Consider the following 115,343-nt stretch of genomic DNA (forward strand, 5'->3'; position numbering starts at 1 on the left):
GGCGCCGTGCCCGTCGACCATCGCGAGGGCGATCCAGTCGTTGGCGGCGCCGTTGGCGAACGACATCCCGAGCACGACCACCCCGATGAGCAGGGTGCGCGTCTCGAGCCACGCGGTGGATCGTCGTGCTGCAGGCCGTGCTGCGGGGCGGCTCGGCGTGCCGGGGCCGGCGGGTTCGGCCGGAACCGCCGTGCGAGCGAGGGTCGCCGTCGGCGTCAGCGCGCGCGTCACCAGAGGCAGCGAGAGCGCCATTGCCGCGGCGACCGCCACGAGCTGCACGACCGCGGGCACCTGCATCGCGGCGCACACGGCACCGAGCCCGGCACCGACGGCGGCGCCGATGCTGAACACGGCGTGGAAGTGCGGCATCACGGGTCGGCTGATCGCGTACTCGAGGTGCGTGCCCTCGACGTTCATCGCGACGTTGCACGTGCCGTTTCCGGCGCCCAGCAGGACGAGCGCGATCATGGTCGGCGCGAACCCGCCGGGGAGCACGGCGCCGGCACCCGCGCCGGCGAGTCCGAGAGTGCTGAGGCCGAGGGCCGCCGCGATGATCGTGCGCGGCGCCCAGCGGCCGGCGAGACGACTGGCCAGGGCGAACCCGATGATCGACCCGATCGAGATGCCGAGTGCGAGCACACCCATCTCGAACGCCGTCGCGTGCAGCGTGCCGCGCGCGGCGGGCACACGAGAGAGCCAGTTGGCGATGCCGAAGCCGGAGAGCCCGAAGACGGCGAAGATCGAGCGGCGCCAGGCACGGTTCAGCGTGCCGTCGCGCGTCGCGCGAGCGTCAGTCGACACGGATGCTTTCACCGCGCACAACGGTCTCACGCAAGCCGAGCCGTTCGCCATCCCAACTGAAGCGGACCAGGTCGCACGTGCCGCCCTCACGCAGCTCGCCGCCGCCGTCGGCGAGCCCGAGAAACCCGGCGGGGCGCGTCGATGCGAGCTCGATCGCCTCGGTGAGTGAGGCGATGCCGGCGGTGAGAATGAAGCGGATGCCGTCGAGCAGCGGGCTCGCCGAGCCCGCGAGCAGACGCGGCTCATCGGCGATGTGCAGCCGCCCGGTCGGCTCGAGCACGACCTCGGTGTGCTGCACTCCGCGGTACCGGCCGGGGGGCATGCGCGCCAGCGAGCTCACGTCGCTCACGAGCACGGCTCGCGGCCCCTTCGCGCGCAGCATCGCGGTGAGCGGCGCGGCGCCGAGGTGAAAGCCGTCGGCGATGAACCCGGCGGTGAGGCGGTCGTCGGCGAGCTGCGCCCAGATGTAGTTGGGGTGTCGCGGAAGCACCGCGTGGGCTCCGTTGCCGAGATGGGTCGACATCGTCGCTCCCGCGGCGATCGCCTCGGCGATCTGCGACTCGTTCGCGCCCGTGTGGCCGATCGATGCGATGACGCCGGCCTCGCGCAGCCGCGCGATGAACGCGGCGCTGCCGGGGCGCTCGGGAGCGAGCGTCACGATCCGGATGCGGCCGCCGGCCGCGTCCTGCCATCGCAGGAACTCGTCCCAGTCGGGGTCGCGCACCTGGGCCGGATCGTGGACGCCCCTCGGGCCGTCCTCGGCCGAGATGAACGGGCCCTCGACGTGCACGCCCGCGACGGCGTACCCGGCCTCCGGGTGATCATCGCAGGCCGTCGCGATGGCCCGCAGTGCGCCGACGATGTGTTCCTCGGAGGCGGTGCCGACCGTGGGGCAGAAGCGCACCACCCCCTCGCTCCGCAGTGCCCGCGCGGCGCCGACGACGTTCTCGGGGTCGGGGGCGCCGCGATTCAGGTCGAAGCCCGCGATCCCGTTGACCTGCAGATCGATGAGGCCCGGGGCGAGCCAGTCCTCGGTCGAGGCATCCGTCTCGGTGATGCTCGTGATCCGGCCGCCTTCCGCGGTCACCGTGACGGGTGTGCCGGTGCGCCAGTGCCGGCCGGTCCAGCTGGTCGCCGCGGCGGTCACTCGCCCGCGACCCGGGCCGCGACGGCGTGCAGGTAGCGGAGGTTGTCGGCGGTGCGCTCGGCGAGCGGCAGTGCGGTGGAGAAGTCCTCGACGGTGATCCATCCGTCGTATCCGACGGCCCGCAGTGCGCGGAAATAGGCGACGAGGTCCGCCTGGCCGGCGCGCAGCGGCGCGGGCTGGGGAGCCCAGTCGACCGTGCCGGCGAACTCGCCCGTCTCCTCGGACGGCGTCCCGACCCAGCGCGTGTTCTTCACGTGCACGTGCGCGAGGCGCTCGCCGAGCATCTGGAAGCCGGAGAGAGTGTCTTCCTGGCCTTCGGAGATCAGGTTGCCGACGTCGTGAATCACCGCGACCTGGCGCGGATCGATGCCGTCGAGCAACCGCAGCGCCGATGACGCCGAGGCGACGACGGTGCCGCGGTGCAGCTCGACGAGCGCGGTCACGCCGTGGTGCGCCGCGCGCTCGGCCACCCAGTGGAAGTGCTCGCGGGTCTCGTCGAACAGCTCGGGGTACGGGCGCCCGCTCGGCGCGCCGCCGCCCACGCTGGAGTTGCCGAGCGCCAGTGTGGTCACCCGGACCTTGTCGGCCCCGAGGCGCGCGGTTGCGGCAAGCATCCGCTCCACTCCGTCGTGGTCGTCGCAGCGCTCGTAGCCGCCGATCGCGGAGAGCGCGAGCCCCGCACCGCTGGTGAGGGCCGAGATCTCGTCGAGCCGGTCTTCGAGCCCGGTGAACGGCCAGGTCGAGCGGTTTCCGGCCCAGAAGCCCGGCGTCTCTGCGCTCTTCTGGTCGGTGATCCGCCACTCGATGCCGTCCCAGCCCTGCGCGCTCAACGTCTCGACGGCTTCCTGGGGCGTCCACTCGGGGGTGGACGCGGTGAACACTGCGAACTTCATCTTCCGGTCCTCACTTCCACGTCGGCGTAGCGCCCTGCGCGCACGTCGTCGAACAGCACGGGGCGACCGAGGGTCGCGGAGATATAGACGGCGCGCACCGCGCAGAGCGCGATCGCGGCAGCGCTGACCGGCACCCCGGGCGCGGTGCCGGTGCGGATCGCGCGGAGTACGTCGCGGTACTGCCGGATGTGCCCCTCTGGCAGCTGGCGCGCATCGCCGGGCGCCGTCACGGCCGGGGCGGGTGCCCCAGCGGATGACTCGCCGCCCGCCTCGTGCCCGGTCAGGTACACGAGCTCGTCGTTCTCGATGATCGCGCTGCCGCCCGACCCCATGATCTGCACGCGTGACTCGAGCCCGGGGTACGCCGCCGTCGAGGCGTGCATCATGCCGAGCGCGCCCGATTCGAACTCGATGGTGGCGACCATGGTGTCCTCGACCTCGACGCGCTCATGGGCGAGCAGCGCCGTGCGCGCCGAGATCTCGACCGGACGCCCCATCAGCGCGAGGAGCACGTCGAGGGTGTGCACGCCCTGGTTCATCAGGGCGCCGCCGCCGTCGAACTCCCAGGTGCCGCGCCACTCACCGGAGTCGTAGTACTCCTGGGTGCGCCACCGCGGCGACGTCGCGAGCGCCGAGGTCACGCGGCCGAGCCGCCCCGACGAGATCGCGTCGGCGACGGCTCGCGTCGCCGAGTCGAAGCGGTGCTGGCTGATCACCGACGCGACGATGCCCCGTTCGGCCGCGGCCGCGGCGGCGGCCTCGATCTCCGCGGCGTGCTCGAGCGACGCGTCGAGCGGCTTCTCGATGACGACGTGGCGCCCGGCCGCCAGAGCCGCGAGGCCCTGCCTGATGTGCATGCCGCTCGGAGTGCCGACCGACACCATGCCCACCCTCGGGTCCGCGAGCGCCTCGTCGAGCTCGGCGTAGACGGCCGGGCGCGACCCGGTGCGCGCGAGCGCGGCATCGGCGAAGGCCTCCCGCGCGCTCTCGATGGGGTCGACGACGGCGACCAGTTCCAGCTCGTCGATGGCCTCGATGGCCGCCACATGAGTGCGCCCGATCACGCCGCAGCCGACCATGGCCACACCGATCCGATCGGGCGCCTCCGGCCTCCGGGTCGTGGCATCCGATTGTGTGCTCACTGCATCTGCCCTCCGCATTCCGTGACGATCCCGGCGAACGCGCGGGCCGCGACGCCGAAGTTGCGCGGGCCGGTGAACCCGCCGAAGCGCCCCGCGGTCGCGAGGTGCGGCTCGAGCGACGCGAAGCCCGCGAACCCGTCGTCGACGAGTGCGCGAACCGTCTCGCGCAGCTGGCCGTGCCCTGCGCCGGCCGGCACGCTGCCCTGCTCGGGCACCGCGTCCTTCACCTGCAGGTAGCTGAGGTAGGGCCGCAGCAGCGCGTAGGCGTCGTCGAAGGGGCGAGCACCCGCGCGCACGAAGTTGCCTGCGTCCCACGCGAAGCGCAGAGCCGGGGATGCGACACCCGCCAGCACATCGTGGACGTGGGCCGGCGTGTCCCCGTAGACGCCGAGCTCGTTCTCGAGCAGCAGGATCAGGCCGGCCGCGGCGGCTCGCTCGGCGAGTGTGCCCATGCGCTCGACGACCTCGGCGCGCACCGCGCTCGCCTCGGCTCCGTCGTGCTGGAAGCTGAACACGCGGACGAAGCGGCTGCCGAGCGCCTGCGCCGCCGCGAGCGCCCGATCGAGCCGGGCGAGCTCGTCGGCCTGCGGTGCCCGTAGGTCGACCTTGCCGATCGGCGACGCCACGGCCGACACCGCGAACCCGGCCCCCGCGATCAGGTGCGCGAGCTCGGCGACGCGCTCATCCGCCAGCTCGACGATGTTGACACCCCACGCGCTGCGCACCTCGATGGCGGTCGCGCCGAGGGCTGCGAGCACCGCGAGCTGCACCTGGGGGTCCGCGTCGATCTCGTCGCCGAAGCCCGAGAGGACGAACCCCGCGGCCCCCGCCGGCGCGCTCACGAGAGCGCCTTCTGCCCCTCGAGCGCACTCGCCGACTCGCGGTCGAGATACAGGGTGCACGCGTCGTGCCGGCGCAGCACGGATGCCGGGCACGCTGTGCCGAGCGGCCCCTCGAGCGCGTCGCGCACCGCCGCCGCCTTCGCACGACCCGGCACGACGCAGAACAGCCGGGCGCCCGCCATCAGCGCGGGCACCGTGAGCGTGAGCGCACGGCGCGGTACGTCGCCAAGCGCCGCGAAGCAGCCGTCGTCGACCTGCTGCTGTCGGCACTCGGTGTCGAGCTCGACCTCTTTGACGAGCTTCGGGTCGTCGAAGTCGGCAACCGGCGGATCGTTGAAGGCGAGATGGCCGTTCACGCCGATGCCGAGGCAGACCACGTCGATCGGCTGCGCGGCGAGTGCCGTGGCATAGGCATCCGCTGTCTGCGCGTCGCCATGTGTGCCGAGGTAGTGGACCTCGCCGAACGGCAGCAGGTCGAACAGCGCGGTGTGCAGCCAGTTGCCGAAGCCCTGAGGGGCGGATGCGTCGAGGTCGACGTACTCGTCCATGTGGAACGCCGTCACCGCTGCCCAGTCGATGCCCGGTTGGCGGACCAGGGCGGCAAGCATCTCGGACTGGCTGGGGGCCGCGGCGAACACGACGCGCGCGGCTCCGCGCTGCGCGATCGTCGCGCGGAGCGCGTCCGCGACGTCGGCGGCCGCCGCGGCGCCGAGCCCCGCACGGTCGGGAAGGATCCGAACCTCCACTACCCCTTCACCGCCCCGGCCGACATGCCCGTCACCAGGTTGCGCTGCACGATCATGAAGAAGATCACGACGGGCAGCGAGAACAGCACGGACGCCGCGATGAGGCCGCCGTAGTCGGTTCCCTCGTTCGTGCTGAAGGAGACGAGCCACACGGGCAAGGTGTACTTCGACTGGTTCTCGAGCATCACGTAGGCCGTGATGAAGTCGTTCCACGCGTTGATGAACGCGAACACGCTCGTCGAGATGAGGCCGGGCAGCACCAGCGGGAAATAGATCGACCGCAGGATGCGCACGGTGCCCGCCCCGTCGACCTTCGCGGCCTCCTCGATCTCGTCGGGCAGCCCGACGAAGAAGCTGCGGAGCACCCAGATGCTGAACGGAAGCACGGTCGCGACGTAGGCGAGGATCAGCCCGAAGTAGCTGTTCAGCAGGCCGAGGCTCTTGAACGACAGGAACAGCGGGATGAGCAGCGCCGTGCCGGGGATCATCTGCACGCAGATGATCGCGATCAGGATCGCCCGCCGCCCGGCGAAGCGGAAGCGGGTCAGCGCAGCTGCCGCGAGGAAGCCGAGGACGATCGACACGATCACGGTGCCGAGGGTCACGATCAGGCTGTTGAGCAGCGAGGACACGAACCCCGCCTTCGTGAGCGCGTCGATGTAGTTGACGACGCTGAACGGGTGCGGCAGGAACTGCGGAGTCGTCGTCTCGATGTCGGCCGGCGTCTTGAACGAGGTGTTCAGCATCCAGTAGATGGGGAACACCCAGATCGCGCAGAGCGCATACAGCAGCGTATGGGCGACCGGATGCTTGGCCCGCCGGCGTCGGCGCTGCGTTCTCGCACCGGCGGAAGCGGCGGGGGTGGCGGAGGACAGGGCGCCCGCGGCGGCGGGTGTGGTGGCGGTGGTCACAGTGACTCTCCCGATCGAACCAGTCGGCGGATGTAGAAGACGGTGATCACCATCAGCATCAGTGCGGTGACGATGGCGATCGCGGAGCCCTGCCCGAACGAGTTCGAGGCGAAGGCCTTCTGGAACGACCAGATGCTCAGCGTGGTCGTCTTGTTGTCCGGGCCGCCCTGGGTGAGGATCCAGAGCTGGTTGAAGGTGTTGAAGTGCCAGATCAGCTGCAGGATCACGACGAGGTAGAGCACCGGCCGGAGGAACGGCAACGTGATCTGCCGGTAGATGAACCACCCGCCGGCGCCGTCGATCTTCGCCGCCTCGTAATACTCGGGCGCGATCTGCGACTGGCCGGCGTAGATCGTGAGCGCCACGAACGGCACGGACTGCCAGACGATCAGGATGAAGACGATCGCGAAGGCTTGAAACGGATGACTCGTCCAGCTGTGCTGCGTGTAGTCGCCGAACCAGCCGAGCTGCGTGATCATCCAGTTGAACACGCCGTACAGCGGCTGGAACAGCCACTGCCAGACGAGTGTCGACGAGACGGTCGGCAGCGCCCACGCGAGGATGAGGATCGAGCTGAGCACCATGCGCGAGAACGCGTTCACGTTGACCATCAGCTGCGCCATGGCCATGCCGATGGCCATGCACCCGGCGCACAGCGCCGCCGTGAACACGAGGGTGCGCAGCAGCACGGGCAGGAAGTCGCTGTCGGTGAAGATCGCCGTGTAGTTCGCGAAGCCGATCCACTGGTTCTGGCCCGTGAAGAGTGCTCGGAGCCCGAAGTCCTGGAACGAGTTGATGACGAGGCGCACGAGCGGGTAGCCGAGGATCGCGGCGAGCACGACCCCGGCGGGGATCAGGAGCACCACGGGGGCGACCCAGGTGCGCCGCCGGCGCCGTCCGGATCGACGCCCGCGTGCGACGTCGATCCGGACCGAACGCTCGAGGCCTGTTGCGTTCATCGGCGAGGAGCCGTGAGCAGACATGCGCTGACCGTCCTTAGGTGTGTCACTGGTTCGCGTTCAGTGCCTTGACGAGGTGGGCGCTGAAGGACTGTGCCGACTGGGACACGCTGCTCGTGCCCGCCGCAGCCTGCGAGAAGTAGGACAGGACCGTCTGATCGCTCTCGATGGTCGCCCAGCCGGGTGCCGCCGGGGTCGAGAAGCTCTTGTCCGCCGCCTTGAAGAACGCCTGCTGGTCGGGATCGATGCTCGGCGTCACCTCGTTGATGAGCTGCTGAGTGACCGGCGAGTGCCCGTCGAGCTTGGTGAGCTGATCGATCTGGACCGACTTGGAGTCGATCATCTCGACGAACTTCAGCGCGAGATCCTGGTTCTTGCTCTTCGCCGCGATGCCCAGGTCGGAGCCGCCGACGTAGGTCGGGGCAGCCTCGCCGGGATGGTTCGGGCTCGGCAGCACGAAGGAGCTGACCTTGCCCTTGAGGGCCGGGTAGCTCGTCAGGATCGACGTCAGCGAGTTGGCATTGCCGAGGATCGCGGAGGTCTTGCCGGTTCCGAACACCGCGTTCGGGTCGGGGGTGTCGAGCGGCGCGGTGCGCGAGGCCGTCGTGGAGTACTTGTTCTGGAACTCCTTGAACTCCTCGAGTCCCTTCTGGGCGGCGGGCGACGTCAGACCGGAGGTCCACTTGCCGCCCTTCTCCGTGGCGATCGTGCCGCCGGCGTCGGCGACGAACGAGAACCCGCCGTACCAGTAGGTGCCCGTCACGTAGATCGGCGAGAAGTCGGCCGAGGTGTTCTTCGCGGCCACCTTGTCGAGGTCGGCGGTGAACTCGGCGTAGGTCGTCGGCGGTGCTGTGATGCCCGCCGCCGCCCAGGTCGCCGTGTTGTAGATGACGCCGCGCGCCCCGCCGTAGAACGGTGCGGCGTAGAGCTTGCCGTTCACGGTCGCGGGCGCTGCGAGGCCGGTGAGGAACGTGCCGCCGTTGGAGAGCTTGCTCTTGTCCTTCGTGATGTCGGTGAGCGCACCGGTCGCGGCGAAGAGCGGAACGTCGGTGTTGCCGATCTCGACGACGTCAGGCGGCGTGTTCGTCGCGAGTGCCGTGGTCATCTTCGTGTTGATGTTGTCCCACTGCTGGGTCTCGATCTTGAGGGTGGCGCCGGTCTCGGTCGCGAACTGCTTCTCGATCGCGGTCTGCGACGCGGGCGTCACGGTGTTCTGCATCAGCCAGACAGTGAGGGTCTTCCCCTTCTCGCTGGATGTGCTGGAGCTGCTTTGGCTTCCGCTGCATGCGGTCAGCGCCACTGCTGCCGCGAGGCCTAGGGCGCCCGCCGCAGTGAGGTGTCTCATCCTCATGGTTTCCTCCTTGACGACTGGCTGCCCCAGGGGTTGGCGCACCAGGCGGGCGTGCGGGGTGGGGCTCGGTGCCAGATTATTTAGGAGTATTGGTTAATGTCCGGGCGGGGTCAATACGGTCAACGGGAGATTTACAAATTGAAATCACGATGAAATAAATTCGACACGGCGACCACACACGGGGGACGCGCGGTGTCAGGAGATCTCCTGCGCGGCCTCCGAAGGCACCGTCGCCGGGCGCATCCGCGCCGTGAACTCCGCCTCTCGGGCGAGCGTCACGCCACGCACGACGGCGCCGCGCACGGCCGCGTCGCGACCGAGGCTCGACACGGCGAGCCGGGTGCGCAACGGGGTGAGGGCGGCCAGACGATCGCTCAGGCCATCGCCGAGCAGGTCGAGGTTCCGCCCGACGCGACCGCCGAGCACCACGAGCTCGGGGTCGAGCACCGCCGAGATGCTCGCGATGAGCGTTGCGAGCATGTCGGACTGGCGACCGACGGCGCGCACGGCCGCCTCGTCGCCGGCGCGCGCGGCGGCATAGATCTCGGCCGCGGTGAGCTCGCCGGCCATGCCCGCCTCGTGCGCGTACGCGACGAGCGCCTCGTCCGCGAGGGCCCGTTCGAGCAGGCCCTCTTCGCGAATCGTCGCGGCGTCGCGCGGGGGGCCGAAGGGCAGGAAGCCGACCTCGCCGGCGGCGCCGTTGGCGCCCCGGTAGAGCTCGCCGTCGATGATCAGCCCCATGCCGACGCCGGTCTCGATGTGGAGGTAGGCGAAGGGGCTCACGCCCCGCCCCGCCCCCTCGGTGTACTCGCTCAGGGCCGCGAGATTCACGCTGTTCTCCAGTGTCGTGGGCAGTCCGAGGCCATCGCTCAGGGCGCGCGACAACCCGGATTGGCGGGAGCCCGGCATGTGCGGCGCGTAGCTCAGTCGGTCCTGCCCCGGCTCGTAGACGCCCGGCACCGCGATCACCGCGGCGCTGAACTGGCCGAGGTCGAGCCCGGCCCGCTCGGCGGCCTCGGCGGCGGCCGAGCGGACGGCTTCCACGAGCGGTTTGACGTTGCGCGCGCGATTGGGGCGCTCGATCCGGCTGAGCTGCGTGCCGAGCAGGTCGGCTGCGACGACGCGGATCGCGCCGACGCCGAGATCGACGGCGAGCACGCTGCCCGCGGTCGGGTCGGCCTCGTAGACCAGGGCCGGTCTGCCCGCGGGCTCATCGGACTGCCCGCTGGGTCGCACGAGCCCGGCCTCGACCAGGTTGGCGAGCGTCGCGAACACGGTCGGCTGCGACAGCCCCGAGTCGCGCGCGAGCTGCGGGCGGGTCGCCGCCCCGTTCTTGTACAGCCAATCCAGCAGGAAGCGCTGGTTCATCGTGCGCAGCAGCGTCGGAGCGATGGCCACGGCGGGCGCGTTAGCTGCGGAGCGTGATGGTGGCACGGCTCTCCTCTCGATTGGCGACGGTCTCCCATCATCGTGCGACCGTCGGGCCAGGAAGTCCTAGTCTTGACGATTAAAGAGTCTTAATGAAGAATCCTAACAACGACTTCGCCTGACCGCTGCCCAATCTCGAAAAGGCCACCCCATGACTGACACTGTCCCCACGCCCGTCGACCACGCCAGACTGCGGCTGGGGGTGCTCGGCGCAGGCGGCATCGCCACCATCCCGGAAGGCGTGCTGCCCAACATGCACCACCTGGCGGGCGAGGTCGAGATCGTCGCGATCGCCGACAGCTTCCACGAGCGGGCGATCGAGGCGGCCGCCCGCTTCGGCATCCCCGCCGCATATTCGTCGCTCACCGAGATGCTCGCGTCGGCCGAGCTCGACGCCGTCGCCAACCTCACCCCGATCCCGGCGCACGCCGCGACGTCGCTCGAGATCCTCGAGGCGGGCAAGCACCTCGTCGTCGAGAAGCCGATCGCGACGACGCTCGCCGATGCCGACCGGATCATCGAGCTGGCCGCGAGCAAGGGTCTGACCGTCGTGGTGGCTCCGCCCGACATGCTCTACAGCCCGTACGTCGAGGCGAAGCGCCTCGTGCACGAGGGCGTCATCGGCAAGGTGGCCTTCGCGCGGGTGCGCAGCTCGCACGGCGGCCCCGGGGGCGGGCCGCAGGGCTGGCCGTTCGACCCGAGCTGGTTCTACCAGGAAGGCTCGGGGCCGCTGCTCGACATGGGTGTGTACGGCATCCACGAGATCACCGGCATCCTCGGTCCGGCCAAGCGCGTCAGCGCGTTCGCGGGCACGACGGAGGAGACCCGCACGGTTCGTGGCGACGGCCCGTTCAGCGGCACGGTCATGCCGGTGACGACGCCCGACAACAACCTCTTCATGCTCGACTTCGGCGACGCCACCTTCGCGGTGATCGACGGCACCTACAACGTGCTCGCGTCACGCAGCCCGAAGGTCGAGATCTTCGGCCGAAAGGGCGTCATCAACGTCATCACGCCCGGCGGCCCGGACCTCGAGATCTACCGCACCGACGTGGCGCCCGGCGTCGACGGGTGGATCGCCCCGAACCTGTACCCGCAGCTGCAGGACGAGCGCCGCGCCAAGCTGCGCCGCGCTCTGCTCATCGCGCAGCTGGTCGACAGCCTGCGCAGCGAGACACGCCCGACGCTCAGCGCCGAGCACGCCCGCCACGCGCTCGAGATCATGCTCGCTGTCGCGGAATCCGCCAAGACGGGCCGCGTCGTCGAGCTCACCACCACGTTCTGAGTCCCGCGTCCTACTCGAAACAGAGGAAATAGATGTCAACCCCCATCACCTTCGGCGTCATCGGTCTCGACCACTGGTACTCGGCCATCCCGCTGGCGAAAGCCGTTGCAGCCCACCCCGATGCCGTCCTCGCGGGCATCGCCGACACGGACATCGCCCGTGCGCAGGAAGTGGCGGCCCAGACCGGTGACCCCGCAGTCACCGACGACCTCTTCAAGCTCATCGAGGACGACAGCATCGACGTGATCGCCAGCTTCGCAAGCGTGGACCAGAACCCGGACATCGTCGTCGCGGCGGCCGAGGCGGGCAAGCACATCGTGTCCATCAAGCCGCTCGCCCTGACGCTCGCCGAGGCCGACCGGATCCGCGCGGCGGTGCACAAGGCCGGCGTGGTCTTCGTGCCGGGCGAGTCCCGCTCCCGTGGCGCCGATCAGAACCGCTGGCTCAAGGATTACGTCGAGAGCGGCAAGCTCGGCCGCATCACTTCGGCGCAGTTCAGCCTCAGCGGGTCGCTTCCGATGAGCTGGCCGGGCGGCGAGCACGACGGCGGCTGGTGGGTCGACCCGAAGCGCGGCCCGGGTGGCGGCTGGGTCGACCACAGCCTGTACCAGATCGACCGCATGCGCTGGCTGCTCGGCGAAGAGGTCGCCGAGGTGAGCGGCCGCGTCGCCAATCTGGTGCACCGCGACCTCGCCGTCGAGGACTACGGCCACGCGATCGTCGTGTTCGACGGCGGTGCGATCGCGTCGATCGAAGACACGTGGAGCGGCCCGGCCGGCGGCTGGCGCATCGCCACCAGCATCGTCGGCACCTCCGGTTCGCTTCACCTCGACACGTCGACCGGCATGATCGCGGTGCTCGAGACCGACGGAACGCATCAGGGCTGGGTCCAGCTGGTGAGCCCCTCTGACCACACGGTGGGTCTCGAAGAGATCCTGACCTCGGTGCGTGGGCCCGAGAAGGCCATCGCGACCGTCGACGACGCGTGGGAGAACCTGGCCGCGGCCATCGCGTTCTACGAGGCCGCAGCCTCGGGCACCGCCGTGCGCCCGCCGCACCTGCGCGATCAGTGACTCCGTTCGGCCGGCGGCGGCTTCGCGAGCGGATGCCATGACCACGGTCCTGCTGGGCGCACGCGTCGTCGGTTCGCCCGGGCAGCTGGGTGACGACGTCGGGTGGCTGCGCATCGACGAGGGGATGATCACGGCGACCGGCATCGGGGCGCCGAGCCCGGCCGCGATCGCTGGTGCGGCGGTCACGACCGACCTCGGTGGCCGCTGGGTCGTCCCGGGGTTCGTCGACGTCCACTGTCACGGCGGCGGCGGAGCATCCGTCTATTCGGGTGTTCTCGACGATGTCGTGAAGGCAGCGCGCACCCACCTGGCGACGGGGACGACATCGATGCTCGCCTCGGTCGCGACGACGGAGCTCGGCTCGATGCTCGCCGCGACGTCCGTCGTCGCAGATGCGATCGACGCCGGGCTGGTCCCGAACGTCGTCGGCATTCACCTCGAGGGTCCGTTCCTGTCACCGCGACGCCGTGGCGCGCAGACGGCGGCGGCCCTGCTGCCGCCAGATCCGGAGGTTCTGGAGCGTCTGCTCGCGGCCGGCCGCGGCCACGTTCGTACGATGACCATCGCGCCGGAACTGCCGGGTGCCACGGACCTGATCCGCGCCAATGCTGCGCGGCTGCGGTTCTCGCTCGGGCACACCGACGCGGATGCCGAGCAGTTCCGCGCCGGCATCGAAGCCGGGGCCCGCATGGCGACGCACCTCTTCAATGCGATGCCGCCGCTGCTGCACCGCGCACCCGGCGCCGTCGGCGCCGCGCTGACGGACGAGCGCGTCACGGTCGAGCTCGTCTCGGACGGCATGCACGTCGACGACCTCGTGCTGCGGCTCGCGTACGCGACCGCGGGGCGTGCACGCATGATGACGGTGACGGATGCCTCGCCGGCCGCCGGCCTCGGGGACGGCGACTACCGTTTCGCCGACCGTCACATCACGGTCGACGGCGGCGTGGCGCGGATCTACGGCACCGACACCCTCGCGGGTTCCGCAGTGACGCTCGGCGAGGTGCTGCCGCGCCTCGTCGGGAGGGCCGGCTTCACCCTCGAGGACACGGCCGAGATCATGTCGGCGACACCCGCGCGGGCAATCGGACTGGACGATCGCGGTACGCTCCGGGTCGGTGCCCGCGCCGACCTCGTCGTGCTCGGCCCGGAGTTCCGCCCGCAGGCCGTGATGTCGAACGGCACGTGGATCGAGTGATCCGGCCGCCGTCTGCGCATACAGCGGGCGCGTGATAGCCGAGGTTCACGCATTTGCTTCCAACTTAGGTATGCCTCACCTACACTCGCTGCATGAGTGCACGACGCCGCGGCCCTTCAGAGCACGTTCTCATCGCCGGCGACGAGCACGATCTCACCGCGATCGAGCACGTGCTGTGGCTGTTGCCCGATGACGCGTACGGGCATGTGTTCGTCGAGACGCTCACCGACGAGCCGCGTGGGGCCCTTCCCGCGCCGGAGGGGGTCACGGTCACATGGCTGCCGCGATGCCGCCGCCCCAGCGTGATCCCCGAACTCGTGTTCGCTGACCGCGGCGAGCCGCTCGCCGTGGCGCTCACCGGGTGGGCATCCGAGTGGCTGACGGGCGGCGACGACCAGCTGGGCCGTCGGCATCTGCTCTGGATCGGCGCCGAGGAGAGCCGGTACGTCAGCATCGTGTGCGACCTGCTGCTGCGGCCCCTGTGCAACCACGTGTATCCGCTCGACGATCTGGTCGGCGCCTCGGCCTCCGAGTCCCACGCCCCCCGCGCGCCGCAGGCGTAACTGTGCCCGTTTGACCCGTGGGTGTGCCCGAATGGCGCGACTGTGACCGCTGCATCAGGCACAGTTGCGCCATTCGGGCACAGCTCCGTTGAGAAAGGGGCACCGGGGGCGCGGGGAGTGCGGGGAGTGCGGGGCGCGGGGCGCGGTAAGGGGGCGTAACCCGGCGCGCGTGACGCGACGAGTCCACTTAAAGTCGAACACGTGAGGAGCATGCCGTGACCGACAGCCTCGACGAGTTCGCCTACCTCCTGGAAGAAGCGCGAGAGGTCGGCGCCGCCGGCACCGCGCTGCCCGTGCGTCGCGTCGAGGTGCCGACCGACGGCGGCCGCGTCAGCAGCCTGCTCTGGGGCGAGCGCCCCGCGCTCACGCTGCTGCACGGCGCCGGCCTCAACGCGCACACCTGGGACGCCACGTTGCTCGCCCTCGGCCGCCCGGCCCTCGCGCTCGACCTGCCCGGCCACGGCGACTCCGAGTGGCGCGACGACTTCGACTACTCGCCCGAGCAGAACGCCGTCGCGGCAGCGCGGGTCATCGAGGACCAGGCTGCAGGCATCCGTCAGATCATCGTCGGGCAGTCCCTCGGCGGCCTCACCGCGCTCGCACTCGCCGCGCAGCGCACCGCACTCGTGCGCGCCGTCGTGCTCGTCGACGTGACACCGGGGCTCCGATTCGAGGAGGCGGCCCAGGTGCGCGACTTCCTCTCGGGGCCGCTCGTGTTCGCCTCCCGCGACCAGATCGTCGACGCTGCGGTCAGCGCGGGCATCGGGTCCGATCGGCGCAAGCTCGAGCGCGGTGTCGTGCTCAACACGCGGGTGCGCGACGACGGCTCGGTCGTGTTCAAGCACCACCTCGCGGCACCTCCCGAAGGCAAAGAGCTCGCGCACGACTTCACCGCCCTCTGGGAGGACGTCGAGCAGGGCGGATTCCCCGTGCTGCTGATCCGCGGCAGCGACGGGTTCCTCTCGCCGGAGCGCGTCGATGAGTTCCGCCGCCGGGTGCCGCGCGCGGAGTTGCTCGAGATCCCCGCGGGGCACAATGTTCAGGAGCAGCAGCCGGCCGCGCTCGCCGCAGCCATCGATGGATTCCTCGCGCGCCATCAGTGATCCGCCGCGATACTCGACTACCAAGCTCGCACCACGAGAAACCCCGGCTCACACCAAGAGAAAGCAGCCCATGCGCCCCAGGAAGTACCTCATCGCAGGCCTCGCCGCGGCTACCGCACTCGTTCTCGCCGCCTGCTCGGGCGGCGGCAAGTCCGCGTCGAGCGGCCCGTCGGACTCGGGCGGCAAGCCCGACACCAGCGCGACCCTCAACGTCGGCCTCGTCCTCGAACCGACCGACCTCAACGTGCGCACCACCTCGGGCGTCGCGCTCGACCAGATCCTGATCGACAACGTGTACCAGGGTCTCGTCGGCCTCGATCCGAACGGCAAGATCGTCGACGTGCTGGCCAAAAGCCACTCGATCTCGTCCGACGGACTCGACTACACGTTCACGCTGAAGAGCGGCGTCGCCTTCAGCGACGGTACGAAGCTGACCGCCCAGGACGTCGCGTGGTCGATCAACCAGGTGCGCACGAACCCGAAATACGTCGACAACAATCAGCTGACGGATGTCTCGTCCATCACCGCCCCCGACGCGAGCACCGTCGACATCAAGCTCGCGAAGCCCAACGCAGAACTGCTCTACGACCTCGCCGGTCGTGCCGGCCTCGTGCTCGAGCAGGGCGCGACCAACGACCTCGCGACGAGCGCCATCGGCACCGGCCCCTACAAGCTCCAGTCCTGGAAGCAGGGCGACAGCATCACCTTCACGCGCAACGATGCGTACTGGGGTCCGAAGGCCAAGGTGGCCAGCGTCGTCTGGCACTACTACACCGATACGGCCACGGCGGTGAACGCGGCGGTCAGCGGCGACATCCAGGTGCTCACCCCGGTCGACGCCACGCTCAAGTCGAAGCTCAACAGCGGGTTCACGCTCACCTCGGGCGAGTCGACCGACAAGTACGTGCTCGCGTTCAACAGCAAGCGCGCGCCGCTCAACGACCTCAAGGTGCGCCAGGCACTGCGCGAGGCGATCGACCCGAAGGCGATCATCGCGGCCGTCGGCGGCGACGGCGTGCCGATGGGCGGCCCGATCCCGAAGGGCGACCCCGGCTACCAGGACCTCACCTCGATCAACGCCTACAACCCGAGCGACGCGAAGAAGCTGCTCGCCGAGGCCGGCCACCCGAAGCTCACGCTGACCCTCACGGTGCCGAACATCTACTCGACCGCGACGAACGATGTGCTGGTCAGCGAGTTCGCCAAGGTCGGCGTCACGCTCAAGGTCGACAGCGTCGAGTTCACGACGTGGCTCAGCCAGGTCTACACGAACAAGGACTACGACCTGAGCCTCGTCGACCACTCCGAGGCGCACGACTTCGGCGACACGTGGGCGACGCCCGGCTACTACTTCAACTACAGCAACCCCCAGGTGCAGAGCCTGTACGCCGAGGCGCTCGCGACGACCAGCGCCGCTGACGAATCCGCGAAGCTCGCGCAGGCCGCCAAGCTCGTGTCGCAGGACGCGCCTGCCGACTGGCTGTACAACTGGACGCCCATCACGGCGGTCGGCACGGGCGTCATGGGATTCCCCACGAGCGGCACCAACAACCGCATCAATCTCGTGAATCTCGAAGTGACCAAGTAGAAATGCCTGAGTGACCCGCTTTCTCCTCACCCGCCTCGGCCTGCTCGTGGTGGGGCTCGCGGTCGCCAGCATCCTGATCTTCTTCACCCTGCGCGTGCTGCCGGGTGACGTCGCCCAGGTGATCGGCGGCACGCAGGCCTCGCCCGCGCAGGTCGCGTCGATCCGTGCGGAGCTGGGTCTCGACCGGCCGCTCTGGGTGCAGTACGGCGAGTGGATCGGCGGCGTCGTGCACCTCGACCTCGGCCGTTCGCTCGTGACGGGCACCCCGGTCGCGAATCAGCTCGGCCAGAAGCTCGAGGTGACGCTGCCGCTCGCCGGCCTGTCGCTGGTGTTCGGGCTCGTGATCGGTGTGCCGCTTGGCGTCATCTCGGCGCTGCACCATCGCCGCGTCGGCGGGTTCGTGATCAGCGCCGTCGCGCAAGCGATCGCGGCCGTGCCGATCGTCTTCGCGGGTGTGCTGCTCATCGTGCTGCTCGCCCTGACGCTCAAGGTGCTGCCGACGCAGGGCTTCCCCTTAGACGGGTGGCATGAGCCCGGCCGGTCGCTGCAGGCTCTGATCCTGCCGGCGCTCACGATCGCCCTCGTGGAAGGAGCGGTGATCCTGCGCTTCACCCGATCGGCAGCGCTTGACGCGCTCGGGCAGGACTACGTGCGCACCGCCGCGGCGAAGGGCATGACGACGACGCGCGCGCTCATCACCCACGGCCTGCCGAACGTGCTGCTCTCGGTCGTCTCGGTGCTCGGCATCCAGATCGCAGGGCTCATCGTCGGTGCCGTGATCGTCGAGCAGCTCTTCCAGCTGCCGGGGGTGGGGCGCATGCTCGTGAGCGACGTCGGCAACCGCGACCTCACCAAGGTGCAGGGCGAGCTGCTCGCGATCACGGCGCTGATCCTCGTCGTCGGCACCGCCGTCGATGTCGTCCACCGCGTCGTCGACCCGCGGGAGAGGGAGCGCGCATGAGGGGCCCGACCTGGCTCCGCGAGCTGCTGCGCCGCCCCGCCGGCATCACGGGCACCGTCATCATCGTCGGCCTGCTCGTCGTCGCCGGAATCAGCCTGTTCTGGACGCCGCAGAACCCGTTCGACGTCGACCCGTTCCACCAGTGGCAGGGCCCCTCGTGGCGCCACCTGTTCGGTACGACCGGGTCAGGGCAGGACATCTTCAGCTATCTGTTCGCGGGGTCGCGAACGACCGTCGCCGTCGCGTTCCTCTCCTCCGTCATCGCGGCGGTCGTCGGCATCGCGCTCGCCGTGCTCGGCTCGCTCACGGCACGGTGGGTGCGGGAATCCGTCGCCCTGCTCATCGACATCCTGATCGCGTTCCCGGTTCTGCTGATCGCGATCATGCTCGCCGCCGTCTTCGGGTCGTCGATCGTGACGCTCGTGATCGCGGTCGGCATCGGATTCGGCGTGAACATCGCGCGCGTCAGCCGCGGCGAGATCAGGCGGGTGGCACGTGCGGACTACGTGCTCGCGGCGCAGGCGTCGGGCTCGGGGCCGTGGCGGATTCTGCGCGAGCACCTGCTGCCGAATATCGCACCGGTGTTCATCGTGCAGCTGTCGCTGAGTGCTGCCGTCGCGGTGCTCTCGGAGGCGGGCCTGTCGTTCCTCGGCTACGGCGTCTCCTCCTCGACGCCGTCGTGGGGGCGCATGCTGTCGATCCTGCAGAACTACGTCACGATCTATCCGGCCACGGTCGTGTGGCCCGGGCTCGCGATCACGATCACGGTGCTCGGCTTCAACCTGTTCGGCGATGCGCTGCGCGAGGCCACCGACCCCCGGCTTCGTCGCAGTTCAGGGCGCAGCTCGGGCCGCAGCTCGGGCCGCGGCTCGCGACGACGGGAGGAGCCGCGTGCTTGACGTCAACGACCTGAGTGTCGAGATCGGCGGCCGGCGTGTCGTCGACGGGGTCGGGTTCTCGGTCGCCACGGGGGGCCGGTTCGGAATCATCGGTGAGTCGGGCTCGGGCAAGTCGCTCACCATGCTCGCGATCCTCGGGCTGCTGCCCGAGGGCGCGGTGGCGACGGGCAGCGTCCGACTCGACGGCGAGGAACTCCTCGGCCGCCCGGAACGGCAGCTCGCGCGCATTCGCGGCGCCCGCATCGGCACGGTCTTCCAGGACCCGCTCACCTCGCTGAACCCGCTGCGCACCATCGGCCGGCAGCTCGTCGAGCCGCTCGAGCTGCACGGCGGGGTCCGGCGCAGCGAGCGTCGCGCCGCCGCCGTGCGCCTGGCCGAGCTGGTGCGTCTGCCCGAGCCGGAGCAGATCGTCGACCGGTACCCGCACCAGCTCTCCGGCGGCCAGCGGCAGCGCGTCGCAGTCGGCATCGCCGTGGCGTGCCGCCCCGGGCTGCTGCTCGCTGACGAGCCGACGACGGCGCTCGACGTGACGATTCAGGCGGAGATCCTGCAGCTCTTCGGGCGGCTGGTCGATGAGACGGATGCCTCGCTCGTCTTCGTGACGCATGATCTCGCCGTGCTCTCCGAGGTCACGACCGACGTGCTCGTGCTGGCGCACGGCCGCGTGGTCGAATCGGGCCCCGTCACGCGCATCCTCAGCGCGCCCGAGCACGAGGTGACCGCGGGGCTCGTCGCCGCTGCGCGCGCCACCAGCTGGCAGCCCGAGGGGGAGGCACGATGAGCCTGCTCGAGGTCGATGGGCTCAGCCGCGACTATCGCGGCCGCGGCCCGGGCTCGCCGGTCACCCACGCGCTGCGCGGGGTGTCGTTCGAGCTCGGCGCGGGTGAGACGCTCGCTGTCATCGGCGAGTCGGGGTCGGGCAAGACGACGCTGATGCGACTGCTGCTCGCGCTCGACGGTGCGACGGCGGGCACGGTGCGGTTCGCCGGCCGCGAGGTGGTGCCAGGGCCCGCGCGCACGCTCGGCTGGCTGCGGCGCGAGACGGGCATCGTGCTGCAGGATCCGTACTCGTCGCTCGACCCGCGGATGTCGGTCGGCGCCTCCGTCTCCGAACCGTTGCGGGCGCTCGGCGTCTCAGTCGACCACCGCGCCCGCGTGCGCGACGTGCTCGCGCGGGTGGGGCTCGACGCCGAGCTCGCGGGTCGGTACCCGCACGAGCTATCGGGCGGTCAGCGGCAGCGTGTCGCGCTGTCCCGGGCGATCGTGCACGGCCCGAAACTGCTGATCGGCGACGAGCCGCTGTCGGCCCTCGACGTCACGGTGCGGGCTCAGGTGCTGGAGCTGCTGCGCGAACTGCACCGCGACCTGGGGCTCGCCGTCGTGCTCGTCTCGCACGACATCGGCCTCGTGCAGCACTTCGCCGAGCGGGTGCTCGTCATGCACGACGGCGAGGTCGTCGAGGCGGGGGCCAGCGCGCAGGTGCTCGCGGCGCCGCAGCATCCGTACACGCGACGGCTGCTCGCCGCCGTGCCGCGGCTCAGCTCGTGAGGTCGGCGCCGGGGAGGCCGGCTCCCGTGACGTCGGCTCCCGTGATATCGCCGAGCAGCTGGAACAGTTCGCGCCGCAGGCCCAGGTCGTTCGCCTGCGCCGCTGTTCCCCCGAACGCGGAGAACCGCGAGAAGTAGGTGCCCGTCGGGCCGTTCATGGGCAGCGTGCTCGAGAAGGCGATCAGCGGCTCCGCACCGCTCAGCGGTCCACGGCCCCAGTGCCCGCGCAGCAGGGTGTTGCCGAGGTGCACCAGACGCGACGTCGACCCGAAGCTCGTCGCCACCATGCCCGGGTGCACCGAGTAGGCGGTGACGCCGAGGTCGCGCAGACGGTCGGCGAGCTCGCGGATCCACATGATGACCGCGAGCTTGGCGCTGCCGTAGACCGGCCACCCGCGCAGATACGGGCGCTCGGCCCACTCGAGGTCGTCGAGCCGCACCCGCCCCCACTGGTTCGCCATCGACGACGTGGCGATGATGCGGACCGTGCCGGGCGCGACGTCGTCTCGGGCCGCGGTCTCGGCCATTCGGGGCGCGAGCAGCTGGGTCAGCAGGAACGGTGAGAGGACGTTCGACTGCAGAGTCCGCTCGTGGCCGTCGGGGGTCAGCTGCCATTCGCTGATCAGGCCGCCCGCGTTGTTGATGAGCACATCGATGCGGTCGTAGCGGTCGAGGAGCTGGGCTGCGAGCATCCGTACGTCATCGAAGCGGTCGAAGTCGCAGACGTAGGCCTCGCCGCCCGCCGCCGCAGCCGACGCGCGCGTGCGCTCGGGGTTGCGGCCCACGACCACCGCATGGTCGCCGCGCGCCGCGACCTCGCGGGCGGTCTCGCGGCCGATGCCCGAGCTCGCACCGGTGATGACGATGACGCGCTGGCTCATGCTGTCCCTTTCATCGAGGCTGCGGGGTGCGCCGAACGCTCGCCGGCTCGGGTCACTCGGCGACCGGGCGGCCGTAGGTCTCCAGCAGGCGCAGCCACACCTCGCTGATCGTCGGGTACGACGGCACGGCGTGCCACAGCCGTTCGATCGTCACCTCGCCCGCGACGGCGATGGTGGCCGAGTGCAGCAGCTCGCCGACATCCGAGCCGACGAACGTCACGCCCACGAGCACGTGACGGTCCTCGTCGACGATGGCGCGTGCTGTGCCGGCGTAGCCGTCCGAGTGGACGCTCGCGCCCGCGACGCCCGCCAGGTCGTAATCGATGACGCGGGTACGGATGCCGCGCTGCTCGGCCTCGTGCGCCGTGAGCCCGACCGAGGCCACCTCGGGGCTCGTGAACGTCACCTGCGGCACGGCGGCATGGTCGGCGGTCGCCGAGTGGACGCCCCACGGCGCCGTGTCGACCGGTTTGCCGAGCGCGCGCGCCGCCATGGCGTCACCCGCGATGCGCGCCTGGTACTTGCCCTGGTGGGTGAGCAGGGCCCGGCCCGTGACGTCGCCCGCGGCGTACAGCCAGTCGATGGGGGAGCCGTCGCCGGAGAGAACCCGGAGCGAGTCATCCGTCTTGAGCCAGCCGCCGGCCTCCAGGCCGAGGCCGAGCGCCTCGAGGCCGAGGTCGCCGGTACGCGGCGTGCGCCCCGTCGCCACCAGGATCTTCTCGGCCGTGACGGTCGTGCCGTCGGAGAGGTGCAGGGTGTGAGCCGCGGGGCTCTCGCCGCCGGCGGGCGACACGCGATCGACCGACGTCCCCAGCCGCACATCGGCGCCCGCCTTGCGCAGCGCGTCGGTGACCGCCTCACCGGCGAACGGCTCCTGCTTCGAGAGGAGCGACCCGCGCGAGATCAGCGTCACCCGGGCGCCGAGCGAGGTGTACGCCGTCGCCATCTCGGCGGCCACGACGCCACCGCCGATGATCGCGAGCGATGCGGGGATCGATCGCGCACTCGTCGCCTCGCGGCTGGTCCACGGCTGCGCCTCGGCGAGCCCGGGAGTCTCGGGCAGCAGCGGCACCGAGCCCGTGACGACTGCGACGCTGTGCCGGGCCTCCAGTTCAGTGACGGTGCCGTCCGACGCGGTAACGCGCAGCGTGCGCGGGCCCGTGAACACGGCGTGCCCTCGTACGAGGTCGATGTTCGCGCCCTCGAGCCACTCGACCTGCGAATCGTCCTTCCAGTCGTGCGTGAAGCTCGTGCGCCGCTCAAGCACCGCGGCCACGTCGAGGGAGCCCGTGATGGCCTCGGCCGCGCCCGGCAGCGCCCGCGCCGTCTCGAGAACCGCAGCGCTGCGCAGCAGCACCTTCGACGGCATGCACGCCCAGTAGGAGCACTCGCCCCCGACGAGCTCGGCCTCGACGATCACCGTCGAGAGGCCGCCCTGCACGGCTCGGTCGGCCACGTTCTCGCCGACCGCCCCCGCTCCGATCACGATCGCGTCGTAGGTGGGCATGGATCCTCCTAGCTGGTGGTGGCGGGCACAGGCCGGGTGAGCGCGGCGAGAATGCGTAGGATCGCGGACAGGTCGCCCGCCGCGGCGTCCGGCGACGCGGGCGCGAACCCGGTGACCGCCGCGCCCACGAGCTCGAGCGGCCCGCGCAGTGCCTTGATCGCTGCGGTCAGCTGCTCGACCGAGAGGCCGAACGGCTCGGGGTAGCCGACGCCTTCGACCACGGCCGGGTCGAGCACGTCGAGGTCGACATGGATGTACACGTGAGTCGCGCCGCTCGCCGCGGCCGCCTCGAGCAGCGCGTCGGGCGTCTCGAGATCGTCGACCCCGAGCGAGCGGATGCCTGACGCCGCCAGGTACTCGAGCTCGGCATCGTCGAACGCGCGGCCGCCCGCGTGGATCACGCGCTCGGGGGAGAGGCGTACCGGCTCGGGGACGAGCCCCTCGGCACCGTCGCCGAGCAGGGTGCGCAGCACCATTCCGCTGAACGTGCCGGAGGGCGAGGAATCCGGTGTGTTGAGGTCGCCGTGCGCGTCGAACCAGACGAGCAGCAGGTCGTCGTAGCGGGCCGCCGCGTACTCGACGCCGGCGAGGTCGGCGCCGCAGTCGCCGCCGACCGTGATCACCGTCTCGTCGTCGTCGAAGGTGGCGAGCGCCGCGCGCACCTGGTCCGCGACGGCGTGGATCGACGAGAACCGCTTCACCCCCGTGCCGAGCGACTCGCCCGCCTCGATGCGCACCTCGACCGGCGTCGTCGCGGCCGCGGGCAGGTCACCGGCGATCGCGTTGGCACCGTCAGTGAGGCGCATCGCCCGTGACGACCCGGAACCCTGCCACTGGGGCACGACGAGAAAACGCGCGGGCATGTCGCCACCCTACCGATGGAGTGCGGGTGGTGTCAGGGCTTGCGTGCTTGTGTGCTTGTGCGCGACGGGCTCAGAGCGAACGCGCGTGCGCGACGAGCTTGTCGAAGGCCGCGTCGTAGTCGGCGTTCGTCTGCTGCGCTTCGGGGTGGGCGTCGTACCACGCGATCGCCTCGGCGGCGCCGTCGCAGTAGGGGATCGTCGTGGCGAAGTCCGGCACGAGTGCCTTCACCTTGCTGTTGTCGAAGATCATCGAATGGGACTTGTCGCCGATGAGTCCCGGCAGCGCGTCGGGCAGCACGCGGCCGATGGTCTCGGTCGCGACGTGCACCAGTTCGGGCTCGGGCACCCCGGCTGCGTGGCCGAGCCACGTGTAGATCTGGTCCCACGTGGGGTGGTGATCGCCGGTGATGTGGAAGCGGTCGCCGACGGCGAGCTGGTTGCCGAGCAGGCCGACGAACGCGACGGCGAAGTCCCGGGAATGCGTGATCGTCCAGAGGCTCGTGCCGTCGCCGTGCACGACCACGGGCTTGCCCGCGCGCATACGTGCGACATCCGTCCACCCGCCGAGCGTCGGCAGTCGCGTCTCGTCGTACGTGTGCGACGGCCGCACGATCGTTGCGGGGAACGCCCGTTCGCGCAGCGCGGCGAGCAGCAGCTCCTCGCAGGCGATCTTGTCCTGCGAGTACTTCCAGAACGGGTTCACGAGCGGCGTGGATTCGGTCACGGGAATGCGCGTCGGCGGAGTCTGGTAGGCCGACGCCGAGCTGATGAAGATGTACTGGCCGGTACGGCCCGCGAACAGCCCGATGTCGGTCTGCACATGCTCGGGCGTGAACGCCACGAAGTCGGCGACCGCGTCGAACTCGACGTCACCGAGCGCGTCGCGCACCGATTGGGGGTCGCGGATGTCTGCCACGACGGTCTTCACCTCGGCCGGGATCGGCCGCTTCGACTCGTGGCCGCGGTTGAGCACCGTGACCTCGTGACCGCGCTCGACCGCGAGCCGCACACTGCTCGCCGAGATCGTGCCGGTGCCACCGATGAACAGGAACTTCTTCGTCGCCATAACGCTCAGATTACCCCTGTCCTGCGGTCGCTTCGAATCGATTCGACCCGGGGTGAAGGGGCGCGCGCTACAGTTACAGGCTCGCGCGCCACCCGTCGCTGTAGCGCCGATCCGTAGCTGTAGCGCGGCGCTACGGGGGCTGCGCCCGGCCGGCAAGTAGGGTCGGGCGGGTGACGTGGGAGGACCCTTACGGCTCAGACGTGTTGGCCGACAAGAACTGGCGTCGTCGCGGTGTCGTGCAGCCCGTGCAGACGCCGGCGGAGCGCGACCTCGTGGTCGAGGTGGTCGACGGCGGCTTCGTGGGCGCGGTCGTGGGTATCGCTGAGGGTGGCCTCGTGCAACTCGAGGACCGAAGCGGCAGGGTCCGCGTCTTCCCCCTCGGGCACGGATTCCTCGTCGACGGCAAGCCCGTCGTGCTCACCAAGCCGGCGCCCGCCTCGGCACCTGCCGGGCGTGCGCGCAGCGCCTCCGGATCATTCCACGCCGGCCCGGTCGGAGCCCGGGTCGCACGCGGGAGCCGCATCTTCGTCGAGGGACGTCACGACGCCGAACTCGTCGAGAAAGTCTGGGGTCACGACCTGCGCGTCGAGGGCGTCGTCGTCGAATACCTCGAAGGCGTCGACAACCTCGAGGAGCTGCTCGCCGAGTTCCGCCCCGAGCCGCAGCGTCGCGTCGGCGTGCTGGTGGACCATCTGGTTCCCGGATCGAAAGAAAGCAGAATCGCGGATGCCGTGGCGAAGGGCCCCTTCGGTGCAGACGTGCTGGTGGTGGGGCATCCGTTCGTCGACATCTGGCAGGCCGTCAAGCCCGCTCGCGTCGGTCTCGCCGAGTGGCCGCGGATTCCGCGCAACATCGAGTGGAAGCACGGCATCGCGGCGGCGCTCAAGCAGCCGCACGCCGATCAGGCCGACATCGCGCGCCTGTGGCAGCGGATCCTGTCGCGCGTGCGCACCTACGCCGACCTCGAGCCGGCCCTGCTCGGCCGGGTCGAGCAGCTGATCGACTTCGTGACTGCCTGATCCCCGCGCGGCGCGGCGCTACAGTTATGGCTCCGCGCGGCACCTGTCAATGTGGCTCTGGCCCGTAACTGTAGCGCGACGCGCGCCATTGGGTGGGGCCGCGGCTGCGTCAGGCCGTTTGCGCGGCGACCTCGTCGACCGTCGAGCAGACCGCGACTGGGTCTTCATCAAGGGAGCGGGCCGCGCGGGCGACGATTGCTCGCAGCGCCGCGGCGTCGGTGGCCGGGATGCCGGCGAGCAGCTGCTGCTCGACCTCGTTCATGCGGGCGGTGAGGTCGCGCAGGCGTTCTGCGCCGGCCCCGGTCAGGCTCACGTGGCGCGACCGCCGGTCATTCGGGTCGGGGGTGCGGACCACGAGGCCCGCCTTCTCGAGGTCGTCGATCAGATAGGTCAGCACGGTGCGATCGAGCCCGGTCGCCTCGGCGATGCCGGCCTGGTTGCTGCACGAGCCCGCGCCGGCGATCGACAGCACCTGGTAGCCCCTCGGGCCTCCGGGCAGGTCGCCAAGCGCGTCGGCCGAACGCTTCAGGTAGCCACGCAACAGCGTTCCGAGTGACCAACCGAGGTCGATCTGCTCGCCCTGTGCGTCTGACATGTCGCCCACTTTATCTGTCTCTTGTCAATTTCAGATTGTCTGTGTCTATTATCGTCTGTGTCACAGAACATCTGCTGTGAATAATGCTGGCACCAGCAACATCCACTTGAGGAGAGCAATTTCCATGAGCACCGTCTTCCGTCTCGACGCGAGCATCAAGCCCGAGGGCTCCGTCACCCGCGCGATCGAGGACACCCTGCAGGGTGCGATCGTCGCCGACCTCGACGCGACCGTCGTGAAGCGCGAGATCGGCCTGACCCCGCTGCCGTCGGATGCCTGGGCGACGGCGATCTTCGCCGGTTTCACCCCCGCCGACGCGCGCACCCCCGAGCAGAACGCCGCAGTCGCGCTCGTGACCGAGCTGGCCGACGAGCTCGCCTCGGCCGAGGTTGCCATCATCGGCGCGCCGTTCTACAACTGGGGTGTCACGCAGCACCTCAAGACCTGGTTCGACCTGGTGCTCGCCGACCCGCGCTTCAGCGCCGGCGTCGAGACCCCGGCCGGTTCGGGCAAGCAGGCGTTCCTCGTCATCGCGCGCGGTGGCGGCTACGGCGAGGGCACCCCGCGCTACGGCTGGGACCACGCGACCGCGTGGCTCGAGCGCATCCTGAAGGACGTGTGGGGCTACGAGGTGACCATCATCGAGGCCGAGCTGACGCTCGCCGAGTCGACCCCTGCCATGGCTGGCCTCGTCGACCTCGCTCGCCAGCGGCTCGCGGAGGCGCACTCGGCCGCCGAGACGCACGGCAAGGCCGTTGCCGTGAAGCTCGGCGAGATCGCCGCGGCGTAGCGCCGCACGCGCTGCTCAGATCCGGTGCGTGCGCCTCGGATCTGAGCAGGGCAGAGCGGATCGCGGCAGCGCGCCCGCGCCGTGCCGGCCGTGACGGACCGGCCGTGGCGCGGCGTGCCGGCGCAGAGGGGCGGATGCTTCAGGCATCCGCCCCTCTGGCCTGCTCGGCTTCTGCGTGCTCGGCCAGCGCCTTGATGCGCGCGAGGCGCCCGTCCCAGGCTTCAGCTGCGGCGCGCAACAGCTCACTCGCCGCCCCGAGCCGGGCGGGACTCACCGCGAAGAGCACCTCGCGGCCGCTGCGTCTGCTGGTCACGAGGCCCGTGCGCTCGAGAACCACCAGGTGTTTGCTCACCGCTTGCCGGGTGACGGGCATCCGCTCGGCCAGGCCGCTTGGCGTCGCCCCGCCGGCCGCGAGCAGCTCGTCGAGCAGCCGGCGCCTGGTCGGGTCGGCGACGGCCTGCCACAGCTCGTCGCTCGCCGCGGTATTCGGGCTCGTCGCGCTCGCGGTCGATGGGCTCGCCGGGGTCACAGCCACGCCATGTACTGGCCGAGGTCGCGCAGGTGGTGCTTCCAGCCCTCGGTGTGCGAGTCGAGGTAGGCGGCTTTGGTGTCCGCGTCCCAGTCGACCTTCGACAGGCCGCTTTCGACGACCCGCAGCAGCGTCTGGCCGCCGATCGGCTCGAGCGTGAATTCGACGAGGGTCGAGTTGAGCTCGGTCGGCGCGTCGCCCGCCGGGTGGCACCAGCGCAGGGCGAGGAAGCTCGGGGCGTCGGCGGCGAGCACGGCGATCTCGGTCGGGTAGCTCCGACCACCGACGCGGAACAGGATGTGTCCGTTCGTGCCCGCCACGGGCTCGAACTCGGCCTTCGCGAACCACCAGCGGAAGATGTGCTCGGGTTCGGTGAGGATGCGCCAGACCGTCTCGGGTGCGGCGTCGATCGTGACCTCGCGAGTGATCGCGTCGGTTGTGATGGTGTCCATTACCAGCTCCTTATGCAACCTGTGGTTGCGTCTCGCGGCGAGCCTACGACTGGCGATCGGATTCTGCAACCATCGGTTGCGTGTTGGGTCAGGGCTTTGTGGTCCAGGCATCCGTCGACCGCGCGAATCGCGCCGCCCGCGCGACGATCACCGCGAGCAGCACGGTCGCGAGCACCAGCACGAACGGTGCGAGATGCGCAGTGACGAGCGCCGAGCCGATCAGCGCGCCGACGAACATGCTCGCGATCGAGACGAACCGTCGGCCGACTTTGCCGCCCGCGCCACCGGCGGGCTTGCTGTCGGCGGAGATTCCGACGAGCGTCAGCGTCAGCACCGTCGTGGTGAGGTCCGGCACGGCGATCGCCCGAGCCGTCGCATTCTGCAACCCCATGCCGACACCGAGCAGCACGATCAGCACGACGAGCGCCGCATCGCCGAACGGTGTCGGCAGCACGAACGCGACGATCGTCGCGACCAGCACGATCGCACCCTGAACGGATGCCGCGGTGAGCAGGTGCCGCCCGCGGTGGACACCGCGCGCCGATGCGATCCGGCCGCCGAGGAACGCGCCGCCGATGAAGGTTGCGACACCCAACAGCGACGCCCACCAGACGAAGCCGGGCGCGCCACCCAGGGCGAACGCGAGGAACACGACGTTCCCCGTCATGTTGGCGACGAAGACCCGGCCGAGCTCGAGGTAGCTGAACGCGTCGACGAGGCCGGTCACGATGGTGAGGAGCACGAGAAGCGGAGGAAGCGGGCCGTGCGGGTCGTCTCTGGGCGGGGCGACGGTGCGCCAGGCATCCGTCAGATGCTGCTTCATACCTCTAGTCTCGCGTGCGGTGTCGGCAGAACGGGGGATTGCCTCTGCTAGCCTTGGGGTGCCCTGGCCCCATTAGCTCAGGGGATAGAGCGTCTGCCTCCGGAGCAGAAGGCCGTTGGTTCGAATCCAACATGGGGCACCAAATGGTCCTTATTCGAACCACGGCCCGCGAATAGCGGGATAAAGACTGCGAGCCACAGGTCCGGTAGGGCGAGCGCCGAGGAGCGGCGTGCTGCCGCTCCTCGGCCTGGTTTTGTCGGGCTTTCCTTCTCGTACGCGAGGCGCCCAATGTCTTCGATCGTTGCGGGCGTGCTTGCACGGACTTTGCTCGCGTCGAACATCGCTTGCCCGGCGTAGAGCGCGTCGAACGGAGGCTTGACGTCGTTGCCGCTGACAGATCGGTCTTCAATGAAGATCGCCTCGTAGATCAGCTGATTGAGGCGCCGGCGGTTGGCATCGGTCGCGTGGCGGTAGAGCTGCGGTGCGTCGCGGAGGAGCTCCAGTTCGGCTTCGATGCGCTTCATGCTGATCGCGAGATCAGCGCTGACTGACTTGAGCTGTTCAGTCAGGCGTTCGCGGTCGCGCTGGATTTTGTAGATGCGGACCTTCACCCGCTTGGTGTCCATCCCGCCATCGGCGGCGAGCTCAATCAGGTTCTCTTCTTTGATATCGAGCTCATCAAGTTGTTTCTCAAGATCTGTCTTGAGGAGCGTTTGCGATCCCAGCTGGTCTGCGAGGGCCCCGCTGACCGTCTCGCGCACCATGTCGACGAACTCCTGGCTGTAATTCTTCTGCTGGTAGTGGCGCTCGACCGCCGTCTCCACCTCGCCCATGTCGTGATGCGGCTGCGTGCAGCCGTCCTTACGCCGCCCCGGGCAGAAGAAGTAGAAGTATTCGCGGCCGCCTCTTCCGACGCTGCGTTGAACGACGAGGCGCTGTCGGACGTGGCGCTTGCGGAAGCATTCGCCGCAGTAGATCGATCCGACGAGATAATGCGGGTACTCCCGTCGCCGCTCGGCGGACATGCGGCGGCTGCCGAGCAGGTCCTGGACGCGATCGAATAGCTCTTGGCTGACGAGCGGCTCGTGTCTGCCTTGGAATTGCTCGCCGCCGAATTCCACCCGCCCCGTGTAGTAGGCATTTGCGAGCAGCCGCCGCACGTCTTTGGGATCGAGCGATTTGGGGGGACGCTTGGGGGTGGCGCGTGTGCGCAGGCCGCGATCGGTGAGTTCCGCCGCGAGCTCGGTGATGCTGAACTCGCCGGTCGCATAGAGCTCGAATGCTTCGCGCACCAGCGGGGCGCGGTCGTTGTCGATGGCGATGGTGCGGATCTCGCGCCCGTCGGTGCGGTCGATGACGTTGAGGTATCCGAGCGGTGCTTTGCTGAGCGTGCCGCCGCGGCGGACCTTGGCGGCCATCTTGAACGAGATGTCAGCGCCCGAGGCTTTGCTCTGGTACTCGTTGATGACGGCGAGCATGCCGCGCATGAGTTGTCCCGTTGGCGAATCGTCGATGCGCTCGGTGGCTGAGACGAGGCTGACGCCGAGCTTGTTGAGGGCGACGCCCAGGATCGCGTCGTCGAAGCGATTACGCGCGACCCGACTGAACATGTAGACGATGACGTAGTCGACGTCGCGGCGCTGAGTGATGCGCGCGATCATCTGTCGGAAGGCCAGTCGTTTGGTCATCTCGGTGGCCGAGCGCCCAGGCTCGACGTACTCATCGATGATGATGACGCCGAGCTCGTCAGCCTTCCGCTGGCACGCTTGCCGTTGCGAGGGGATGGATTGCCCGAGCGGGTCGTAGTCCGTCTTGACCTGACTCGGATCGGACACGCGCAGGTAGGAGATTGCCCGTTTGCCTGGCGGAATTTGATCGAGCGACAGGGTCTCTTCGAGGATCCCTCCGAGCCCAAGCTGCTGGGCGTCGATCGCGATGGCATCCATGTCAGGCATTCCCGGTAGCGATGGCAGCCCGAAGGTGTCATAGCTCATATGCGCCGGGAGCGGATCGAACGCGTCATCGTCGAATGCGGTCGTCATGGACGCACCTCCAAGGAATTACCGATCGTGGGGAGCAAGTTGAGGGGAAAGCTGAGCCGACGCATCTTTGCGACTTCGGCGTCGTGTCGCGCATTCTGAATCGCTTTACGAAGCGTGATGAGTTCGGCGAGCGTGGTCCGGCCGAGTCGCGACTTGACAGCTGATCTGACAGCAACATGCCCGAAAACGGTGCATATGCAGCGGTTATCAATGGCGAGCAAAACAGGGGTCGGGAGCGCAAAGTGTGGTGTTTTTAGCAACCTCTTAAGCAGGGTGTCGAGGGTTCGATCCCCTCCTGGCCCTCCAATGAATTCCGCCGATTTGACCCCCGTTGAATCGGCGTTTTTCATTGGGCTGACAGCCTCGAATTTGATGGCGTGACTGTCGTTTGACAGCAACGCTGACAGCAATGCGTTGCTGTCAGAAATGGCCTCTGGCGCCACCCCTGCTCGATCGTGCTCGATGCCGCCGAGCGCGCTTTCGATGCGCTGCAGGGCGTCGCGGTGCAGGTCTGGATCGGCGTGCTGGTAGATCGACTGCGTGGTGATCACGCTGGCGTGGCCGAGGATTGCCTGCGCATCACGCGCAGGCACGCCGAGTCGTTTGAGTAGCGTCGCTGCCGTGTGGCGGATGTGATGCACGGTGATTCGGCGAAGGCCGGCCTGCTCGCGCAGGATGTGAAAGTCGCGGGTGAAGTTGTGCGGATCAACCGGTGTGCCGACCGCACTGAGGAGGATGAGCTGCTTCTGCCAAGGCAAGTCGGGATCGACGGACGCGGGATCAATACCGCTAGCGTCGGTGATATTCAGCAGCGCTTCCTTGATGACGGGCAAAAGCGGCAGCCTGCGGCGTCCGGCTGCGGTCTTGACCGGACCGACTTCGAGGTCCCGGCCTATCCGCTGGAGCTGCTGGTTCACGCTGAGGCTTTCGCGCTCGAAGTCGATGTCGGACCACCTGAGCCCGAGGACTTCACCGCGGCGCATGCCGTAGTAGATGAGGAGCATGTAGCCCAATTGCCAACGGTGACCCTGGATGGAATCCAGGAAGACGTTGGCCTCATCGATGCTCCACGGCTTGATCTCCTTGCGTTCTTCTCTCGGGAGATCGACAAGACGCGCGACATTGCGCATGACGAGTTGTTCGCGCTCCGCGCGAGAGAGGGCCGCTGAGAGCACCTTGCGCACGTTGTGCAGGATGCTTGGCGACTTGCCCTGTTGCATCAGTATGTTGATGAGTCCCTGTACGTCCGCGACGGTGAGCCGCGACAGGATCTTCTTGCCAATGAACGGCCGGATGTGCACTCGGACGATGCCTTCGTACGATTCTCGAGTGCGCGCCCTGATTCGAGCTGGAGCGACGGTGTTGAGCCAGTAGTCGAGGAAGCCCTCGACGGTCCAGTTCGCATCAGGCGTTGGCACTCCGGCTTCGTCGTCGTGAAGCTTCTTGGTGAGCGCCGACTGCACTTCCTGGCGAGTGTGTCCGTAGAAATGGATGCGCCGCCTCGAACCGTCTGGCGAGTGAACATAAACAGAGGCGGCAAAGCGCCCGTCCGTGCGGCGGTAGATGGAGCCTTCGCCGTTGGCGCGCCTAGACACGACGCTCTCCGATCGGGGAACCGTCTTGTGTGGCGGAGCGGGCGAGGTTAAGTACGGCGTCACGAGGGATGCGGCGCCGGGCGCCGATTTTGACTGATGCCAGCTCGCGGCGCTGGATCATTCGGTTAACGGTCCAGTAGCTGACGCGCAACAGCTGCGCGGCTTCGGGCACGGTGTAGAACAGCACATTCGCCGGGTCTTGGTTGATATCGCTTGGTTGCATGATTCCCCTCCTTTCGGGGTGAGTTAGTCGGTGTGAATGCGATCGGTGAGGCCGAGATCGGAGATGCGCGTCTGCGCAACGTCGGGCGGTACCTCGAACATGGTGGCGATCTTCTCAAGTTGCGTGATGCCGTGCTCGGCAGTTCGACGCACGTCCTTCTCGGGCATCAGCGCGACACGGGCAAAGTAGTTGGACGCGAGCTGCTGCTGCACGTCACCGATTGGCGACCCTGGGTCATAGAGGAAGGCGACGTCGGGGGCATCGAGGATCCGCTTGAACTCACGAAGCAGGTCGTAGGCCTGTTCGCGCGGTTCATCGCTGCCGATCAGGATCTGCCATTTGCCGGTGTGCTCGTTGAATTGGCTGGCACTGGGTACGGGCACGTCATTGGCGTAGTGGATGTCGATTTCGGGCGTCAACAAGAGGAGCTGCGTCGGCGACAGAATGTCGCCAGCTAGCGTCGTCATTCGCTCCGCCTGGGCCTTGGCAACGCTGAGCGCGGCTGGAAAACTGACCGGCTCGGGGCCAACTGGATAAGCGTCGCGGAGGCGCTCAACGAGATCGTCCGTTAGCTTGCGTTTGTTCTGTGCTGATGTCATTGAGTGGTCCTCCTTTCACGACGACCGACGGTTAGTGCTTGTTGTTCGGATTTCCCGGCTCGCGCAGCGGCTCGTCGTAGCGGATACCTTCACGTTCGGCGACTGACTGAAAGTAGATCTCCAGCTCGTCGATCGCTTCGGGTGAGAGCCTCATGTAGCGCGACTCGAGATAGCTGCGGTACGGCGGCAGCGATGCCTCCGCCGTGTAGCTGACGTGGCGGAAGAGATCGACGACCGGGATGCCGAGAGTGTTGGCGACCCGTTGCAGCACGTCTGCACGGGGGTGCTGGACGACGCCGGCTTCGATGCGCTGCATGTTGCTGCGAGGGATGCGAGCAAGCTCGCTGAAGTGGCTGAGTGACAGGTGCTGCTTTTCGCGCTCCTGCTTGATGTAGGTCCCGAGGGTTTCGGTTGGTTTCTTGGCGCTGGTCATGTCTGGGTACTCCGTCTAATACACCCTCATTTTACCTCTGTTCGACATAAAAGTCCAGGTCAGAAGCGTTTTTTACAACACTCTCGTTCTCTATGAGAGAACTCGCCTGCCCCTGTTTTGAGTTGTCAAGATGCTTATGCTCCGCGTGCTTGCGTGCTCGGAAATGGGCTACGGTTACTTCTCGAAGAGGTGGTATTTCCCGTCCAGCTCGACGATGTCGTCGAGGTTCTCGGCTACGAGGTCCCAAATCCGATCGGTGTCGATTTCAATCACTCCGTCGCCGAAGGCGTATTCAGCGGCGACCTCGTCGATCCGAATGCGGAACTCCGTGTACTCGGTGGTGTGCTCCAGTACGTGCTGGCGGTCGAGGGGGTAGCTGCCGACGTGTGCCTCAGTGAAGATCTCCAGCAGGTCTTCGGAGCTGCCGTCGACATCGGGGGGGCTGAGGTACGCCTTGAAGGCGCTTCCGTAGTCCTCGATGAGCGGACGGTGCTCATCCTGGAGTCCAGCGAGCACGTCGCTCGGGATGTCAGCCCGCACCCATACTTCGTAGGCATCGCGATCTTCCCCGAGGACTGTGTTCCAGAGCAGCCGGCCAAGCTGCGGCGCGCCAGGCGATCAGCTGCTTATCGTCGCTCGTGACGTCCGGCTGACCCAACAGCGCGAGGTAGTCGTAACGCAACACCTCGTTCCGGGTGTCGCCGGTCTGGACATAGCTCGCAAGGCCGCCGACCTCGTAACGGTCCTCATATCGGCGGACGAGGTGATCGGCGATCGCGAGCGCCCCTGCCCGGCCGATCGGACGGTTCCGTTCGAGAGCGCGGCGCATCTCGCCCCCGATCACTGCGTCAAGCTCAGGGAGAGACGGGGCGGCCTCGGCGCGGTGTCGAGCTGAGAGCGCCGGGGGAGTCATCGACTCGTTATCCATCACTTCAACTCCTTCTTGGGTTCCTTGCTCTGTTGGTAGACGTGCTTCAGGTACTCCAGAAGCGCGAGCGTCCACGCCTCGTATTCTTCGAACGCGTCCAGCTCAAGGAGCTCTTTTGCCGCTTTCCATGCGTCGAGGCGACCGGTCCCGGCGAAGCGGCCAAGCGCTGAGTGCGTGCTGTCGTGCACACAGGCGGCGATGAGTCGAGCAGTCGAGGTGTCGATGAGCCGCCCCTCTTCCGCGGCGTCACGGATGCCGTCGGTAATCCCGGTGCGGGCCAGTTCGTTCCAATAGCTATCGAGCGAAGACATACGTTTTCCCTCCCAGCTCGATGGCGTCCCACTCGAGCCCGATCTCGGCGCGGCGCTTCATCAGGGGGAGCACCTCGCTGTCGAAGTCGGTGCGATCCGAGCTGCCGACGAACGCGAGATCGAACTCGCTCAGCAGGTTGTCCGCCGTGACGTCCACGGCCGGCAGGCGCAAGAATGCCTTGAACGCATCGCCCTTGACGCTCGCGTGGTGCAATGCCTCGTTAATAACCGGTTGGGCGTCCGCGAGCGTGAGGTCTTTCGGAACCTGCAGGATCGTGTCGATTTCCGTCGGATCGTCCGCGCTGTGCAGGAGCATCAGATTGAGCGGCAACGGTGTGGCGAGGGTCGCGTTCGTCTGCTGCTCGTGGCGGAAGAGGTGCGTGCCGAGCACGTCGATGGCGACGCGGTCGCGCGGGCCCGTCTGCGGGTGCCAGTAGAGCGGCAGATACTCTTCACGCAGCTGTTTGTGGCTGCCTTCACCGGACGTGACGTAGCGACTGAGCGCTTCCGTCGTGGCGTTCCCTGGTGCGTCGGCAAGAACGCCATAGGCGATGAAGCGTGCGGTGATCGGATGCACGTCGACGCCCTCTGCCAGCGCCTCGAGGTATTCATCGAAGATCTCGTCTTCGAGAGCCTGGCGGAAGCCCGGCTCAACTTCTTTGGGGACCGGCAGCGTGGCGATGTGCGCGTTGATTTCGCGCATGGTCCGCGCGTAGAGCGGGTCGTGCTCGGGACTGCCGGGGTTAGTTGATGGGTGCTTTTCCACAGCGGTGATTCCTCCTCTCTGCGGTGTCTAGGTAGTGATGAATGGCGGCGCAGCGCTTACGCGGCGTCGTCGGTGCTTCCCTGGCCGGCAATGACGGAAGCGAACTCGTCCGTGGTGCAGACCTGGAAGTAGTGAGCGGGCAGATCCCGCTCGACGGCGATCGCGCCCGCAACCGCCGCACGGCGGCGGCTGTCGGGCACGACCCACAGCACGCGGGGGAACACCCCACGTTCGGCCTGTTCGGCGCCTGTCGCGGCGTACGCGGCGTACGTCCGACATTTGGCCATGACCTTGCTCGAGACGTGCTCAGTCGCGCGGTCCAGCTCGATGAACCAGTGGTCCTCGAAGTCGCTGCCTACGACCGCGGAGACGAGCGTCAGGTCCGGCTTCACCGTCACGGTCTTCAGGTGAGCCCCGAGGAACGTCCGCCAGTTGGCCGGCTCGGCCTCGACCGAGAGCACCTCAATGCGGCCGCCCCGTTCGAGCTCCAGGACAGAGATGGCGAGGTCGGCGACACCGAGGATATGGCTCACGAACATGCTGCCTGGCTCCATGAAGCGGTGCGGCGAGCCGCGGCCGGTGCGCTCCTGCTGGATGCGCCGCCCCGTCTCGGAGAGCTGCCAGACCAGGCCTTGGCTGCCGGAGCGGATGCCGCCGCGGCGCACCTCGAGTGGGGTCACGACCTTGTCGTCGCGCAGGCGACTGAGCGTGCGCATGGTGGCCTTCGTGGCGGCTCCCTGCGATGCGTGACCATCCACTGCGCTTGCTGCGACGGGGAAGCGCAGCCGCTGGATCTGCCTCGTTGTGAGCAGGCGGAAGCGCTCGAGGTCGTCGAGCACGAGCAGGTCCCGTGGCGTCAGGCGCTCGAGGCTGTGCTGCCAGCTCAAGCCGCGGTAGTGCGCCGAGTATTTGTTCATGGGCCGCTCCTTTTCTTGCTCAGCGACAGAGGCAGCTGGCTGTCCTGTCGCCTGTCTCGTCGGGGGTACTGTGGCGTGCTCCACCCCTCCGTCTTTTCCGCGTCTTTTCGGGGCGTTCGCGCTGACAGGGGCGGGGACTCACCTCTGTTGGCTCCCCAACAGAGGTGGAGCGGGGGTGCGGGGGAGCTGACCAAGAAGCCCGTCATGATGGCCTCCGTCGTCTGCGTCCGACTGGCGCATCCGGTGACGCAGCTTTAGCGGCAGCATCGCTCGGAACTGCCGCGGTCTGGTCGGTGTCATCTGACTGGAACGGGCTGCCAGGTGGTGCTGATTCGTGGCGTCCGAGCACTGCAGCGCGGACGTCTGCGACATCGTGAACCGACTCGACTGGTGGCAGGGTTCTCGCGAGTGCCCACTCCGTCGTGACGCCGTTCACCACCGGCCGGACGTATACCTGGTACCTCTCAAGCGCCATGAAGTCGGCGGGCTCGAGGCCTGGCGCGAGCTTGGCGAAGGTCCGGGCGTCCTCGTCGGTCTCGAGCTTGAAGGCGATCTTGGTGCGAGCGTTGGCTGCGATCGCGCTCTTCATCTCGTGGGGCAGCTGGTCCCAGTACTGGACAGCCGTGATCCACGAGACGGAGAGCGACCGGCTGCGGGCATAGGCGTCTGCGAGGGAGACCGTCAAGCTGCCCATGAAGCGATCGGCTTCATCAAGCAGGACGTGCCCGATGCGTTTCTCGTGGCCATGCTCGGATGCCCGCTCTTGGGTCGCCTGCCAGATCTCGGCAAGCACCAACCCGATAATCAGCTTGGCGGTCAGCGGACCCACCAGCGCCTCGTTGGCTTGGACCAACACGATCTTCCGTTCGCGCCAGATGTCGCGCAGTCGAAAGCTGCCCTCGGCCTGGCCGAAGAGCTGGACGGCCGCCGGCCGCAGCAGCACCTGGTTCAGTTTATTCATCGGGGCCGCGAGCATCGAGGCACGCTGCCCGGGACCGAGTGCTTCGAAGGCGGCCCAGGCCATCTGCAGTGCTGCGTCATTCTTCGCGCCGAACCCGACGACCTCCGCCCTAAAGGCAGGGTTCGTCCAGACCTTCGGGATGTCGATGAGCGTGTAGGGCACGCCACGGGCGTTGCCGGCGCGGGTGAGCGTGCGCAGCACAGTCGAGAACAGATCCTCGGTACGCGGGCCCCAGCCGTCTGCGAAAGTGAACCTGAAGACGTTCAGGACGAAGTCAGCCTGCACATCGGGATTGCGGCCGCGGGCATCGAGCGGATTCGACGTTGACGAGTTGGGGTCGGTCGCGTCGATGACCTCGACGTCGCTCCAGCGCTCCTTCGGGATGAACGACAGCACGCGGTCGACGAGCTGGCCCTTGGCATCGAGGATGCAGATGGCATCGCCGTCGTCGATGGCGTTCTTGGCGAGCCGCTCAAGCAGCGTCGTCTTGCCCACACCGGTTGGCCCGATCAGCGAGAAGTGGAAGACGGTGTCGGCTCGGGCAATCCCAATTTCCCGCCCGTCGCCAGGTACGTCGGAGCGGGCAAAAATGCCCTTCTTGGTCTCAACACCGCGTTCTGCTCGCAGCAGCTTCGGGTGCGCCGGCCGCATGCCGGGAAGGCTGCGTTCGGCGTCGCTCACGATCGGCCAGCCCGACAGCGCCACCAGCTCCGATACCGAGAGGCGGGTCCGCCACCAGCGCGGGGGAGTGCCGGTGTTCATGAGGTTGGGGTTGTCAGGCGCGAGCCGCACCGAGACACCGGGCGATTCGGTCACTCGAAGGGCGGCCATGAGTTCGCGGCCGAAGCGCTGGCGGCGTGACTGTTCCGGCGAGGCGACGCCGACGCGAATCTCGATATCGAGACGGTGCTCGGCCAGATGGTCGCGCACGCGATTGCGCTCCTCGCTACTGGCGTCCGGGATGCCGGTGAGGACGGCTTCGGGGAAGCGAACGTGCGGGTCGGCGATCTTGGCCGGGACGTGCTGCGGCGCCGAACTCTGCCCGATCACGACCTGGAGAACGACGGCCTCGCCGTCTTTGAGCGGGCGGGACAGCGCCCCGTAGAGCGCCCTCGTGAAGCGCTCCGGCTCGCTCACCTCGAGCGGCAACCCGTGGCTTTGGATGCGCAGCTTCTTCGCCGTCTGGACCGAGCTGCGCGCAGGATCACCCGGAGACGTAAGTATGGTGCCGGGCAGCGTGGTGGTCAGCAGACGGCGAAGAAGGTGCACGTCCTCGGGAGCGCATCCCAGTAGTTGTCGGATGCCCTCCTTGTCAGCGCGGGTCTCGAGGATGACCACCGACCCGGCTCGGTCGGCGGCCATCCTCGTAAAGACCTCGCTCACCCGCTCGGGCTCGAGCAGATGGGGGAGAAACACCTCGGAGAAAACGAGGCCATGCGGCGCACGCATTAGCTCACCTCGCTTTCGCCGACTGCGTCCGATTGGTACTTCGGACGCAGCTCGCTCAACTTGTCCAGCCCCGCGAGGAAAGGGGCGTCGGCGCCGCGAGCCTCGGCCTGGTCATGCGCCGCCATAGCGACGACGACCTTCCCGAGCTGCGGCGCATAGTCGAGCGGGTTGTCGATGGAGAAGACGAGCAGGCCGCGCCGGTCACTCTGCGGCGCAGAATTCGCCTGACGGCGCGACGTACGTTTGCGTGCTTGGGGCATGGCCAGTCATCTCCTTTCGATTAGATGGAAGGAGCGACCCACCGCTGCTGCCCACTTTCGGGCAGTTCGTCCGGCGCTTGTTATGCGCTTTCTCGTTGTATTTGTCAACAGAAATCGACGTCTGTTGTGAATTACACAACGAGCGGACAGAGGTGAAATCGCTCCTGGTTACCAGCGGCTGTTCCGGGCTCTCCACCAGGTGACGAGCACGCCGATCCCGACGCCGACGGCAGCGAGGATCACGAGGATCCACCAGATGCGGGCGAGGTAGCTCAGCGCCACGTAGAGCAGGATGACCGCGCCGCAGACCAGCAGGCACGCCTCGAAGAAGCGCTGGAAGAGGCCGCCGCCGCTGCCGTTGTTCACGGCTACGGCTCCTGCTCGTCGAAATCGGACGGCACGGGGTAGCCGAACGGCAGCAGCGAGATGTCGCTCGCCACCTCGTTCCCCCACACCGACCAGCCAGGTCGGCGCGTGACACCGTCCTCGTTCATCGGGAAGCGGCGGCCGAAGACCTCGAGGGCGGGACCCGGCAGGAGCCGCTCGATCAGCGGGAATATCTCGTCGGGCTTCCGCGAGTGTTCGCGGCGCTTGAACGTCTCGATCGAGCGCTGGCCGTGAAAGTTGAACGGCACCTTCCCGTGAACGCCGAACAACATCACCTCATGGGCGCCTCGGAAGTAGGCACCGAGCGCCATCACCGGACGCTTGTCCCAGATGAACGTCGTGATGTAGCGGTAGCCCCACGCCTCCATGACTTTGAAGGCGTTCGGCAGATCATTGCTCGTCGTCCAGAGGAACAGCGCCGAGTTCACGGCGGCGACGTGCTTGATGGCGGTCCCCATGCCTTCGATGTCACGGAGGCTCATGAGGTCGTAGTGGCGGGAGGCACCGCGGCCGCCCTTCTGGCCGGTAGGCCAGGGCGGGTCGGCGTAGATGACGCGGTACTTGTGTTTCGGGGTGGGGCGCCGGCTCTGCGGCATCGGGATGGACATGGCGGTGGACTCCTTCGTGGTAGTTAGGGGATGCGGGTCTCGTTATGCGCCCGAGAGCGAGTCGCGAGAATGTCTCGTCGGGCGGGTAGGGCGAGGTGAGAGAGTCGGGCGGCCGAGACAGTCGAGTCCCGGCCGCCTAGAGGAGTGCTACTTGTATTCGCGGAGACGCTCGTTCGCGGCGTAGGCGAGCGCGATATCAACCGCGGTCGCTTTCCGCTCACCGTCGACCATCTCCGCCAGGAGGTCGACGAGTTCACCGTCGAACTTGGTCTGCGCGCTCACGGCGCCGGAGACGCCGTCGACGCGCTTGTCGATTTGTCCGAGACGCTTAGCGAGCTTGTCGGACTTCTCGCCGGCAGTCGTCTGCCTGCGGCTCAGTGCCGCGAGGTCGTATCGCAGATCGTTGATGCGTGCGAACAGGGTCCCGATGATCACCACCGGCACGAGGATGATGAGCATCGCGGCGATCACCACCCCTGACGAGACGTACCACGGCACGCCCTCGACGAAGTGTTGGAAGTCGGCCATCGGGATCAGCGCCCCAGCTCGTCGATGATCGATCCGGTGATGAAGGCTTCGCGGAGCCGATCAAGGTCGGGAGCTGCGCCGGGCGCGAGCTTGATGTAGAGCTGCAGCTTCTGCTCGGTGATGGCGGCGTTCATCATTTTCCGGTCGACCCGGTTGGCGCGGTTGTCCTCACGGATCATGTCCAGCTGATGCTGGAGCGACTCGCGCGAGGCTGCGATAATGAAGTTTGCCTGGTCGGCTGCCAGGGCGACCAGCACGTCAGCGCGAAGCGTGTCCAGCTGCTTGTTGGTGGCGCGGGCAAGTCGCGATCCGAGCGGAGCGCTCGGCGAGAGGGGCACCACTGCGCCCGGGACGAGCGGGGGAACGGGGGTGATTTCGTTCATGAATCCAGGCTCCCGGTGAGGCCGTTTCTCGTCACTGACACGAAACTGACAAGCTGACCCCGTGCAAGACGACCCGCTCAAGCAGCAGCTCCTCAAGGAGCTACGCGAGTTGCGCCGCGGTGAAGGGGCACTCTCTCTGGAGCGGATCTCGCAGTGCGAGGCCCTCGTTCGGGTTGTAGGCATGGGTAGCGTCGAGCAAGCGCATGCCACCCTGTTCGAGATGTTCAGGCGCTGCGCCGCCGATCCCGACGGTGACATCCGGGCGTATCTCGAGACCAGCGGCATCGGGCTGGAAGGCAACTCGGTGAACCAGCGGTTGGATGCGTACGCCGCGCAGCACAACGTCGACCAGCGCACTGGGTTGCGCCGCAGCGACCGCGGCGCGCTCAAGCTCGCGACTCTGTTCCGCGACGAGGAGCTGTTCTACCGCCCCTGGGGTCACCTGACGCTGTACCAGTTCGGGGCGACCGTGCTCGTGAGCATCGCCCTGCATATGGACCCCGCGTCCGAGTATCGGCCGCCGGCTGTGTGGGTCAACGACGAGCTCCAAGAAGATCTGGCATGGGACTTCCAGCAGCCCAGTCCGACCACCGGGTACGTGCGCGCCCTGAACCACCTCGACGGCCACCCGTTCCAGCCCGAGGCGAAGTGGCTGTTCAAGGTCGACGTCGAGTGGCGCATGGGCGTGTGGCCCACCTGGGTGCTCGCCGCGCAGCTGGCTGACAACCGGCTCGTCTCCAAGATCCAGACCCAGCGCAACTTCATGACGGAGGCCACCATCACCTGGGGAGCCTGGCCAGGAGAAGACCTACCTAAGACCGGCGACTTTGCGTCATTCGACCAACCGACTACCGACGTACGCTGAGCCGGCCACGGTCTCAATTCCGGGTTTTTCGTTTCCGTTCGACGGAACCCCGGACGGAAGGCGACGCTACTTGACTCCTCTCCAGATCCGACCCTGGAGCCCGAAGGAGTCAATGTGCGCGTCTCTTTCGCTGGCCCCGATCCGTGGATCGGTTCGACACTCTCGCAGCGACTCGCCAGCGTCGACAAATGCGAGTACCTGGGACAGGCACCTTTGGACTCGGAGCTGCACGCGGAGGCCGAGCTCGTCGTGCTGGACGGAGCAGCCGGGGGGTCTGCCTCCCATCGAGCTGTAGAGCTCGCTCACACAGGTCGCCGGGTGCTCATCGTCATAGAGGAAATTGGCCGCCCCCATATCCTCGCCGCGCGCGAGGCAACTGGCGTGCGTGTCTTTCGCCGCTCGGAAGGACCCGAGCAGCTGGTCGAGCTAATCCTGCAGATCTTGCATTGCGAAGAAACCGACGCGGAGGATGAAGGCCCTCTACCGAACGACACCGTGCGCCTCAGCGCGCAGGAGCGCCGCGTCCTCATTCTCACCGCACGGTCGGCAAGCGCGCGAGAGATTGGGCACGAACTCGGTGTCACCAGCGGAACTGTCGCCGCATACCTAAGGCGGATCCGGGCAAAGTACGCGATCGCGGGTCGGCCGGCGCGAACAAAACTGGACCTGTACCGTCGCGCCGTCGAGGACGAACTGATTACCGAGTGAGCGATGCGAAGACGTCATCACGAAGATCGGTGCCCGCTGCCGACAATCGGGGTCGGCGTGCTCGGCACGCGGAGTAAGAAACGTCCTTCGGAGCCCGCTTTCATGCTAAATGTGTACGCATAGACATTTGTCTCACTTTCTTGCGACACAGATAGGGCCGAGTCGATGGCAGACCCCATTGGTGCTCCCGACCTCCAGACCGTTGGCGAGTTCGCCACTGCGCTCAGGCAGTTGCGCGAGGCAAACGGCAACCCGACGCTCGAGGCGCTGTCGCGCAAGGCCGGCGTATCAAAGACCGTATTGTCGGAGGCCTTTGTCGGGAAGAAGCTACCTTCGGAGCGCACGGTGGTCGCCATTGCCCACGCGTTCGGAGCGGACGGCAAGGACCTCGCCGCTCGTCGCCGCTTACTCGATCTGGATGCAGCTCCACCACGGAGTCCCAAGGGGCGTGGGTTTGGAAAGCTGACGCTCGCCGTCGTGGCCGTCGCAGGCCTCATTGTCGGCGCTGGGATTGGCGCCGGCGCGACGTGGGGCTTCGACTACGCAGCGGCCGCGCAGAAGGCTCACGTCTCGAAGACGGTTGTCACCGATGCCGCAAAGATCGTCGTCAAGAACGGCACCGACCCGGCAAACACTGCATGCGTCAACGATGCCAAGGTCGTCGCCTCTCAAACGGAGACGCACGACACTCAGCTCCAGATCATCTACTCCGCTGCCTGTCATGCCGCCTGGAGCCGGATCAACCGGTACGACGGCAAAGCAACGGGCAACGAGATCTCGACGAGCATCTATCGCAAGATCGCGCCGAACGCGAAGGACCGCCAGAGTACGACCGAACCCGATGCGCAGAGTGCCTACACGACGCTCCTTGTGCGGCCTTCCGCCGACACGGAGATTTGCGCGAACGGCAGCCTGACGCTCGGTGGTCAGACGATCGATTTGGAAACGCCGATCTGCTTCTGATCGCGAAGCGGCTAGTTCAGCAGCTCGAGCGGTTCCACGCCGAGTTGATCGGCCAGTTTCTCCACCGACCGTAGGCTGAGGTTTCGCTCGCCACGCTCGACGGCGCCGAGATACGTGCGGTGGTAGCCGAGTTCGTGAGCGAGGGTCTCTTGGCTAATCCCGCGCTGTTCGCGCCACGCCTTCAGATTGCGACCGAGCGCTCGCTGCAGGCCGCCTTCCATGCCCCCAAGCCTGAAAGTGTGCTACTCATTGGTCTACAGACTTATAAGTAGCAGCGGGCACCGGAGGAAAGCATGAGGGGTATTGACGCTTGGTACAAAACATGATACAATCTCATCATCACGTCAGTACGGCGGTTGTAGACATCCCTCGCGATGATCTCCCGCCCGGGCGAGCTGACGCTCCGTCTCCGAGCCCGCGCACCTCGACCTCGTTGCATCTAAGCGCCGCGTTTCGCGGCAAGGAACCGCTCCCCATGAGTGAGCACATCACCAACCGCACCGACATCCTCCGCGACTCCAAAGAGAAGCTTCTTCGCCGCGGCCTCCAGATCAGCAGCGTCATTGCGCTCTCGACGATCGCTCTCGCTGGCTGCGCCTCGAGTCATGCCGCTGCTGAACCGAAGCCGACCCAAACGAAGTCCGCCCAAGCCTCGCCGAAGCCGACCGCTACCCCGTTCGTCGAACCGACTCCGACAGTGAACGCCGACCCGTTGCCTGACTCTCTCAAGCAGCTGCAGGCAGACACCCTCGAACAGTTCGATGCCGAGCCGTGGGATCAGAAGCTGGCCTACATGACCTGGCTTGAGAACCAGAATGGCTACACGCCGCAGGAAGCTGCGCGCGAAGCTGTGATCCTTGCTCCGACCTTTCCGAGTGGCTTCATTACCGACCCGCTTACCGTCGCCCCGTACCCGACCGTCGCGCCGACTAATACCCCGGCGGAGATAATGACGGTCGACGACTACGTCAGCGACGTCGTCTACACGCAGAACAATCTACTTGACGCCGAGAAAATGCTTGACGCCGATCTTGTGAACGGTACGCGTTCACCATCCTGGAGCTACAGTGAAGGGATTCTGGAGAAGCAACAGTGGACCGACCCCGGCGACGACGAGAAGGGGGTCCTTATTGAGTTTGCTGGTACAACCACGACCGTTGACAATGTGACTGGACCCGAGACGCTCCCGAACGGCGACATCGTCGAGACCATCAACTGGCATGGCACTGCGACCTCGGGCGACGGCTTGACGACCGTGCCAACAAGCGGCCCGTCAACGTTCGAATACCACACGTTCAAGGACTATAAAGGAGATACTGAGAGCGGCTGGTTTGCCAAATAGGCCAGATAATTCGATAGACAATAAACGCTCTACATTTTGTAGAGCGTTTATGCTTTACTAGATGCAGGCATGGCCTGGCATAAGAATCGAATACAGCGCGTCCTTCTGGCGCTTTTCGCCCCGATCGTGGCGTTCTCTTCGATTGCCGGACTGCAATTCTTCTCGGGATCGGCCGTCACGGCGAACGCTGCCTCAACGGTCGAGGCTTCGCTGTCGGATACCGATCAGGCGACCTCGATCGCCTACTTCAACGACCTGCGCCAGTGCTTCCAACAGGCAGAGTCGACGATCAAGACGTCGACCAGCTCACCGCAGACCGCCGCTCCAAGCACCTGGTTTCCGTCAGGCCTGAAGATGGACGTCCTCGGCCAGAGCGAGTCGTGTTCGGACATCGCCACGGCCGCACTGAAGCTGTGGGGCTTCAGTGCCGATGGCGGCGATCTCCTCGAGCAGATCGGCTACACCTACAGCGCCAAGCTGCCGGGATACACGGACAGCAAGGGCGGGTTAGCGATCCAGAAAGGCTTCACGTCGTATATGTCGTCGGAGGTCTTCGGCAAGAAGCTGGCGGGGAACAGCAGCTTCCCGACGGCGGGCTCGTACTACGCCTACCAGCAGACGCTCATAAACAGCTCGTGCTCCGCGACGGACTTGGGGCCAGTCGCCAGCCTGAACGCTGCGCAGGCCGATCAGATCGGCACCACGGTGAGCGGTATGACCTACACCAAGACGACCGTGGTGAACGGCGACGGCTCAACGTCGTCCGATGAATTCAGCTACAAGTCCGGGAAGTCCGATGTTTACGTCTGGGGGTCGGCGCAGAGCGCGTCGGGCATAGACGACGGCTCCACGTCCGCGTCGACGTTCCAAGCCAGTTGCGCCACGCTCGTGAAAGACATGGGCAGCGCTGCCACGGCGGCAGCCGCGGATCTCGCCCAAACCACCTGTACGACGGCGCTCACGAGCTCAAGCAGCACCCCGACCAGCGCGCAGGTCAGCGCCTGCGCCGCAGGCCTGGCACACAAGTCGAACATCACCTACTGCGCCACGACTGCGACCTACACGGCGTCGAGCGCTCTCGAGACGGCCTGTTTCCAGGGCGCTGGTTATGGCAACGGGGTCAAGTGTGCGGTGAAGTACTCAGACGCCAGCGATCTGCAAGCCTGCCTGATTGGGTCTCAGACCAACCACTGCTCGACCTTTACGACCGGTACCCAAGCGGCGGAGACGCCGTCCGACGTACTCAGCGGCGAGATCGCCGCCTGCCAATACGGGCAAAAGATCGGGCCGGGCGCAACCGTGGCGGGCGGCAACGCTCAAGGGAATACCTGTGCTACCAATCCGCTGTTGGCAAACTGCCAGCAGTGTCCTGACGGGTCAACCCCAGCGGCGGAGGGGTCGTGCCCGACGACTCCTTCCTGCACCATCTCCGGCATCGGCTGGATCGTCTGTCCTGTGATGACCTTCCTCTCGAGCGTCGCGGACAGCATGTACGGCATTCTCAGCAGTGACTTCCTGCCGGTCTCGCCGCTGTCGACGACGATCCAGGCCAGCAGCGGGAAATCGGTGACGTCGCCGACTTATGCGGCGTGGAAGATCATGCAGTCATTCGCCAACGTCGTGCTGGTCATCGTGTTCCTTGTCATGATCTTCTCCCAGCTCACCGACGGCTTCGGCAATGAGCAGCGGCTCGCATCCTGGGGCGTAAAGCGGCTGCTGCCGCGGCTGATCATCGCGGCGATCGCCATGAACCTCTCGTTCTTCGTGTGCGAGGTTCTGATCGACCTCTCGAACATCTTCGGCGTCTCCGTAAAGGGGCTTTTCGACGGCGTCGCCTCGAGCGTTGCCAGCAGCGCCGGCACGACGATCACCGCGACGGTCGGCAACGGCAACGGGTGGGGGAGTGTCGTCGGCACCGTGCTCGACGTGGTGGCCGGTGGTGCCATCGGCTACTTCGCCCTCACGATGTTCGGCAGCCTGCTGCTGGCCGCGGTGCTGGTCCTTCTGATGGTCTTGTTCATCCTGATCGCCCGTCAGGTGCTCATCGTGCTGCTCGTCGTGCTCTCGCCATTGGCGTTCGTAGCGTTCATCCTCCCGAACACGCAGAAGCTCTTCAAACGCTGGTGGGACATCCTGTTCGCGCTTCTGCTGCTCTTTCCGATCATCGGTGCCGTCTACGGTGCTTCCGAGCTGGCGTCAATCGTGCTGCAGTACAGCTACTCGGCGAAGTTCACCGTTGGCAGTCAGACGATCTCCAACCCGAACTCCAGCTGGTTCGGACAGATCCTCGCCTCAGCCGTCATGGTGATTCCACTCGTCGCCGTGCCATTCATCCTCAAAGGAGCGCTCTCCGCCGTCCCGATGCTGGGCCAGCTGTCGCAGAAGTGGGCGAACCGTGCCAACAGCAACTTCGGCAAGCAGCTGCGCAGCTCCTATCAGAACAGTGCCATCGGGCGAGGTCAGGCCACCCGCCGCTTGGCGCGCCAGAACCTGCGTGACCAGCGCTTCGCCGAGAACCTGCAGCGCAAAGGCGTGCTGGGCACCCTCACCCGGACGGCCGCCGGCGGCTTGTCGCCGCTGTCACTGGACCGGCGCTCCGCGGCTGCGCAGAAAGAGGCGATTCTGCGCGCGGCGACAAACACCGCTGCGACCGCCCAGAGTGCCGAAGTCAAAGCCGCGATGGAGCTCCTGTCGCGTGAGGTCGGCACCAACCCCGGCGACATCCTCACGCATATCCAGAAGAACCACGCCGGGATGAGCGACGTGCAGATGGAAGCAGCCGTCGACCACTTGCTCGCTCACGAAGGAACCCGGGAGCTGCGCACTCTCATGAGCGACCAGGGCGTCATGAGCCGCCACGCTCGCAGCGTTGCCGTCTCGGCGAGGCGCAACGACTCCGTCGTGCGTCGAAAAGCGCCGGACCTCGCCAACTGGGCCTCCACCACAGCCGCAGCCCAAGGCGGAGCCTTCGGTGGCTCCACCACGGCTTCCACCTATGAGGGAGCGCAGGCCTCCAAGCTCATCGACCTCGATCCTGCCTCAGCTGCGGCAGCCGAACCCTACATCCAGCCTGAAGAGGCCCGCAGGGCGCTTCAAAGCCAGCGCGCCATCGAGATGAAGCCTGACACGCGGAAGATCCTCGAGCGAGTTGCTGCCATGCAGGGTGCTCAGGCGATGGACGGTGCGCCAGTCGTCGACACCGCCGGTGGCGCACCAGCTCCAAGCAACGCCGACGTGGCGCCAGGAGCAGGCGCACAGCCCGTGGACTCATTCCAGCAGCCACCGACCGATGACAGCGCGGCGGTCGACGCGTCGAGCCTGCGCTTTGATGGCAGCTGGGTCCAGACGGGCCCGGTGTGGGACGACGGCTTCTGGCGGCAAGGGCCGGCTCTCGCTGGTGACGTCCTCCGGCAAGTGAGCGACAAGGGCGGATGGCAAGCCCTCAGCAACGAAGACGTTACCGCCGCATGGGAGCACGCTCGTCAGCTTCCGCCGAGCGTCAACAAGGACGCGCTCCTCCAGCAAGCGATGCAGGAAGTTGCACGTCGCAACCTCATTACCCCGGCGCAGGCTGCAGCCACCAGCGGCGGCGTCAGCGACCCGACATCGCCGCAGGAGATACTCAACATCGACCACACCGCCAGCACTCCGGCGACGAACGCACCCGCTTCGCTGATGCAACCCGCCCCGAACACGACGGTTGAACGCATAGGCAGCCAAGAAGTGCTGACAACGGACGCCCGACGGCTGAGCACGGAAGATCGACATGACATCTTCAACCCAGCCGCTCCGATGAGTGCGCAATCCGACGAGGCCCTCAGAACAGTGGTGAACCAGATGGACCGAACACCGTGGGGCGACGAAGCCGAGGCGGAACTCAGGCGTCGCCGCAACAGCCGATAGCCGAGTTCGAAGCACTAACGAAGAAAAGGAAGAAGGTGATGACGAACAAAACCAGCAGAAGGAATCCACGCAAGATCAAGGAGCGCCGAACAGCTACGAGGCCGGCGGTGCTCGCTGGTATTGAGTGGAGTACCCGCGTCGCGCCGGCGCCGCGCCGCTGGTGGTGGTTTCTGCTGGTAGGCCTGGGCGGGCTGGCGTGGGTGCTTATCGAAGTGCACCTGCAATCATGGACCGGCGTTGCTCTTGCCGTCGTAGCGACGGTGGGACTCCTCATCCTGAATAAGGGCAGCCCCCGCACGCATAAGATCACGGTCACCCCGGAACGCATCACGCTCGACGTCGCGGGGCTCCGTAAGTCGCACGTCGAGATCGACATGGCGGTGTTCAACGCGTTTACGTTCACCGAGGCGAAGCCATCCAGACGCGAGCGATCGATGCAGCCAACCCTGACCTTCTTGCCGGTAATTCCGGTCCAGATCCCGCTGACCGTATTCATGACGCGGAACGAGAAGAAGAACCAGCAGATCATCGATGATCTCGCGACGTTGCTGCCCTACGATCCAGCGCCGGTGTTTCAGAAAAGCACCGGAGTGCTGGACCGGCTTGCCCGGTGGTTCGGGATCGACTAACTGCGCGTCCTCACCAGCGCTTCTCGAGGTAGTCCACATCGACATCATCGACATCGACGTCGTTGTCGCCGAAGAAGCCGCTGATGGTGAAATGGATCTTCGCCCTCGTACCGCTCCAGTTCGTGGTGAGAACGACGCCATCTGTGTCTGCAGGCACATCGGTGCCGAACATGCCGCCGTTGATCTTCACGCGGGTACGGACCTTGTCTCCAGGCGAAAACGATGCCACTTGCTGCTCCTCTGCTTAGCGCGGTTGTGCCGCAATCGACCGCTTCCAGAGAGCGCGGCCCTCTGTGATGCGTTGAACAAGGACCCTTTCCGCGGCGGGGGCCCGCGAATCGGGCCTCACATGCTGATTCGGGACTCGCGGAGTGTGCACATGCAAGACAAGCCCAGTGCATTTATGCCGAGCCCGAGCGATCATGTCAATGCCGATAGCAAGGCTCAATATCGACGTCCGCCGTCGGGTCCGGCGCCTGTCCGAGTGCAGGCTCTGACTCAAAAGGCGGCTGCCTTGCCTGGCGTCGTCGCGTCCAGCCGAGAGAAAGAGAATGCCCCGCATGACAATCGTCATGCGGGGCGTGTGCCTCATCGTCGTCAGTAGAGCGGCGGCGTGTTCACACCGGCCACCTCGCTCCGCATGCCGCGAACCGAGGTGGCGGCAGCCTTCACGTGTTCAGCGGTCAGCTCGTTGCCGCCGGCCGCACGTGGCGCTCCGACAATTCGAACGTCGTCACGATTGCGTAACTGGCCCTTGCCGTCGAAGCGGGGGAGGGGCCGGCCTGTGAATAGCCTTAGCTCGTTCTTGGCCTGCAGGATCTCGCGGTGTTCGAGCTCTAGCTGAAGCCAGAACAGCTTCTGCTTCTGGTTCTCGGTGAGCGGTGTTGGGGGCAGGTTGCGAATCTTCCGCTTGAGGCGACGTTCCTCGGCGGCGACGTAGAAGTGCCGACGCAGGCGGGCGATGAGTGTGATGTGGGTGATTGCCATGAGGGTTGCCTCTCGTAGATCCCCAAGCCTGAGGAGACGGGGCCGCCCTGATTGGGCGACCGGTGGGGGCTCAAGCGACTGTCGAGCCCTCATCGGTCACCCCATCAGGCAACGTCGTCATTATAGAACAAACGTTCGAGGTTGTCAATGGTAACTATACGGTGTGTGCGTACTGTGAGTGCCCTCAGCTTGTAGGCACCACCAAAGGGGCTATGCCCCATCCAGACTCCGCTTGTAGATATCGATCGTCGGCATATCGGCCTCATCTGAGATCCGCAGAGCATCCCGCCGACCCCAATTTGAGGGGTAATATGCGATCAGCCTCTAGCGAATACGAACCGGCGACCGGGTGACGATAGCGAGATCTGCTATCAGCGACATGGTATCGATCAAGGCGTCGGGTGGAATATCCGAGGATGGCGAAATACCTCCCGTGGGATTTCGCCTAGATAATGTAGGCACCCGATCGAGTGACAAGAGTCAATTATCTGAAGCTACCCGACGGGCGTATGCGGCGGACTTGCTAGATATAAAGACATGGTGTGCTGAGCATGGGATACCTGCTACATCGCATCTGAATCCACGCCTGCTGTTCGCCTATTTGGTGGCCCAGGCGCGGGCAGGGAAGTCGCCAGCCACGATCCGCAGGCGTTTGACGACTTTGCGAGGCTTGGTCGGCTCCGAACATCTCGACGAGAGCCGGCTGTCTGCCGTTACGCTTACGCAGATCGAGCGCCAGGTGATGAGGGCTCAGGGGAGTCGGACGGGCGTGCTGGTCGTTTCAGACGACGCGATCATCCAGGCGGGGCTGCGCGCCGTACTCAGCGAGACGGGGGTTCTCTGCTGGGCTGAGGGTCTCGACGGATTGGAACCGTCGACGGCGACCACTTGGGATTACGTTCTGGTTTGGATCGCATCGCCGCGGGGGATCGATCCCTTCGGTGCGATTCCTCGCGTTGCGGCGCTCGGTGAGCGAGTAACGACGCAGGTGCCAATCATTGCGGTCTACAGCGGGGCGTTGTCTCCATTTGTTCGGCTGCGCATAGCCGAGGCGGGCTTGCGTTACGTTCTCCCGCACGCATGGCTGTCTAGCAACCTGAACAGGCTCTCTCAACTACTGGAGAGCGCGGAGGTTCCTACGCGGTTCCACTTGGAGACGCCGCTTGCGCTGAGGCAAAAGCTGGAGCTCGGTCTCGCGGGCGATCTCGAGCGCCTCCTTGAGGCCGCGCTCGAACTCCCACACCAAGTGTGGACTGGGCATCTGCCGCAGTCGCATCTGCCGATCAGCCGCGCTCATGTCCAGCAACTGCGGCAGCTGGCCTTGGATGTCGCAGGCATTCCGGCACCGGACTTTTCGAAATACGCCACGTCACTGCGCACCCCGCCCTCAACGCCGGAGTGGCATCGAGTGCGTGAGGTCGTGCGCCACGCGTTCAATATCAGCACATAGCACACCTATCGGGTGCAGAGCAACATTGTCGCGCTGCCGATTTCGCGCCTTCTAGCTTGGCTTCCGGAACCTCTTCTTCCGTGGTCCCACTACCCGAAGCCTTATCAGGAGTACGCCCATGTGGGTCATTTTTGTCTTGCTGGCAATCTTCGTCGGCACCATCGTCCTGGTCGTCACGCGAGCGAATATCGCCAAGCAGCAGCGCGAGACCGTGGTCACTCTCTCGCCGGCACGAGCAAAGCAAGTGATCGACGACGCCTACTCCAAGCTCATGTGGGCCGACGTTCAGGGTCCCGGACAGATCAACAAGAGGCGAAAGATCCCGCTCAACAACGGCCCGGTCATCTCAATCGACGTTGAGCCGACGGGCGACAACCGAACTCACGTGACCCTCTGGCTCTCCAGGTGGTCCACCAAGAACCGGGTCGCGCTCGTCGACGGCGTCACCGGAAGCGAGAAACGTGCGATCCGCAAGCTCGAGGAAGCGCAGAACCGATGAGCAGGGCGGTCGGCATCGATCTCGGTACCACCTACTCGGCCATCGGGATCCTGCGGGACACCGGTGAGGCGGAAGTGCTCCCGAACCGGGACGGAGAAGACATCACGCCCTCGGTCGTGCTGTTCCAGGAGTTCGAAGGCAAGGATGAGCCGCTGGTTGGCACGATGGCCAAGCACTCGGCCGCCAGCGCTCCGGACGATGTTGTCCAGTTCGTCAAGCGCAATATGGGAGACTCCGACTGGCGTTTCACCTCGACAAGCGGTTCCAGCTACTCCGCGGAGGAGATCTCCGCGATCATCCTCAAGCGGCTGAAGGAGGACGCGGAGCTGGCCCTTGGCGAGCCGGTGAGCGACGCGGTCGTCACGGTGCCGGCCTACTTCGATGACGCCCGGCGTACAGCCACCAAGCACGCGGGGGCGATCGCTGGGCTGAATGTGTTGCGGGTGCTCAACGAGCCCACTGCTGCCGCCCTGTCGTTCGGCGTGGACACCTCGGCGGAGGGCACGGTACTGGTCTACGACCTCGGCGGCGGCACGTTCGATGTGACCGTTATGCGCATCCACGGCGGCGAGTTCGATGTCATCGCCACGGACGGCGACCGCATGCTCGGCGGCTTTGACTTCGACAACCGCCTCATGGAGTTCATTGCTGAAAAGGTGCAGGAGCAAGGGGGCCCGGATCTGCTGGAGGACATCCAGGCCAGCGCGGAACTGCGGGAGAAGGCTGAGATGGCCAAGCGCAGCCTGACCACCGTGGCGACCACCACCGTGCATGTATCGGCTGGAGGCAAGCCATTCCGCATCCGGGTACCGAGGACGGAGTTCGAGCGGATCACTGCCGATCTGCTGCGCCGCACCAAGAACCTGACCGAGGCGGTGCTCGATGAGGCGGGGATTGGCTGGCCACGGATCGACCATGTGCTCCTGGTCGGCGGCTCCACCCGTATGCCGATGGTGCGCGAGATGGTCGAGAGCTCGGCCGGCAAACCCGCAGATCGTTCCGTTCACCCGGACGAAGCAGTGGCCCTCGGCGCGGCAATACAGGCGGCGATGGAGGAGTCCACTGCCGCAGGCAGCACGCTGGATATCTTCAACGGGCAGGCCCCTGTGATCGAGGATGTCACCTCGCAGGCTCTCGGCGTGATCACCGTGAAAGACGACCTGCGGACTCTCACCAACACCACGATCATCCCGCGCAACACGAAGATCCCGGCCAAACACAGCACGGACGTCACAACCATCCGCGACAACCAGACCGCCATCGACGTGGAGGTCACACAGGGCGACGACGAGAACCCAGACTTTGTCGTCAGCGTCGGCAAGAAGACGCTGACGATCCCGCCATACCCCAAGGGCGCGGATATCCGCATCACCTACGCCTACGACATCGACCAGACCGTCTTCGTCGAGGTCACGGACCTCACGACAAACCAGTCGCTGGGCACCTTCGAGGTCGACCGGCTCTCGAATTTGAGCGACGAACAGGTCAAGGCTGCGGCGATCAAGCTCGCGTCGCTTCCGGTGCAGTAGCCCCGTCTCACTCACCCCGCGCGTCACCCGAGTACAGAAGGAACCCGAACCCCTCATGGCATTCGTCAACTACTACGACGTGCTCCAGATCAACCGGACGGCCGAGCAGGCCGAGATCGAGAAGGCCATCAGCGCCAAGGAGCGCGAATGGCGGCCGCGGGCCAACCACCCCAAGCTGGAGACCCGGCAGCTCGCCGAGCAGCACATCAAGTACGTCGCCGAGGCAGGGAAGATCCTGCTAGACCGCTCCCAGCGTGCCGAGTATGACAAGCAACTCGCCGCACAACAGGCGGCACCGGCTCCGAGCGTGGACCCCGGGGGGCGCGACTGGCTGCAGATCGCGATTGAATACATCCAGGCAGGCAATGCCAGCAACGGCAACTACGCCGCCCGTGAGGCCACGACCCAACAGCCGGAGAACCCCGAGGCATGGTACTGGCGCGGGGTGTCGTCAGAGGCGCTGGGCAACAACCGCGACGCGGAATTCGAGTTGAACGAGGCGGTGCGGCTCAATCCGAACCAGGCGTACTACCACGGCGAACTGGGAGACCTGTACCGAACCAACGAGTTGTGGTCGAAGGCCGTCGACGCGTATCAGCGTGCCCGCGACCTGGATCCAAATCGCGCCTATTACCAGGCGGCGCTCGGGGCCTCCGTGGTCGCCACCGGCGACACATCCAAGGGCCTAGAACTGCTCAAGGAAGCTCACGACAGGGAGCCAGATAACCAGGGAACCAATTACTGGTACGGCCTCGCACTGGAACAGTCAATCCAGGATTCCTGGTCCCACACGCATAAGGACCAGCAGGGCGACTTTCAGGTAGTCATCACCAACGAGTCTCAGCTGGAGTATTCCAAGAAGCAGTTGGCCGTCATCAAACGCCTCAAGATCGACGATCGCGACTTCGCCAACGATCTGGACGAAATGGAGATCCAGATCGAGAAGGCGGAGCAGGTCAAGTTCTGGTCCACGCAGGGCATCGGCGGGCTGATCTTCGGCGAAGTCGCGACCTTCATCGCCATGATCATCGCCTTCAGCGCCGGCCACGCTGGAATCTTCTTCGGCATCGTCTTTCTCGGCTTGATGGTGCTGTGGATCCTCCTCTGGGTGCGCTCTCGCCGCATGCCGGGCTGGAAGTGGAACTGGAAACAGGCCGCGCCCTACATCCGCAACACCGGACTCCAGTAGTCAAGACGCCGGACGAAGAGGAGCACGAAAATGACTGCCGAGGAAACCGCACCCGCCTTGCCAGGCGATCGGATCGCCGAGCTGGCGCAGGAAGTTGGGCAGCTCCGCGACCTATTCCAGCGGCGCCTACTGGACGACAAGGCCAAGAACGTCCTGATCGAAACCGTCCAGGAACAGGCGCGCGCCGCCCAGGAGCTGCTGCGACGCAAGCAATTGGAGTCCCTGCTCAAGGAGGCGCTCCTGGCGGTGGACCGGTTGCGCACCGAGGACCCCAGCCGGGAGCTTTCCGAGTCCGTCAGCGACGAACTGCTGGAAGTTTTCCGCCGACGCGGCCTGCAAGAGATTGACGACTCTGGCGACTTCGACGGTCGCATGCACCAGATTGTGGCTACTGTCCCGGCCAGCGATACCTTCCCTGCAGGAAGCATCGTCGACGTTCGCCGTCAGGGCTATCTGCTCGAGGACCGAGTTCTGCGTCCAGCCCAAGTCACCATCGCTACCGCCGCGGATGACCGAGAGTCTCGCTGACGCCGCAGCGGCCCTGCAGCGCGCCCACGGGCAGCTAGAGGGCGCGCTCGACGCGGCACGGGCTGAGGCCGACCAGCGCCGGAATGCGGCGAACCTAGCTGCGGTCAAGGAGCGTGAAAAGCAGCAGGCGATTGCACGAAACAAGGCGGCCCAGGCGGTGGCCGAACACAGCCTGCGCGCCCGCGACATCGCCAGCGGCCTCGCGAGCGCGGGAGACGGACCATTGGCTGTGGCTGAGTACGTCAGCATCGGTACTCTCGGGGTACCCGGCGCGTCGTCCGGCGTGAACGAAGAGGTGCGCGCGCCCCTGCTGATCCCACTCATCGGGCGCGGAAACATCGTCATCGAAACATCACCCAACCGGGCTGAAAAGATCATCGCGTCGATCGTCTGGAGGGCGTTGCACGGGACGGCTCCCGGCCAGCTCGACCTTGTCGGCTACGACCCCGCACTTCACGGAACGCTCGCACCGTTCGCAACCCTGCGCCGAATTAGCGACGACACGTTCACCGTCGTCAGCCGACCGGCCGAACTAGAGCGGCTCGTCCATCACCTGGCCGGCGACGTGCAGCGCGTTAACGAGATGCTCCGCGGTGTCAGCCGCACCCTCACCGAGTTCCGCCGAGAGGCAGGGCATCCCTTGGAACGGTACCGGCTGGTCGTATTGCTGGACTATCCGCAGCACGTCGATGAACAACTGCACCGGCAGCTCTTGCCGCTTGTGAAGGCCGGTGCCGACGCCGGCGTCAGCTTCATCATCGCCACGACGCCAGGCACCGAGGGCAAACCTGACTGGTGGAAACCCAACGAGCTCGATGGGCTCGGCAACACGCTGAAAGACAACGGGAAGCAGCTGGTGTGGCCCGCGCACGCCCAGTTCGACGTGACGATTCCGGAGACCGACGCAGCAGCGCTCGCCCGGAACGTCGACGACCTCGTGCTACAAGCAGCGAGCGCATCTGCCCCCAAGGTCCCCTTCGAGCGCGTGCAGCACCTTGACGCTCGCTGGGACGAATCCAGCGCCGACCGGTTGCGGTTCGCCGTGGGACTCGCCGGGCCGTCAGTTGCAGAGATCACGCTGGGCGACGAACGAGAGCAGCGCCATAACGTCCTCATCACCGGTGCGGTGGGTCAGGGTAAGTCCAACCTGCTGAAGGTGATCATCCACTCCCTAGGCCAGCGGTATTCCCCGGATGAGCTGGAGCTCTATCTGCTGGACTTCAAAGAGGGCGTCACGCTCTTCCCGCTGGCTCCGACGCCCGGCTCGCCGGACTACCTGCTGCATGCGCGAGTCCTGGGCCTTGAAAGCGATAGGGACTTCGGCCTGGCGGTGCTTCGCCACGTCGAAGCCGAGTTCGCACGCCGCGCCAAGCTGTTCCGACCCTACGGCGACAGCATCTCGCGCTACCGAGCAGCCGTGCCAGAGGCTCGCATGCCGCGCATCGTGATCGTCGTCGACGAGTTCCACATGCTCTTCGACCCCAATGACAAAACCGCAGAAGCCGCTGCCCAACTCCTGGAGGCGATCGCCCGCCGAGGACGTTCCTACGGCGTTCACCTGATCCTCGCCTCACAGACGGTCTCGGGTATCTCCGCCCTTATGACGCGGGAAGGGGGCATCTTCGCCCAGTTCCCGATCCGCCTGGCGCTCAAGAATGCCGCGCAGGAGTCGTACGCGACGCTGGGGCAGGGCAACGACGCGGCCGCCCGCCTGCGAGTGCGCGGCGAAGCCGTCCTCAACCTCGACTACGGCCACGTCGATGGCAATCGGCAGGTGGTCGTCGCTGCCGCCGACGATCAGGAGCTCGCGCAGCTCCGCCACCAATGGTGGCTGGCCTCTCGCGAGACGACCCCGCCGCCGCTGGTATTCGACGGCAGCAGACTGATTCGCGCATCCGACGCCATGGACACCATCCGCGGGCTACGCGCCCGAGCCCGTGACGGCAGCTCTGCGGTGGCGCTCGTCGGCTACCCGATCGACGTCACCGGACAGCCGTTCGGCGTCCAGCTAGGGGCAGAACCCGGCCGCAATCTTGCGATCCTCGGCGCAGGCGAACCCGGTGGGTCTGATCTTGAGCTCGAGCCGACCAACAACGCCATTGGCGTTCTGCAAACCGCGGCATTGTCTCTCGCACTGCAGCATCCGGAAGGCGACGCTGAGTTCACCAGCATCGAGGCACTCGACGATGCCACTTTCGAGCGCAACGAGCATCATCTTTGGCTCACAGCGATGGAGCGGCTCGGCTACCCGGTTCATCGTGTCGGACGAGGTGAACTCCCGACCTACCTCCAAGAACTCGCCGGTGAGCTGGAGACACGCGAGGCAGATGCGCCGCCACGCTATCTCTTCGGGTACGGCCTCGATCGGGTGACCGCGTTAGACACGCCGGATATGTTCGCTCACAAGCCTTCCGAGGATCTCCAGCAGATCCTGCGAACGGGGCCGGCGAAGCGCCTGCATCTGCTGGGCTGGTGGGCGAATGCCGCCACCTTCCGCAGCCACATCGGCTATGCCGGAGAGGGCTTCATCGACGCGCTCCTGATGCTGCGACTCGACCAGGGCACGGTGCAGGATCTGCTGTCTCCGTTCATCACCTGGCACATCCGTGACAACCGCGGCCTTCTCGCCGATAGGACCCAATTGCCGGAGCCGACCACGATCATCCCGTTCGCGCCTCTGACAGCCCGAGAGGCATCCGTGCTCGAGCGAGCGGATTGGCAGGCGTGATGCCTGAACGCAACGACCTCGTGGAGCTGTACCAGCGGTACGAGGCCTCCTTGACGGCACTGCTACAGGTCCCCGGAACGCTCAGCAAGAGCCTAGACAGCGCCCGACGCGCTCACGAGACGGCGCAGCAGAATGCCGACAACAGCTACAAGGCGGAGATCAATCGCCTGGCCACGCTTCGCAGAAGCGCCCAAGACCGCTACAGCCGTGCAGGCGCGCGGCTGACTGAACACGGCAACCCTATTCCCGCACAAGTGCGAGCGGTAGCGACGGACGACGGCAGCGCAAAAGCACTCAGATCGGCAGTCGCGGCGCACACCACGGCAGCCGCCGACGTCGACACCGCCATCGGCCAAGCCGCCGTCGATGCCGCTCGAAGGAAAGCGGAAGCCGCGCGCGCTGCAGCCAAAAAGGCCTCCAGCGGTCAACAGGCGGTGTCCGCTCTCCAAAAACGGCAGGAAGCTCTGCGTCGCCAGCGCGAGGCCGAAGACAAACGCCGACAGGAAGAGGCACGCCTCGCCGCGGAGAGCGCAGCCCACCGCAGGCGCATCGTCCTGATCTCCGGCATCAGCGGGGGCGGCCTCCTTGCGGTGGCGGTCGTAGTGATCGCTGTTGTCGCGACCAATCACTAAGACCTCGACCCAGAGACCCCAAGAAGAAAAAGGTAACCCACCATGTCGCAGCTCAGCACCGTCAAGCAGCAGCTCACCAGTATCGGCAACGACGCCAAGACCACCTCCTCCGGCCTCGCCGGATTCAAGTCAAAGTTCTCCCAGGCCGTCTCTCAAGTCGAGGCAACCATAGGCGGCACCGCCCAGGGCGTCGACAAGGAGATGATCCAGACCTTGCAAGCCGCCGAGAAGCAGGTCGACGCCGCGATCGCCGCCCTCCAGCAGGCATCCCAGGCTGCCACCCGGTTCGCTGCGTCGTTGTGACAGCCGGCCCCGTCCTCTCATGCGTCAGGAGCCCGAGCGAATGCGAATGCGCTGATGAGCGATCTGCAGAACCTCATCAGGACACTCGAAGCGGTCAACCAGGACGCGGACCGACTTGCTGCCCAGCTTGCTCAGCAAGCTGGGCGATTGAATCACGCCGCGGGCAGTGCTGCCGCGGCTACTCAGGGTTCCGGCCGACCCGAAGGAACGCAAGCTGCCGCCGCGCTGCAGCACGCCAACAAGGCGCTAACTCAGGCTGCGCAGTTGCTGCACGCCTCAGCCGTAGCGGGCAAGGGCTTCGTGGCGCGTCACGCGGCATCGTCTGGCGGCGCAAAAGGCGACTTTGGACCGCACTCCAGTCCTGAGTTCGGGCCAGGAGCGAATTTGGAGCCTCGTCCGCCGTGGGCGACTCCCGCCCGCTATCTAGCACCGACCGTAGGCCAGCAGACAGCCTTCACGAACGCGGTCCGCGGTGCTGGGGCACACAATGTTGCCGGTTGGGTCCAGAGTGGAAACCCGAATTGGGGAACGTCAGAGGCATGGAACATGAACTGCGGGCCGTGTTCACGGTCATTTGCAGACGCATATCAGGGACTGGGGACGACGGCCGCCTACGGCGACAACACGGGGCTGGGCGAAGAGGCTGAGATGTGGGCTGCGCTCGGCGTTGGACAGCCCCTCATGCTGGACAATTCGAGTCACCTATTGCCGCCGGCCGCGTTCAGCAGCGCTGCATATGGCCTGCTTGGAGACAAACTGGCACTCGAGCCGCCCGGGACAGTCGCGATCGTCGGCGTGGACTGGGACGTTCCGGGCCTCGGCCCCGGGGCGTCCGGCGGCCACTGGTTCAACGGCTACGTCGATGACAGTGGCGCTGTCTGCTGGGCAGATGAACAGAGCGGCAAATACGGAGGGTGGCCCCCGAGCTATTCATCCGATATTTGCAGCATGGAGGCTTTTGTGCGCGAACCGGGCACTCCGGTATGGAGGGAATTGAAACTGTGACTAATTTCGAGGATACATCACCAAGTAGCACCGCCCTCGCGACATTGATCGACTGGTTACGGCAGCACGGAGTCGATGCCCCGTCGGTCGATATTCAGGATTGGCGGATTACGCCATACCAAGACGCGCTCGTGTTCTCACCTATTCGAGGAAATAAATCCAACCGCCTCTACCTTGTGCGAGCCCATCGCGTTAGTGCCTTTTCGCCATCTACAACTCGTCTGGATGAGGCATATACACAACTCCAGACCCTTCAGTAAAGAAGTCAGCGCTGTAACGCACCCATTAGGGCAGCGGGGGCGGTACGGCTCAACTTTTATAGGAATCGAGAATGTCGCACCAAGATATCGAGCCAACGCCTGAGGAGGAACCCATGTCGTCTTCGGAACATGACCGTGAAGGGCCCGCGGATTCTGCGTCCGCCGATGACGCGGTGAGCCCGGCGTCGAAGCCCGTACCGGACGCATCGATTGACGTGCCACCTGGACCGCCCGAACCACAGACCGAGCCCGCGGCGTCCGAAGACACGTCCGCCGGGACCCCGGGGGCGGACACGCTTCCGGAGTCGACGAAGGTCGATGGATCCGCCTCTTCACGGTCAAATGCGGCTGCTGCGTTCTCAGCTACCAAGACGGGACGTTGGATTCAGGCCAACAAGGTCATTTCGGCTGTTGTTGCGGTGATCGTCATCGCGTTCATCTGTGGAGTTGTCGATGCCGCAGTGCCGTCTCATGACTCTTCGGGGGTGGCGAGCGCTGTCTCTGGCGGCGGTGAGAACGACTCGGGCTCCGGAGCGGACACCGGCTCAGGCTCTAGTACGAGCGAGCCCTCCGCCTCGGTTCAGCCCTCGACTACTCCAAGCGCTGCCGACGGCTCAGGCGCAACTTCACTATCAGACGTTTTTGGATCGGACTCTCCGGCGTACTTCGGAGGTCGGGTGTATGTAGCTGGCCTAGGAGACGCCGACGGGAACAGCACTGGTGAAGCGGATTTTTCGAGCGATGACGAGGGCGGCCAGATCACCGTCTGGTCCCCTGGCATCGGTACGCAGGTGCTGAACAATGTGTGGAGCGGTCTGAACCTCGCGAGCGGCGACTCGATCGGGAGCGTGTCCGTCGCTGATGTCGGCCCGGAGAGCAGCATGGACCTGGTCCTGGCATTTTCTGTCACCCGTGCTGCGGTGGGTCTCACGCCCCCGTCGCTCGACTTGGTTGCCGAGTCTTTCGACCTCGCAACCGGTCAGCTGCTTCAGACGACAAAGGTTGCCAACTATGCCAACAACACCGAGACCAATTCCTTCGAGATCGCTGGGTCCACGACGGCTCCGGTTGCGGCTATGTCGCTCTTGAATGGCGTTGAGATCGGATGGAATGCCCAGACTGGTGCGACGGCGTGGAAGACGACCGTCGACGGCCAGCTGTTCAACGTTCCCGACGATGCTGCCGTTAAATATGAGGTTGCCGTCGGAGGCGATGGCAATACGTGCGACAAGTATGTAGGTCTCAACCCGGCAACAGGTGCCGCCGTTTGGACGGTCGATACCACCAAGAACGCGTCAGGCAGCGGCTGTTCCGATGCGGGGGACGTCGACATCATCGACGACACCGACGGATACGGCCCCGACACGCAGGTTATCGAGTACGACAACGGCGACGGCAGTTCCACGGTTCTCGATGCAGCCACGGGAAAGGCGCTAAACCTGCCTGACGACGTCGATATCCGCGCATATGACCCGCTCACGCGCGATATCGCCTACGTCGACGATGACGGCAACGTGCAGGTCTACAACCTAACGACCGGCAAGGGCGTCTACACACTGCCGTCCTCGCAGGTCAGCAACCTCGGCCTGAATATCGCAGGGCTCTACGGCGGCCTGCTCTACACAGAGACGAACAATGCCAGTCCCGTGGTCAAAGTGAGCGACGGGAGCACCGTCACCAACGACTATCAAGGACCAAAGCCGGTTCGGACAGTCAACGGCATCACGATCTACGACGACGGCGAACTCAGCTCGCAGACCACGTTGGTCGGAACCTGGACTTCCACTGACAGCCCGGCTCCGTGATGATCAAGCGAGCTTCGTGAATAGACCCGCCGTTCGGATTCTTGGAGAGTCCGCGAGTAGGAAGCTGGGTAGTGTTCCTTCGGCGCCCCGTGTTGTCGCCTTCGAGATCACTCAAACCGTCGCGATGACTGGTTGCGAGGCGGTCAGGGTATCCGCCTGTCCGTTTCGAGCCGCTCACTCGCCCTCCTTTCGTCCAGGCTCTCACTCAATGATGACTTGCACGCCGCCGATGCTGTCTATGGCTGCGCGGAGTCGTTCGCCCGTATTGATCAGCCAATCAATGCACGAGTCCCACTCCTCGACGTTCTGGACGTCTGCTGGCTCGCCATAGAACGCCACCCGAGTGCCCTTGTAACCCTCCCGTGGCTCCCATGTGAGCGGCTCACCAAAGGCAGCTTCGAGCTCTGTGCGATGCGCTTCGAGCGCGTAGAATCGTGTGAGATTCAGGTCTTGATCGGAACTCACGAATTCGAGTTGAAGGCCGAGACTCTTCTGCGTGAATGTGGAAATCCAGTTCACGTTTGGGATACCAGCCGACATCGTGAACCACGAACTCTTAGTGGTCGTGCCGCGGGTCCAAGTCGGATGCTCGCCGCGGACCCGGGCACTGAACTTGCTCCAGAAGCCTTGATAGCTCTGCTCCCGCTCCGTGAGGCCCGTTTGCTGGGCGGTAGCTCTGACATGCTTGCCCCAGTCGTTGGGCTGAGCCACCAGCTTGAACGCTGGGGCCGGCGCGGAGTCGCCGATCCGGACAACTTCGATGACGACGCCGAAGAAGCGGGTGTTCTCGTCGGTACGCTCGTTGAGCCAGTCGAGGGCCGCCCGATGCTCTGACCGGAAGCTTGTTGCGACCCACACGATCGTGGTCGGGTCGGTCCCCGCTGCATAGGTGAGGATCTGGCCGAGGTGCTTGTGATCGGACTCCTCGAGCTGGTTCTCGACAATCACCCGCTGTCCGGTCGTCTCGTCGAGTCCGATGAGGTCAAGAGAGAAGTCGCCGGCGGCGTGCTCTGCTTCTTCAAGAGCCAGGTCCATCCCAAGCAGGTCGCAGAGGACGTCGGCGTTCTGCAGCAACCACGGAGTGAAGTTGGAGGCTTCGTTCCTCCAGACGTCGCGAGGTTGCACAGTGGAGAGGCGCCCGAGGACAGGCTCGATGGTCATGGTCGAAACCTATCGCTCGCCAATGACACTGAGGTCTAGTCGTAGACGCCCATCAACACACACTCCTGGCGCGTCGCGACTTTCACGTCGAACACGCGGCTCTCGCCCTCATCGTTCGTGCCCTGGAAAGGCCAGCCGTTGACGTGCGGTGGGTGAGCGATGCCGGCCAGGAGAATGTCGTCAAGCGGCGTCGGGGCGTCCGTCACGCGCCAGCGGGTTCCTTCCCACAGCAGCCTGGCCGGGACTCCGGAGTCATCGAGCCAAACCGTCACATTGTCAGTAGCACGCACGATGCTCATGGTGACTAGCTCCTCGCAGTATACGAATATGTGTTCGATAGCGACGAGCATAAGCGGATTTCTGCAACACGCCAAGAAGGGAGTCCAGGCGGCGGAGAGGCCCTTACCGATTCGTGTGGACGCCGACGCCTGGCTCGTGCTGGGCAACAGCCGCACGTTCCCGAAGGCGATCATCCGGCGCATCCGTGACCGCAAAGGCGTTGAGCGCTTTCAGCTCTACAAGTGGGACCTCAATCCCAAGCGCTGCTTGCTCATGGGGGGTCTGCCCCGAGTTGGGTTGACGCCTGACCTCTGAGGTTTCGGCTTCAGGCGGAAGGATGCCCCCGCGGCAAAGCTCTACCCCAAGGAATTCCGCGACGACGTCGTGGCCGTGGCCTGCATAGGCCAAGCACCGCTGTCACAGATCGCGAAGGACTTCGGCATCTCTGAAGGCTCGCTGACGAACTGGTCGAAGCAGCCCGACATCGAGGACGGCTGCCGTCCCGTCCTGAGCGAGGACGAGGGCTAGTTGCGTGAAGCGAGCGAGCGGATCCGGCTCCTGGAGCAGGAGAACGGGGTCCTCCGTAGGGCTGCCGCGTCCCTGTCCGAGGCGAACCGGCCGGAAAAATACTCTTCCCGCTCGTCCGAGAGATGGCCGCGGCCGGTGCCCCGATCCGGGGTACGGGTCGCGGTGGCGTTGCGGATACTCGGCCTGTCCAGGCAAGACTACCACCAGTGGCTGGCCGATCCGGTGTCGCAGCGTGACTTCGACGATGCGTGCCTCATCGACAAGCTCTACGACATCCAAGCGGACGACCCCACGCTCGGCTACAGGTTCCTCACCGACGAACTGGACTTGCAGCACGGCATCCACGTCGGGGAGAACCGTGTGCACCGGCTGTGCCGGGTCGCCGTGACCACCGCCAGTCACCACAAGAAGCGGTCCAAGGCCGGGTCGACCGGGGCGGCGCCGCACGACGACCTGCTCGCCGTGGTCGACGAGCACGGCGTGATCCGGCACGAGTTCCTCGCCGACGGTGCGAACAGGGTCTGGCTCTGGGACATCTCGGAACACCCGACGCGGGAAGGGAAGCTCTACATCTCCGCGATCAAGGACGTGTGGTCGAACAGGATCGTCGGCTACTCCATGGCCATCCGGATGAAGTCGTCGCTGGCGGGGGCCGCGATGCGCAACGCCATCGCCCCACGCGGTCCCATCGGCACGGTGTGTCGTTGCGACAGAGGCGATCAATTTCGTGCCAAACGCACACAGCGTCTCCTCGCGAACAACGGCCTCATCGGATCCATGGGCCGTTCCTACGGCGCTGGGGACAACGCCACCATGGAGAGCTTTTCTCCCTGCTGCAGATGAGCGCGCTGCGCCTCGCGGTCATCGCTGTGGCTGACGCGCGAGAGGGGCACGGCATCTACGAATTGCTTTGCGTGACCGACGCGAAGTTCGACGTTTACTACTTCATCGCTGTTAGCGGCGGAAAAATGCGCCTTCAAGGCCGAGCCAGCAGTTACGAGCCCTGGAGCGAGCTCGCGTGCGTCCGAGCCGGCGCGGTCGTAGTGTTTTCCCCTTCGGCAGTGATGGTGCGTTGCTGTAGCAAATCTCGTCGCTGGCAGCCGGCCGTACCACGCAGCTCACGCTGATCCCCGAATGCCGCAATCAGAATTTCGCAACATCAGTTTACGAGCTTAGGCGGTCGCCGTGCGTCGTGCTCGCAGGCGCCAGCAATCTCCAGTCCGAAGCATCGCGCGATGGGCGTGTGTTCGGCGTCGTGAGCACCCGGCCGGCAGCGCGTACAAACGACGCTGTCGCGTCCCCACAGCCCGACCAGCGTTCGGACCCTAACGTACCTTCCTCAGCGGCATTCTCGCGCTGACTTGCGGCTATGGCTGGCTTGCAATGGATATCAGTATCCGCTCTGCATGGCCGGGCGTCTCCGTGAATTCCAACTGACCCGCATCTCCTCGTGACGACAAGAAGGCGTTCGATCTCGACGCGGATCCGATCCACCACCAGCTGCTCAAAAACACCTATACGCGCCGTCCTATCCCTTATTTGTGAGTCGTGGAGTACTCATTTTTGGCCATGAGCGTGCCTGACCCAGTCGAAATCTGGCAACTTATGCGGCACACGCTCACGAGCGGGGAAGCACCCGCTCGGCGTTGCGTCGATGAACCCGAAGAAATCGAGGACCCATGAAAACAGGCATAACCCGCTATCTCCTAGGGACTCTCTTGGCACCTGCGATACTCTTGTGTGGCCTGCCAGCCGCAGCTTCAGCCGCGACGCCAACGGCGGCGGAGCCCCTTGTCGCCGACGACGTGCACAACGAGATCGTTGGATTGGACGGGACCCGCATGTGGTCCGCTGATGGTGGCAAGACGTGGCACAAAGGAGATTCCGGCGATCTCTTCAGAGGAGATCAAACCGTGTCGGTAGCTGCGCTGGACAACGACGCAGTGGCAAGCACGCCGTGGAGTGCGCGAGCAGCCTACTCGCAGCCTGGCACGATCGTGAGTCACGATGGAAAGCTCTGGAAGAGCCTCACGGCGAGTACCGGAACGGAGCCCGGGCGCGCGTCGGACGCGGTCTGGACACTTCTGAAGCCCTTGGAGATTAGGGATAAAGCGGACTTCAAGTTTACGAAATTTAGCGGTACCGCCGCGAGCGAGTATCAGGCGCAACAGCGCGACAACTACCAGAACATGAAGAAGGTCATCGGCTACTTCCCGGAATGGGGCATCTACGACGCTCACAACAATTTCACGCCCGACAAGATTGCTTGGGACGAGATTACGCACCTGAATTACGGCTTTGGTGTCCTGCAGAAGGGGGCTGATGGGCAGTGGAACGTCGGAGTTAACGACGCGTGGGCTGCGCTCGATAAGGACGGCGGCCTGTTGGATAACCTCGCGAAGTTGACCTACGAGCATAACGTATCGTTCATGCTATCCGTCGGCGGTTGGAACAACTCACAGACCGGCGCCTGGGAGGAAGCGACTGCCACGCCGGAAATGACCGCACACCTGGCCAAGTCGATGACCGACTTTGTGCTCAAGTATGACATGGATGGCGTGGACCTGGATTGGGAGTACCCCAAAGACGAAACAAGTGCCGCGCAGTTCGAAGGTCTCGTTAAAGCACTCCGATCTAAGCTTACTGACATGGGAAAGCAAGTCGACTGGTACTACCAGCTTTCCGCGGCCGTGACGCCAAATCATGAGTTGATGGAGTACATCAAGCCTCACGTCGTAAAGGACTACCTCGACACCGTGAATGTCATGTCCTACGACTTTCATGGCGCCTTTGATCCGATCACTGGACACAACGCTCCGCTTTATCCGAACTCCAAGGACGACGATCAGAAGTTCAACGTCGCCAGCGCTATGAAGGAATACAACGAGGTCTGGGGTCTTCCGAAGAATAAGTTGATGGCGGGCATTCCGTTCTACGGCCGCGGATGGGGCAACGTTGCGGCGACGGAGATCGTACCTGGACTGCCCGGCCTGTTTTCTCCTGGAACGGCGACCGTGATCGGGGCCTGGGACGACGCGGGCGAAATGACGGGAACGAACCCCTACTACCTGCTTAAGAAGCTGGAGATGAGCGGGACCTACACGAAGTACTGGGATCCCGAATCGACAGTGCCCTACCTGTATAGTCCGTCGATGCACCAGCTCCTGACGTACGACGATCCGCAGTCGGTCTCGGAAAAGGTCAACTTCATCCGTGATAACAACTATGGCGGCGCCATCCTGTGGGACATGAGTGGCGATACCGCTGACCATCAGTTGGGCAAGCTGGTCGCGCAAATCAAGAAGGACGAAAACCAGCCCGAGTCGACGTGCGATGCGGGCGTGAAATTGGGAATCGAAAATGGCATGGCGACGCTGGCCGTCAACAGCGCCTTGTACCCCACGCTTCCGCGGCTCATCATCCGCCAAGATGGCAAGTATCGCGCGGAAACGTACCAGGGGCGTTCGTACTATTCGCAGGTTGCGGCGCAGGGGCCGAATAAGATCATCAGTTACCTCTTGCCGGCAGGCTCGGAGGGCAGTACGCTCACGCTCGACTGCGCGCCGGGCATGCCCGGACAGGCGTCCGCGGGGGCGACTACGCCCCAAAGCCTCACAGTCGGGAAGACGTTCAACGACGAGGTGCTCAACGCGGTTAAGTCGATCACCTCAACCGGATCAACCATCGAGGTATCTCTTAATAGGGCGGCGGCGCAAGCAGCTAACCGGTACATGGTTCAGCTCAATGGAAAATACATTGGCGAGAGTTATGCTGGCGCGACCTACTATGCCAGTAAGGTGATCGACGGTGACACGTTTACCATTAAGAAGGATGTTTCAGCGCTAGCCTCCGGTGATGTCATCTCCGTGTACGCGGCCACTGGACGGCCGGGGTACAGCGGATATCAACTAAAGCTCATCGGTTCAGTCACCGGCTGACATTCAGCGCCCGAGTCCGGTCAGGCTGTACGGCGGTCAATCGCCGTCCAGCCTGACCGGATCACGCGGTGGTTGCTGCGCTTGCCTATTCACCGCGCCGCACGCTTCTACCTGCCGCGGCGGGCTGAAAGAGAAAGCACGCCCTTTGTTCCCCACGATGACGCGCACGTGACTCGGGGCGCCGAATTTATTGCCCGCGTATCGGCGGTGACCGACGCCGGGCTGGTGCACGATCAACTCTGATTGTTTGCGTGTTCTGTTGGAGATCCCGAGCGCAGCTCACTTGCCGTCGCATCGATCACGGGGCGCGGAGGCCGCCCTCGAGCGTCGGTCGGCGCAGCGTCGTCGGCTGCTTCGGGTGGCCGTCGGGAGATTGCAGGAGCGGTGTGCAGCCGACCAATCACGTTTGGATATCCGTGGTTGCGGCGCGTGGCCGATTATGTCAGCGGTGAGCGGTGCCGCCTTCGATAGGCTGCTGTGATCCAATCGCAGGCCCCAGCCATCGGGGTTGTCGATTCAGTGGGCAACATGGAGATGAATCGTGTCATCCCGCAGGACTTCGGTGACGGAATTGCATCAGGAGATCGGTGACGATCTGGGCTGTCTTGGTGGTGACAGGTCTCCCTTCAGCGTGGAGGGATGAGCGCACCTGAGCCTGTTGATCCTCGTGTCCGTCTCGCGATCACACAGTAGCCGCCGGATCCGCCGCGCGGGTCGGTGACGACGTTCTGCGCCGAGCACGGTATCTCTCGGAAGACGTTCTACGAGATCCGGAAGCGGACGGTCACCGACGGGCCGGCCGCGGCGCTCGAGCCCAGGTCCCGGCGGCCGAGGACGAGCCCGTCGCAGTTGACCGATGCGGTCAGGCGAGAAGCGATCCAGGTCCGTGCCGCGCTGGAGCGCCCGGCCTTGATTGCGGCCCGGTCAGTGTGCACGACAAGGTGCGCTCGCTGGGGCTGGAGCCGGTGCCATCGACCGCGTCGCTGGCACGGATTTTCCGCCAGGCCGGGGTCGCCAGGGCCGAGCCGCGCAAGAAGCTGCGCGCCACCTATCGCCGGTTCGTCTATCCCGCGCCGAACGCGTGCTGGCAGCTGGACGCGACCGAGTACGTCCTCACCGGTGGGCGCAAGTGGGTGATCTTCCAGCTCATCGACGACCACTCCCGCTTCGCGGTCGCATCGCATGTCGCCGCCGGTGAGACCTCGGATGCCGCCGTTCACGTCGTCGCGAAAGGGATCGCCGCCCACGGCGTCCCGCAACGCCTGCTCACCGACAACGGTGTTGCGTTGAACCCGTCCCGGCGAGGAATCGTCGGTCAGCTCGTGGACTACGTCACCGGGCTCGAAGTGAAGCCGATCACCGAGAAGCCCAATAAGCCGACCACGCAGGGCAAGAACGAGCGCTTCCACCAGACCCTGTTCCGATACCTCGAGACGCAACCGATCGCGTCGACGCTCGGGCAGCAGGCACAAGTAGACGAGTTCGACCGGATCTACAACACCGGACGCTCGCATCAAGGACTCCCTGGGCATATCACCCCGCAGCAGGCATGGGACGCCACGTTCGTTGCGGATGCGCCGAGGCCGCTCCGACCGGCCGCTCCACCTCTTTCGCCAATCGCGACGGCCGGCGCGCTCCTGCCGGAGAACACGCGACGCGTGACGGTCAGCGGAGGGATCAAGGTCAAGGGCGTGAAGTTCCAGATCGGAAGCCACGTCGCCGGAACACTCGTCACCATCGTCCGCGGCGAAGCCACGATCGCGTTCTACGACGTGAGTACCGGCGAACTCCTCATCGAGCACCCGTGGCCCGAACCCGGCACCACCTACGTCAGCAACGGCCAACCCCGAGGCCCCAGGGAGCGCGATCGTCACCGATGGGCTGACACATGAAGTGTCACCGATCTCCTGATGCAAAGCCGTCACCCACGTCCTGAGACATCACAAGCCACGGAAACCAATGACGTAAGCTGAGTTTCGTTCCGTTCGGTTGTGAGAATCTGGTCTCGTCAGAGAGGGGCGTTCTGCCTCATGCCTCGTCGGTACTCTCACCAGTTCCGCGAGCGTGTGCTCGCACTTGTCCGCGACGGCCGCGACGTCGGAGACCTGGCCGCAGAGTTAGGGGTCGCGTCAGCGACGATCTATCGATGGCGCCGTCAGGAGCGCATCGACGTTGGCGAGATCCCTGGTACCGACAGCACGGTGGCCGCTGAGCTGGCTGATGCGCGTCGTCGAATTCGGGAACTGGAAGACGAGCTCTCCGCCACCCGTCTTGCCGCGTCAATGCTGAGGGACCAGGGGATACGCCCAAAAGGCGGTTCCCGGTCGTTGCAGCCCTGACCGGGCAGGGCATCAGCATCGCGACCGCGTGCCGGGTGCTGCGCGTCACCGACCGCGGATACGGAGCATGGCGCGACAGCCCGATGAGCCAGCGCGCGATCCGACACGAGATGCTCGTGGAGACGATCGTGAACATTCACCGTGCCTCTCGCGGTTGCTACGGCGCCCGCCGTGTGCACGCCGAGCTCGTGCACGGGCTGGGTATCAGCGTCGGCCGGGATCAGGTTGCCCGGGTGCTGGCACGCACAGGCCTGCGACGGCTGGCCGACACCCGCGAACGGTACGTGAATCGTGAACATCTCGTGACGACCGAAGATCTGATCAACCGCAACTTCACCGCGACCGCTCCGGATCAGCTGTAGTGCACCGACATCACCGAGCATCCCACCCGCGAAGGGAAGATCTACTGCTGCTGCGTTATCGACGTCTACTCACGCAAGATCGTGGGCTGGGCCATCGACATGCGCCAAACGACGAGCCTCGTCCTGAATGCACTCGACATGGCCGTTGAGGCGCGCAGCCCCAGCCAGACCGTGATTCATTCCGATCACGGGACGCAGTTCGCGTCCTGGGCCTTCACGACGCGGATCCGGGACGCGGGGCTCGTCGGCTCCATGGGGACGATCGGAGACGGGTATGACAACGCGATGATCGAATCCTTCTGGGACACCATGCAAGTCGAGATCCTCAACCGGAAGAAGTGGCGCACCCGGCTCGAACTGGCGAACGCGATCTTCGAGTACATCGAGATCTACTACAACAGGAAGCGCCGCCGCTCCACCCTATCGTGGGACAGTCCGGTGGCCTTCGAGGACCGCCGAAAAGCCAATTCCATCCCCGGCTGATTCTCACAAGACGACGGAACCGAACCCAGGGCACGTCAATCGGCGCTCAACGGTCCACGGATGAGAACGGTGAAGCCTCGATGGGCGGTGTCGCGGCATTGATCCCAGATGTGTCAACTCGGGCTCTAAAGTCGCGTCGGAGCTCTTCGCACGACGCCTGCCTCCACGGCGAGTGGCTGCGCCGTTCGTCCTCCGCTACGCAGGTCGCGTGAGACGCCGCATCCGCGCGCAAGCGGCCAGTGTCGCCGACGGCCCGCGAGGCTGCGCCGCAGGCCTCAGCCGCTGTGTGTGCGGGCCACCCGCTCAGGGGGCCCGTGGAAGCACGCAAATGTCGCGTGCGACACGCTCACACGCAGCAGGCTCGTTCACGAGTACGTACTCGCGGCGCACACGGCCCGCTGAGTGCTCGTCTCCGATGAGTAGGTGGAATAAGCGTGCGAGACAAAGCCAAGCCCCACTCGGTCCGTAGCCGAGTCGGATTCACCGCGGTCGCCACGGGCCCGTTGCTCGCAATGCTGGGGGCGGGGCCCAACAGTTTCAAAGCGGAAGCTATCGGAATACCGCCGCAGCAGCCCGGGCCCATCGTGCCAGCGCGCACAATCCAAGAGCCGGATCGCCGCGAATCGGCGACGCTAGAGAGCGAAGATGTATCGGCTGGTGTGGAACCTCAGGGTGACGGCAGCCTGGGCCTGTCGGTGTACAGGTCCGGAAATGTGACGGGTGAGGCACCGTTCTTGGCTGGGACCGCCGCTCCGGGCGCGCTCGTATCGGTCGCAGTGACCGGAGAAGACGCGACGTATCGCGCGCAGGCCAGAGTGCAGCCTGACGGCGGCTGGGTCGCACGCGTGCCCTCAGCGCTGGGTCCAGGCGACTACTCAGTCGAACTCGAGCAGTCTGAGGGGGCTAGCGAGGGTTCGCATCATCAACAATTCGGGACACACGTGCTCGGCCATGAGCTGTTTGAATGGGGCGAAGGTGGCCTTGACCGGCGCCCCGTACCCGCCGCGTTGAAGGGCGAAAGCGTCGTTCAAGTCGTGGGTGGCGACAAGTTCGCGGCTGCCCTGACCGAAGAGGGGCGCGTCGTCGCATGGGGAGGCGATCAGCTCGCCATCACGGCAGCCTCCCTTCTCGATGGGATCGTGAAGCTTGCTGCGGGTAGAAGGTTCGGGCTCGCTCTTACCGCCGACGGGCGGGTACGTGCGTGGGGGGACGACAGCTTCGGGCAGACCGACATTCCCGCCGACCTACGTGATGTCGTTGAGATCACCGCCCGAGGCGCGTCCGCCACCGCTGTGACCAGTACAGGACGCGTCGTTCAGTGGGGGGAGAGGGACGACGGACCCGCGAGCGTTGCTGCGCCGCGCCTTACGAACACGACCGTCCTCGGGATCGCAGCAGGCGATCAGTTCGACCTCGCTCTGACCGCTGATGGGCACGTCGAGTGTCGGGGAAGCAATGCTCACGCGCAATGCGATGTTCCCGATGACGTCCAAGGGCGCGTCCGCCAAATGGCTGGCTCGTCTACGACTGCCTACGCCATCACAGATGACGGGCGCGTGCGCGTCTGGGGTCAGCTCGATCATGGCATGTCGGATATCCCGGCCGAATTCGGCAATGGCGCGGCGCGAGCAGTCCAGATCGATGCCGGGTACCGACACGCACTCGCGCTCAGCGCGGACGGTCGCGTGCTGGCGTGGGGCGGCAAGTCGTGGGGACAAGCCGTGGATCCGAATCTAGCAGGCATGGTCCCGGCCGGCGTCGGTGCCTCTTCGAACGCCAGCTTTGCCATCGTCAACGCCGTTCACATCAGCCAGCCTGCACCGAACAGCCGTACCTCCGCACATCCGAAGATCGCCGGTACCGCGGGACCGCACGTACGGTTGCGAGTTATGGCGGACAACAACGACGACGCTGCGGCAGATGTCTCCGCGAGCGCCGACGGCACGTGGAGCTTGAACTCTTCCCAGCGGCTCTCGACTGGCGCCCATCACCTTTCGGTATCCGACGACGACGGAGCTCGCGCGGACGCCGACTTCGCTGTCGGTCCGTTCTCCCTGTCAAATTGCCCATCCGGACTCGTCTCGGGCGCCGCACCACTGCTCTCCGGAACCGCATCGCGGGGCGCAACTGTGCAGATTCGCCTGGATGGCGACCGTATCGCGAGCGCCGCCGCGCAGCTTGATGGAGGTTGGGTCCTCCGAGTCCCCCACGCCCTTCGGGAGGGACGACACACCACCTCCGCGGCCTCCGACGCGACTGAAGACGGACCACCCCAGTCGTGCAGCTTCGATGTGGCCGGGTACGAACTTGTGAACTGGGGCGACGCTGCTCTCGCAGCTACAGCTCCGTCGCACGAGCTGGCCGCAGCAACGGTCGTTCAGGTCGCGGGCGGGGACAAGATCGCCGCGGCACTGACCGAAAGCGGCCGTGTCATCGCGTGGGGTGACGCCTCCGCGATCAACGGCGTCGGACGGCTGCGTGACGTCGTCGAGATTGCAGCCGGCACGAAGTTCGGTGCCGCTCTCCTGGCAGACGGCACCGTGCAGACGTGGGGTAATAGCGAGTATGGACAAGACGAGGTGCCTGCGGCCCTGAAGGACGTCGTTCAAGTCGCGGCCCGGGGTGGCTTCGTGCTCACACTCACATCGACCGGAAAGGTGGTGTCGTGGGGCCATGACGACTACCACCAGACCGAGGTGCCCGTCGACCTCGACGGACGCACATCAGTGCAGGTTGCGGCCGGCACCGCTCACGCAGTGGCGTTGGACGCCAACGGAGAGATCACTGCTTGGGGACGAAGCACCCAAGGCCAGACCAAGGTGCCACGTGAGGTCCAGGGGCGCGTGCGTGAGGTCGTCGCCGGCACCTTTTCGTCATACGCCATCACGGCTGACAACAGCGTTTACGGGTTCGGCTCGCGCGGCAATGCATCAGACGGGATTCCCGAAGCCTGGCGCGACGGCAGTATCAAGGCCACGCAGCTTGGCGCTCTCTACGATGGCTTGGTGGGGCTCGCCCCCAACGGTCACATCTTTACCTCCATGGAGGAATCGCATGGGATCGATAAGGTCCCCGGCCTCGATGGCGCCGTCGTCTCTGGCGTCTTCGCCACGTCTTATCACAATGCGTTTGCACTCGTCGACGCGATTCATATCGCAGCCCCTGATGACGACGCGGAGGTGCCCACGCGACCAGCTCTGAGCGGCGATGTTGACCATCACCTCGGGTGCTACGGGCCGGGTGCTGGGCGCGGTGACGACGGGTGCGGACGGGACCTGGGCGTTCATCCCGGAAGCGGCACTCCTAGCTGGAGTGCAGACAATTTGCGCCGATAAGGACTATGGCACCCATGCCAAGATCACAGTGCGTGTGGTAGCCGCGCCTGGCGCGTCTCTCACCGTGCAAGGGAAAGCTGAGGCAGTTGACCATCTCAAGTAGTGAGCCGCGACAGTTCCGTGACGGCTCCGGTGTGCGGTGCTGATGGCCTTCAGATCGCTCCTCAGTCATTTCTCTCGCGCCGCCAGACGGAGAAATGAGACCGCAAGGCGCCGCGCGCTGCACTCGGAGATTCATCTCTCTGACAACGGCAAGCGCGAGATCCGAATCAGGTGCGAATGCTCTTTGGGACGCGACCACTCATTGGAGGACTGGATTCGATTGTTCGGCTGCTAGTTGTTGGGTCGAGCGCAGAGTCGGAATGGGTGTGCTCCCGGACCGGCACTCTCAGGTGCAATCAAATAGCATCGGACGCATGGACTCCCGTATAACGCGCGTGAGCATCGTAGAAGACGAAGCTCTGATGCGCAGCATGCTCGAATCCACTCTTGCCGAAGTACCCGGCTTTCAGGTCGTGCATTCGTTGCCTGCTGTGCAGGAAGCCAAGCTCATGATCGCCCGTGGCACCACAGACATAGCGCTGTTGGATGTTAATCTGCCGGATGGCAACGGGGTCTCCCTCGGACTGCAGCTCCAGCGTCGGGACCCGGACCTGGCAATTCTGCTGCTCTCCAGTGAAGACGTCATGGGTGTCTTCACCACCATCCAGGACCAGACCTCTAAACCGTGGAGCTACCTGTCCAAGCGGTCCGGGTTTGCTCGCGATGTCCTTACCCGCGCTGTCGCCGCGGCCGCTCGAGGCGAAGTTGTCTTGGACCCGTACCTCCTTCAGCGTTCGGAGCCCCGCATCGGTACTGCCATCTCCGCGCTCACCTCGTCTCAGTTCCAGGTCCTTCGGCTCGTGGCGGAAGGATTGTCGAATCAGAGCGCGAGCGAACGCCTCGGCATCAACGAGCGAACAGTCGAGAGTCACCTTCAGGCGATCTACCGGCATCTCGGAATCGACGGCGACGGGCAGAACCGGCGCGTCGCGGCGGTGCTCGCGTTCCTCGATCAAACAGGCCGCGTGTGGCGCGCCTGACCGCCGCCGAGCCGGGGTCGGGCGACGCGGAACTATCACGACTGGCACTCCTGTTCGCTCTGACGACTGCCGCCCTCTTCGCTCTCATGTCGTTGGCAGAATGGGCTGCGTGGGGAGGGCTGTCCACAGCAATCAACGACCGACCGGACGGCGTTGAGGCGCTCGGCGAGACGTTGCTGGTCACCGGCGTCAGCCTCGCGTTCGGACTACTCGTTATCGCACTGGTTGCACCGCTCCGGCCGATGTCGAAATCATGGGGCTGGCGGATTCTGATTCTGACCTGTGCATCCGCAGCAGCTGCGTTTCCCCGTGCTGCGGTGCTGCAGGCCGTGCGCACAACCCCATCTGGCGCCCTCTACGGGGCCACCGAATGGATTGTAGGAACCGCGTCGGGGCTGGTCGGCGGTACTGCTGCGTTTCTCGCTGCAGTTCTGCTGAATCGCGCGCGCGTCGAAGCAGATCGCAGACGGGAAGAGGAGCACCGATCAGCGCAGGCCGTCGCAGAGCTTCAAGACGAAGAGCTCCGAGTCCGACGAATGGTCGCCGACCAGCTGCACGGCACTCTCCAGTTCCGACTGGTCACCGTCACAGCCGGGTTGGACCAAGTCGCGGAAGAACTCAACGCGGCCGGGCACGCATCAGCGAGCCGCACCGTCACCATGTGGGCGAAGCGGCTCGACGAGATCCGTGAGGAGGACGTGCGATCGCTAAGCCATGCCGTCTTCCCTGCCGGCGCCGACCTCGGTACTACTGAGGCAATCGGCATTCTACTCAAGCGCCTGCCGCCCGGAATCGACACGTCTGTCACCTTGGGGCCGACGTACCAGCGTCTAGTCAGGGACCGTATGTCGCCGATGCCCATAGCTGAGAGGCTCGTGGCGATTTATGCCGTGGAGGAAGCCGTCACGAATGCGCTCAAACATGGGCGCGCTCGATCAGTACAGGTCCGAGCTGACGCGCAAGCGGGTGAACGTCCGGATACCTGGGTGTTCAAAGTCACCGTCGACGATGACGGCGTCGGACTTCGGACGGCCTCTCCGGCGTTTCATGGCTTGGAACGGCATCGCGCGCGTATCGAACAGCGTGGAGGGGTCCTCTCCCTAACTGCGCGTCCCACCGGCGGCGCACGCCTTGAACTCACTATGCCCTTCCAACTCGCTGACGGATCGCCCACCCAAGCCAACGTCGACAAGCCCTGGGGGCCGGATCTGCCATCGGCAGTTTGATGGCGGATCCGGCCCCCAGGGCTTATCGACGGCATCTGCTGGTCGAGCGTTTGAGAGCAGCGCGGCCTTATTGGGGGACACCGACGGCGGGGAGGAGGTTTGCTGGAGCAAGAAGGGCCCGAGGGGGCGCCGAACAAGGGCTTGGCGCCGCCGCATGAGCGGAGGCCTCGGGCTCTCAAAGATCCGGCACCCTGCCAGATTCAGGGTTTCGATTTCGTTCCTGCCTGCCTCGCGCGGTTATGCCCCCAGAAATTAGCACTAGCGCCAGGCATAACAATCCGCCAACACGCGTTCCGGTTTCGGCCAGGAGGCCGCCGCCAGCGACCGAGCCATCGGCCTCTTGCTTGTCGCTAGCGCCGCCCATTGTTGGAACGTTGGCGGAGAGATAGCTAACAGAGAAGTCGGCCGCAACGTTGAGCTCTTCGCCGGGCGCTCCGTTCAGCGAACTCGGAGCGGGGAGCGAAACGCGTACCGGGATCGGCAGCGCGCCGGCGTCCCGCAGCTCGGTGGCGGGGCCTGCGCCGACCGCTTGGGAGTACGTCAACGGGCTGGCCAGCGTTCCTGCGTCGTGCCATACGAGCGTGCCAGCCGGGCCATGCGTTCCGTACTGAACGGTCAATGCGCGTGCAAGTGACGCTGACACGCCTCCATGCGCGGAGAGCACGGCATCGAAGGTGACTGACTGAGTCCCAGATGCTTTCAATGTCCATTCCGTCTGCGCTGCGTCGCCCGGCCGGTTCGTGTCGAAGGTGTGCACGAGGGGCTCACCGATTATGGCGACCGCTGCGGGGGCAGCGCCAAAGGCCGCTGCTTGTCCGCCCCCGAACAGCGCTGACGCTGCCACAGCCGTGCCGCTGAGCGTGACCGCAAGGGACTTATGTGACATGAAATTCCGTTCAATGGGGCAGGTAAGCAGCCGCGTCAGGGTCGTTCGAAACCAGCGAAGAAGCGCCCCGGCGAGCGATCTTTGGCTGCCGTGCCATCACGGGGGCAATCAAAAGGAGGGCCAGCGCGCCGCCAGCAAGCACGATTCGACCAGTGACCGACTGAGTGAAGAGAAACATCGAACCCAAGAGGCCGTGGAGAGCAAATCGCGGTTTGCCGGCCAACTGTCCCTCAGAAACGGGCTGCGGGTCCGTGTCAAGGTTGTTGTCGCCCTTGAGCCACGTACCCCTCTCGGTCACCGACTGCACGCGGTGCATGTATCGGCTCGCGCCAGTTTTGTCGCCTGGAAGCATGACGATGACAACCTGACCGACTCGCTTGAGATCGGAAGGGAGTGCCGGCTGAACGTCAACGACCTCGCCAAGGCGGTATGTCGGCGTCATCGAGACACCAGTGACTTGCATGAAGTAGTCACCGGAGACGAGTCTCCACCCCAAGGGGGCGGCGAGGACGATTAGGAGCAATGCCGCAATGATCTGCATCGCGACGGGCAGCATCCGCTTCGCCATAGGAACAGTCCTCTCTGTCTATGCATCTGGGATCTAGCTGAGTTCACTCGCTGGAGCAGTCTGGCTCTGGCCGTCTCGCGATTGCCGAGCCAGACCACACCGGCGAGGGCTTATTTCGCCGACTCGGGTAGGAGATAGCTGACTGTGAAGTCGGCATCAACGTGCAGTGTGGTCTCGGGATCTCCGTCGAGCTTGGTCGGGTCCTGCAGGAGCACGCGCACCGGAATCGAGATGGTCTTGTTGCCCCCGATCTTGTGCTCAGGTCCGAGCCCAAGCGCGGCGTCGTAGCTGACGGGGTTTGCAAGAGTGCCCGCTGCGTGCCACTGCGTGTTCGTGTCGGCTGTGCCCTCGTCGCCGTAATAGACCTTCAGATTTTTCGCGAGCGAGTCGTCCACGGTGGAATTGGGTGCAAGGGTGCCGTCGAACACCGTGTCGGCGTCCCCGTGGTTGACGACATTCCAGGTTCCCTGGACGAGGTCGTTGTATGTGGTGGTGTCGAACTCTTTGTCGAACGGCGCGCCCGTGACCTCGAGGAGGCTGCCGTGAACGCCGGCGGCGTCGGTCGGTACGGCGGCCTTGAAGTGGTTGTCGCCGAGCACGGTGTTCAGCGATGTCAGTGCGCCGCCGGCCGCTACGCCGGCAGCCACTAGGCCGGCGATGCCGAAGAGTAAGGCCTTGCGACGACGACGCGGCCGCGTGGTCTCCGTTGAGTGGGGGTTGAGGGGCGTGGTCACTTTCGTTCTCCTATTCCGATAGCGCGGGGGCCGAACCTGTTCGTGGCAAGTCGCCGCCCGCGTTGCTGACTTACATGACTGTGCCAGCGCTGCCCGAGGCATGCCCGCCAGGTTGCGTAGTTTCACGCACTCATCGTGCGCTCAGTACGCAACCGGCCGGCGTTGCCCCTCAAACGCGACTGCTGCGGCCTCGGTTACCGGCGGCCCGGGTGTCATAGGGCAGCCCTTATGGAGCACGTGATCTGAGCCGAGCGCCCGGGTGACACACCTTAGGCGGCCAAGCGGCCTATTGCCAGTTGGCACATTGGCCGCGCATAGGAGCCGTGCCCACATGAGTGGACATCGTCTGCGCCCCCAGCGAGCGCTGGTCATGGATGCGGTCATATCAACGGGCCCGGCCGTCGGCGGCTGTCGTCAGCGAGGTCGCGGAGCCGCCCTGGTCATCCGCTCGCTGTTGTCCATTGGGTGGCGGGGGAGGGCGGCCCGACTCGACATGGAGCGAAGGGCGTCCCCGCCGCCGTTGCAGGTCGTACGTCGGACGCGACTTCCAAAGCTTCCGGCGGCCAGGATCGCTGCCGATTTGCATCTGATATATCAGAACAGCTAGCATCACATTTCGTCGCCAAATGCGAAGTGCGGTCAAGCCGCAGGCGACAGCGACAGAAACGAAGCGAAACGAAAGGGAAGTAATCATGAAGCGAAAGAGAGTGCTTGTCACCACGGCTGCGCTGGCGTGTGGTCTGGTCATGTCTGGCGCGTTCGCGGCAAATGCCGCCACCCCGGCGGCAACCAGCGTCTCGTCATTTGGAGTCTCGACCCAGCACGGGTATGTGGGCGCGGTATCCTCGGACGTCATCTCGCGTGCCGCGATGCCGGCCAACAAGCCGATTATCGGTCAGGCGCAGTATGAGCCGCAGAGCATGGAGGCGCTGAAAGGCTTCCCGGCTGCCGGCCCTGCTGACGGCCAGATCGCGTCCGCGGGCGGGAAGTACGCGGAGCTGGACAAGCAGAGCGCCACGATGTGGGCGAAGAACGTAGTCAAGTCGGGTCCGATCAACGTAGTCTGGAAGAACACCGCGTCGCACAAGACGACGAAGTGGGACTACTTCATCACCAAGAACGGCTGGGACCCGAACGCGCCGCTCACCCGTGCTGAGCTTGAGCCGTTGGCCACCATCGACGGGGGCGGCGTGGCGCCCGGCGCCGAGTCGGCGCACAAGCTCGCTCTTCCGGCCGATCACAGCGGCTACCACGTGATTCTCGCCGTATGGGAGATCGCTGACACCGCCAATTCCTTCTACAACGTCATCGACGTCGATATCGACGGCCAAGGAGACGGCCTTCCCTCGCTGAACCCTGGGGATGATCACGCCGCGGACCAGGCTCCGACTGAAGATGCCCCTACTAATGATCAGGCCGCCGAGGATGAAAGCCCGGCTGATGACCAGTCCGCAGGTGACCAGGCTACCGATGCCGACGACGTGACTGCGCCGAGTGCCCCCTCGGGTCTTCACTCGATGGGTACCACGGCGGACAGTGTCGACCTGATGTGGTCGGCCGCTAGCGACAACGTGGGCGTGGTCCGTTACGACGTGCAGCGTGCCACTGCGACCGGCGCGCTGTTCTCGGTTGGCTCGACGGCCAAGGCGAGTTTCAAGGACGCCGGCCTGCGCGCAGCGACTGCGTACCAGTACCGCATCGTCGCCATCGATGCCGCGGGGAATTCGACCGGCAGTTCCATTCTGAACGTCACCACGAAGGGTGGATCGCCGAGCGCCCCCGTGGACAACACGCCCGCCACCGACGCCCCAGCGAGCACTCCCGACTCCGGGGTGCAGGCGTGGGATATGCGCGCCTATTACAACAAGGGCGACCGCGTCAGCTACAACGGCAAGACCTACGAGTGTGTTCAGTCGCACCAGGAGGTCGGTGACCCAGGCTGGATCACCGCGCTGAGCCTATGGAAGGCGTTGTAGGCGCGTGGGAGTTACGAGGCGGGCGGGACGAGAGTCCCGCCCGCCTCTGTCGTTGTAAGTGCGTGTTGTGTCAGCATGCTAAAATACAAGGGTCTGGGGGGAACCGCTATGCCAATACCAGAGGACCTCCCGGTCCCGATAGCACGCCGAACTCTGCGTGAGCTTGCGTTTGAACGGCTCCAGGATGCGATCCTTGACGGCACCCTGCATCCCGGCGAGATATTGCATGACAAGGAGCTCAGCAAATGGCTCGGCTTGTCTCGCACGCCAATCCGAGAGGCCTTGAACGACCTGGAGCGCATCGGCCTTGTGGAGATGGCAGCTCAGCGGTATACGCGGGTGGCCGCCCCGGTGCCCGAAGAGCGCGCCGAAATACTTCAGGCTATGGGAGCGGTGCTCGGGGGCGTAATCCGGCTCGCGGTACCGTCATTGGGGGAGGATGTCCGTGGTGAGCTCGCCGCGCTGATCGACCAAGGAATGAGGGTCGCGTCAAAGCGTGACATTGCGTCCCACAGCAAAATCGCGTGGCAGATCGTCGAGACTTTGATCGACAGTTGCCCGAATCAAACCTTGATCAGGCTCGTCCGTCATTGGATCACCGGACTGCTGTATCGCGTTACAGTCACGCGGACGCAAGAGGTGACTCGGTGGCAGGCGCTCGAGGAGAGCTATCCGCAATTGCAGCGGGCGATCCTCGATGGCGATGGACGTGCCGCTGAGGACGCAGCCGGAAACCTGTTCGGTTTCGACGTCGCGCAGGCCTCGGGCGCCGTGCCCGAGTTCCCGCGAGTCGACTATTGAGCGCGTGTTGTCCGTTGTCGGGCCGGGATGGAAGGCGAGGTGTCGACGACGCTCGAAAAGTGGGCTGTAGCGGCGGCGTGGATTCTAGTCAAGGTCGCAACCCGGACTGGCTCTCCGAGGCTAGCAACGCGTTGAAGAGGTCGGCGGGTGGCCGGTCCTCGAGCACGCGCCGGGGGCGGTTGTTCAGCGCGTGCTCGACCGCGAGCAGATGCTCTGGTCCGTGCACGCTGAAGTCGGTACCTTGCGGGAAGTAGTCGCGCAGCAGCCCGTTCGTGTTCTCGTTCGAGCCGCGCTGCCAGGCTAAGCGGGAGTCGTAGACGTAGATCTTCGCGTTCAGCGTCTCGGCGATCTCGAGGTGGCGGCCCGTCTCCGTTCCCTGGTCCCAGGTGATCGGCCGCAGCAGCACTGGTGGGAAATCTGCCATTCGCGCTTTCAGCGCTTCGTGGAGTGTTTCCCCGTCGCGGCGCGGAGGATGCGGGCGGCGAACCATTCGCGCTTTGCGCTCCACGAGTGTGCCGATCGCTGAGCTCAGCTACTTGCCCGCGATGAGATCGCCCTCCCAATTGGCTGCCTCCGAGCGGTCCTCCGGTTCGATCACCACGCTGATGGATCGTCAGCATCGGCTGCTGGAAGCGAGGGCGGCGGCGCTGATCGCTCTGGTGGGCACGCGGATGCTCTTGCCCTGTGCGCAGCGGTGAGCGGCGGTGCGGCGCCAGCCGCGAGGGCCTGACGAACACGGAGCCGGGTTCGTAGATCGCGTGATAGATGCTCCCGTGACACAGCCGCATCCCCGGATTGGCCGGGAACCGCAGCCGCAACTGCCGGGCGATCTGCTGCGGGGTCCACCGCAGTCCCGGCATCTCGAACAGCAGCTGGCGCACTTCCGCGTTGGTCGCCACCCGCCGAGGACTATGGCGCGCCCGCCGCGCCGTCGCATGCCAATGCGCCTCGAACGGCCGGTACCCGCGCCCCGCCGCCGCGTTGCGGCGCAACTCGCGAGAGATCGTCGAGGGGGCACGGCCGAGCTGCGCGGCAATCTGCCGCACACCGGCACCGCCATGACGCAGATCCGCGATCATAATCCGCTCGTCCTGCGATAGGAACCAGGCACTGACCTGACGGGCCGACAGCCGCTCGAGCGCGGAAACGAGCCCGACCGCCTCGCCATTGCGACACGTCTTATTGCCGCGTGCCCAATTGTTCCGCGCAGTACGCGAAACACCGACCTCCCGGGCTGCGGCGCGGATGCCCACCCCCGCTCCCGCAACTCCATGAACCGCTGACGCTTGGCCGACTGCGGCCCGCGCCCCGGCCCCTTCTTCACACGACCAGACGACGACAACACAACCCCAAATACTCTCGGGTGTTGCGACCGTCACTGGAAACCACCCGGTTGAAAAGTAGGCCACCCAGACAGATTGATTGGGTGATCCCGGTGGAGGACGGGGCGTTGATTAGGCGGCTGATCGCGGACCGGGGCGAGCGACCGGGCTCGATCACGTGGTTCCGCCAGAACGTCCAGCGCCCGCGGCCCGAGCGTCGGTCGGTCGATCCGGCGGATCGGCTGGCGTGGACGCCGGGCAATGCGGCGCGGTGGGATCTGTCGTTCGGGTCGAAGCGCATCCCGCTCGAGGACCGGTCACGTGCGCTGCTGCCGGTGCTGGTGATCGTGGCCGCGCACTCGCGGTTCCTCACCGCACAGATGATCCCGACGCGCACGATCGAGGACCTGCTCTTGGGGTCCTGGGAGCTGATCCGGCGACTCGGCCGAGCCCCGCGCCGGCTGATCTGGTACAACGAGCTCGGCATCGGGCAGCGGGACGTCTGGCAGAGGGTGTCTCCTCCTTCGCTGGGTCGCTTGCGGCGAAGGTCGGGCAGCTGAACCCCTACGACCCCGAGCCCAAGGGCATCGTCGAGTGGCACAACGGGTTCTTCGAGACCTCGTTCCTGCCCGCCCGTACGTTCTCCTCGTCAAAGGACTTCAACACGCAGCTGGCCGAGTGGCTCCAAAAGGCGAACGCGCGCCTCTTGCGGACGATCAAGGCGCGGCCGGTGGATCTGATCGCGCATGACCGGGAGCCGATGCTGTCGTTGCCGCCGACCCCGCTGCAGCTCGGCTGAAGGGAGAGAGTGCGCTTGGACCGGGACTACTACATGCGCCTTGCCCCGAGCGACTACTCGGTTGATCCGCACACGATCGGCCGGATGGTCGAGGTGGCCGCAGATCTCGAACGCGTGCGCGTACGCCTGGAGGGCCTGGTTATCGCCGACCACGCCCGCATCTGGGCACGCGGGATGACGATCACCGATCCTACGCATGTGGCCGCGGCGAGGGGACTGCGACAGCGGCTCCAACAACTCCGACCCGCACCTGGCGATGACCTCACCCGGGACCTGGCCGACTATGACCGGGCCTTCGGGCTCACCGGCGAGGTGGCCTAATGAGCGCGGGGCCCACCGAGGCTCGCAAGCAAATCACCTACCTCTCCGGGGGCCAGGGCACCGAGGCCGCCGAACGCCTCGCCGACCAGGCCCGGAATGCCGGCTGGTCGTTCGAGCAATACCTCGGCGCCGTCCTCGAGCGGGAAGTCTCGGCCCGAGGCGTCTCCGGCGCCGAGCTGCGCATCCGCGCCGCGGCCTTCCTCACCCGCAAGACCCTCGACTGGGACGCCCAACCCGCCACCCGGCAGCAAATCGCCGCCCTGGACTTCGGCGGTTTCCTCCCCGAGGCCCTCAACGTGGTACTCCTCGGGCCGCCCGGAACCGGGAAAAACCCACCTGGCCACCGGCCTCGGCATCGTCGCAGGCCGCCACGGGCACCGGGCCATGTGTTCGCCACCTCCACCGACTGGGTCACACGGCTCACCGACGCCCACCGGCAAGGACGCCTGCCCCAGGAGCTCACCCGTCTGCGGCGCTACGGGCTGACCATCGTGGACGAGGCCGGCTACTTTCGAGCAAGACGCCGCGAACCTCTTCTTCCAGCTGGTGTCCTCTCGCTACGAGCACGCCTCGCTGATCCTGACCTCGAACTTGCCGTTCTCCAGATGGGGCGGCGTCTTCGGCGGCCAGGCCGCGGCCGCCGCGATGATTGACGGTATCGTGCACCACGCCGACGTCCTGAACCTGAGAGGCGCCAGCTGTCGCCGGTGCGCGGAACGCAGGCGTTGCGATCTTCTGCCGGACGCTCCACGCACTCTCGCCGCTCCTGCTATATCAGGCCGGGACGACGACCCCTACGAGCCCGATGCAACGAGCTTCTTCACATCGATGTGGATCAGCGACCCGGGATGGCCGTGCTCGTAGCGGCGCGCTGTCTGACGGGTCGCACGGATCACTGTCCCGGTGACGGGGTCCAGCTCACGCAGCAGCGGGGCCCGATACCGGCGCAGCACACGCCCCACGGTCGAGGCCTGCAGCCCGAGCCGGTCCGCGGTGAACACCGGGCCGCGGCGGGTCAGGTGACGCATGATCCGCACCCGCGCCTCCACGCAGGCCCCCGTCCGGTGAGGGTGAGAATGCGCGACGCTGGAACGGTCCACCAAGCCCGCCGGGCGCTGCTCGCGGAACCTGCGCCACCACCGCCACGCCGTCGTGCGCGAAATGCCCATCTCCGCCGCAACATGAGCGACCGCGCGCCCCGAGGAGATGCGCTGGACCATGATCAACCTGCCGGCCGGAGTCAACCGGGCATTACCGTGAGACACAAGAGACCTCCGCGCGTTCGAGCTGAAGAACTAGACAGCTCCAACTCGACCCCGGAGGTCTCTCCTACGTCAACAACAATTCGGGTCAGTACAGCTAGGCCCGTAGACCTTCTGCCGAGGAAAGTTGCCCACTGTCTCATACGGGCGTGGTCAGCTGTTCTCATCGCCGACGCAGCACTCTCGGGCGGCCCGGATGGTCACCTCGCGCTGTCGGGAGATCTCGGCCCGTAGCCGCTGGACAGCCTGTGCTCGGCTCGTCCAAGACTCGGCCTCACCGCTCCGGGCCGGTGTCAGGTGGTTGTGGCGACGCGACTGCTCGATCGCGGTAGCTTGCTGTGCGCAGACCTCGGCATAGTAATCAAGCGCGGAAATGAGCGTGTGGTAACTCGCAAGGTCGCTGAGGTCCAGCGACACCAGAAAGCGGAAATTCATGTGACGCTCTGGTTCTCATTCGGGAAGCTGGCTGACGACCCGAGCGTGGCCGTGCACGGCAAGTTGGGCGCCGGGGGCGACCTTGACGGTAATGGTGCGTGAGGCCGCCCCGTGAAAGTTATCGTCAGCTATCAGCGTGTGGCCCCCCGGGCTGAGCGCTTTGGTTAGCTGCGCAGTCCACTCACCGTTCGCGGCTGCGTTCACTGTGGCGATAATGGGGCCATCTGGGGCGTCTCGCAGCGTCACGGTCGCGTCGGGCTCGGCGCCGCCGTTGACCGTCGGCCGGGAGGGCGTCGTTGCACCTTCTTCGGGCAGCGCGATCCCCAGCGCGCTGCGGTAGGTGTAGCTGCTGTCGAGGGTTGCGTTCCCGAATGGCGATTCGACTGTCACGCTGACGACGCCGCGGTCGTGTGGGGGCGTGGTCACCGTGAGCGCGGCGGTGCCGTTGACGCTCAGGTCCGTTCCCTCGATGCCGTCGAAGGTAACGGCAGTAGCCTCTTTGAGGCCAGTTCCGCTGATCGTGACTCTTTGTCCTCCGGTGGTGGTGCCGGCGTCGGGGGAGAGGCTTTCCACAGTGGGGGGCGCGACGTAGGTCACGCGGGGGCCGACGACGTCGACGCCGTACTCATGGTGATAGTCGATGTGGACTTGGCCGGCCGCATGGGGAGGCGCGACAAATCTCAGCGTTGTGCCATCGGCGGACGCCGTGACTGCCGCCGCGGCATGGTCACCGGCATTGCTTCCCACCTCGATGCTCGTTACTTGGTCGAGCCGCTCCCCACTGATTGTCACTTGCGTGCCTCCAGCGACGGGAAGCAGGGACGGTGAGACGCCCTCAATAGAAAACGGCAGCTCATACGTGTATGCGTCTTTCACGGTGACGTTTCCTAGGGGGGAAGCTAGCCCGATCGAGACTTTCCCGGCGCTGTGGCCGGGCACGCGCACCGTCAGCTGCCTGCCGCCGCTAGAGGCGCTGATGTCTGTAGCGGCTATGTCTCCGAACGTGACTTCGGTCACGTCATCAAACCCGGTGCCAGTCAGTGTGACGCCTGTTCCGCCGCTTGTTGGCCCCTTCGCGGGCGAGATGTCGGTCACCGTCGGGGCTTCTGCATACACCAGATGGGGCCCCAGGACGTCCTGCTTGCCCTGGTCGTGGAGGTAAGTGACCAGCATGTCTTGTGGGGAGTGTGGCGGGGTGACGAACGTAAGGGAGGAGCGGTCGGGGCCAGGCGCGACGGTGACGGGAATAACCTCACCGCCTGGGCCGGCAATCTCGATGCTGTCGACCTTGTCTAGGTTGGCTCCAGTAACGGTCACGATTGTGCCGCCCTTGGTCGGGACGCGGGCGGGCGACATCGAGTCAACCGCGATCGAGGCGGTGTATTCGAACCCATGCGGCACATTGACTTCGCCGTGCCCGCCGATCGACTTCAAGGCGATAGTCACAGGTCCGCTCGCGTGGGGCGGTGTCACGGCGGTCAAGGCGTTCCCATCGTTACTGTGATTCAGACTGGTCGCCTCGAGGCCGCCGAACGTTACCGTCGAGACCCAATTGAGGCTATATCCGGTGAAGGCGACTTTGGTGCCGCCCTCTATCGGCCCAGCCTCAGGGGTGATGCCAGTAAGGATGATGTTGTCTTCATAGATCACCGGCACCGTCTGCGGCTCGGCATATTGCGAGTGAATCTTCAACGATGCCGGGCCTGGCTGATGGGAGGGCATCGTGACCCAGACCGACGGTTTGGCGCCCGCAATGTAGGGATCGTTGATGTCAAAGCGGACCGCATCCCCATCAAGGTCGATCGAGGTGACGTATTCGAGATTCGTGCCGTTCAACGAGGTGCTACCCCCGAATGGGGGGGAGAACGTCGTGTTCGTCATCGAGGTGACCCGGGGAGCGTCCCGATAGCTAAATGTCCCCACGTCTGTCGCAGACAACGAACGGTCGAAGAGGGTGACCTCTGCGTCGCCCTCGCCTTCATGCGAAGGCGACTGGAACGTCAAGAGGGCTCCCTGCTCATGCACGGTCCACTCGGACGGTTGGAGCGCAGCGCCACCCACAAGGACTGCGATCACATTGTCGAGGCCGTTTCCAGAGACGACGATCTCTTGACCTCCAGAAGGAAGGCCGACAGACGGCGTCATCGTCTCGACTGTCGTGTTTCGTGCCGACGCCACCTCGACATGTCGCACGTTCGAGGCAACGTCATGGGAATGACCGAGGGCAGTCCCAGCAGCAGGCGTGGCGCCGGCGAGGATCGATGAGGACAACGCTATGGGCACTGCAAGTGCTGCGATCCATGTGAACGCGCTGCGACCGGACGTTGCCATTGGGGCCCCTGATTCTGACTAGAGCGAACGATGCGGGTGTTTGAATTCGGCGCTCGGGCGACGATCCTGATGACGCTCCCGCTGTCTTGGGGAGCTGTTTGACGCCGTCAGACGCGCTTCTTCAAACAATGCTCACTCGACGACTCGTGGAAGGTGCGCGCCAGTGCGTGTTTTGCGAACACCCTTTCCGCAGTTCCACGCACTTCGGCCGGCCTAACGTTGCGCCGACGCGGGGAAAGCTGCATGCAAACATCGAACGCGGCGATACGGCATCGATCTCCTTCCCCATTCCGTTGCGGGGACTCGCGAATGTAAAAGATGCGTCGCTCGATCGTCCTCTGGACGAACCCAACACAAGTCGCAACCGCGCCTGCGAATCTAGGTGCCGCCCAGCCTCAGGACTATCCACAGGCTGTTATCGGGATCCGAGCGCACCGGCATTCGCGCGTGTCGCAGAATTCACGCCTGCGATCCATGACTCACGTCCGACTTGGGCCGGCCCGTGGCGAAGTCCGGCGGCACTGCATACTGGGCATCGAGTGGCCGACCCGGGCGCTTCCTCTGCCCCACGGCTGGGTCCCCGCAAGCAGGCGCACCGCTTGTCGATGACACTTGAGGGTCACGCCGTTTCGACGGCTTCGCTTCCAGCAGTCATTGCAACGGGGGATATTTCTCGGAGGCTAGCAGCGCGGTGAAGAGTTCGAGCGGGGCGCGGTCATCGAAAACCATTCGGGGCGTGCGTTGAGTTCATGAGCGACGCGCTCAAGCGCGCGCGGGTATGCGCGGAGAGATCGGTCGATTTCGCGAAGTACTGCCGCAGCAGCCCGTTCATGTTCTCGTCCGTGTCGCGATGGCGGGAGCTGGCTGCGTCGCGGAAATAGATCCGCGTGCCCGTGTCCGCAGTCGCGTCGAGGTGTTTGGCCATCTCCGTACCCTGATCCCAGATGATGGTGCGCCGCGACGCCGGTGCCAGCTCTTGCACCGCACTCACGAGCGCGGCATGCGGGTGCATCGAGCGGTGGACTGGCAGGTGCAGCAGCCTAACGTAGCGCATCTGTCGCTCCACCGGCGTCCCGATCGCGGACCGGTCGTGCGGGCCGATGATGAGATCGCCCTCCCAATGCCCCGTCTCGGAACGGTCGCTCGGCTTGAAGCCGTTCTCGTGCAGCTCGCCCAATGGCTCGGCGAGCCTGCGGCCGGTCGGCGTCGGTGTTCACGCCCGGTCCTAAGCAGCGCTGCCTCCGGTTTGCGCGCGATCCCCGTTCCCGCCCGGTACACCGCACGCTAGACGGTGTCAGTTGCGACCCGATGATGCGGATCGTGAGGATGTGCCGCGCGAAGCGCCTGGCTGATCTGCTGCCGGCCCTACCTGGCGCGCAGCCTCTCGATCACGAACCGCCGCAGGCTTCCTTCGGCGGCGAGTTTCAATCGCCGGACCTGGCGGGGCCGCGACGCGGCGGCGACATGCGCGTGGAACGGCCAGTAGCGCCCAGACGGATGCAGCTTGCGGGGCAGCTCCGGGCTGGTCGTCGGGGCGCTCGGCCCAGCGAGTTCCCGATCGCCATAGGTACCAGGCCGCGACTTGCGAGATCGGCGACCTGCACACGCTGCTGCTCCGAGAGGAACCGGGCAGAGATCGAACGCAACGCAAGAGGTTCCAACAGAGGTACGACTATGACGGTGCCATCTTTCCACCGCACCGTGGCGCCGCTCTTCCACCGGCTGCCAGTGGCGCGAGAGATGCGCAGCTGTCGGCACGCGGCACGTACCGCGACGCTCTGTGAAACCAGCTCCATGAACTCACGCCGCTTCTGCGACATAGGCCTGTGACCAGGTCCTTCCGAACACGACGAGGCGATACAACAGGGGCCCCTTCCCAGCGGTCCTCATTGCGGTGGTCACTGGAAACCACCCCGTCGCTATGGCCTACTTTTCAAGCGTCGCCGACGCCGCCCACATTGATAAGAAAAGCTTCCGGGGTCTGGTTCGTTGCGAACCGGACCCCGGAAGCGAGAAACGAAAGCGAAGTAAATGGACAATATCAGAAGACATGCCGAGAGATCCCGCAGAATGCCGCATTCCACGACCCCGCGTGGGTGCGGAGATCGGCCCGGAACTAATGGCCACTCGCCGCGGCAGGCGAAGCTCTGGCGCGATGTTTCCTTAGCCTCGAGACCTACGGCTCTGACGGGCCATCCGAAACGGGACCCGTCGGTGACACATCCGCGGCATGGGGGTTAGGGCGTCTCCGTCGGGAGGCGCTTCGGCGCTAGCTTGATCGCATCTCAACACGGCTCCGCCGCACCTGAGTACCCTCCGAGCTATCCGCAGAGGACTCAGCTGACTCGGCAGTCGCTCGGGCCAGCGTTCATCACTTGTGACATACTCACCGGTGTCTTAGTGCAACCGATCTCGCACGAACCCTGCGAGATCTCTACGTGACCTGAGCCCAGCCTTCTTCAAAGCGCGTGAAATATGATTCTCCACCGTGCGACGGCTCACCCCCAGCTCCGAGGCGATATCCGCGTTGGACATCGAGTCAGCCAGAAGCGACACCTCGCGTTCCCGATCGGTAAGAGATCCCGCCGGACGAACAACGGGGGGGGCGGTCGCCTCGCCACGAAGCCGGCCGTCAGAAGCTTCGATTGAAGCGGCGGCGGCGGCAAACATGCGGGCCTCTGGGGCACTGATTGAGCCGGCTTCGCAGGCTCGCAACAGTCGCGCTGCCAAATACTCGTCGCCATCCTGCTGGTACGCACCCGCAAGTGCCTCGAGATCTTCGGGCCTCTCGATGCAGGCGCGAGCCAGCCGAGCGAACTGAGCGTGGAGTTGCTCCGGCGAGTTCGCGGTGATCCGCGAGAGAACATCAACTCGCGAGTGCGTTGGGCTCAATACGGCAGCGGCAATCGCTAATGCGGCCGAGGACGCAACGCGGCCCATCTGATGCTCGCGGGTTGCAGCAACTTGCAGTAAGTCGGCGGCCTTCGAGCTTCCGGCCTCGCGAAACGCGCTGATGGCGTCGGTCCACGCGGGCTGCATTCCGGGCAACGGAAAGTCAATGTCCGCGTATTCACGTAACTCGAGCAGTGTTGCCTGGGCTATCGCGCCGTTGCCTGAAAAGGCCGCGAGGAAGGACATCATGCGCAACAGAGCCGCATGCGCCGGGCGCGCGAGGAATCCCGGCCGCCCCAGACCGACAATTCGAGCAGCGAGCTCGGCTGCTTCGTCCCAGCGACCAGCCTGAAGAAGGGCGGCGCACGCCACGTATCCGAGCAGGTTGAGTTCGGTGCGGTTAAGGCTGCGGCGAGCCTCTCGGTAGTGGGCAAGGCTGTAGACGAGAGATCCTTCCGCGTCTCCAGTGGCGACAAGCGCGACCGCGCGCGTGAGCACCCTGAACTCGCGCATCAGCGTCGCGGCGGTGTCCTCTCCGGCATCCAACACATCAAGAGCCGCGCGCGGGCGACCCGAAAGCACAAGCAAGAAAGCGCGCACGAGTTGCACCACCCCGGTCTCCGGGTGCTGATCGGCAAGTCGGGTCAGTCTCTCGTCGGCCGTGCCGGTCCTGTCGACTGATACCTCTAGCGCTATCGCCAACGATTCCGCCTGAGCACGCCACCCAGGGAATAGCGTGATAAAACGGTCTATGCGTCGGCCGACCTCGCCGAAGTCCGAGCGTCCTCCGAGGATCACCCACAAAAACTGATGAGTCAAGACGGCGAACGCCTCGGCTGCTGGCGCGTCGCTGCCGACGTGTGTTTTAAATAGCGCAGATCGCAGGGTGCTGCCGGCTGCTGGCTCCTCGCGCAGCGCTACCACGTATCTGTTCGCTGTTTCCGCGCACGGTGACTCGCACCACGCGCGGGCAGCGTCGCTAGCCTCGGCTTGGCTACGGTCGTGAAGGCGTCGAGCGATCGCATCGTCGTAGGGGCGAAGAGCGTCTTCGAGCAGCGTGTTGGAATTAGGGGCGCTCCGCGAGGCCGCAACGAGGGCCGGGGCGCGGAGTTGCCCTGCGTCGCGTGCCTCGCGCGCCAGTCGAAGTCCGAGCGTCCCCGCGGGCAACTGTCGGAAATAGTCACCGACGACGGGTGGGTACGAGGACGCCTCCGCGGCCTCCGTTGGGCCACTGAGCACTGTGATGAAGCCGCTCGACTCGAGGGACTCGGCCAACTGAGGACTGACGAAGGACTGCAGCTCGTCCGCGGTGATCCTGCCGAGGAGACTGAGAAGGTAGAGCGCTTCATACTCTGCATGGCTGAGCGACCATAAGGTCCGCTCCACCGCACGGCGGATGCCCGGGCTCCACAGGTCGCCCGAATTCATCCTCCACGCGCCGTCGCGATAAACAATGTTGCCATTAGATCTGGCTCCTTCAATAAGAGCACACGCGAAGCGGGTCAGCCCGCCGGACTCGGCATAAACGCGTGCCGACACTTCCATGTCCGCGGGGGCACCCAGAACGGCGTGCACTAACTCGACGATCGATCCGAACGCCAGCGGGAGAAGCTCGATACGTTCTGCGTCGATGGCGCTGTAGGCCATCGCTGCGGAGCCTGATGTTTGCGGCGTTCGGGTGAATAGCGTTGGCGTATGAGTTCGTTCTGCGCATATCCGAGCGACCGCGAGAGTGGACTCATCAATATTCTCGAGGTCGTCCAGGACGATGACGCGGCGATCTGACTCGATGAGATGCCGCGCGAGGCTGTCGACGGCTCCGGGCACGCCGAGGTGCGCGCCGTGCAAGGAATCAGCAACACCGCTTGACGTGAACCCATAGAGATCGATCTGTCGAGCGCTCTCCGTTCCGAATACCGTAAAGACGGCGTAACCGGCGCTCTCCAGCCACTCGACGATCCGCTTCGCGAATGTCGTACATCCGATGCCACGGCGCCCGACAACCTCGACGGACCGCGCGCCGTACAGGCCTCGGATAGCCTCGCGCGCTTGTTTCTCGAAGACAAACATAGATTCCCTTGTTGGTGCCGTGTCGATTCAACGCGGCTGCGAATGACTGCTGTCCGTACGACGCATGTCAATGTGGCCGTGTGCGCCCTTCGCTCGGTCGTTAATCAGTCAGCAGCCGCCCGGTCAAGCGCCCCTGGCGGCCGGTCGAAAGCCACGCGGAGGGGGGCTACCGATCACTCGGCCCGGTGACGAGTGGGACGAGTGGGATCAAGGTCCAGTTGATTCGCGTTGACCGGTGAATCGCTCGGCCCATTCCTCATACGAATGGTCATGCGCGATCGGGCAGTCGCAGCCGATGCGGATCGGCTGATCGCATTCCCCCGGAGCGTGGATCTCAGCGTGTGGGGCAAGGATTCTGAGCTCCTTGCGCGGCTGAGAACGGCCAGTAAAAGAGCCGGACGTGTCGTGAAGACTTGTCACTTGGATGTCCTTGTCGTTGGGATGGGCGACTGGTGCGGTCGCCGCGAGGAGGCGATGGGAAGGCTTGACCCGTTGGGGGTGCCGCAAGCCCAGCGGATCGTTTAGATGACGCAATGGCCTAGCCGTTCGTGCGCGGCGAGGCGGGCATCTGCCGCAGAGGGGCACACAGCGCCGACCAGGCACTGGTCGCCGGCCGCCTCTGATTTTCACGACACCCATAGGGATGCGATGCAGCAGCAAGCCGTCCGAACCGTCGCGGGCTTAGGGCGATGTCCCGGCAGTAATCCCGCCACCAGCACCGTCATCTCCCTCCGTGTGACCGTCCGGCGGCAGCTCACATTCGCGTGGCGCTGCACAGAGCGCTCGATGCCCCGAACTCATAGCAACCCTGCACGTGGGCGGGCGCGAAGCACGGACGACACACGTGTTTCCACGCACGAGTGGCAGGGGAGGCTCGCAACTTCGCGCCTATGCCCCCCGGAGCATTTGAAACTGGAGTCTGCGCTGCATTGACGATGTAGCGGAACAAAGCATGGAGTGACAGTGAAGATGACGATGATGCGAAACCTGGCCGCCCTCGCGATTGCGCTTGGCGCTGTGCTAGCGACGCCGGTGGCGGCGCAAGCAAGCTACACACCCGGCGCAGACACGGTTGGAGTCGTGTCAGGCCCTGTGGTCCCGGGCGGCAACTTTACGATCGAATTTGGCGACGGGCTCTTCACTCCCTCCGCCGCGCTGACGGTCGAGTACAGCAGCACCGGTCCCGTGCCAAGCAGCGCGACATTCACCGCCTCACGAAGTGAGCGTCTGCAGGCTGGGAATGCTACCCATTCGGGCGGCGCGCGCGTGACCGGAACTGTGCCCAAGAGTGCCGTCGGTTCCATCAACGCCACGGTCTCCGACGGGTCCAACGTCGGTACGGCGATCCTCACCGTCATCACCGCAGGCGGCTCTGTAACCAATGACGCCAGCATGGATTCGGGTTCAAGCGCGGGTGCCGGGCCCGAGGCGCTCGCGCACACTGGCACGTACTTGACCGTCGCAATCATTTGGGGCGCTATTGGGCTGGCCGTGCTCGGAGCAGGATTCCTCGCCGCTTGCTCCCTCCAGCGCTCACCGCAGGTCAGCCGCAAATAAATCGGCAAATCTGCGCCGGCGCCGGTGGGCGCCCGATGACAGCGCCCGGTTGGGGCTGGTGAAATGGCGGGCTCATCGACATTAATAGGGGCATTGCAACCGCAACTTCGGCTGAGCTTGGCGAATCCACCGGATATACCACCCCGAATCGCATGGCCCGTCATCGATTCAGTCATGACGAGCGCAGCTGTGGCTGGAGAACGGTCGACGGTCAGGTGGGGTGGCTTCCTCCGGGGGACACACGCGGGTCTGCTGCACTGATCTGTGACAGGTTGAGTCACGCGACCTGAGCGGCCGGTGTTGTCATGATGGCTTCGTATTCGATCGGGGTCAAACGACCGAGTCCTGCTTGGCGCCGGCGGCCGTGTTAGGTGCGTTCGATCCAGGTGACGATCGCGATCCGCAGCTCTTCTCGGGTGGCCCATGTGCGTCGGTTGAGGACGTTGTTCTGCAACAGCGCGAAGAACGATTCCATGGCCGCGTTATCGCCGCAGGAGGCCACCCGGCCCATGGACCCGACGAGGTCGTGGCGGGTCAGAGCGCGGCGGAACTTCCGGCTGCGGAATTGCGATCCGCGGTCGCTGTGGACCACGCAGCCGGCGGTCCCTTCGCGTCGGGCGAGCGCGTTCTCCAGGGCCTCCACGGCCAGGCGCGACTTCATGCGCGAGTCGATGGAGTAGCCCACGATCCGCCTGGAGTACACGTCCTTGACTGCACAGAGGTAGAGCTTGCCCTCGCTCGTGGCGTGCGCGGTGATGTCGGTCAGCCACAGCTCGTTCGGCCGCTCGGTGGCGAACACGTGACGGGTGCGCCCGTTGTCGTCCGTGACGGTGCACCGGTCGTCATGCACGGCCGGGCCCGGCCTCCTCCCGTTCCTGCCGCGCTTCTTCCCGAACGCACTCCACCAGCCGTTGTCGCGGCAGATACGCCACGCGGTGCGGTCAGCCATCGGCTGGCCGCGCACGCGGGCCTCGTCCGCCCGCAGCCGGTGTCCGAGCTCGGGGTCATCGCGATGCGCGTCGAATAACGCGTCGGCCCGATACGCCTCCTCGAGCTCCGTCTCGGTGAACGGCGAAGCCAGCCACGCGTAATAGTGCTGGCGGTGGAGCTTCAGTACCCGGCACGCCACCGCGACCGGCACCCGCAGACGGGCGCCGGCAGCAGCGAGCTCGCTTACGAGCGGGTAGAGCCTTTTGACGGCAGGTTCGCCTGAGAGAGATACGCTGCAGCCCGCCGCAGTACCTCGTTCTCCTGCTCGAGCAACCGGATGCGCTTGCGCAGCTCACGATTCTCGGCCAAGTCGCTGCGCGTGGCACCGGCCTTCGCGCCCTCCTCGAGAGCAGCGCTGCGCAACCACTTCTGCAACGTCATCGGGTGCACTCCGAAATCAGTCGCGATCTGCTCCAGCGTCACACCGGGCTCACGACCTCGGGCAACACGAACAACGTCCTCACGGAAGTCACGAGGGAACGGCTTCGGCACAAGAACATCCTTCCAGGCCCGCCACAGCAAGCCAGATCAGATGTCACAAATCCGTGCAGCAGACCCGTCCGCCAATGCGGACTGTGGCCTGCCTGTCGCATATCGCGCTCGGATGTCATCCTTTTGCTGGGTGTCAGTCGCGCCGTCGTGCCAGGCGCGAGTTCCAGTCCGTTCCTTCGAAAAATGTCACGCACCGTATTCCGTCGTAAGTGGTGTTCTCGGGCAAACTGATACGTCGACGAACCCGCTCGGCAAGCCGAGACGAGCGTCTCGATCAGTCGTGGATGTAGTTGATGACGATGGGGGAGCGGCTGCCGAGCGGGCAGGTTATCGCCGCTCATCTGCAGTTTTTCGAGCAGGGGCGACGACGTCCTTCGTCCTGTGCGTCTTTTGCAGTAGTTTCCGGTTGCCCGAGGTGAGCCGGTCGCGCAGCCGGCGCGCCTCGTACGCCGCGGTGTTCTCGAACGGATGGACCTCACCGAATGCGTCGAACGAGCACCGGTCGGTATCCCGGATCACGGTCACACCCGCACGGTCCGCAGGTGAGGAGCTCGCGCGATCGAGCAACTGCGACAGGTCGTGGCCGAACTGAACACGGTCTCGGTTCGCGAGTCCGTTCACGTACTCGGGCCGCAGTTTCCCGTCGTACGCGAAGGCGCCCAGGCCGCGGCCGACGTGTTCGGCGCACTCGAGCCGCGGTTGACCGCGATGGTCGATCACCTGCTGTGGTGGGCGCGCGCCCCCGTCTCGCCGACGCGTGAGGCAGATGAGGTGCCGCAATCTCGCCACGCGGTGTCGGGGCAGATCGCAGACCTGCTCCGCGCGGATTCACCTCACGTGAAGCTTGATGAGGCAGTCCCGGTCAGCAGCCTCAGCTTACGCCCGGGGAGATCGACGGTAGAGCGTGGGCAGCCGGTCAGCGAATCGGATGAACGAGCTTTGTGCGAGCTGCCGGAAATCGTTGGCCGTCGCCTCGTCTGGGGTGGGGGTGCCGAGGCTGTTGCCGCCGGTGGGAACAGGTGCGTTGCGCCATACGAGGTACCAAAGAATACGCCGGGTGAGGGCCGTTGAGGTGGCGGCGCGTGCAAGGAACCCGGTCCACGGGTCGTCCGGGTTCCCGGTGAGCTCCCCAGCGTTGCCGACCTCGGTCTGTGCCGCGAGCTTCCCGCGCGCTTGGGCGAGCGCGGCAACCTGTTCGAGCGTGGCAACGAAGTTCGCGAGGTGCTGCTCAGGCCGGATTGGGTTGTCGGCTCGGCCCGTGTCGAAATAGTTGTCAATGCCCAGCACGTCGACCCACTCGTCACCGGGGTACCCGCGCAGGTACTGCTCGACGAAACGGTCGAGCGAAAGACGGCTGCGGTCGGGCGAGATCGCGTAGAGCAGATTGTGCTGGCCGCGTTTGTCGCGCAGCTGTCTGACAGTCATCCGCCACAGCTCGGCGAACTCGTCTGGGCTCGCGCTTCCCGGATGGTCCCCGTCGCCGATACCCCACCAGAACCATGACCCGGAGTGCTCGTGGAAGGGCCGGAAGACGATTGGGATCGCCTCGCCGGCGCTGTCGACGAGACGGCTGTTGAAACTGGACACGCGGTCTAGCCAGTGCAGGAATTCAGCATGATGGGAGCCGTGCGGGAGGACTGCGGCGACGGAATTCGGCGCCGTGTTCTCTCCGTAGCCGCCGCGGGTGAGGGGGTTCACGCTGTGCCAGCTGAGTGTGATCAGGCATCCGTTAGCGTGGCCCTCTTGGATCCACGCAACAATGTCATCGAAAAGAACTCCGTCGAGATTGGCAACTTCATCGAGCTCGATACGGCCGAGGTCGAAGCCGAGCACGGCCGGGTGGGCACCGACGGTGTCGCGCACGTCAGAGCGGCCGATGTGTCCACGGGACCAGCGGCGGCCGTATGCGAGGGCGTCCTGCTGTCCAAATAGAGCCGCGGTTCCGGTCACCGCGTGAAGCCGGTCGAAGAACCCCCGTGCTTGCGGGGTCAGCGCAGGGTCGACTGGTTGAGGCTCAGGCGTGCGCATCGGCATCCTCGGCTACGGCGTGCACAACGAGCGCCTGCGCCGGCCAGAGCGCGGGGATCTGCAGCCCGAACTCGGAGAGAGCGCGGCCTGACAGCGTGATCCCCGCGGTGAGCCACGGTGGGGCGACCCGGTTCGTGTAGCGGGCGGCACCGATCTCGTCGCGCACCTTCACTCGATAGCGACGGCGCGGGTCGAGACCGGGCAGCGGAACCCGCTCGGGCTGGGAGTCTTCGAGTGAGGCGACAGTGGCGATCGTGAAGACCCCCGATGATCTGTCCCGTGCAACCGCTCCCGTGAAACGAAGCGCGGGGTCGGCGAGATCGGCGTGCACGACGTCACCCGAGTGGATCACGGGGCGCAACTCACGGTAGAGAGCGGCGAAGCGCGTGATCGTCGCGAGTTCCTCCCGCGAACATCCGGCGATATTCCACTCGAAGCCGGCCGAACCCATCAGGCTTGTAGCCAGCCGGTAGGACAGATCGGTCACCCGTCCTGAGCTGTGCGATTCGGTAGGCCCGACATGGGCGCCGACGAGCTCAGGGGGCAGCAGCAGCTGCGTCCACCGCTGGATGTCCTGGCGCTCGACCGCGTCATTCGAGTCGCTGGCCCATACCCGGTCGGCGATCTCGAGCACGCCAAGATCGCTTCGTGCCCCTCCGCTGGAGCAGGACTCGATCTCTAGGCCCGGATGCCGCCGCTTAAGCTCCGCCATGAGCGCGTACATCGCACGAGTCTGCACATGTGTCCCGGGACGCCCGGCGTGCACGGGCTCGATGAGGTCGCGGTTGTGGTCCCATTTGATGAAGTCGATGCCGACGGCGGCGATAAGCACGTCCATTTGGCGCAGCACATGCGCAAACGCATCCATGTTCGCGATGTCGAGTACGTATTGGGAACGCCAAGACAACCGGGCGGGCGCGGCGAGGTGGGCCGGGTTGTGGAGCAGCCAATCGGGATGGCTGCGCGCTAGGTCCGAATCGAGATTGACCATCTCCGGCTCGAACCACAACCCGAACTGCATGCCCAGGTCATGTACTCGTGCGGCAAGCGGTTCGAGGCCGTCCGGCCACACGGCGGGATCGACCATCCAGTCTCCGAGCCCGCGCGTGTCGTCTCGGCGCCCCAAGAACCAGCCATCGTCAAGGACAAAGCGCTCGATACCGACGCTCGCCGCGAGCTCGGCGAGTGCGACGAGCTCCGCCGGCTTGTGGTCGAAGTACACCGCTTCCCACGTGTTCAGCACGAGCGGCCGCGGTGAATGCGGATGTTGTGGGCGCGAACGCAGGTATCGGTAGAACTGCGCGCTGATGCCGTCAAGACCAGTGTCACTGAATGCGAAGTGGGTCGTAGGCGCGGTGTAGCTCTCGTCAGGAGCGAGCACGATCTCGCCGGGACGCAGCAATTCGCCCGCGCCGAGGATGGTGGTGTTCTCGGGGAGCCGGTCGACACGGTAGCTGACGTCCGCGCTCCACGCGGTGTGCACGGCCCAGATGCGGCCGGACCGTGCTAGCGGATTTCCGATAGAGAGCATCGCGAGAGTCGGAGCGTCGTGGCCGTCTCGGCCCCGACGGCTCTGGCGAATGGTGGCGCCGCGGGGAACGGCCTGCGAGTACGGCACCTTCTCGCGAGTCCACCGACCGGAGAACTCCGTCAGTGTGTCCGCCGTCTTCGGCACGGGGAGTGTGGCCTCAAGCCACTCCACACCGAGTTCGTCGTTGCCGGTGTTCGCGATCGCGTAAGAGGCACTCAGCAGGCCGCCGTGCTGGATCTGCAGCTTTAGTTTGAGGCGCAGACCGTTCACATCGTCGACGGCGTGGATGGAGAGCCGATCCTCCGCCCCATCGATACCTACGACGGTCCACCTGGGGTAGATGAGGGTGTCGCGGCGCGTGGCGAGCAGTGCAGGCCGGCCGGCCCAGCCGTCGGACTCCTGTGGCACGAGCGGCACCTGCCACGCAGCATCCAGCGTTCCCGGGGGTGTCTGACGGTCTGCAGCACATGACAACTCGTGAAGTGCTGCGTCGTCGAGGGTGCCGAGTGACGGGCCCCAGTGCAGCACAGAAGGAAGGCTTCCGGACTGAATCTCGAGGACGAGCTGGGTGCCGTGTGCATCCATGGTCAGGAAGGGGCGGCGCGGAGTGGCAAGGCTCATGTTGGATTCCTGCGTCATTGCTGGTCGGAACGTGGAGTGAGTGTGGTGGATGCGGCTCGCGGTCGCGTCAGCCTGTCGGGGAGCTCAGCCCCATGGTGCGTGGCGCGAGCTCGGACTGAAGCACGAGCGTGGCGGCGCCGACGGCTGCGGCGTCTTGCGTATGCGGCGACAACCGCACACGGATGCCGTGATGCGTCCGAGCGAAGAAATCGCGATTGACCTGCGCGTCGATGATCTGCAGGTAAATCGAGCCCGCCGTGGCGAAGGCGGGGCCCGCGAGCGACACCGAGTCAAGGTCGAACAGGTTTGCCAGCGACGTCACGGCCGTTGCGAGATAGCGTGCGGATTGCTCGATCAGACCCGATGCGAACTCGTCGCCGCGCGCTGACGCTTTGGCGATCGTGTTGAACTGCGCAAAGTCGTCCCCGGCGAGCCCGAGGCGTTCGGCCTCACCCGGATGCGTATGCGCGACGCGAACAATCGCCGTCGGGTCGGCGACGTTTTCGGCGATGATCGGGTTCCCGTCGCCGTCGCTTGCGATAACGATATGCCCGATCTCGGCCGTATTCGAACTTGCACCCCGGAACACTGTGCCGTCGATCAGGACGCCGGAACCGAGGCCGAGGCCCATGTAGACGGTTGCGTGGGAACGGGCCCCGTCGATCGCGCCACCCCAGAAGTCGCCGATCGCGGCGGCAGTGGCGTCGTTGTCGAGCACGACCGGGAGGCCTGTCGAGGCGGCGATCATGTTGCGCAGCGGCACCTGGTGCCAGGCCGCCATGTGCGAGGGGCCAAGCACCGTGCCACGGGCGACATCGACCGGTCCCGGAGCCACCACGCCGATACCGACGACCCGGTTTTCGTCGATGCCGAGGCCGATCAACATGTCATGGATCTGTTGCACGAGACCGGTAACCATTGTTTCAGGTGTGCGGCCGCCGACGCCCGCGGTACGCAGCCGTCCGACCATTGCGCCGCGCAGGTTCACGACGACGTAGGTGATGGATTCCCCGCCCAGCTGCACGCCGACGGCACAGCGGGCGGAGGTGTCCACCTCGAGCAGCACCACAGGGCGGCCGCCGTTGGGGCGACCGAGGCCGGACTCGCGTACCAGTCCGTCGTCGAGCAGCTGTCGCACGACGTTCGACATGGTGGCGGCCGTCAGGCCCGTCAGGGCAGCCAGATCGGTACGGCCGATGGGCCCATGGCTGCGGATGAGGTCGAGCACGAGGCCTCTGCTGGTGCCTGATGCGAGTGAAACGCGGGGCCGTGCCATTCGCCCTCCTTGTGCTGCGTTGGTGACGTTATCCGATTTTTATCTCACGGGGCAGCCTACTAACTTGACACGCTTTATAAAGCCATCTAAGAAAGACCCAGCACTGCGCGAGTCGAGGGTCGGCGTTGTTCCCTCGAGCGCGTGCCGGATGCATCCGCTTCCACACCACTGAAGGGTCAATGATGACAATCACCAGAAAGCGGCTGCTGCTTGGCGCCGCTGCGCTCGCGGCTAGCGCTGCGATCGCTCTTTCGGGCTGCACCACCTCGGGCGGCACAACGAAGTCGAGCGGCTCGAACTCGACAGTGACGTTGTTCACCGGGCAGGTCGGCAACTTCACAGAGAACTTCAACCCTCTCAATCCCACCGGCACATATCTGCAGCCCACCCAGGGCGTGATCTATGAGTCCCTCTTCTACTACAACAAGGCCGAGGCCGAGAAGCCGGTCCCTGTGCTCGGAACCTCCTTCACCTGGAACAGCACGGGCACGCAGCTGACCGTCAAGCTGCGTCAGGGCGTCAAGTGGTCCAATGGCAAGCCGGAGACGGCCGACGATGTCGTCTACAGCCTGAACCTCGTGTCGAACAACCCCGCACTCAACACCTCCGGCGTCACCTGGAACGCGACGAAGGTGGACGCGAGCACGGTGCAGATCACGTTCCCATCGCCCTCGTTCACGCTCGAACCGCAGATCCTCGGCAACGAGCCGATCGTTCCGGAGAGCATCTGGAAGGGCATCTCCAACCCGACGACGACGACCAACACGTCGCCGGTCGGTACGGGCCCTTACATGCTCAAGAGCTTCACGCCGCAAAGCTTCGTACTCGAGAAGAACCCGAACTACTGGGGAACGGGCGCGGACGCGCCCAAGATCGCCCAGGTCCGCTACATCTCGCTGTCGAACGCAGACGCGGCGACCTCGGCGCTCGAGGCCGGCCAGGTCGACTACATGGGCTCCTACCTGCCCACGCTGAAGAGCATCGTTGCGCAACACAAGAACGTCTCGTACTCGAACAGCCCGCAGGCGACGACCTCGCTTTTCACGTGTGAGAACGCCTCGCTCGGCTGCACGGGCCCGCAGACGGACGCCGCGGTCCGCCAGGCCATGTACTACGCCATGGACCGCACGCAGCTGAACACGCAGGCGCTCGCAGGCTATGGCCAGACCGCCTCGCCGACGCTGCTGCCACCCGCCATCAACAAGGCCCAGATCATGGACCCCGCCAACCTCGCCGTTCCGCAGACGGCGAATGCGTCCAAGGCCAAGAGCATCCTTGAGGCCGACGGCTGGACGCTCGGCTCGAACGGATACTTCTCGAAGAACGGCAAGGAACTCGACATGTCGGTGAACGTCGTATCCGGCTGGACCGACTACGACACCGACTGCACCCTGCTGCAGGGTCAGTTCAAGAACGCCGGCATCAAGCTGTCCGTGAACCAGATGGCCGACAACGCGTGGACCCAAGCCGAGGTTTCGGGCAAGTACGAACTGTCGCTGGACTCCATCAACATGGGCGCGTCCTCGAACCCGTACTACCAGTACAACAACTACCTGAACTCGAAGGCGACCGCGAAGGTCGGGAGCCCCGCAACGACGAACACGTCGCGTTTCTCCGACCCCACGATCGACAGCGCGCTCAAGACCCTCGCCACGACCAACCAGACGTCGGTCGAGAACGCCGCATACACGACGATCCAGAACGAGCTCGTCAAGGAGATGCCGTATATCCCGATCTACGTCAACCAGGCCCTTGCCGAGTACAACAACTCGCGGGCGACGGGGTGGCCGAGCCAGAGCAACCAGTACGCGTTCCCGCTTCCGTGGGGCGGCAACTGGGGTGTGGGCATCGTCCTCAAGACGATCCGACCGGTCGGCAAGTAGTCCACACGCGATAGCGCCGAGGGCCGGGCGGATTCTTCAGGCATCCGCCCGGTCCCTCGCACGCTGGAAAGCAGAATGATGCGGTTCTATCTGCAGAAGATCGGCTTCTATGTGGTCGCCCTCTGGGCCGCGATCACCATCAACTTCGTCATCCCACGGCTCATGCCGGGCAACCCTGTCGATGTGATCATCGCCAAGATGGGGGCCGCCGGCCAGGCCGTGACCCCGCAGACCAGGCACGCACTTGAGATCACCCTCGGCGGTGGCGGCGGCAGCCTGATCGCGCAGTACGGGCAATACCTGGCCAACCTGGCTCACGGCAATCTCGGCATCTCGATCGTCGACTACCCGGTGAAGGTCTCCACACTCATCGCGCAGGCACTGCCGTGGACCATCGCGCTCGTCGGCTTGGCCACCGTCATCTCATTCGTCCTCGGCGTCGGCCTCGGCATGTTCGCCGGCTGGAAACGCGGCTCGTGGCTCGACAACCTCATCCCGGTGACGACGATGTTCCAGGCGGTGCCGTACTTCTGGCTCGCGCTCATACTGGTGCTGCTGCTGACCCGCGTCGTCTCGGTGTTCCCGTTCGCGGGCGGCTACAACGTCAACGCGGGTCTCGTTCCCGGCTTCAGCCTGCAATTCGTCGGCAGCGCGACCTACTACGGCTTCCTGCCGGCACTGACCATCGTGATCTCCTCGATCGGCGGCTGGATGCTCGGCATGCGCAACATGATGGTCTCCACGCTCTCGGAGGACTACATCGTGACGGCCGAGGCGAAGGGCCTCCGACCGAGCCGGGTGCGCATGACGTACGCCGCGCGCAACGCGGTGCTTCCGTCGCTGTCCGGCTTCGCCATCTCTCTGGGCTTCGTCGTTGCCGGTTCGATCGTGACCGAAGAGGTGTTCAGCTATCCCGGTATAGGCCAGCTGCTCTTCGAAGCCGTGTCCAACAACGACTACCAGCTCATGCAGGGCGTGTTCCTCGTCATCTCGCTGTCCGTGCTCGCCGCAAACCTCGTGGTCGACGTACTGTACGGCCTCATCGACCCGCGCACGCGTGCGCGCGCCTGAGCAGGAAGGACCGGACGCAATGTCATCCACTCTCTCCCTCGACACCGACGCACCGTCTGTCGCTCCGACCGCTGCCCGGCGCAGCATCGCAGCGCTGTTGCCGAGCCCGTCGCCAAAACTGATCGTCGGCCTGGCGATCGCCGCCGTGATCATCCTGTGGGCCATCATCGGCCCGCTCGTGGTCGGGGACCCGAACGCGATCAGCACGCTCGCCTTCGCGCCCCCCGGAAGCCACGGCCATCTGCTCGGCACCACGCAGACTGGCCAAGACGTGTGGTCGCAGATGGCGTGGGGAACCCGCGGCTCGCTCATCATCGGGTTCACTGTCGGAGTCCTCGCGACCGTTCTCTCGGCGCTGTTCGGCGTACTCGGGGCGTACATCGGCGGAGGCGTCGATGAGGGGTTCGCGCTCTTCACGAACGTCGTGCTCGTCATCCCCGGGCTGCCGCTCGTCATCGTGATCGGCAATTACGTGCCGCAGAGCCAACGCGGCCTGTTCCTCATCGCCCTCGTACTGGCGATCACGAGCTGGGCCGGGTCCGCGCGCGTCCTGCGTGCCGTCACTCTGTCTGTGCGCAACCGCGACTACGTCGCCGCCTCACGGGTCTCCGGCGAGTCGACCTGGCGCATCCTGGTCGTCGAGATCCTGCCCAACCTCATTCCGGTCATGGCATCGCAATTCGTGTTCGCGATCATCTTCGCGATCCTCGGCGAGGCCGGCCTGTCCTTCCTCGGGCTCGGAGCGAGCGGCACCTTCACGCTCGGCACGATCCTGTTCCAAGCCAACAACGACCTCGCCCTGACGCAGGGCGCATGGTGGTGGTTCATTCCGCCGGGGCTCGTGATCGCGCTGTTCGGCTGCGCGCTGTCGCTGATCAACTTCTCCATCGACGAGATCATCAACCCTAAGCTACGCAACTCGACGCGCTCGCAGCGCAGGAAGTGGGGCCTCACGCCAGCTCAAATCAAGCGTCTCGAAGAGGAGAACGTGAAATGAACCCCTCGACCCCTCGTCACATCGCAGACCCGGTCGTCACGATCGAGGACTTCAGCATCGACTACGTGGGCCAGGTCACGACTCACGCGGTGAAGAACGTGAAGCTCACCCTGGGACGCGGTGAGATCCTCGGCCTCGCCGGCGAATCCGGCTGTGGCAAATCCACGCTCGCCTACGGCATCACGCGCCTGCTGAAACCGCCGGCCCTGATCTCCACGGGGCACGTCGACTTCCATTCCCGTGAAGGCTGGACCGCTGACCTGTCGACCCTCTCGGGAGACGAACTGCGACAGTTCCGATGGGACAAGATCTCGATGGTGTTCCAGGGCGCGATGAACTCGCTGAACCCGGTGATCAGCATCCGTGCCCAGCTCGAGGATGTCTTCACCGCTCACCGCCCAGGAATGAGCCGCGAAGAGCGGGTGCGAAAGTGCGGGGACCTGCTGGAGCGCGTCGGCGTCGAGCGCTCCCGTCTCAGCTCTTTCCCGCACGAGCTCTCTGGCGGCATGCGGCAGCGCGTGATGATCGCCATGGCGATGGCACTCGACCCGCAGGTGATGATCATGGACGAGCCGACCACCGCACTCGATGTCGTGGTTCAGCGCGAGATCCTCGACGAGATCACCCGCTTGCGTTCGGAGCTCGGGTTCGCCGTCATCTTCATCACCCACGACCTGCCGCTGCTGCTCGAGATCAGCGATCGCATCGCAGTCATGAAGGCCGGGGAGATCGTCGAGTTGAACAGCGCCTACGAGCTCTACACGAATCCGCAGAACGAGTACACCAAGCGCCTGCTCGCCTCGTTCCCATCACTGACCGGCGAGCGAGGAGACTTCATCCGCACGGGCGTCTCCGACGACCGTCTCAACGAGACGACCCAGACCGAAATCGATCAGGAGGTGGCGACGTCGTGAGCACGCTCGAATTCCGCAACGTCACTAAGGAGTACCGCATCCGCGGCGAGCGCGGCAGGTCGGGGAAGCTGCTGGCGGTCAACGACGTCAGCTTCTCGGTCGAGTCGGGCAAGACCGTTGCACTCGTCGGGCAGTCCGGTTCGGGCAAATCGACGATCGCCAAGCTGCTGCTACAGCTTGAGCGGCCCACCTCGGGTCAGATCCTGCTGGACGGAAGCCCGATCAAGCATCGCGGCGCGGGCCTGCGCGACTACCGGCACCACGTCCAGATGGTGTTCCAGGACCCCTTCGCGTCACTCAATCCGTACCACTCGATCGCCCACCACCTTGCGAGGCCGCTCAAGATCCACAAGCGGGCCAAAGACAAGAGCGACATCGATGCTCAGGTGCGGCGACTGCTCGAGCGGGTGCGACTGACGCCCGCAGACGAGGTCGCGGCGAAGCATCCGCACGAACTCTCCGGCGGTCAGCGCCAGCGGGTCGCAATCGCGCGGGCTCTTGCTCCTCAACCCACGATGCTGATCGCCGACGAGCCCGTCTCCATGCTCGACGTCTCGATTCGTCTCGGTGTGCTGAACCTCCTCGCCGACCTGCAACGTGAGGACAACCTCGGGGTGCTGTACATCACCCACGACCTCGCGACGGCGCGGCACTTCAGCGACGAGATCCTGGTCATGTTCAAGGGCCAGATCGTCGAGCGCGGCCCCGCGGACGAGGTGATCCTCAACCCGCAGCACGAGTACACGAAGAAGCTTGCGGCCGCTGCCCCGAACCCCGAACTACGACTCAAGCAGCTGTCCGGCGCGTAACCGGGCGTCGACCGCCGCGCCCCAACTTTGACAACAGAAAGCACCTCATGAGCCACCACCCCGCTACCTTCACGTCGATCAGTGAGGGCTGGACCGTCACCCCGCTGTCGGGTTCCACGCCTGAGAATTTTCCGGACGGTCCGATTCCGGCGGTCGTGCCAGGCGTGATCCACACCGATCTGCTGCGTGCAGGACTCATCGCCGACCCGTTCGACGGCGACAACGAAGCCGCGCAGCAATGGATCGGCGACACTGCGTGGCGATACACGACCAGCTTCTCCTGGCGCGACGACGGCAGCACCCGGCACGATCTCGTCGCGTACGGACTCGACACGGTGGCGACGGTCCTCCTCAACGGAGTCACCATCGCACGGACCGAGAATCAGCACCGCTCGTATCGCTGGCCGGTCGCCGAGCTGTTGCGCGACGGCGAGAACGAACTCGTTATCGAGTTCGCGGCCCCGGTCCCCGAGGTCACCTCACGCGCCGAGGAACACGGTGCGCTGCCTCGGGTCAACCACCACGAGTACAACCAGCTGCGCAAGACCGCCTCGCACTTCGGGTGGGACTGGGGGATCGACGTCGCCGGAGTCGGCATCTGGAAGGAGATCGGCATCGACTCATGGTCGGGGGTGCGCATTGATTCCGTGCGGCCGCTGGTCTCAGTCGACGGTGGCGGCGCAGGCGTGCTGACGGCTCACGTCGAGCTCGAGAGAGACGGCACGGCCGCTGCGGCGGAACTCGGTGTCGTCGTGCGGGTGACGGGCTTCGATCAGGACATCACCGCAGTGACGGATCTGCCGGCGGATGCCTCGGCTGCGGTTCTACGCGCGTCCGTGCCTGACGCGCGTCTCTGGTGGCCCGTCGGCCACGGCGAGCAGCCCCTCTACAGCGTGACCGTCTGCGCCGGCGACGCAGAGTGGCGCGGCCGCGTCGGATTCCGCACTGTCCGTCTCAACACCGCGCCGGACCGGGCGGGGAGGCCGTTCGAAGTACTGGTGAACGACCAGCTGGTGCTCATACGCGGTGTGAACTGGATTCCCGACCACGCATTCCTCACGGAGATCGACAGCGAGCGCTACGCCCGCCGATTGGCAGACGCGGTGGAAGGCAACGTCAATCTCATCCGGGTGTGGGGCGGCGGCATCTATGAATCCGACGACTTCTACGATCGCGCCGACGAGCTCGGGCTGCTTGTCTGGCAGGACTTCCTGCTCGCCTGCGCAGCGTACGCGGAAGAGGACCACCTCGCGCGTGAGATCGAAGCGGAGGCCCGCGAGCAGATCGCCCGGCTGTCATCGCATCCGTCCCTCGTGATCTGGAACGGCAACAACGAGAACATCTGGGCCTACGCTGATTGGGGCTGGCCTGGGCTTCTGAATGGTCGGACGTGGGGCAACGGGTACTACCGGGGGCTGTTCCCCCAGCTGCTGGCCGAACTCGACCCAACGCGCGCGTACTCGCCCGCATCGCCGTTCAGCTTCGGTGAGTATCTGCACCCGAACGACCCGCGCAACGGGACTATGCACATCTGGGACGTGTGGAACCAGCGTGACTACACCGCGTACCGCAGCTATACGCCCCGCTTCGTCTCCGAGTTCGGGTTCCAAGGGCCGCCGGCATGGTCGACGCTCGCACGCGTGGTGCACGATGAACCGCTCGACCCGTTCGGGCACGAGATGCTCGTGCACCAGAAGGCGCACCTGGGCAACGACAAGCTCGAGCGGGGTGCACGTCCGCACCTTCCGGCACCCGCATCGATCGACGACTGGCACTGGGCGATGCAGCTCAACCAGGCGCACGCGGTCCGGTTCGGCATCGAGCACTTCCGGTCGCTCACTCCGCACAACACCGGAACGATCCTCTGGCAGCTGAACGACAACTGGCCGGTCGTCTCATGGGCGGCCGTCGATTTTGACGAGCACCGCAAGCCGCTCTGGTTTGCGCTGCGATCCGCCTACGCGCCGCGCCTCGCCACGCTCCAACCGCGCCCGTCGGCGGCGGCCGTCGAGGCCGCGTTCGAGGGGGCCGCGCCTGACAACGACCTGCTCGCGCTCGTCCTGCTGAACGATACGGATGCTGACTTCGATGGCGCTTTCGACGTGACCCGTCAGAGCCTCGACGGTCGGGTTCTCGCGAAGGCGTCGCTCACGGCGGTGGTTGCCGCGCGCCGCACGCTCAAACTCGAACTGCCGCCCGACGTACTCGCCGTGGGCGACCCGGCGGGCGAGGTCATCGTCGCGGCTCCGGTCGCAGACTCCTCCGGCTTCGAGGTGGCCGTATGGCATCCCGCCGAAGTCGTCGCTCAGGCCCTCAACCACGATGCGTTCGAGGCCCATGCCGAGCAGACCGAGGGTGGTTACGCTGTGACAGTGACAGCCCACACGCTGGTGCGCGACATCTTCCTGCAGGTCGACCGAGTCGACCCGCAGGCACGCGTGGACCGCGGGCTGATTACCCTGCCCGCAGGTGAAAGCACTCGGTTTGAGATCGTGTCGTCCGCTCGGGTCGACCCCGCGGCGTTCACTGTGTGGCCCGTGCTCAGCACCGCGAACGGCTTGCGCGCCCGGCGGGCCTCCGAGTGAAGGGCCGATCTGCATGACCGATCGCACCGCGGCGACGGTGGGCATCGTGCTGCGCCGGTCGCCACGCCAGCTCGCAGCAGAGCCGTTCTACGGCGAGCTGATCGGCGGCATGGAGGAGACATTCGAGCCACGTGGGCTGCACGTCCTCATGCAGGTCGTCGACGGTATGCCACGCGAGTTGGAAAGCTACCGCCATTGGGCGAGGACAGGCGTCGTGCGGGGCGTGGTCCTCGTCGACCTCGTAACTCGGGACCCTCGGCCGGCGCTGCTTGCCGAACTCGGTCTGCCGGGGATCATCCTCGGCGAGCCCGACGACCCATCTCTGCTACCCGCACTTCGCACGGACGGGTATGGGCCGATTCGGGATGCGGTCAGCAGGCTTGCGGAACTCGGGCATCGCCGGATCGCCCGCGTGGCAGGGCCCGCGACGCTCAAGCACACTCTTGAGCGCACGCGTGGCTTCATCGACGCCACCACCGAATTGAGTATGGAAGCGCTGCTGGAGGAGGGCGACTATTCCGCCGAGACCGGTGCGGCCGCGACAGCTCGACTGCTGCGGGCAGCCGATCCGCCGACCGCAATCGTCTACGACAACGACAGCATGGCGATCGCCGGGCTCTCGGTCGCGCGCGAGTTCGGCGTCGAGGTACCGCACCGGCTGTCGATTCTCGCGTGGGACGATTCTCAACACTGCCGCTTGGCGAGGCCCGCAGTCTCCGCGATGAGCTATGACGTGCACCAGCGCGGTCAGCTTGCGGCGCGTACCTTGCTCGACGTGCTCGATGGTGCGGCTCCTCGTGATGTGTGGTCGGAACCGCCCGTGCTGGTCGAGCGCGGCTCGACTGCGCCCTACGAAAAAAGCGACGCGGGGGTGCATTTGCTTGAGCAGGTAGCTGAGTAAGTGCAGCCACCACCCTTGGTTGCTCAATCGCTGGCGCCGAGGACGAGGCCGGTTCCAACTTCCGCGGCGCCCTCGGCTCATCCGGCCAGCATTGCGGCAGCGGTCTTCATCAGCGTGGCCGTCGAACTGGGGAAGACGACCCGGAATCCGTCGTAATCGCCGTACAGCACCCCGTCGTCGGTGAGGGCGGTCAGCAACCAGAACTGGAAACCGTTGATCCCGGAGGACTCCACCGTACTGAGCCAGCTCTGGTATGAGGCGTCCCGGGTCGTCTCGTCTGTGCTTGCCGGAGACTGGCCGATCGGCAGACCGAACTCCTCGAGAGCGACGGGCTTGCCGACCGTCGCAGCGGCCTTGGCATGGGCGGCGATCCACGCATCGCCCCAGCCGACCGGGTCGGTCGTCTCACCCCAGCCGACCGGGTACATGTGAAAGGTGCCGTAGTCGATCGCGGGAAGCGAGATGAGGCTCACCCAGTTGTTGCCTTCATAGCCCCCATATGGGTAGTCACTCGAGCTCTTGTCGAGCCCGAGACCTTCGTCACCGAGCGCCACGAGCTGGTGCGGGGCCAATCGCTTCACGAGTCGGCTCGCGGCGTCAGCCCAACTCCGCAGCGGAGCGCCGTTGGCGTTTCCGAATCCGGTCCCGGCCGACCGGTTGCGCGGCTCGTTCGCCAGCTCCCAGGTCATGACTGTCGGGTCGTCGCGATAAGCAAGCCCCGTGTAACGGTTCACCCGGGTGATTACGTGGGTGACATAGGCGAAATACGCCGCCCGGATCTCCGGGTCGGTGTAAAACAGGTCGTGATTCGGGGTGTTACCCGTCGAGTCACCGTATTCGTCGTCGGCGAGAGACGGGTGGAACCATTTCACGTACTGCGGCATGCCGCCGTAGTCGCCCCAGTTGTTCGTAAGCGCCAGCACAAGCCTGATGCCCAACTGGCCCGCCTTGTAGACCGCATAGTCCAGCGAGTCGAATGCGGCTTCGTCGTATTTGTACGGCGCGGACTGCAGAACGATTGCCTGCCCGCTGGCCGTCCCATCGCTGAAGGCCCACGCTCGCACGACCTTCAGCCCGACCTGCCCGGCATTGTCAAGAGCGCTGTCGATCATGTAGTGCGAACTGGTGTGGAGGTAGTAGGTGTTGGTGCCCCCGAACTTCCAGGCCTGGCCGCCCGAATGCAGCGCCGTGCCGTGCCGTGAGACGTACGCCCCGCGGCCGAGGCTCCACGGATTCGGCAGCGAGCCGGAGGCGGAGGCTCGGGGCGCTGCAGAGGCGGCGAGCGGGTTTAGCAAGGCAGCGCCGGCGGTCGTGGCTGCTGCGATGCCGCCGCCAAGGAGGAGTCCGCGTCGGCTGACGCCGCGGTGGGGTTCGAGAGATGGCTCGGACATGGTGAATCTCCTTTGGTTCGCAGTCAGTGTCACCACGACACTCGACGGGGCGACGCTAGCGCGATGAATTCGTTAAGTAAACGGCTTTAGAAAGTGGCACTATGAAGTGCGAGTCGGCGGGGAGCCGCGGCACCGTTGCCGCTTCGTGGGATTCGGCCACGGCCGCCCCGCAGCTGATAGAGAAGGGCCGCTCATGCGGGGTCTGAGCTTGCGCTTGCTCGCGAGCGCCTCGCTGATGGTCGTCGGGGTCACGGGGGTCGTGCAGGCAACGACGGGGGCGCTGGGCGCGGTCGTCGTGGGGCGGCTCGCGGAGCATCCGTCCTGGTTGCTCGTGTCGATTCTCGCGGCGGTGAACCTGACGCAGATCGTTGCCGGGGGCGCGCAATGGCGCGCGCTCGCGGTCGCGGTCGGGCGGGCCGAGCAGGCCGTGCGCCGCACGCTGCTGGCACGAGTGCTGGGGCAGCCGATGGAGACGCTGCAGACGCAGGGCGCGGGCGAGCTCATCGACCGCGTCGATGACGACCCGGCACAACTCGGCGCCCTCGTGCGAGGGCCGGCGCTCTGGACCGGGCAGGCGATCCTCGGTGCCTCGGCCTCGTGGATCGTGGCCGGGCTTTCGTGGTGGCCTGCGTGGCCTCTGTTCCTCGCCATCGGCGTAGCCTGCGTGTTCATCGTGCGGCGGCGGGCAGGGCGCATCGCACAGCTCAAAGTGCAGGAAGAAGCCGCATGGTCAGCCCATGGCGCCGGGCTCGAAGAAGCGATCGCTGCTGGCGACGATCTCCGGGCCGCACAGGGAAGGGAGTTCGTCGTGCGGCGCTACGTGACCCAGGCTTCCGCTCTGCTTCGTCGCATCGACCGTACCGGGGCTGCAGCGGTCGGCGTTACGGCGCGGGTCGGCATGCTACTCAACGCGCTCGTCGCCGTCGTGGCGCTGCTCGCGGCAGCGACCGCGGCCGGCGTGCCGCTGTTCGGCGGCTTGACCACCGGCCGCATCGTCGAGCTGTGGTTCCTCATCGTCGGCTTCGTCGGCGCTCTCGCAAACGTCACGGGGAATCTGCCGCAGATCCAATCCGGGCTGGGGGCCGCGCAGCGCATCAACGCCCTGCTGCGTATGCCGCAGGAGCCTAGTTCCGGAGCGGAGCTGCCGCACCGTGTGCCGCGCGTCGTGGTGCACGGGCTCGTGCACGAATTCGACCGGCGGTTCCGGCTCGGGCCTATTTCGCTCACCGTCGCGGCCGGGCAGACGCTCGCGCTCGTCGGCCGCACCGGCTCGGGCAAGTCGACCCTCGCGAAGCTGTTACTGCGCGCGATCGAGCCACGCCGCGGCGAGATCCTGTTCGACGGCCACGACGTCCTCGACTTCGCGTTGCCGTCGCTGCGCCGCCGGTGCGCCGTCGTCGCGCAGACCACCGAACTGATCGCCGGCAGCGTCGCGGACAACGTGCAGCTCTACGCCGATGCCACGCGCGCCGACGTGGAGGACGCGTTCACGCGGCTCGGCTTGACTGAATGGATCGCGCGTCTACCCGATGGGCTCGACACGGTCATCGGCGCTGGCGGAACAGAACTGTCAGCCGGGGAGGCTCAACTCGTCGCCTTTGCGCGGCTCATGATCCGCGACCCCGTTCTGGTCGTCCTGGACGAGGCGACCGCTCGGATGGACGCAATGACGGCGCGGCGCCTGACCACCGCGACCGAGCGGCTGCTGGAGGGGCGCACGGCGGTCGTCATCGCGCACCGCCTCGAGACAGTGCGCCACGCCGACCGCCTGGTGGTGCTGAGTGGTGGCGCAATCGCCGAGCAGGGCTCGTGGGACGAGCTCGCGGTGGCGGAAGGCGCGTTCGCGTCGTCGCTGCGAGCAGCCGGCCTGGCCGGGGACGAGCCGCTTGACAGGCCCGAAGCGGCAGAAGCCGGTGACGGGGTCGCGGAAGGCACGGCCGACGGGTTCGTTGACTCAGCGGGTGACGCCTCGACCGCGCTTGCGGCTACCTCCGACGAGTCGCGCCCGTCGCCATCGCTTGCGCGCACCGTGCTGAAGTTCCTCGTGTCGTTCCCGCGTTGGGGCTTCTGGGGCGACCTCAGTTGGCTCGTCGGCACGCTGATCGGCCCCTACGGTGTCGTCACCGGTGCTCTCTGGGGGGCGCTTGCTGCGACGCTCGGCTCTCACCGAGATGGGTGGCAGCTCGCACTGCCACTTGCGCTCTGTCTGCTGTTGTCACCGTGGTTACTCGCGATCGCGGCGCGGTTGCATCCTCGCTGGATGGCGGCGATCTCCCTGACCGTACGGCTCGGGATCCTGCGCGGCCGCCTCGGGCGGCGGACGCCCGCGCCCGCCGCCGTTGGCGAGACACTGGGGCGGGCGTTCGACTCGACACGCCTGGCGAATTTCACCGATGAGGCGCTCGGCATTCCCTATGGCGTCCTGTTCGCCGTGTTGACCGGCCTTGTCGCCGGCGGTTGGGCGGCGGGCCTGATCGCCGGCGCCGTGAT

General features: G+C 65.7%; 102 protein-coding genes, 1 tRNA gene and 7 pseudogenes (2 of these 110 running past the window's edge). 56 read left to right on the plus strand and 54 right to left on the minus strand.

Annotated elements, in window-relative coordinates; genetic code table 11:
- From ACFOYW_RS18110 to ACFOYW_RS18155, 10 genes are all read right to left on the minus strand, one after another.
- Window positions 1–801, minus strand: the 5' portion of a protein-coding gene (locus tag ACFOYW_RS18110; protein ID WP_390232352.1) for an MFS transporter. It extends 480 nt beyond the left edge of the window; only the first 801 of its 1,281 coding nucleotides appear in the window; it begins with the start codon at window positions 799–801; the stop codon falls past the left edge of the window.
- Window positions 791–1,948 carry an N-acetylglucosamine-6-phosphate deacetylase gene (locus ACFOYW_RS18115; RefSeq protein ID WP_390232355.1) on the minus strand — a complete coding sequence of 386 codons (1,158 nt, stop codon included), beginning with the start codon at window positions 1,946–1,948 and terminating at the stop codon, window positions 791–793. The genes ACFOYW_RS18110 and ACFOYW_RS18115 overlap by 11 nt, the downstream gene beginning before the upstream one ends.
- Window positions 1,945–2,841 (minus strand): sugar phosphate isomerase/epimerase family protein, encoded by an 897-nt coding sequence (locus tag ACFOYW_RS18120; RefSeq protein ID WP_390232358.1) that lies wholly within the window; start codon window positions 2,839–2,841, stop codon window positions 1,945–1,947. Before ACFOYW_RS18120 ends, ACFOYW_RS18115 begins: the two co-directional genes overlap by 4 nt.
- Window positions 2,838–3,983 (minus strand): Gfo/Idh/MocA family protein, encoded by a 1,146-nt coding sequence (locus tag ACFOYW_RS18125; protein ID WP_390232361.1) that lies wholly within the window; start codon window positions 3,981–3,983, stop codon window positions 2,838–2,840. Before ACFOYW_RS18125 ends, ACFOYW_RS18120 begins: the two co-directional genes overlap by 4 nt.
- Window positions 3,980–4,825, minus strand: coding sequence for a sugar phosphate isomerase/epimerase family protein (locus tag ACFOYW_RS18130; RefSeq protein WP_390232363.1), 846 nt, complete (start codon window positions 4,823–4,825; stop codon window positions 3,980–3,982). Before ACFOYW_RS18130 ends, ACFOYW_RS18125 begins: the two co-directional genes overlap by 4 nt.
- Window positions 4,822–5,571 carry a 6-phosphogluconolactonase gene (locus ACFOYW_RS18135; RefSeq protein WP_390232366.1) on the minus strand — a complete coding sequence of 250 codons (750 nt, stop codon included), beginning with the start codon at window positions 5,569–5,571 and terminating at the stop codon, window positions 4,822–4,824. Before ACFOYW_RS18135 ends, ACFOYW_RS18130 begins: the two co-directional genes overlap by 4 nt.
- Window positions 5,571–6,482: a carbohydrate ABC transporter permease gene (locus tag ACFOYW_RS18140; RefSeq protein WP_390232369.1), complete on the minus strand. Its 912-nt coding sequence runs from the start codon at window positions 6,480–6,482 to the stop codon at window positions 5,571–5,573. Before ACFOYW_RS18140 ends, ACFOYW_RS18135 begins: the two co-directional genes overlap by 1 nt.
- On the minus strand, window positions 6,479–7,465 hold the full coding sequence (locus ACFOYW_RS18145) for a carbohydrate ABC transporter permease (protein ID WP_390232372.1): 987 nt from the start codon (window positions 7,463–7,465) through the stop codon (window positions 6,479–6,481). Before ACFOYW_RS18145 ends, ACFOYW_RS18140 begins: the two co-directional genes overlap by 4 nt.
- Window positions 7,466–7,487: 22 nt before the next feature.
- Window positions 7,488–8,792, minus strand: coding sequence for an extracellular solute-binding protein (locus ACFOYW_RS18150; protein WP_390232375.1), 1,305 nt, complete (start codon window positions 8,790–8,792; stop codon window positions 7,488–7,490).
- Window positions 8,793–8,987: 195 nt separating this feature from the next.
- On the minus strand, window positions 8,988–10,190 hold the full coding sequence (locus ACFOYW_RS18155) for an ROK family transcriptional regulator (RefSeq protein ID WP_390232377.1): 1,203 nt from the start codon (window positions 10,188–10,190) through the stop codon (window positions 8,988–8,990).
- Between the two features lie 181 nt (window positions 10,191–10,371).
- On the opposite strand from ACFOYW_RS18155, the gene ACFOYW_RS18160 reads away from it, so the two are divergent.
- The 10 genes from ACFOYW_RS18160 to ACFOYW_RS18205 all read left to right on the plus strand — a co-directional run bounded on the left by ACFOYW_RS18160 (window position 10,372) and on the right by ACFOYW_RS18205 (window position 20,438).
- Window positions 10,372–11,505 carry a Gfo/Idh/MocA family protein gene (locus tag ACFOYW_RS18160; RefSeq protein ID WP_390232379.1) on the plus strand — a complete coding sequence of 378 codons (1,134 nt, stop codon included), beginning with the start codon at window positions 10,372–10,374 and terminating at the stop codon, window positions 11,503–11,505.
- 32 nt (window positions 11,506–11,537) lie between these two features.
- Window positions 11,538–12,578 carry a Gfo/Idh/MocA family protein gene (locus tag ACFOYW_RS18165; protein ID WP_390232382.1) on the plus strand — a complete coding sequence of 347 codons (1,041 nt, stop codon included), beginning with the start codon at window positions 11,538–11,540 and terminating at the stop codon, window positions 12,576–12,578.
- A 37-nt stretch (window positions 12,579–12,615) separates the two neighbouring features.
- Window positions 12,616–13,776 carry an N-acetylglucosamine-6-phosphate deacetylase gene (nagA, locus tag ACFOYW_RS18170; protein WP_390232385.1) on the plus strand — a complete coding sequence of 387 codons (1,161 nt, stop codon included), beginning with the start codon at window positions 12,616–12,618 and terminating at the stop codon, window positions 13,774–13,776.
- Window positions 13,777–13,868: 92 nt separating this feature from the next.
- Window positions 13,869–14,339, plus strand: coding sequence for an SIP domain-containing protein (locus ACFOYW_RS18175; protein WP_390232388.1), 471 nt, complete (start codon window positions 13,869–13,871; stop codon window positions 14,337–14,339).
- 215 nt (window positions 14,340–14,554) lie between these two features.
- A complete protein-coding gene (locus ACFOYW_RS18180; RefSeq protein ID WP_390232391.1) occupies window positions 14,555–15,442 on the plus strand; it encodes an alpha/beta fold hydrolase in 888 nt (295 codons plus the stop codon).
- A 70-nt stretch (window positions 15,443–15,512) separates the two neighbouring features.
- Window positions 15,513–17,030: an ABC transporter substrate-binding protein gene (locus ACFOYW_RS18185; RefSeq protein ID WP_390232394.1), complete on the plus strand. Its 1,518-nt coding sequence runs from the start codon at window positions 15,513–15,515 to the stop codon at window positions 17,028–17,030.
- 10 nt (window positions 17,031–17,040) lie between these two features.
- A complete protein-coding gene (locus tag ACFOYW_RS18190) occupies window positions 17,041–17,991 on the plus strand; it encodes an ABC transporter permease (RefSeq protein ID WP_390232396.1) in 951 nt (316 codons plus the stop codon).
- Complete coding sequence (locus ACFOYW_RS18195; protein WP_390232399.1) at window positions 17,988–18,890, plus strand: ABC transporter permease; 903 nt, start codon at window positions 17,988–17,990, stop codon at window positions 18,888–18,890. The genes ACFOYW_RS18190 and ACFOYW_RS18195 overlap by 4 nt, the downstream gene beginning before the upstream one ends.
- A complete protein-coding gene (locus tag ACFOYW_RS18200; RefSeq protein WP_390232402.1) occupies window positions 18,883–19,671 on the plus strand; it encodes an ABC transporter ATP-binding protein in 789 nt (262 codons plus the stop codon). The genes ACFOYW_RS18195 and ACFOYW_RS18200 overlap by 8 nt, the downstream gene beginning before the upstream one ends.
- On the plus strand, window positions 19,668–20,438 hold the full coding sequence (locus tag ACFOYW_RS18205) for an ABC transporter ATP-binding protein (protein ID WP_390232405.1): 771 nt from the start codon (window positions 19,668–19,670) through the stop codon (window positions 20,436–20,438). The genes ACFOYW_RS18200 and ACFOYW_RS18205 overlap by 4 nt, the downstream gene beginning before the upstream one ends.
- Here ACFOYW_RS18205 and ACFOYW_RS18210 read toward each other — a convergent pair.
- The 4 genes from ACFOYW_RS18210 to ACFOYW_RS18225 all read right to left on the minus strand — a co-directional run bounded on the left by ACFOYW_RS18210 (window position 20,428) and on the right by ACFOYW_RS18225 (window position 24,754).
- Window positions 20,428–21,318, minus strand: coding sequence for an SDR family NAD(P)-dependent oxidoreductase (locus tag ACFOYW_RS18210; RefSeq protein ID WP_390232408.1), 891 nt, complete (start codon window positions 21,316–21,318; stop codon window positions 20,428–20,430). The genes ACFOYW_RS18205 and ACFOYW_RS18210 overlap by 11 nt on opposite strands.
- Window positions 21,319–21,370: 52 nt before the next feature.
- The gene (locus ACFOYW_RS18215) at window positions 21,371–22,825 is read right to left on the minus strand and encodes a dihydrolipoyl dehydrogenase family protein (protein ID WP_390232411.1); all 1,455 of its coding nucleotides are present in this window, start codon (window positions 22,823–22,825) and stop codon (window positions 21,371–21,373) included.
- Between the two features lie 8 nt (window positions 22,826–22,833).
- Window positions 22,834–23,688, minus strand: coding sequence for an arginase family protein (locus ACFOYW_RS18220; protein ID WP_390232414.1), 855 nt, complete (start codon window positions 23,686–23,688; stop codon window positions 22,834–22,836).
- A 70-nt stretch (window positions 23,689–23,758) separates the two neighbouring features.
- The gene (locus tag ACFOYW_RS18225) at window positions 23,759–24,754 is read right to left on the minus strand and encodes an SDR family oxidoreductase (RefSeq protein WP_390232417.1); all 996 of its coding nucleotides are present in this window, start codon (window positions 24,752–24,754) and stop codon (window positions 23,759–23,761) included.
- A 170-nt stretch (window positions 24,755–24,924) separates the two neighbouring features.
- On the opposite strand from ACFOYW_RS18225, the gene ACFOYW_RS18230 reads away from it, so the two are divergent.
- On the plus strand, window positions 24,925–25,773 hold the full coding sequence (locus ACFOYW_RS18230) for a DUF3097 domain-containing protein (RefSeq protein WP_390232419.1): 849 nt from the start codon (window positions 24,925–24,927) through the stop codon (window positions 25,771–25,773).
- 109 nt (window positions 25,774–25,882) lie between these two features.
- Here ACFOYW_RS18230 and ACFOYW_RS18235 read toward each other — a convergent pair whose 3' ends face one another.
- Window positions 25,883–26,368 (minus strand): MarR family winged helix-turn-helix transcriptional regulator, encoded by a 486-nt coding sequence (locus ACFOYW_RS18235; RefSeq protein WP_390232421.1) that lies wholly within the window; start codon window positions 26,366–26,368, stop codon window positions 25,883–25,885.
- Window positions 26,369–26,492: 124 nt separating this feature from the next.
- Between ACFOYW_RS18235 and ACFOYW_RS18240 the strand changes: the two genes are divergently transcribed.
- A complete protein-coding gene (locus tag ACFOYW_RS18240) occupies window positions 26,493–27,158 on the plus strand; it encodes an FMN-dependent NADH-azoreductase (RefSeq protein ID WP_390232424.1) in 666 nt (221 codons plus the stop codon).
- 139 nt (window positions 27,159–27,297) lie between these two features.
- Here ACFOYW_RS18240 and ACFOYW_RS18245 read toward each other — a convergent pair whose 3' ends face one another.
- The 3 genes from ACFOYW_RS18245 to ACFOYW_RS18255 form a co-directional block, all read right to left on the minus strand.
- Entirely contained in the window at window positions 27,298–27,693 is a 396-nt protein-coding gene (locus tag ACFOYW_RS18245) for an ArsR/SmtB family transcription factor (protein WP_390232427.1), read from the minus strand.
- Window positions 27,684–28,139, minus strand: coding sequence for an SRPBCC domain-containing protein (locus ACFOYW_RS18250; RefSeq protein WP_390232430.1), 456 nt, complete (start codon window positions 28,137–28,139; stop codon window positions 27,684–27,686). The genes ACFOYW_RS18245 and ACFOYW_RS18250 overlap by 10 nt, the downstream gene beginning before the upstream one ends.
- Before the next feature lie 88 nt (window positions 28,140–28,227).
- Entirely contained in the window at window positions 28,228–28,962 is a 735-nt protein-coding gene (locus tag ACFOYW_RS18255; protein WP_390232432.1) for a YoaK family protein, read from the minus strand.
- Between the two features lie 66 nt (window positions 28,963–29,028).
- Between ACFOYW_RS18255 and ACFOYW_RS18260 the strand changes: the two genes are divergently transcribed.
- Both ACFOYW_RS18260 and ACFOYW_RS18265 read left to right on the plus strand, forming a co-directional pair.
- Window positions 29,029–29,104: transfer RNA gene (locus ACFOYW_RS18260), tRNA-Arg, on the plus strand.
- A gap of 541 nt (window positions 29,105–29,645) precedes the next feature.
- On the plus strand, window positions 29,646–30,026 hold the full coding sequence (locus tag ACFOYW_RS18265; protein WP_390232435.1) for a hypothetical protein: 381 nt from the start codon (window positions 29,646–29,648) through the stop codon (window positions 30,024–30,026).
- Window positions 30,027–30,056: 30 nt separating this feature from the next.
- Here the strand turns inward: ACFOYW_RS18265 and ACFOYW_RS18270 are convergent.
- The 16 genes and pseudogenes from ACFOYW_RS18270 to ACFOYW_RS18345 form a co-directional block, all read right to left on the minus strand.
- Window positions 30,057–31,004, minus strand: a pseudogene (locus ACFOYW_RS18270) (recombinase family protein); the annotation flags it as partial.
- Window positions 31,001–32,599, minus strand: coding sequence for a tyrosine-type recombinase/integrase (locus ACFOYW_RS18275; protein ID WP_390232437.1), 1,599 nt, complete (start codon window positions 32,597–32,599; stop codon window positions 31,001–31,003). The pseudogene ACFOYW_RS18270 and the gene ACFOYW_RS18275, both read right to left, overlap by 4 nt.
- Window positions 32,592–32,822, minus strand: a complete 231-nt coding sequence (locus tag ACFOYW_RS18280) for a helix-turn-helix domain-containing protein (RefSeq protein ID WP_390232439.1) — start codon at window positions 32,820–32,822, stop codon at window positions 32,592–32,594. Before ACFOYW_RS18280 ends, ACFOYW_RS18275 begins: the two co-directional genes overlap by 8 nt.
- A gap of 23 nt (window positions 32,823–32,845) precedes the next feature.
- Window positions 32,846–33,421: an ImmA/IrrE family metallo-endopeptidase gene (locus ACFOYW_RS18285; protein ID WP_390232441.1), complete on the minus strand. Its 576-nt coding sequence runs from the start codon at window positions 33,419–33,421 to the stop codon at window positions 32,846–32,848.
- Between the two features lie 31 nt (window positions 33,422–33,452).
- A complete protein-coding gene (locus ACFOYW_RS18290; protein ID WP_390232442.1) occupies window positions 33,453–33,854 on the minus strand; it encodes a helix-turn-helix domain-containing protein in 402 nt (133 codons plus the stop codon).
- 174 nt (window positions 33,855–34,028) lie between these two features.
- On the minus strand, window positions 34,029–34,394 hold the full coding sequence (locus tag ACFOYW_RS18295; protein ID WP_390232444.1) for a hypothetical protein: 366 nt from the start codon (window positions 34,392–34,394) through the stop codon (window positions 34,029–34,031).
- Entirely contained in the window at window positions 34,384–34,698 is a 315-nt protein-coding gene (locus ACFOYW_RS18300; RefSeq protein WP_390232445.1) for a hypothetical protein, read from the minus strand. The genes ACFOYW_RS18295 and ACFOYW_RS18300 overlap by 11 nt, the downstream gene beginning before the upstream one ends.
- An 83-nt stretch (window positions 34,699–34,781) precedes the next feature.
- Entirely contained in the window at window positions 34,782–35,093 is a 312-nt protein-coding gene (locus tag ACFOYW_RS18305; RefSeq protein ID WP_390232447.1) for a hypothetical protein, read from the minus strand.
- Window positions 35,077–35,796 (minus strand): hypothetical protein, encoded by a 720-nt coding sequence (locus ACFOYW_RS18310; protein ID WP_390232449.1) that lies wholly within the window; start codon window positions 35,794–35,796, stop codon window positions 35,077–35,079. The genes ACFOYW_RS18305 and ACFOYW_RS18310 overlap by 17 nt, the downstream gene beginning before the upstream one ends.
- A 119-nt stretch (window positions 35,797–35,915) precedes the next feature.
- Window positions 35,916–36,776 (minus strand): replication-relaxation family protein, encoded by an 861-nt coding sequence (locus tag ACFOYW_RS18315; protein WP_390232453.1) that lies wholly within the window; start codon window positions 36,774–36,776, stop codon window positions 35,916–35,918.
- A 202-nt stretch (window positions 36,777–36,978) separates the two neighbouring features.
- Window positions 36,979–39,186 carry a type IV secretory system conjugative DNA transfer family protein gene (locus ACFOYW_RS18320; RefSeq protein WP_390232455.1) on the minus strand — a complete coding sequence of 736 codons (2,208 nt, stop codon included), beginning with the start codon at window positions 39,184–39,186 and terminating at the stop codon, window positions 36,979–36,981.
- Window positions 39,186–39,446: a hypothetical protein gene (locus tag ACFOYW_RS18325; protein ID WP_390232458.1), complete on the minus strand. Its 261-nt coding sequence runs from the start codon at window positions 39,444–39,446 to the stop codon at window positions 39,186–39,188. Before ACFOYW_RS18325 ends, ACFOYW_RS18320 begins: the two co-directional genes overlap by 1 nt.
- A 168-nt stretch (window positions 39,447–39,614) precedes the next feature.
- Window positions 39,615–39,812: a hypothetical protein gene (locus ACFOYW_RS18330; RefSeq protein WP_390232460.1), complete on the minus strand. Its 198-nt coding sequence runs from the start codon at window positions 39,810–39,812 to the stop codon at window positions 39,615–39,617.
- 2 nt (window positions 39,813–39,814) lie between these two features.
- Entirely contained in the window at window positions 39,815–40,441 is a 627-nt protein-coding gene (locus ACFOYW_RS18335) for an MT-A70 family methyltransferase (protein WP_390232463.1), read from the minus strand.
- 147 nt (window positions 40,442–40,588) lie between these two features.
- Window positions 40,589–40,969, minus strand: coding sequence for a hypothetical protein (locus ACFOYW_RS18340; protein ID WP_390232466.1), 381 nt, complete (start codon window positions 40,967–40,969; stop codon window positions 40,589–40,591).
- Between the two features lie 5 nt (window positions 40,970–40,974).
- Entirely contained in the window at window positions 40,975–41,352 is a 378-nt protein-coding gene (locus tag ACFOYW_RS18345) for a hypothetical protein (protein WP_390232469.1), read from the minus strand.
- A 61-nt stretch (window positions 41,353–41,413) separates the two neighbouring features.
- Between ACFOYW_RS18345 and ACFOYW_RS18350 the strand changes: the two genes are divergently transcribed.
- The 3 genes from ACFOYW_RS18350 to ACFOYW_RS18360 all read left to right on the plus strand — a co-directional run bounded on the left by ACFOYW_RS18350 (window position 41,414) and on the right by ACFOYW_RS18360 (window position 43,888).
- Complete coding sequence (locus ACFOYW_RS18350) at window positions 41,414–42,217, plus strand: hypothetical protein (RefSeq protein WP_390232472.1); 804 nt, start codon at window positions 41,414–41,416, stop codon at window positions 42,215–42,217.
- A 114-nt stretch (window positions 42,218–42,331) separates the two neighbouring features.
- Window positions 42,332–42,925, plus strand: a complete 594-nt coding sequence (locus ACFOYW_RS18355) for a helix-turn-helix transcriptional regulator (RefSeq protein ID WP_390232475.1) — start codon at window positions 42,332–42,334, stop codon at window positions 42,923–42,925.
- 165 nt (window positions 42,926–43,090) lie between these two features.
- Complete coding sequence (locus tag ACFOYW_RS18360) at window positions 43,091–43,888, plus strand: helix-turn-helix domain-containing protein (protein WP_390232477.1); 798 nt, start codon at window positions 43,091–43,093, stop codon at window positions 43,886–43,888.
- A gap of 11 nt (window positions 43,889–43,899) precedes the next feature.
- Here the strand turns inward: ACFOYW_RS18360 and ACFOYW_RS18365 are convergent, their stop codons facing one another.
- Window positions 43,900–44,109 (minus strand): helix-turn-helix domain-containing protein, encoded by a 210-nt coding sequence (locus tag ACFOYW_RS18365; RefSeq protein WP_390232480.1) that lies wholly within the window; start codon window positions 44,107–44,109, stop codon window positions 43,900–43,902.
- Between the two features lie 254 nt (window positions 44,110–44,363).
- Between ACFOYW_RS18365 and ACFOYW_RS18370 the strand changes: the two genes are divergently transcribed.
- The 3 genes from ACFOYW_RS18370 (at window position 44,364) to ACFOYW_RS18380 (ending at window position 49,762) form a co-directional block, all read left to right on the plus strand.
- The gene (locus ACFOYW_RS18370; RefSeq protein ID WP_390232482.1) at window positions 44,364–45,230 is read left to right on the plus strand and encodes a hypothetical protein; all 867 of its coding nucleotides are present in this window, start codon (window positions 44,364–44,366) and stop codon (window positions 45,228–45,230) included.
- Between the two features lie 69 nt (window positions 45,231–45,299).
- Window positions 45,300–49,133, plus strand: a complete 3,834-nt coding sequence (locus tag ACFOYW_RS18375) for a hypothetical protein (RefSeq protein ID WP_390232485.1) — start codon at window positions 45,300–45,302, stop codon at window positions 49,131–49,133.
- Window positions 49,134–49,171: 38 nt separating this feature from the next.
- Window positions 49,172–49,762: a hypothetical protein gene (locus ACFOYW_RS18380; protein ID WP_390232488.1), complete on the plus strand. Its 591-nt coding sequence runs from the start codon at window positions 49,172–49,174 to the stop codon at window positions 49,760–49,762.
- 10 nt (window positions 49,763–49,772) lie between these two features.
- Here the strand turns inward: ACFOYW_RS18380 and ACFOYW_RS18385 are convergent, their stop codons facing one another.
- Both ACFOYW_RS18385 and ACFOYW_RS18390 read right to left on the minus strand, forming a co-directional pair.
- Window positions 49,773–49,991 (minus strand): hypothetical protein, encoded by a 219-nt coding sequence (locus tag ACFOYW_RS18385; protein ID WP_390232491.1) that lies wholly within the window; start codon window positions 49,989–49,991, stop codon window positions 49,773–49,775.
- Between the two features lie 368 nt (window positions 49,992–50,359).
- Window positions 50,360–50,749: a hypothetical protein gene (locus ACFOYW_RS18390; protein ID WP_390232494.1), complete on the minus strand. Its 390-nt coding sequence runs from the start codon at window positions 50,747–50,749 to the stop codon at window positions 50,360–50,362.
- Between the two features lie 379 nt (window positions 50,750–51,128).
- Here ACFOYW_RS18390 and ACFOYW_RS18395 point away from each other — a divergent pair.
- From ACFOYW_RS18395 to ACFOYW_RS18445, 11 genes and pseudogenes are all read left to right on the plus strand, one after another.
- Window positions 51,129–51,410, plus strand: a pseudogene (locus ACFOYW_RS18395) (site-specific integrase); the annotation flags it as partial.
- Window positions 51,411–51,419: 9 nt separating this feature from the next.
- Window positions 51,420–52,199: a hypothetical protein gene (locus ACFOYW_RS18400; RefSeq protein ID WP_390232632.1), complete on the plus strand. Its 780-nt coding sequence runs from the start codon at window positions 51,420–51,422 to the stop codon at window positions 52,197–52,199.
- A gap of 118 nt (window positions 52,200–52,317) precedes the next feature.
- Window positions 52,318–52,698 carry a hypothetical protein gene (locus ACFOYW_RS18405; protein ID WP_390232497.1) on the plus strand — a complete coding sequence of 127 codons (381 nt, stop codon included), beginning with the start codon at window positions 52,318–52,320 and terminating at the stop codon, window positions 52,696–52,698.
- A complete protein-coding gene (locus ACFOYW_RS18410; protein WP_390232499.1) occupies window positions 52,695–54,227 on the plus strand; it encodes an Hsp70 family protein in 1,533 nt (510 codons plus the stop codon). Before ACFOYW_RS18405 ends, ACFOYW_RS18410 begins: the two co-directional genes overlap by 4 nt.
- A gap of 55 nt (window positions 54,228–54,282) precedes the next feature.
- Entirely contained in the window at window positions 54,283–55,416 is a 1,134-nt protein-coding gene (locus ACFOYW_RS18415) for a J domain-containing protein (protein WP_390232502.1), read from the plus strand.
- 30 nt (window positions 55,417–55,446) lie between these two features.
- Window positions 55,447–55,944, plus strand: a complete 498-nt coding sequence (locus tag ACFOYW_RS18420) for a nucleotide exchange factor GrpE (protein WP_390232505.1) — start codon at window positions 55,447–55,449, stop codon at window positions 55,942–55,944.
- 583 nt (window positions 55,945–56,527) lie between these two features.
- The gene (locus tag ACFOYW_RS18425) at window positions 56,528–58,672 is read left to right on the plus strand and encodes an FtsK/SpoIIIE domain-containing protein (protein WP_390232621.1); all 2,145 of its coding nucleotides are present in this window, start codon (window positions 56,528–56,530) and stop codon (window positions 58,670–58,672) included.
- Complete coding sequence (locus ACFOYW_RS18430) at window positions 58,672–59,304, plus strand: hypothetical protein (RefSeq protein WP_390232507.1); 633 nt, start codon at window positions 58,672–58,674, stop codon at window positions 59,302–59,304. Before ACFOYW_RS18425 ends, ACFOYW_RS18430 begins: the two co-directional genes overlap by 1 nt.
- Window positions 59,305–59,346: 42 nt before the next feature.
- Window positions 59,347–59,607 (plus strand): hypothetical protein, encoded by a 261-nt coding sequence (locus tag ACFOYW_RS18435; RefSeq protein ID WP_390232510.1) that lies wholly within the window; start codon window positions 59,347–59,349, stop codon window positions 59,605–59,607.
- A gap of 54 nt (window positions 59,608–59,661) precedes the next feature.
- Window positions 59,662–60,612, plus strand: coding sequence for a toxin glutamine deamidase domain-containing protein (locus tag ACFOYW_RS18440; RefSeq protein WP_390232512.1), 951 nt, complete (start codon window positions 59,662–59,664; stop codon window positions 60,610–60,612).
- Between the two features lie 937 nt (window positions 60,613–61,549).
- Entirely contained in the window at window positions 61,550–62,677 is a 1,128-nt protein-coding gene (locus ACFOYW_RS18445) for a hypothetical protein (RefSeq protein ID WP_390232515.1), read from the plus strand.
- A gap of 201 nt (window positions 62,678–62,878) precedes the next feature.
- Here the strand turns inward: ACFOYW_RS18445 and ACFOYW_RS18450 are convergent, their stop codons facing one another.
- A complete protein-coding gene (locus ACFOYW_RS18450) occupies window positions 62,879–63,838 on the minus strand; it encodes a DUF4268 domain-containing protein (RefSeq protein ID WP_390232518.1) in 960 nt (319 codons plus the stop codon).
- A gap of 35 nt (window positions 63,839–63,873) precedes the next feature.
- Window positions 63,874–64,137 carry a hypothetical protein gene (locus ACFOYW_RS18455; RefSeq protein WP_390232521.1) on the minus strand — a complete coding sequence of 88 codons (264 nt, stop codon included), beginning with the start codon at window positions 64,135–64,137 and terminating at the stop codon, window positions 63,874–63,876.
- Between the two features lie 115 nt (window positions 64,138–64,252).
- Between ACFOYW_RS18455 and ACFOYW_RS18460 the strand changes: the two genes are divergently transcribed.
- The 11 genes and pseudogenes from ACFOYW_RS18460 (at window position 64,253) to ACFOYW_RS18510 (ending at window position 77,410) form a co-directional block, all read left to right on the plus strand.
- A complete protein-coding gene (locus tag ACFOYW_RS18460; protein WP_390232523.1) occupies window positions 64,253–64,432 on the plus strand; it encodes a hypothetical protein in 180 nt (59 codons plus the stop codon).
- 75 nt (window positions 64,433–64,507) lie between these two features.
- The gene (locus ACFOYW_RS18465; protein ID WP_390232526.1) at window positions 64,508–64,645 is read left to right on the plus strand and encodes a hypothetical protein; all 138 of its coding nucleotides are present in this window, start codon (window positions 64,508–64,510) and stop codon (window positions 64,643–64,645) included.
- The gene (locus ACFOYW_RS18470; RefSeq protein ID WP_390232529.1) at window positions 64,646–65,488 is read left to right on the plus strand and encodes an IS3 family transposase; all 843 of its coding nucleotides are present in this window, start codon (window positions 64,646–64,648) and stop codon (window positions 65,486–65,488) included.
- Between the two features lie 962 nt (window positions 65,489–66,450).
- Window positions 66,451–68,583: a glycoside hydrolase family 18 protein gene (locus ACFOYW_RS18475; protein WP_390232532.1), complete on the plus strand. Its 2,133-nt coding sequence runs from the start codon at window positions 66,451–66,453 to the stop codon at window positions 68,581–68,583.
- Window positions 68,584–69,222: 639 nt separating this feature from the next.
- A pseudogene (locus tag ACFOYW_RS18480) lies at window positions 69,223–70,475 on the plus strand (DDE-type integrase/transposase/recombinase).
- 138 nt (window positions 70,476–70,613) lie between these two features.
- Complete coding sequence (locus tag ACFOYW_RS18485; protein WP_390232534.1) at window positions 70,614–70,922, plus strand: transposase; 309 nt, start codon at window positions 70,614–70,616, stop codon at window positions 70,920–70,922.
- Between the two features lie 35 nt (window positions 70,923–70,957).
- A complete protein-coding gene (locus ACFOYW_RS18490) occupies window positions 70,958–71,284 on the plus strand; it encodes an IS3 family transposase (protein ID WP_390232537.1) in 327 nt (108 codons plus the stop codon).
- 9 nt (window positions 71,285–71,293) lie between these two features.
- On the plus strand, window positions 71,294–71,767 hold the full coding sequence (locus ACFOYW_RS18495) for an IS3 family transposase (RefSeq protein ID WP_390232623.1): 474 nt from the start codon (window positions 71,294–71,296) through the stop codon (window positions 71,765–71,767).
- Between the two features lie 776 nt (window positions 71,768–72,543).
- Window positions 72,544–75,102, plus strand: coding sequence for an RCC1 domain-containing protein (locus ACFOYW_RS18500; RefSeq protein WP_390232539.1), 2,559 nt, complete (start codon window positions 72,544–72,546; stop codon window positions 75,100–75,102).
- A gap of 437 nt (window positions 75,103–75,539) precedes the next feature.
- Complete coding sequence (locus tag ACFOYW_RS18505) at window positions 75,540–76,184, plus strand: response regulator transcription factor (protein ID WP_390232542.1); 645 nt, start codon at window positions 75,540–75,542, stop codon at window positions 76,182–76,184.
- Entirely contained in the window at window positions 76,172–77,410 is a 1,239-nt protein-coding gene (locus ACFOYW_RS18510; protein WP_390232543.1) for a sensor histidine kinase, read from the plus strand. Before ACFOYW_RS18505 ends, ACFOYW_RS18510 begins: the two co-directional genes overlap by 13 nt.
- Window positions 77,411–78,306: 896 nt before the next feature.
- On the opposite strand, the gene ACFOYW_RS18515 is transcribed toward ACFOYW_RS18510, so the two are convergent.
- A complete protein-coding gene (locus tag ACFOYW_RS18515) occupies window positions 78,307–78,864 on the minus strand; it encodes a S24 family peptidase (RefSeq protein ID WP_390232546.1) in 558 nt (185 codons plus the stop codon).
- A 110-nt stretch (window positions 78,865–78,974) separates the two neighbouring features.
- Window positions 78,975–79,598 (minus strand): hypothetical protein, encoded by a 624-nt coding sequence (locus ACFOYW_RS18520; RefSeq protein WP_390232549.1) that lies wholly within the window; start codon window positions 79,596–79,598, stop codon window positions 78,975–78,977.
- A 626-nt stretch (window positions 79,599–80,224) separates the two neighbouring features.
- On the opposite strand from ACFOYW_RS18520, the gene ACFOYW_RS18525 reads away from it, so the two are divergent.
- The gene (locus ACFOYW_RS18525; protein WP_390232552.1) at window positions 80,225–81,574 is read left to right on the plus strand and encodes a lytic polysaccharide monooxygenase; all 1,350 of its coding nucleotides are present in this window, start codon (window positions 80,225–80,227) and stop codon (window positions 81,572–81,574) included.
- Window positions 81,575–81,682: 108 nt separating this feature from the next.
- Window positions 81,683–82,375: a GntR family transcriptional regulator gene (locus ACFOYW_RS18530; protein ID WP_390232554.1), complete on the plus strand. Its 693-nt coding sequence runs from the start codon at window positions 81,683–81,685 to the stop codon at window positions 82,373–82,375.
- Window positions 82,376–82,463: 88 nt separating this feature from the next.
- Here the strand turns inward: ACFOYW_RS18530 and ACFOYW_RS18720 are convergent.
- Window positions 82,464–83,699: pseudogene (locus ACFOYW_RS18720) on the minus strand (IS30 family transposase).
- 102 nt (window positions 83,700–83,801) lie between these two features.
- Here ACFOYW_RS18720 and ACFOYW_RS18545 point away from each other — a divergent pair.
- The 3 genes and pseudogenes from ACFOYW_RS18545 to ACFOYW_RS18555 all read left to right on the plus strand — a co-directional run bounded on the left by ACFOYW_RS18545 (window position 83,802) and on the right by ACFOYW_RS18555 (window position 85,681).
- The gene (locus ACFOYW_RS18545; protein WP_390232556.1) at window positions 83,802–84,257 is read left to right on the plus strand and encodes a hypothetical protein; all 456 of its coding nucleotides are present in this window, start codon (window positions 83,802–83,804) and stop codon (window positions 84,255–84,257) included.
- Window positions 84,258–84,505: 248 nt separating this feature from the next.
- Window positions 84,506–84,817 carry a Mu transposase domain-containing protein gene (locus ACFOYW_RS18550; protein ID WP_390232558.1) on the plus strand — a complete coding sequence of 104 codons (312 nt, stop codon included), beginning with the start codon at window positions 84,506–84,508 and terminating at the stop codon, window positions 84,815–84,817.
- Window positions 84,817–85,681 (plus strand): annotated as a pseudogene (locus ACFOYW_RS18555) (ATP-binding protein). Before ACFOYW_RS18550 ends, ACFOYW_RS18555 begins: the two are co-directional and overlap by 1 nt.
- Here ACFOYW_RS18555 and ACFOYW_RS18560 read toward each other — a convergent pair.
- The 5 genes from ACFOYW_RS18560 to ACFOYW_RS18580 all read right to left on the minus strand — a co-directional run bounded on the left by ACFOYW_RS18560 (window position 85,612) and on the right by ACFOYW_RS18580 (window position 93,807).
- Window positions 85,612–86,082 carry a helix-turn-helix domain-containing protein gene (locus ACFOYW_RS18560; RefSeq protein WP_390232561.1) on the minus strand — a complete coding sequence of 157 codons (471 nt, stop codon included), beginning with the start codon at window positions 86,080–86,082 and terminating at the stop codon, window positions 85,612–85,614. The pseudogene ACFOYW_RS18555 and the gene ACFOYW_RS18560 overlap by 70 nt on opposite strands.
- 150 nt (window positions 86,083–86,232) lie before the next feature.
- Window positions 86,233–86,514: a hypothetical protein gene (locus tag ACFOYW_RS18565; RefSeq protein ID WP_390232564.1), complete on the minus strand. Its 282-nt coding sequence runs from the start codon at window positions 86,512–86,514 to the stop codon at window positions 86,233–86,235.
- A 15-nt stretch (window positions 86,515–86,529) separates the two neighbouring features.
- Entirely contained in the window at window positions 86,530–88,845 is a 2,316-nt protein-coding gene (locus ACFOYW_RS18570) for an IPT/TIG domain-containing protein (protein WP_390232567.1), read from the minus strand.
- Window positions 88,846–89,560: 715 nt separating this feature from the next.
- Window positions 89,561–90,022 carry an IS30 family transposase gene (locus ACFOYW_RS18575; protein ID WP_390232569.1) on the minus strand — a complete coding sequence of 154 codons (462 nt, stop codon included), beginning with the start codon at window positions 90,020–90,022 and terminating at the stop codon, window positions 89,561–89,563.
- A gap of 1,220 nt (window positions 90,023–91,242) precedes the next feature.
- Window positions 91,243–93,807 (minus strand): helix-turn-helix transcriptional regulator, encoded by a 2,565-nt coding sequence (locus tag ACFOYW_RS18580; protein WP_390232571.1) that lies wholly within the window; start codon window positions 93,805–93,807, stop codon window positions 91,243–91,245.
- 963 nt (window positions 93,808–94,770) lie between these two features.
- Between ACFOYW_RS18580 and ACFOYW_RS18585 the strand changes: the two genes are divergently transcribed.
- Entirely contained in the window at window positions 94,771–95,364 is a 594-nt protein-coding gene (locus ACFOYW_RS18585; protein ID WP_390232573.1) for a hypothetical protein, read from the plus strand.
- A gap of 277 nt (window positions 95,365–95,641) precedes the next feature.
- Here ACFOYW_RS18585 and ACFOYW_RS18590 read toward each other — a convergent pair.
- The 6 genes and pseudogenes from ACFOYW_RS18590 to ACFOYW_RS18615 all read right to left on the minus strand — a co-directional run.
- Window positions 95,642–96,846, minus strand: a pseudogene (locus ACFOYW_RS18590) (IS3 family transposase).
- A 327-nt stretch (window positions 96,847–97,173) separates the two neighbouring features.
- Entirely contained in the window at window positions 97,174–97,371 is a 198-nt protein-coding gene (locus ACFOYW_RS18595; RefSeq protein ID WP_390232575.1) for a hypothetical protein, read from the minus strand.
- 351 nt (window positions 97,372–97,722) lie between these two features.
- A complete protein-coding gene (locus ACFOYW_RS18600; protein ID WP_390232576.1) occupies window positions 97,723–98,874 on the minus strand; it encodes a glycoside hydrolase family 26 protein in 1,152 nt (383 codons plus the stop codon).
- Window positions 98,861–101,026 (minus strand): alpha-galactosidase, encoded by a 2,166-nt coding sequence (locus ACFOYW_RS18605; protein ID WP_390232579.1) that lies wholly within the window; start codon window positions 101,024–101,026, stop codon window positions 98,861–98,863. The genes ACFOYW_RS18600 and ACFOYW_RS18605 overlap by 14 nt, the downstream gene beginning before the upstream one ends.
- A gap of 67 nt (window positions 101,027–101,093) precedes the next feature.
- Window positions 101,094–102,095, minus strand: a complete 1,002-nt coding sequence (locus ACFOYW_RS18610) for an ROK family protein (RefSeq protein ID WP_390232627.1) — start codon at window positions 102,093–102,095, stop codon at window positions 101,094–101,096.
- A gap of 48 nt (window positions 102,096–102,143) precedes the next feature.
- A pseudogene (locus tag ACFOYW_RS18615) lies at window positions 102,144–102,302 on the minus strand (MarR family transcriptional regulator); the annotation flags it as partial.
- 182 nt (window positions 102,303–102,484) lie between these two features.
- On the opposite strand from ACFOYW_RS18615, the gene ACFOYW_RS18620 reads away from it, so the two are divergent.
- From ACFOYW_RS18620 to ACFOYW_RS18650, 7 genes are all read left to right on the plus strand, one after another.
- Entirely contained in the window at window positions 102,485–104,185 is a 1,701-nt protein-coding gene (locus ACFOYW_RS18620) for an ABC transporter substrate-binding protein (protein WP_390232581.1), read from the plus strand.
- A gap of 78 nt (window positions 104,186–104,263) precedes the next feature.
- Complete coding sequence (locus tag ACFOYW_RS18625; RefSeq protein WP_390232629.1) at window positions 104,264–105,256, plus strand: ABC transporter permease; 993 nt, start codon at window positions 104,264–104,266, stop codon at window positions 105,254–105,256.
- Between the two features lie 19 nt (window positions 105,257–105,275).
- Window positions 105,276–106,253 (plus strand): ABC transporter permease, encoded by a 978-nt coding sequence (locus tag ACFOYW_RS18630; RefSeq protein ID WP_390232583.1) that lies wholly within the window; start codon window positions 105,276–105,278, stop codon window positions 106,251–106,253.
- Entirely contained in the window at window positions 106,250–107,167 is a 918-nt protein-coding gene (locus ACFOYW_RS18635) for an ABC transporter ATP-binding protein (protein WP_390232586.1), read from the plus strand. Before ACFOYW_RS18630 ends, ACFOYW_RS18635 begins: the two co-directional genes overlap by 4 nt.
- The gene (locus tag ACFOYW_RS18640) at window positions 107,164–107,976 is read left to right on the plus strand and encodes an ABC transporter ATP-binding protein (RefSeq protein WP_390232589.1); all 813 of its coding nucleotides are present in this window, start codon (window positions 107,164–107,166) and stop codon (window positions 107,974–107,976) included. The genes ACFOYW_RS18635 and ACFOYW_RS18640 overlap by 4 nt, the downstream gene beginning before the upstream one ends.
- Window positions 107,977–108,023: 47 nt before the next feature.
- The gene (locus ACFOYW_RS18645; protein WP_390232591.1) at window positions 108,024–110,561 is read left to right on the plus strand and encodes a glycoside hydrolase family 2 protein; all 2,538 of its coding nucleotides are present in this window, start codon (window positions 108,024–108,026) and stop codon (window positions 110,559–110,561) included.
- A gap of 37 nt (window positions 110,562–110,598) precedes the next feature.
- Window positions 110,599–111,462 (plus strand): LacI family DNA-binding transcriptional regulator, encoded by an 864-nt coding sequence (locus tag ACFOYW_RS18650; RefSeq protein ID WP_390232593.1) that lies wholly within the window; start codon window positions 110,599–110,601, stop codon window positions 111,460–111,462.
- Window positions 111,463–111,539: 77 nt separating this feature from the next.
- Here ACFOYW_RS18650 and ACFOYW_RS18655 read toward each other — a convergent pair whose 3' ends face one another.
- On the minus strand, window positions 111,540–112,853 hold the full coding sequence (locus ACFOYW_RS18655; protein ID WP_390232595.1) for a glycoside hydrolase 5 family protein: 1,314 nt from the start codon (window positions 112,851–112,853) through the stop codon (window positions 111,540–111,542).
- 193 nt (window positions 112,854–113,046) lie between these two features.
- Between ACFOYW_RS18655 and ACFOYW_RS18660 the strand changes: the two genes are divergently transcribed.
- A protein-coding gene (locus ACFOYW_RS18660; protein WP_390232598.1) for an ATP-binding cassette domain-containing protein crosses the window boundary here: on the plus strand, window positions 113,047–115,343 show its 5' portion. It continues 1,228 nt past the right edge of the window; 2,297 of the gene's 3,525 nt are visible here — the first part of the coding sequence; the start codon lies at window positions 113,047–113,049; its stop codon lies beyond the right edge, outside the window.

Origin of the sequence: Gryllotalpicola reticulitermitis (assembly GCF_042651345.1) — a bacterium.
Classification (GTDB): domain Bacteria; phylum Actinomycetota; class Actinomycetes; order Actinomycetales; family Microbacteriaceae; genus Gryllotalpicola; species Gryllotalpicola reticulitermitis.

What these genes read in the sequence shown, in the direction of transcription:
- ACFOYW_RS18120 (WP_390232358.1), bottom strand. Translation starts at nt 2,841, where the DNA reads ATGAAGTTCGCAGTGTTCACCGCGTCCACCCCCGAGTGGACGCCCCAG.
- ACFOYW_RS18145 (WP_390232372.1), bottom strand. Translation starts at nt 7,465, where the DNA reads ATGTCTGCTCACGGCTCCTCGCCGATGAACGCAACAGGCCTCGAGCGT.
- ACFOYW_RS18150 (WP_390232375.1), bottom strand. Translation starts at nt 8,792, where the DNA reads ATGAGGATGAGACACCTCACTGCGGCGGGCGCCCTAGGCCTCGCGGCA.
- ACFOYW_RS18160 (WP_390232379.1), top strand. Translation starts at nt 10,372, where the DNA reads ATGACTGACACTGTCCCCACGCCCGTCGACCACGCCAGACTGCGGCTG.
- ACFOYW_RS18165 (WP_390232382.1), top strand. Translation starts at nt 11,538, where the DNA reads ATGTCAACCCCCATCACCTTCGGCGTCATCGGTCTCGACCACTGGTAC.
- nagA (WP_390232385.1), top strand. Translation starts at nt 12,616, where the DNA reads ATGACCACGGTCCTGCTGGGCGCACGCGTCGTCGGTTCGCCCGGGCAG.
- ACFOYW_RS18175 (WP_390232388.1), top strand. Translation starts at nt 13,869, where the DNA reads ATGAGTGCACGACGCCGCGGCCCTTCAGAGCACGTTCTCATCGCCGGC.
- ACFOYW_RS18185 (WP_390232394.1), top strand. Translation starts at nt 15,513, where the DNA reads ATGCGCCCCAGGAAGTACCTCATCGCAGGCCTCGCCGCGGCTACCGCA.
- ACFOYW_RS18195 (WP_390232399.1), top strand. Translation starts at nt 17,988, where the DNA reads ATGAGGGGCCCGACCTGGCTCCGCGAGCTGCTGCGCCGCCCCGCCGGC.
- ACFOYW_RS18205 (WP_390232405.1), top strand. Translation starts at nt 19,668, where the DNA reads ATGAGCCTGCTCGAGGTCGATGGGCTCAGCCGCGACTATCGCGGCCGC.
- ACFOYW_RS18210 (WP_390232408.1), bottom strand. Translation starts at nt 21,318, where the DNA reads ATGAGCCAGCGCGTCATCGTCATCACCGGTGCGAGCTCGGGCATCGGC.
- ACFOYW_RS18215 (WP_390232411.1), bottom strand. Translation starts at nt 22,825, where the DNA reads ATGCCCACCTACGACGCGATCGTGATCGGAGCGGGGGCGGTCGGCGAG.
- ACFOYW_RS18220 (WP_390232414.1), bottom strand. Translation starts at nt 23,688, where the DNA reads ATGCCCGCGCGTTTTCTCGTCGTGCCCCAGTGGCAGGGTTCCGGGTCG.
- ACFOYW_RS18225 (WP_390232417.1), bottom strand. Translation starts at nt 24,754, where the DNA reads ATGGCGACGAAGAAGTTCCTGTTCATCGGTGGCACCGGCACGATCTCG.
- ACFOYW_RS18235 (WP_390232421.1), bottom strand. Translation starts at nt 26,368, where the DNA reads ATGTCAGACGCACAGGGCGAGCAGATCGACCTCGGTTGGTCACTCGGA.
- ACFOYW_RS18240 (WP_390232424.1), top strand. Translation starts at nt 26,493, where the DNA reads ATGAGCACCGTCTTCCGTCTCGACGCGAGCATCAAGCCCGAGGGCTCC.
- ACFOYW_RS18250 (WP_390232430.1), bottom strand. Translation starts at nt 28,139, where the DNA reads ATGGACACCATCACAACCGACGCGATCACTCGCGAGGTCACGATCGAC.
- ACFOYW_RS18255 (WP_390232432.1), bottom strand. Translation starts at nt 28,962, where the DNA reads ATGAAGCAGCATCTGACGGATGCCTGGCGCACCGTCGCCCCGCCCAGA.
- ACFOYW_RS18280 (WP_390232439.1), bottom strand. Translation starts at nt 32,822, where the DNA reads ATGCAACCAAGCGATATCAACCAAGACCCGGCGAATGTGCTGTTCTAC.
- ACFOYW_RS18285 (WP_390232441.1), bottom strand. Translation starts at nt 33,421, where the DNA reads ATGACATCAGCACAGAACAAACGCAAGCTAACGGACGATCTCGTTGAG.
- ACFOYW_RS18290 (WP_390232442.1), bottom strand. Translation starts at nt 33,854, where the DNA reads ATGACCAGCGCCAAGAAACCAACCGAAACCCTCGGGACCTACATCAAG.
- ACFOYW_RS18305 (WP_390232447.1), bottom strand. Translation starts at nt 35,093, where the DNA reads ATGTCTTCGCTCGATAGCTATTGGAACGAACTGGCCCGCACCGGGATT.
- ACFOYW_RS18310 (WP_390232449.1), bottom strand. Translation starts at nt 35,796, where the DNA reads ATGCGCGAAATCAACGCGCACATCGCCACGCTGCCGGTCCCCAAAGAA.
- ACFOYW_RS18315 (WP_390232453.1), bottom strand. Translation starts at nt 36,776, where the DNA reads ATGAACAAATACTCGGCGCACTACCGCGGCTTGAGCTGGCAGCACAGC.
- ACFOYW_RS18320 (WP_390232455.1), bottom strand. Translation starts at nt 39,186, where the DNA reads ATGCGTGCGCCGCATGGCCTCGTTTTCTCCGAGGTGTTTCTCCCCCAT.
- ACFOYW_RS18325 (WP_390232458.1), bottom strand. Translation starts at nt 39,446, where the DNA reads ATGCCCCAAGCACGCAAACGTACGTCGCGCCGTCAGGCGAATTCTGCG.
- ACFOYW_RS18335 (WP_390232463.1), bottom strand. Translation starts at nt 40,441, where the DNA reads ATGTCCATCCCGATGCCGCAGAGCCGGCGCCCCACCCCGAAACACAAG.
- ACFOYW_RS18340 (WP_390232466.1), bottom strand. Translation starts at nt 40,969, where the DNA reads ATGGCCGACTTCCAACACTTCGTCGAGGGCGTGCCGTGGTACGTCTCG.
- ACFOYW_RS18345 (WP_390232469.1), bottom strand. Translation starts at nt 41,352, where the DNA reads ATGAACGAAATCACCCCCGTTCCCCCGCTCGTCCCGGGCGCAGTGGTG.
- ACFOYW_RS18360 (WP_390232477.1), top strand. Translation starts at nt 43,091, where the DNA reads ATGGCAGACCCCATTGGTGCTCCCGACCTCCAGACCGTTGGCGAGTTC.
- ACFOYW_RS18365 (WP_390232480.1), bottom strand. Translation starts at nt 44,109, where the DNA reads ATGGAAGGCGGCCTGCAGCGAGCGCTCGGTCGCAATCTGAAGGCGTGG.
- ACFOYW_RS18370 (WP_390232482.1), top strand. Translation starts at nt 44,364, where the DNA reads ATGAGTGAGCACATCACCAACCGCACCGACATCCTCCGCGACTCCAAA.
- ACFOYW_RS18375 (WP_390232485.1), top strand. Translation starts at nt 45,300, where the DNA reads ATGGCCTGGCATAAGAATCGAATACAGCGCGTCCTTCTGGCGCTTTTC.
- ACFOYW_RS18380 (WP_390232488.1), top strand. Translation starts at nt 49,172, where the DNA reads ATGACGAACAAAACCAGCAGAAGGAATCCACGCAAGATCAAGGAGCGC.
- ACFOYW_RS18390 (WP_390232494.1), bottom strand. Translation starts at nt 50,749, where the DNA reads ATGGCAATCACCCACATCACACTCATCGCCCGCCTGCGTCGGCACTTC.
- ACFOYW_RS18405 (WP_390232497.1), top strand. Translation starts at nt 52,318, where the DNA reads ATGTGGGTCATTTTTGTCTTGCTGGCAATCTTCGTCGGCACCATCGTC.
- ACFOYW_RS18410 (WP_390232499.1), top strand. Translation starts at nt 52,695, where the DNA reads ATGAGCAGGGCGGTCGGCATCGATCTCGGTACCACCTACTCGGCCATC.
- ACFOYW_RS18415 (WP_390232502.1), top strand. Translation starts at nt 54,283, where the DNA reads ATGGCATTCGTCAACTACTACGACGTGCTCCAGATCAACCGGACGGCC.
- ACFOYW_RS18420 (WP_390232505.1), top strand. Translation starts at nt 55,447, where the DNA reads ATGACTGCCGAGGAAACCGCACCCGCCTTGCCAGGCGATCGGATCGCC.
- ACFOYW_RS18425 (WP_390232621.1), top strand. Translation starts at nt 56,528, where the DNA reads ATGCTCCGCGGTGTCAGCCGCACCCTCACCGAGTTCCGCCGAGAGGCA.
- ACFOYW_RS18430 (WP_390232507.1), top strand. Translation starts at nt 58,672, where the DNA reads ATGCCTGAACGCAACGACCTCGTGGAGCTGTACCAGCGGTACGAGGCC.
- ACFOYW_RS18435 (WP_390232510.1), top strand. Translation starts at nt 59,347, where the DNA reads ATGTCGCAGCTCAGCACCGTCAAGCAGCAGCTCACCAGTATCGGCAAC.
- ACFOYW_RS18440 (WP_390232512.1), top strand. Translation starts at nt 59,662, where the DNA reads ATGAGCGATCTGCAGAACCTCATCAGGACACTCGAAGCGGTCAACCAG.
- ACFOYW_RS18450 (WP_390232518.1), bottom strand. Translation starts at nt 63,838, where the DNA reads ATGACCATCGAGCCTGTCCTCGGGCGCCTCTCCACTGTGCAACCTCGC.
- ACFOYW_RS18455 (WP_390232521.1), bottom strand. Translation starts at nt 64,137, where the DNA reads ATGAGCATCGTGCGTGCTACTGACAATGTGACGGTTTGGCTCGATGAC.
- ACFOYW_RS18485 (WP_390232534.1), top strand. Translation starts at nt 70,614, where the DNA reads ATGCCTCGTCGGTACTCTCACCAGTTCCGCGAGCGTGTGCTCGCACTT.
- ACFOYW_RS18515 (WP_390232546.1), bottom strand. Translation starts at nt 78,864, where the DNA reads ATGGCGAAGCGGATGCTGCCCGTCGCGATGCAGATCATTGCGGCATTG.
- ACFOYW_RS18525 (WP_390232552.1), top strand. Translation starts at nt 80,225, where the DNA reads ATGCGAAGTGCGGTCAAGCCGCAGGCGACAGCGACAGAAACGAAGCGA.
- ACFOYW_RS18530 (WP_390232554.1), top strand. Translation starts at nt 81,683, where the DNA reads ATGCCAATACCAGAGGACCTCCCGGTCCCGATAGCACGCCGAACTCTG.
- ACFOYW_RS18565 (WP_390232564.1), bottom strand. Translation starts at nt 86,514, where the DNA reads ATGAATTTCCGCTTTCTGGTGTCGCTGGACCTCAGCGACCTTGCGAGT.
- ACFOYW_RS18570 (WP_390232567.1), bottom strand. Translation starts at nt 88,845, where the DNA reads ATGGCAACGTCCGGTCGCAGCGCGTTCACATGGATCGCAGCACTTGCA.
- ACFOYW_RS18580 (WP_390232571.1), bottom strand. Translation starts at nt 93,807, where the DNA reads ATGTTTGTCTTCGAGAAACAAGCGCGCGAGGCTATCCGAGGCCTGTAC.
- ACFOYW_RS18600 (WP_390232576.1), bottom strand. Translation starts at nt 98,874, where the DNA reads ATGCGCACGCCTGAGCCTCAACCAGTCGACCCTGCGCTGACCCCGCAA.
- ACFOYW_RS18605 (WP_390232579.1), bottom strand. Translation starts at nt 101,026, where the DNA reads ATGAGCCTTGCCACTCCGCGCCGCCCCTTCCTGACCATGGATGCACAC.
- ACFOYW_RS18620 (WP_390232581.1), top strand. Translation starts at nt 102,485, where the DNA reads ATGACAATCACCAGAAAGCGGCTGCTGCTTGGCGCCGCTGCGCTCGCG.
- ACFOYW_RS18625 (WP_390232629.1), top strand. Translation starts at nt 104,264, where the DNA reads ATGCGGTTCTATCTGCAGAAGATCGGCTTCTATGTGGTCGCCCTCTGG.
- ACFOYW_RS18630 (WP_390232583.1), top strand. Translation starts at nt 105,276, where the DNA reads ATGTCATCCACTCTCTCCCTCGACACCGACGCACCGTCTGTCGCTCCG.
- ACFOYW_RS18635 (WP_390232586.1), top strand. Translation starts at nt 106,250, where the DNA reads ATGAACCCCTCGACCCCTCGTCACATCGCAGACCCGGTCGTCACGATC.
- ACFOYW_RS18645 (WP_390232591.1), top strand. Translation starts at nt 108,024, where the DNA reads ATGAGCCACCACCCCGCTACCTTCACGTCGATCAGTGAGGGCTGGACC.
- ACFOYW_RS18655 (WP_390232595.1), bottom strand. Translation starts at nt 112,853, where the DNA reads ATGTCCGAGCCATCTCTCGAACCCCACCGCGGCGTCAGCCGACGCGGA.